Raw genomic sequence first — 94,033 nt, 5'->3', positions numbered from 1 at the left:
GCTGGTTGAACCCGGCCGGATCGAATTCGTCGCCACCCGCGGGGCCACCCGGTTTAGGCGTACTCGCTTCACCGAACCCGCTGGCCGGTGGGATCGGAGGTGCCGCGGGCAAAACGGGTGGCTTCGGGAGCGCGGGTGCGGCCGGCGGAACCGTCGGGGGCAGTGGGGCTGTAGCCGGGATCGACGGCGTGCCCGGAATCGCTGGCGTGGCGGGCAACGCGGGCACCGGCGGAACCGCGGGGGCCGACGGTAACGCAGGGGCCGTCCGTGCTTCCGGCGGAACGGAGGGGATCGCGGGCGGAACAACCGGATCGACGCTCGGGACGGGCACCGTCGGGACCCCTGGCGCGGGGACCGAAGGAGCAACGGGCGTAGTCGGGGCCGGAACGATCGCCGGGCCGGCCGGCGGTAGAGACGTTTCGACCGCGGGCACCCCGGCCGGCGGCAACGCGGGTGCAGGTGCTACCGGGACCGTAGCGGTTGGCGCGAACACGTTCGGAACGACAGGAACGGCCGCCGCCGGTTTTGCGACCGCCATTGCGACCCAGGCTTCGAGCATTCGGTAAGCCACTGCTTGGCGCGTAGCAAACGACGGTGCCCGCTGCCCGCCGTGCGCCTGAAGGGATTTCAGCAGCAGCGGGCTGGCCGCCGGGTCGTCCTTGCGCAACTGCCCGGCGACGGTCCAAAGGTTAGCCCGCGTTGCCTTCGGCGTGGCGTTAGCCGGATCGACACGCGCCATCTTGAACGCCCCAACGATGGACGATTTCGCGTGGCACTCGGCGCATTGATTCGCCAGAATCGGCTGCACTTTCGTCGCGAAGAGTTTGATGGCTTCGGGCGGCAGGTCCGGGTCGCAATCGTTCGGACCCGTCGGTGCGGTCGGCCGTGCAGAGAGCTCCGTTGGCAGGTTTGGTGACGCGGGCGGGCTCATTTTGACTGCCCCGGCCGGCGGGAACTGTTGAAGCGATAACTCCAAGGAACGCACCAGTGCCGCTGCGTCGGCGTTCGCCGGCTGCAACTGTTGCACCTCGCGCGCCTCGGCAAGTGCCTGCTCACGCAGGCCACTGAACATGCACCACCGCGCGACCTTCAACCGGGCTACGGCGTCGGTTGCCGGCACCTTCGCGAGCTGGAACTTGTACACCTCGTCTTTGTTGTTTGCGACGAACTGTACCTGCCCTTTCCCGAACGGCCGGTCCAGTGCCCCTTGGCGAACGACAACGACATCGCCGCGCAGCGTCACCGCCCCCTCAATGATCTTGTCGTCTTTGAGGACCACGTACTTCGTGCCGGATAGTTGTTCCCCTTGCGTCGGCGTGCTGTCACCGACGACGGTGGGTGCCAGGGCCGCCGGAGCCGCCTGCACCGGAGGTTGCGGCACCGGGGTCGGGGCCGGGAGCGGCTTCGCGGGAGCGGCCGGCGGTGTGGGAACCGGTTGCGGCGCGGTACTCGGCGATACGGCGGGACCAACCGGCGCGTCAGGTTTGGCGGACGGGACCGCAGGCAGTTCGGCCGTCCTCGGGACCGTCGGAGCAGAGGGTACGGGGTCCAAAGCGGGGGCCGGAATCGGAGTCGGAGTCGGGAGCGGCAGAAGCGGCGTCGCGGAGGGCACGGGTTCTGAAGCCAAAGGCGGAGGGACCGAGGGGGCGGGGACTACAGGTTCCACCGCCGGAACCGGGACCACGCTCGCCGGCGGGGCGGGCAGAGGCACCGGCGTGGCTCCTTCGACCGCGGGCGGCGGTACTTCAGGCACGCTCGGTGGAACCACCGTCCCGGCCGGAATCACCGGCAACGCGGGCGGAGTGGTGCCGACAGGGTCGGTGTGTGCGACCGGCGTCACGACCGGCGGTGTCAAGGGGGGGGCTGATGACGCACCACCCGAGATGGGGAGCGCCGGGAGTTCGCCCGGTTTGGCCTGCCCTGCGGGCACAACCAGTGGCTCGTCCGGAGGAGCCGGTACGGCCGGCAGCGGAAGGCGCGGCACGTCGGTTGGTGGTGTGGCGTTCGCCGCGGCTTCGACCGGCGGCAACGGGCCGTTCAAGTTCGGGAGCTGGGCGTAGACGACCAGCGCTGCCACGGCCACTGCCGCGCCCGTGACGAGGTAATAGGTTGTCTTCATAGTTCCGCCCGCCATAGCGTCGTGCATTCTGGTAGGCAAGATCACTTCGCGGGCCGCGGACATTCAAACGAATGGGCTGTGGCGGGCGCATCAAGGGCACGCGGAACTTGTCGATCGGGGCGCCGAAGCCGAGTCGGTGGACCAGATCCGTAATAGCCTTGGTATGCTCTCGATCGATGTCGCCGAAGGCACGGACGAGCCCGCGGGTACGTCGCTCCTTGTGCGGGTGACGGCTCCGTTGGGTCACAGCTCCCGGCTCGTGCAGTTGAGCGGCTCGAACCGCCGTGCTACCCGCCCGCTAGCGTCCGGCCCATATGCGACGCTCAACCAGGTCACGTCGCGCTCGTCGCTCTGGTCCGTATTGTGCTGTAGGGGGATCAGTACGTCGGGCGGGTCACCGGCCCCTCGTCGCTTAACAGTGCGTGCAGCGCGGACGAATACAGAACGTGCCGCACGTCGCGGGGTTGGTCGTCCACAAGAACCGTGCGCTTCATCAGTCGTACCCCGTGGCTGTAGTCCACGTATGTTTCGCCGTGGACGATCGTCAGCGGCTGAATGGCTTTCCCATCGAGCTTGTGCCACCCGTAGATGGCGACTCGGCCGGGCTTCTCGGTCAGCCGATTCGATACCACCACATCTTTTTTGATCCCCGCGACCAGTTCGCCGACCTTCTGTCCGCGGCGCTGGTCCTCGATCAGCGCGTTGTGCTTCAAGAATGTCGACGGTCGCTCACGGTCCTCGGTGAGCGGTTTCGGCTCCAACTTGACGACCGCTGCGCGATACACCTCGTCAACGGCTTTACGGGTCGGTAGCGCGCACCCGAACGCGTCGGCGATTCGCGCTGCGGTTTGCGGAGTCATTGGTGCTCGGACGAAATCGGTGTCACTGCCCACTGCGAGGTAATCCGGCATGACCTCGAACACCGCAGTGCGTTCCTTGCCGCCCGCATCGCGCGACTTCGTCGTGATTTTCTGGAACGTTCGCAGGAACTCGGGAACATTTCCGCGGAGCACTTCTCGGGCAACTGCAGCTTCCCGTTCCGCAGGGGTAAGTTTGTCGAGTGATTTGAAGAACTCGGCCCCACCGACCGCACCGGCCGGCCGCTGAGGAATACCCGGTGCGGGCTGGACCCACGCGCCATACGCCCGTGGCGCACCGAACTCGCCCCAGGCCGGCTTCGCGCCCGGGTCGGTCAGGCCGCGGAGCAGTCCGTTCATTTCGCCCACCAGAGCGGTGTGGAGGATCTTGTTCTTCGGGTTTGCGTGAACCATTAGCGCGAGTTGCCCAGCGAGTGCGGTGCTGGTTGTGATGTCCCCGGCTTTGGTCTCTGCAAACGTCACGTCTTTGGTGAACCGCGTCCGCATGCGCTCGGTAGCACGGAAGGTTCCGCCGTCGGGGCCGACCACCTTCTTGCCGCCGAGTTCAACGTTTCGGTCGTCGTAGGCGATGACGACGAGGCGACGGTCCGTGTCGCCTTTTAGCCACACGAGCAACTTGTCCCCGTGTTCGTTTGCGTCGCTGTAGGCATAGTTCGCGTCGAGCAGCACAATCCGCTCGACCCAATCCGGGAGTTGATCGGCGCCATCAATGAACCCGAACAGAAAGCTGCCACCGCCGCTGTGCCCGGCCAGCGAGACACGCACCCTGACGCCGGGGACCCACTGGCGCAGCCGCGCGACCACTTTGCGAACCCGGTCGGGGGCGTCCTTGTAGTGGCGCTTCCACGCGGGCCAACTCAGCCCGTCGGCTTCGACGCACGCCAGTATGATGTTTTCGCCCGGGACGACCTCACGGAACTTCCGCACCTGGGCCGCGACGTGCTGAATATCAAAATGCCAGTCGACGCCGGCACCCGTCGCGCAGCCGAGCGTCTGCTCGATGGAATTGCCGTTGGGGGTCGCGTAGATGATGAGCCGAGTGGGCTTCTTCGGGTCGAACGTCGCGGGCGCGTTCGCGACCGCGCGGACGCCCTCCGCGACCCACTCCTCGCGCACCTGTTCGGCGAACCACGCGCTCGCGCGAAAGCCCGGCAGCGGGTGGGTCGTTACGGGCTCGCCGAGGGCGAGTGTTACGACGGTCAGAAGTACGAGCGGCATCTTCCACCCACTTTCGCCGCACGAGCGGCGGTAGCTATTTTTTCTCGGCCAGTACGTCGAGCAGCGCCTGAACGCCGGCCTTGGCGACTTCGGCGTCCTGCTCGCCGCTCCCGCCCCCCACTCCGACCGCGCCCACAACTTGTCCGTCGATCACGATGGGAATTCCGCCCTTGAGAGGTGTGATTTTACCTCCGCTGGCGGTCTGAATGCCCAGGCTCAGCAGCACGTCCGGTTCGCCTTTGGCCGGCAGCGTTCCCGACTCTTGGCGGAACATGGCCGCAGATACGGCTTTGCTCAGAGCGGTCGCGCCGCTCGCCGGCCGTGCCCCGTCCATGCGGGCGAACGCGAGCAGGTGGCCGCCGTCGTCCACCACGGCGATGTTCGACTTCAACCCCATCGCCGCGGCCTTCTTTTTGGCGGCCGTGAGTGCCGTCTCCGCGCCCGCAAGATTCAACTGCACCCGGTTCCGCGTCACCAGTGGGGGCTGCTTCTCCTGAGCCGAAGAACCGGCATGGGAGGCCGATAGTACCATCAGTGAGAGCGTCCAATGGAGTGCGTGCATGGTGACCTTTCGGGAGAGCGTGCGAGCTGGCGGACCGGCCCCTGATGGACGTTGTAGGGGCCGTCAGCCCCCGATGCACTTGAGATAGCGCTCCGCAGAACGCTCGACCGCTCCCTTCGCGTCGGTGGCCACGACTTGGTCCGGGAACGCGCCGTAGAGCCGCTCGAACGCGAAAGGCTTCAGACTCTTCAACACCTGTCGAATCGCGGTCGGGCCGAGGGGGATCAGGTTCGGGTAGGAGTACATGAAACTGACCCACTTCCGGTCCAGGCACACGTAGGGTTGGTCGCCGCTCAGGAGCACGCCTTTTCCCGCGGCCCCTGCGGGCCAGTGGAGCACTTGAAAGCCGTCGAAGTGCCCGCCCGTCTTCACCAGCGTTAGACCACCGAGCAAGGACTTCGTTTCGCCCTCCCAGAACTTGACCACGGTGTCCGGCCGCATCACCCATTTCGCATCGAGTTTGTGGATGTAGACCGGTACCTTCCCGAACGCGTTACTCCACTCGACCATTGTTGTGTAATAGTGGGGGTGGCTGACCGCGATAGCGGCCAGGCCGCCGAACTTCTCGATGGCCGCGACCGTGGCGTCGTTGAGCGGCGGGACGCAGTCCCACAGCACGTTGCCCTCTTTGGTGCGGACCAGGAACGCCCGCTGGCCGATTCCCGCTTTCGGCTGCGTGTGAATCGAGTGCAGCCCCGGCTCCTCCTCGGTAAATACGTTCTTGTGGGTTTTGGCGTATTCGGTCAGAGTGGTCCACCTCTGCCCGCCGTGGCCGACGTACTGGCGCTCGTCCAAACAGATCGGGCAGCCGTCCGGCTCTTTCGGAGCGCCGACAAACTGCGTTCCACAGGTCACACAGATGAAGTGCGTCATGGCGGGTGCTCCGGTCGAAGTCGCGCCGGTAATTCCGAGAGCGCCGGCAGCGGTCGAGTACGCGAGGAACGTCCGGCGGGTTTCGCGGTGCGCCATAATTGCTCCGTATTGCCGAACGGGCGATTTGTCCCTCTCATTGTAGGTCCGAGCCGGCCCCTCCCTCTGTGCCACATTTCTGACTGCACACAGCCGTTCTCGAAAATCCCGCCGCGGCGTCACAAAACCATCCCCCTCTCCGTCCTTGGAGGCGAAGGCCGGACGCATCCTGCCCGTTTAAAGGAGAAGTAGCCGTGATCCGCACTTTGTTGACGCTCACCGCAGGTATCGGGATCGGGTTCGGGGGGCTGGGCGCGGCCCGCCACGGCGAGAAATCTTCGGTCAAACCGTTCGCCGTGTCGAACATCGTCGAGAAACTCGACGGAAAGGACGCGAAGGTTACGTTCGTCGAAGTCATACTGGAACCCGCCCAGGCGGGCGCACCGCACCGGCACCCCGGCCCGGTGTTCGGGTACGTGTTGGAAGGCGAGTACGAATGGGCCGTTGACGATCGGCCGGCCAAGGTGCTCAAGACCGGCGAGACGTTCTACGAGCCGACCGGGTCTCTGCACCGGGTGTCGAAGAACCCGGCCGCGAAGGGCATGACCCGTGTACTGGCAGTGGTGCTGCACCCGCGCGACGCCAAGGAACTCGCGGTTCCCGAGGCGAAAAAGCACTGACCCGCGATCACGCGCGACGGGTCCGTTCGGCTCCGCGAGAGCCGATCTGGCGAATCGATCGAACGAAGAGAGTCGTAACGTGAGCGAGGCGCCGATTCCGGACGTGGAACAGTTCCGGCACAAACTGCTAGCGGTCGCGTACCGGATGCTCGGGACCGTAGCCGACGCCGAGGACGCGGTTCAGGACGCGTACCTCCGGTACCACCAGCACGCGACCGATATCAACTCGCCCGAAGGCTGGCTGGTGCGGACCACTACCCGACTGTGCATCGACCGGTTGCGGACCGCGCGGCGCGAAGAGTACGTCGGCCAGTGGCTGCCCGAGCCGGTTCCCGAGACCTGGGGCGGCGCGGGCAGCGATCGCGCGGAACTGACGGAATCGCTCTCGATGGCGTTCCTGGTGCTGCTCGAAACGCTGTCGCCCGCCGAACGCGCCACGTACCTGTTGCGTGAGGTGTTAGGGTACGAGTTCGACGAGATCGGCGAGGTGCTCGAAAAGACGCCGGTCAACGTGCGGCAGATCGCGGCCCGCGCGAGGAAGCGCCTCGAGACCCGCGAGCGCCGGTACGCGGCCCCGGTCGGGGTGGCGGACGACTTGGCGGCCCAGTTCTTCGCCGCTTGCCGGTCCGGTGACGCGGGCGCTATTGAAGCGATGCTCGCGGCCGACGTGACGCTCATATCGGACGGCGGCGGAAAGGCGTTTGCGGCCAAGGAACCGGTGGTCGGAACGCGGAAGGTCGCCAACCTGTTCGCGGTGGTGTTCCGAAAGTTGCGGCCCGTGAGCAAACTGACCCTCACGACGATCAACGGCGGCCTCGGTGCGGTGTTCGTCACCAATGGTGCCCCTTTTGAGGTCATCACGCTCGCTACCGAGGGCGCGAGTGTGAGCCGTCTTTATGTGACTCTGAACCCCGACAAATTGCGCCTTTGGTCCGACGCGCCTGCCGGCGCCGGAACGAAGCGCCCGTTGCCCTGGAGCAAGAACGCCAATGGAACCCCGCCTGAACTACGTGAAGCTGAGCCCGGAGCCGCTGAAGGCGATGTACGGGATTGAAACGTACCTCCGCGGCTGCGGGCTCGAGCATAGCCTGCTGGAACTGGTGAAGACCCGCGCATCGCAGATCAACGAGTGCGCGTTCTGCCTGGACATGCACACCCAGGACGCCCGCGCGGCCGGCGAGACCGAACAGCGGCTGTACGCGCTCAACGCGTGGCGCGAGACGCCGTTCTACACCCCACGGGAGCGGGCCGCGCTGGCCTGGACTGAAGCGGTCACGCAGTTAAACGGTCACGTGCCGGACGCGGTTTACGACGAGGTGCGTCCGCACTTCACCGAAAAGGAGTTGGCGGACCTCACGTGGGCGGTAGTCGCAATCAACGGCTGGAACCGGCTAGCGATCAGCTTCCGTACCGTGCCCGGAACGTACAAGCCCCTGATGCGAGCCCAGATGACCGCTCAAATCACCGGTGCCACGGTCAACTGAGTTGAGCGGCCGGCGCGGTTGTCGTGGAGCCCTCGCCCGCCCGCGGCGCCCGTGGATACGGGCGCCGCGGGCGGATGTTCATCAACCCTTCTCCTTCAGGTCCAGAAACGCAACACACGACGGGTTACCGACCGGGGTGTAATGCCCGGTGAAGCTCAGCGCTCCGGTTTTCCGATCCGTCCGGAACACGGTCACGTGGTCCGCTCGTTGGTTGCAGCAGTAGAGAAACGCCCCGGTCGGGTCGAAGCTAAAGCTGCGGGGGTAGTTACCCCGCGTCCACTCATCGCCCACGTGGGTCAAATCGCCGGTCTCTCCGATCGCGAAGATGCCGATGCTGTCGTGTAACCGGTTGCCGACGTACAGGAACTTCCCGTCTGCCGATACCAGAATCTCGGAGCAAAAGTTACTCCCCGCATATCCTTTCGGCAGTGTGGAGATCGTTTGTCGGGCGGTCAGCTTGCCGGAGTCGGCGTCGTACTCGAACCGCACCACGTTGGAGCCCTCCTCCTGGACCGAGTACAGCCATTTGCCGTTGGGATGGAAGGAGAAGTGCCGCGGGCCGTCGCCCGGCGGCAGCGATACCGGCGCGGGGTCGTTGGCCGTCAGCGTGCCGTTCTTTGCGTCGAACTTCCACACGAAGATCGCGTCCAACCCGAGATCGACGTGCAGTACGTACCGGCCCGACGGGTCCGTTTGGATCTGGTGCGCGTGGGTGCGATCGTGGCCGCTAAAAGCGAAGCTCCCCTTGGGTGCGTTTGCAGCCTTCGTCGGGCCGATCTTGCCGGCGTCGCGCTTCACATCCGTTGCGTCCCCGAGTTTCCCGTCGTCGAGTACGGGAAGCACCGCGACCGAGCCCCCGAAGTAGTTCGCCACGAACAGGAACTTACCCGACGGGTGCAGGCTCACGTAAGTCGGTCCGGCGCCGCCGGATTTTACCGTATTGAGCGGCTTCAGGTTGCCGTTGCTTCGGTCGATCGCAAAGGCCGTAACGGTCCCCTCCTTTTGGTCCCCCTGGCGATCAGTTTCGTTCGCGGAGTAGAGGTGTGTTCCGGTCGAGTTCACCGTCACGTGACTCGGGCTCGTCCCCATCTCGTGAACGCCCGTCGGCGTCAGCGCGCCCGTGGCACGGTCCACACGGAAGATATGAATGCCGCGGCCGTTACCGGGCGGCAGATCGACCTGCGTCGGGAGCACGTCCTTGAGCGGGGAGCTGAACGTACCGACGTAAGCGATCAGCGGGGCGTCGGCGTCTTGCGGTTGCGCCGATGCGAACCCGCCCGCGAGGGGGACGGCTGCCGTTGTGGCGGAAAGCGCGAGGAACTCGCGGCGCGAGCGATCAAAAGGCGTCACGCGGGGGCTCCGGGAAATGGATCATAAGGCGGGAGGGATCAGGGTGTCATTACGACCGAGCCGACGGTGCGGCGGCCTTCGAGGTCGCGGTGGACCTGTTGCGCGTCCGCCAGCGGGTACACGTGGCGCACCTCGACCTTCACGGCGCCGCTGCGCAAAACGTTGAACACGTCGTTGGCGGTCGCTTCGAGGTCCGCGCGGGTGGCCGTGTAAGTGGCCAGCGTCGGCCGGGTGAGGAACAGCGACCCCTTCTGCGACAGGATGGTGAGGTCGAACGGCGTCACCTTGCCGGACGAGTTCCCGAAGCTGACCATCAACCCGAGCGGGCGCAGGCAGTCGAGCGAGTTGAGGAACGTGTCCTTCCCGACCGAGTCGTACACCACCGGCACCCCCGCCCCGCCGGTCAGTTCCTTCACCCGGGCGGCGATGTCCTCGCGCGTGGAAACGATGACGTGGTCGCACCCGTGCGCGCGGGCGATCGCGGCCTTTTCGTCCGACCCGACGGTGCCGATGACGGTCGCGCCGAGCGCCTTCAGCCACTGGCACGCGATCAACCCGACCCCGCCCGCGGCGGCGTGGAACAGCACCGTTTCGCCCGTCTTCACCGGGTACGTGCGCCGAATGAGGTACTGCGCGGTCATGCCCTTCAGCATCACTGCGGCGGCGGTCCGGTCGTCGATGCCCGCAGGGATCGGCAGCAGAACCTCGGCGGGCACCAGCCGGCTCTCGGCGTAAGCGCCGCGCGGGCCGCCGGCGTACACCACGCGGTCGCTGGGTCGCACAACCGTCACCCCCGGCCCAACCGCCTCAACGACGCCCGCGGCCTCGCTTCCGATTCCGCTCGGGAGCGGGACCGGGTACAACCCGGACCGGTGGTAGGTATCGATGAAGTTCACACCGACGGCGGTGTGTCGCACGAGCGCCTGCCCCGCGCCGGGAGCGCCAACCTCTACTTCTTCCCAGCGGAGCACCTCGGGGCCGCCCGTCTCGGTGATGCGAACTGCTTTCGGCATGGTTCACCCGTGATAGTTGTGGAATCAAGATACGTCGGCGCCTGCCGGCGGGACACCTCGACCCAGCCCGAGCCACAAGTGCGGCGCCGAAGCAACCGCGCGGGCGTAAGCTACCGCCAGGGTCTTTCCCTTCTGGACCGCCACATAATTGAGCCCCGGAACAACGCCGATGAAAGTCGAAGTCATCTCCATCGGGACCGAACTGACCAGCGGGCAGAACCTCGACACCAACGCGCAGTGGTTGAGCCGGCGGCTCGCCGAGATCGGCATTCCGGTTGCGTTTCACACGACGGTCCGGGACGACCTCGCCGAGAACGTCGAGTGCTTCAAGATCGCGACCAAGCGCGCGGACCTTGTCATTACGACGGGCGGTCTGGGACCGACGCAAGACGACCTGACCCGTGAGGTGATCGCTGCGGCTGCTGGGGTGGAACTCGTGGAACACGCGGCGTCGCTGGCGCACATCGCAGAGATGTTCGCCAAGCGCGGGCGGGTGATGCCGGATCGTAATCATGTTCAGGCGCTGATTCCCGCAGGTGCGGAACCCATTCTCAACGTTGCAGGCACTGCGCCGGGGGTGTGGGCGCAGGTCGGACGCGCCCAGGTGATCGCGATGCCCGGGGTGCCGTCCGAGATGCACCGGATGTACCTGGAACAGGTTCAGCCGAAGCTCTTGGCGATGGGGCTGGGCGGCGGCGTGTTTATCCAGCGCAAGATCAACACGTTCGGCACGGGTGAGTCTGCTGTCGAAGCGAAGCTCCTCGACCTTACCCGCCGCGGGCACGTTCCCGAGGTCGGCATCACCGTCAGCGACGCGGTGGTCTCGCTCCGCATTCTCGCCCGCGCACCGACCCTGGCCGAAGCCGAGGCACAGATCGCTCCGGTGGAAGCCACGATCCGCGAGCGCCTCGGCGAGCTGGTGTTCGGCACCGAGGACGACGATTTGCAAGGGGCGGTCGTGCGGTTGCTGCACGAGAAGCGCAAGACCCTTGCGACCGCGGAGAGCATCACCGGCGGGCTCGTCGCGCATCGGGTGTGCCTAGTGCCCGGCGCGAGCGACTTCTTCATGGGCGGTGTGGTGAGCTACACCGACGAGGTGAAGCACCGCGAGCTGGGGGTTCCGAAAGAACTGCTGGACCGTTTCGGCGCGGTGAGCGAACCGGTCGCGCGGGCGATGGCCGAAGGGGTCCGCGCGAAGTTCGGAACCGACTATGGCGTGTCGACAACCGGCTTCGCGGGACCGGCCGGCGGCACCGAGGAGAACCCGGTGGGCACGGCCTACGTGGGGCTGGCGCACGCCGACGGGTGCGAAGTGGTTCGCTGGGGCTGGCTCGGCACGCGGTACGAGATCATGAGCCGAACCGCGAAACTCGCGCTTAACGCCGTGCGGTTGAGGCTCATGAAGGTGTGATGCCGATGGCAACGATGCCCATACACGATCCGGTCACCGATGTCTGCTTTGGTTTTGTTTTTGTGGCACAGGCACAACTACCCGGGCCGTTAATCAGAACCGTCTTGCCTGGAGAACTCATGGAATCACCTGCCACGCAGGTGCGGATTGGCGGGTATTCCGCTGCGAGTCTGCTGCTCGAGCGCGAGCCGAAGCAGTGGCACACGCTGATTCTGCTCGACTCCGGGAGGCAAGTGACGGATTTCGTGAACGCGCAGTCACTTTCGAGTCTCGTGCTTCGCTTTGACGATGTGGAGGGGCCGAGCCCCAACTTGCTTCCGCCTTCGGGCCTTCAAATCGCTCAGGCCCTAACTTATGCAAAGGGCAAGGAGCGGCTGTTGGTGAGTTGTCGGGCCGGACGAGGGCGAAGTGTTGCACTTGCGTATCTCATCACCTACCAAGCGCGCGGTGTCGCTGACGCGCTGGCGGTACTCGACCCCACCCGACACCGCCCGAACCGGCTTGTGGTGAGATTGGGTGAATCAGTGCTTGAGAAGCCGGGCGCGCTGAGTGCGTTTGACGACTGGTGTGCCCGGCACGCTCACATTCAGTTATCCGATTACTACGACGAGATGGAGAAGGAATTCGAGGCTCTGGAGGCGCAGGGGGCCACGAACCGCATTTGCCCGTGAGCGGCCCTACACAACGCCCTTAGCCTTCGCGTCGTCGAGAATCGCTTTCGTCGCGGTGGCGCCGACCCGGGTCACCCCGATGGCCCGCACCTCCATCAACTTCTCGAACGTGCGGACCCCGCCCGCGGCCTTGACCTGGACCCATGCCGGGCTGTGCTCACGCATCAGTTTCAAGTCTTCGATCGTGGCACCGGTTTCGGCGTAGCCGGTGCTTGTCTTCACCCAGTCGGCACGCACCTCGCCGCAAATCCGGCACAACTCGCGCTTGTGTTCGTCCTTCAGGTAGGCGTTCTCGAAGATCACCTTCACCTTTGCGACCCGGGCGTGAGCCGCACGCACCACGGCCGCGATGTCGTCGGCGACGTAGTTCCACTCGCCGCTCAGCACCTTGCCGATGTTAACGACCATGTCGAGTTCGGTAGCCCCGTCGTCCATCGCGCGTTCGGCTTCAAACACCTTGACCGGCGTGAGGTGCGCGCCGTGCGGGAACCCGATGACGGTGCTCGCCTGGACGGTGCTCCCCGCGAGCAGTTTGGCCGCGAGGCGGACGGCGTAGGGCTTGATGCACACTGACGCGGCTCCCAACTCGCGCGCCAGCAGGCAACCGCGTTCCAGGTCCGCGTCGGTCAAGTTGGGCTGGAGCAGTGAGTGATCGAACATGCGCGCAAGGTCGGCGAGCGTGGGGTTCGACATCGGGCACCGAGGAGGTAAGGAGAATCCGGGTTAGGAGCGTCCCCGTCAGGATAGGACCCCTGCGCCGCCGCCGACCGACCTTGATCGGTTCCGGGGTCATGGTATGCGTGGAGTAACGCTCGAATCCAAGAGCACTGACCCGGAGAATCCCCCATGCTCCGAACCCCGCTCGTCGGGTTGCTCGCGCTGTCTTTTGCGGTCACCGCGTCGGCGGAATCGCAACCTTATAAAGCAGTTGTGATCGATGAAGAGGTCAAACTGCGCGCCGGCCCGAGTGACAATTTCCCCGACACCGGTACGCTCCCCAAAGGCGCCACGGTCCTCGTAGAAAAGGACGAGGGGAACGGGTGGCTTGCCGTAGCCACCTACGGGACTTCCGTGAGCTGGGTGCAAACGCAGTTCATTCGCGACCCGCTGCGTGAAAGCGCCGAACACGCTGGAGAGCCCGCTCGCGAACTGCCCGTACCGCGGCACGTGATCGTCGATCACGATGAGGAGGACGAGGTCACGCTGGCGGCTGGCAAAGTCGGCCTCAACCACCCGCTCAATAGCCGCCGCATTAAAATCCCTCGCGGCACTCCGTTAACCCTCATCGGGCCGAAGGGTAACTTCGCTGTCAAGGATGGCGAAGCGCCCAAGACGTGGTACATGATCGTGTCGCCCGCAGGAGACTTTCGCTACCTGCCCAAGACCGCGGTGCAACTCGAGAAGTCCGCAAGCAGCAGTTACACCGTTCGCGTGAACGAAACGGTAGCCCCCTTACCCCCTGGTGCGGATGCCGGGGCGAAACCGCTGTCCGCGACCCCCGCGGGCGGAGCGGTTGCGTCCGTCCCAGGCCCTGCGGTTACGCCCGCGGCAGCCGGCGGCGCAACCCCAAGCAAGCCCATCGTGAACCACCCTCTCTGGGCACAGGCGGAAGCGGCCGAACGAGAGAACCGCCTCAGTGACGCGGAAAAGCTCTACTACCAGTACGCCGCGGAGATCCGCCGGACGAACGGCGACTACGACATCGCGACCCTGTGCTTCACCCGCATCCACGCCATCCGCGAGAAGCAGCGCGGCACGACCCGCACGGCCACTGCGACGCCAGTGCCGAACGCCGTGCGGCCGGCGGGACGGGACGAACTTGTGGCGCGTCCCAGCAGCAGTGGCGAGCGTCGGGTGACGGTCGGGGTTCCCGAACCGTTGCCCCCCGCAGCCGATCCGGAAGAGCGGGGCGGGTGGCACGCGGGGACGCTCCGGCGGTCGAACATGACGCCGGACGGCCCGAACCGTCAACTCTACATGCTCGAGACCCCGCAAGGCGTGGTGGAACTGTACGTCGCCGCCGGAGCGGGTGTCGATCTCAATCGTTACCTCGGGAGGCGCGTAAACGTGTACGGCACACCGACTTCTCGAACCGGTCTTCAGAAACCGTACCTCGTCGCAACAGAAGCTGAACCAATGCGGTAAGTGAAACGTCGACGGGCTGATGTGAGGTTGGTTGTGTAATTGTGAGATATTTCGCGCGGGCACGGCACGAATCCGCGGCTACGTTTGTCTTGAGCCGCCCCAGTCCCTTCGGCGGTTTGTAACGGAGCGCCTTGTGCGTAAGGTGGGGGCGGGTGGATTCGATCGGACGCGCAACGAATTCCGTTCTAAACTGGCGCAAGATTTCGCGCAACCTGTTCTCAATCGCGGCCTCGTGGCTGTCGGCGCGCTGTTCGCGGGCTAGGGGCGACAGTTGCTCCCCGACCCGACCGTGCGGCCGCCAGACGATTTCGTGGAGTATTGGGCCGCGGCGAAGCTCACGCTGGGCGGCCAGAATCCGTTCGATGGCGAACTGTTGCTGCCGCTAGCAACGCGCCGGCCGGCACACCCCACACGCAACGCGGTGGCTGACGCGGCGTGTGCGGCTATTCCGCTCGTGTTGAACCCGCACGTTTGGCATCAGTACGCCACGGCGATGGCGAACCGCCCGCCGTCGCAGTGGCGTACTGATGCTGGGGACCGTGCTGCGAAGGGTGCTCAGGTCGGGACACTTTCGGTTGTAGTTCGTGTCGATCGCGATCGGTGTGGTGTGGTTCCTTTGGTAACGATGGCAGCGGTTGCGGGTTAGCGGCTGGGCCACGTGACTGCCGCTGGTACTGCTGGTGTCCTTTTGCACGGCCCCATACGGAGTGTGGCCGTTCGATATGGTGTTGCTGCCGGCCGTGTTCGCGGTGATCGCCAAGTGCCTGCCTTCTCAACACGCTCTCGTAGAACAGAAGGTAGAGGCCACCTCTCAACCCTTCTTCGCGTGGGTAGAAAGAGGGGCTCATCCACGTCCGCACTGGCGGCATTGGTCGCTGTGAACGCCGGTTGTTTCGTGATGAACCTGTTCAAACTCGGGTCGTTTTGGTTCCTCTGGTGGATGGCGCCCGCCGTGTTGCTCATCTACGCGCTACGGCCCCGCCGGCAGTGCCCTGTTGAAACGCGATCCGTTCACACCGTCTCGGTGCCGGCATGACCCTTCCGCGCTGGCTCGGCCCCGGGGCTGTGGCGTTTTTACTCGTGTGGCTGCTGCTCTTGGGGGCCGGCCGCTCGCGGTTCTTTATCGACCCGGGCACGTTCTGGCACACCACCACCGGCGAACTGATCCTGAAGGACGGGTTCGTCCGCACCGACCCGTACACCTTCACGTTCGCGGGACAGTGGTGGGTGCCGTACCAGTGGCTCGGCGAGGTCGCGATGGGCGCCGGCCATCGCGTCGGCGGGTTCGACACGCAGCTCCTCGGCGCGGTGACCCTGCTCGCGGCCCTGTTTGCGTGGCTCGCGGTTCGGCTGTGGCGCACCGGGCTCCACCCGGCCGTCGTTGCCAGCGTTGTGGCGCTGGCGCTGGCGTCGGCCGGCTCGCACTTTCACGTCCGCCCGCACCTGTTCACGCTCGCGGCAATGGCGGCGGTCGCGGTCGCGCTCGCTGAGGCCGACGTGAGCCGCCCGAAACTCAACCGCCTGTTTTGGCTGATTCCGTTGTGCGCTGTGTGGACCAACGTTCACGGGGGCGCACTCGGCGGAATCGGAACGATCGGCATCGTGTTCGCGGGCTGGGTGCTGGCGTGGAAGCTAGGCCGCCCGGCTCCGGTCAAGAACTGGCGCGACGCGGGGTTGTTGCTCCTGGTCGCGCTGGGTTGCGGGCTCTCAACGCTTGCTAACCCGTATGGCACCGACATGGTGAAGACTTGGCTCGTCATCATGAACGCGGGCGAGTTGCGCGAGATCATCGCGGAACACCGCCCGTTCGACGTGACCGCGTCCTACGCGTGGCCCGTGCTGGCACTGGCGCTGCTTTACCTGCTCGTGCTTTACGACGTGAAACGTAGCGCCCTGCGCGTGTCCTGGCTGTTACCGCTCGTGTGGCTCGCGCTCAGCTTCAGCCGGTGCCGGCACGTGTCGCTGTTCGCCGTCGTCACACTGGTCACGGTGACGGCAATGTGGAAGCACACGCGCTGGGCGCTGTGGCTCGCCGCCCGGCGGCCCGACCTGTATCAACCCGGCAGTGCCCGTACGCGCCCGTGGTGGGCGCACGTGTGGGCGCCCGCACTTGCGGTGTCGCTGGCGCTCGGACTTCAGGTGGCGCGGGTGCCGGTACCGCTGATCGGCTCGGGTTGGGCGACACACGACCCGACCGCTTGGCCGGTTGATGTGCTCGACGCTCTCAAAGAGCACGAGCCGAGGGCGGGTGAGCCGAACCGTCTGTTTAACTCGGAGTACATTTACGGCGGGTTTGTGATCTACCACGCGCCGGGGTACAAGGTGTTCGTGGACGACCGGTGCGAGCTGACCGGCGGGCCGTGGCTCGTCAATTACGTCCACGCGGCCGAAGCGCCCGGGGCCGCGGTCACCGACTGGCAAGACCGCTACGGACGCTTCGACTTCGCGCTCACGCGAACCGGCACGCCGTTCGATGAGTGGTTCCGCGCCTCTCCCGAATGGCGACCGATCAAATCGACACCGACGGCCACGTTTTATACCCGCCGCTCACATTGAGCGGGCGGCCGAGAAGTGGTATAGCCGAGTCCCGGAGGGACTAAGCTGTGAACCACCTGCGCCAAAAGTTCGGCACCGCGTGTGTGCGGCCGTACACAAGGCGCCCGGGTAACGTCACACTTCCACACGCCCTACACGACCGCGGGGATCGCACGGCACCCGCTACGCATCCGGGAGCACGGGATGCGAAGCTCTCCAGACTCGAAGCGGCACTGTTCTTGGCGGACGAACCGCTCCCGGCACGAAAGCTCGCCGAGGTGGTCGGCCTCCGCGGGGTGGCAGAGGTCCGCGAACTCGTGGCCCGGCTCCAACAGTTCTACGACACCGACGGGTCTGCATTTCAGGTCGAAGAGATCGCCGGCGGCTACCAACTCCTCACACGCACCGTTTATCACACTTGGCTCGCCAGACTCAAACGCACGGGCCACGAACTGAAGCTCTCTCCGGCGGCGCTCGAAACCCTGGCGGTGATCGCCTACAAGCAGCCGATCATGCGCGCCGAGGTGGAAAAGGTGCGAGGGGTGGCGTGCGGTGAGGTGGTGCGACAGCTCATGGAAAAGGGGCTCGTCCGTATTGCCGGGCGCCACGACTCGCTGGGCCGCCCGCAGGTCTATGGCACCACCAAGAAGTTCCTCCAGGCATTTGGGCTCAATACGCTTTCCGACCTGCCAGAAGTCGAATCGTTACGCCCGCCGCCTTAGCACGTTCATAGATTAAGTGAGGATTTCGTCCTCATCCGGCACAATGACATGAACCGCCGCACGTTCTTGACTGCTGCCTCGGCCGCCGCTTTATCCGCCGGCGGGGGGTGCCTGGGTTCCAGTTACGACTTTGAACTGCTGAACGTTTCCTACGACCCGACCCGCGAGCTTTATCGGCGTATGAATCGCCTGTTCGCCGAACACTACGCCGCGCAGACCGGAAAACGGGTGCGGGTGCGCCAGTCGCATGGCGGGTCCGGCAGCCAGGCGCGGTCGGTGACTGATGGAATCCAGGCGGATGTTGTTACGTTGGCGATGTGGGCCGACATTAACAACATCCGCTCCAAAAAGCTGATCGCCGACAACTGGGAATCGCGGCTCCCCAACAACTCGCTTCCGTACTACTCAACGATCGTGTTTACCGTGCGGAAGGGGAACCCGCACGGCATTGAACAGTGGAGCGATCTGGTTGATAAGCCCGGCGTGAAGATTATCACCGCCAACCCCAAGACCGGCGGCGGGGCCAAGCTCAACCTGCTCGGCGCGTGGCTCGCGGTGCGGCACGACGGCGGATCGGTGAGCGACGCCCGGAAGTTCATCACAGAGATGTACCGGCGCGTCCCGGTGTTGGACACCGGCGCGCGCGGGGCCACGGTGACGTTCGCCCGCAAGAACATCGGTGACGTTCACCTCACCTGGGAAAACGAGGCGTGGCTGGAGAAGCGCGAGTTGAAGGACGAAATCGAAATCGTGTATCCGAAGGTGAGCATCCGGGCCGAACCGCACGTCGCGCTGGTGGACGCGAACGTGGACCTTAAAGGCACCCGCGCCCCGGCCGAGGAGTACCTCCGGTTCCTCTACACGAACGCGGCCCAAGAGCTGATCGCAGAAACGTTCTTTCGCCCCGGGAACGCGGACGTGGCGGCGCGCCACGCGGGCCGGTTCCCGCCGATCGAGCTGATTCGCGCCACCGCGTCCGGTCTCGGTGGGTGGAACAAGATCCAAACGGACTTCTTTTCCGAGGGCGGCCTGTTCGATCAGATCTATCAATCCGCCCGGTGAGTTCCGGTCGTGGTGTGAGCCATCACCACGTTTCAGGTAAAAGCTACAACTTCTGCTTCACAGCGCACGCGCGTTATACTACATAAAGTACTATTGAAGGATGTGCGCTTATCGACATAACGCGATCGACAGGAGTACAGAGCCGTGGCCAGAAGTAAGAGCGACGGGAAAGTCACCCAGAAGCAAATGGTCCGCGACGCGCTCGGGGAGAAAGGGTGGTCGGTCTCACCGACCGAGTTGCAGACCTACATCAGGGAGAAGTACGATGTCGAACTCCCCAACAACGTCATTTCGAACTACAAATCGAACATCAAGAAAGAAGATGGGGCGGGTGGGGCGAGTGTAACGCCGGCCCCGTCCCCGGTATACCGCTCGACCGGTGGGCTCGACATGACTGACGTTGAAGCGGTGAAAGGGTTAGTCACTCGGCTCGGGGCTGCGCAGGTCAAGAAATTGGCCGAGATGTTCGAGTAGCGGTGCCTTGCCAACCCTGCCCCGAGTTGCCATCATGCACCGGACGGGTGAGTGGTGGAATGGCAGACACAGCGGACTTAAAATCCGCCGCTACCGCAAGGGGCTTGCGGGTTCGAGTCCCGCCTCACCCACTGGGCAGAAGCAGATTACAGTACCACGGTCGTTAATGACCCCCAGCCAAACACAGGAGCCCGGCGACCACCTGTCGCCGGGCTCCTGTGTTTGGCGGTTAGCTATGGTCCGCGCCCGATACACGTGCTCGGTGGTATTGTCGCTTTTCTTGACGGGCCGCGACCGCCAGGAGCGTGCCACGTACCCCGCTCCCTGGCGGTCGCGGCCCGTCAAGAAAGCGGCACCCATTGGGGGTTCATGTATCAGGGCTCGAGGGCAATAACCCGCTCTCAAGCGCGGAACGGATCATTTCTTGAACACGGTACTGTTGCGGTCGCCGCGCGACAGAATGTAGGCGAGCAGGTCCAACAACTCGTCTTCCTGAAACGTGTCAACAAGGCCCGTGGGCATCATTGACACTTTTGACGGTGTCATACTTTCGATCAGCTTGCGGTTCACGGAGACGGTGGAGCCGGGCTCCAGCATGTTGGTGTTAACCATCACGTTGTCGTCTTTGAGGTTCACGATGCGCCCCTTGATGACGCGGTCGTCGGCGGTGCGGATTTCGACCGCCCCGTACTGGTCGCTGATCTCCTTGCTCGGGTCGAGAATCGACTCTAACAGGTCGCGCGGGCTGAACCGCCCGGCTACGCCGGTGAGGTCCGGGGCGTTGCTCCCGCCCTCGCCGTCGAACCGGTGGCATCCGAAGCACTTCCCGGTCGCGAACAGCTTGCGGCCGCGCTCGTAGTCGCGACCGGACTTCAGCCCCTTCTCCAAGGCGTCCGTCAGGTCGGCCACCTTGTACGCCTTCACGAACGGCCGCGCGGGTTCCGGTGGCAATTTCACCGCCGCCGGGTCTGCGGTCAGCAGCGTGCCGAGCGCGGTCTGCTCGGCGCGCGTGAGTGTCAGAACCGCGTCGTCTCGGATCAACTTCAAGAACTTGCTGAAACTGTTCCCGCCCTTGTATCCGGCGGCCTTGACGAACCACTCGAAGTAGTCCTTACGCAGTTCCGGTGTCCAGCCCGCGTTTAGCATCCGCAGCGAGCGCGCGTACTCGATCTGCTCCTCTTGCGTGGGCGCGTCTTTGAGCGCCTTGATCGCCCGCGGGGCGACGGTCTCGTCCTGTAGGAATACGAGCACTTCCAGCACCATTCCGTTGACGAAACGGTTGCCCGACGGCAGTAACGGTGACAGATTCGCCAGAACGGTCTTGCGCTCGTCGGCCGTGGGCGAACCGAACCGGTTGAACAGCACTTGGTAGACTCGGAGCAGGTCGAGCTGCTGCTGGTCGGTCAGCTTTGCGAGGTCGAACCGCCCAAGAGCGGCGAGTACCTTCGCGCGGAGTGCGGGGTCACCCTTTACCTTCTTGTCGGGGGTGTGCTCGGGGCACGGTGCGGACACGCGCACCAGTCCGAGCAGCGCGTGCGCCGCCGCGGTCGGCTCGCTGGCCGCCAGTGCGCGTTCGCGCCAATGATCGACCGGTTGGCTCTCCAGCACCCGGCGTACGGCGGCCAAAGCGAAGCGGTCCCGGGAGTCGGCCGCAAGTGCCATGACATCTTTAAATGCCGGGTTCGGGTGCTCGGCGGACTCGATCAGGGTCTTGTACCGGCGGCGCGTGGCCTGTTCGTCCGCGCTCAGCGACTCGCTCCCGGTGACCGCCTCGGTGCTCTCCGTTCCGGTGTAGGTTACGCGGTACAAACCGCTCTTGGTCTTGCGCCCGCCGATGGCGAAGTACAGCGCGCCGTCGGTGGGGTTCACGACGAGGTCCGTGAGCGGCAGCGGCGTGCCCGTCACGAACTCTTCGAGCTCGCCGGTGTACGCGCAGCCCTTCGGTTTCAGGTGGACCGCGTACAACTTGCCGTAGCTCCAGTCGCAGATGAAGAACGCATTCTGATATTTGGCCGGGAACTTCGCACCGTATCCGAAGCACACGCCTGTGGGTGAGCCCGGGCCGACGTTCAGGACGGGGGGCAGGTTGTCGGGGTAATACTCGGGGTACTTGCCCGCGCCGTTGCGCCAGCCGAATTCGCCCCCCGGCGGCACGAAGCACACCCGCGTCGGCCGGTACCACGGGGTGTTGAAGTCCCACTCCATGTCGGCGTCGTAGGTGAACAGGTCGCCGGCGCGGTTGTAGGCCGCGTCGTACTGGTTGCGGAACCCGACGCTGAACAGTTCCCACTGCTTTCCGTCGGGAGTGACGTTGTAAATGGCCCCGCCCGGCCCCATCACGCCCTTCATGAATCCGTTGCCGTCCGGGAGCCGCGGCAGCAGGTGGTCCTCGCCCCAGTACGGTGGAACTTTGGTCGTGTCGTAATGGGTCAGTTTGGTTTGATTCCCGCATACGACGGTGAGACGTTTCCCGTCCGGGGTGAGCATCACCGCGTGCGGCCCGTGCTCCCCACCGCCGCCCTCGAACGCACGCAGCAGTTCCACCGTGTCGAGCGTGTCGTCCTTCTTGGACGACGTGACCTTGTACAGCCCGCTCTTGTTAGGCGCGTTCACCACGACGTAGAGGGCGTCGAACGCGTAGAGAAGTCCCTGCGCGGAGCCGACCGCGGCGGGGATCTTCTCGATCGCGGTTTCGCCCTGGGCGCCCGCCGGCGGGACCGAGACGCGGTACAGCGCGCCGTACTGGTCCGACACGATGAGCCGGCCCTTTGGGTCGACGCACATGCTCACCCAGGAGCCCATCGTGTCCTTGGGGACGCTGTACAGGAGTTCGACCTTGAACCCCTTCGCGACCTTCATGGTCGCGGGGTCGGTGGCCGGTGGCTCGACGGCTTTCGACTTGGGTTTGGGTTGCGCGGGCGCGCTGACCGGGCTGAGCGCGAAGAGCGCGGCCGACAGTGCGAGGGCCGACGCGCGGAGACGCGATCGGAACATAGAAGGGCCTCGGAGAGGGAACGTGCGGTACGAACGTGCGTGGGCCGTTTGGGATAACCTCACGCGAAGCGGGGGGGCGCATTAAAAAGGCGGGTCGTGACGCGCCCGGTGGGCTGACGCCGTCCGACCCGCCACGCCGTTACAGCCCGGCGCCGAACTCGTCGTCGTCGCTGGGCGGCTTCGGGTCCGGTTGGCGCGGTCTCGCGGGCGGCTCCTTTGCGGGGGGCTTGGCCGCGGGTTTCGGCCCAGCGGCCTTCGTCGCGGGTTTCGGTTTCGCGCCCGGCTTGACGGCCGGGGCGTCGTGTTCAGTCCCTTCGGTGGCAGCGCGCGCCGGGGCCTTCGCGGGTGCGGGCTTGGCCAGGACCGGCTTGGCGGGCACAGGCTCCGGCGTGGCGACCGGTTTCAGGGCCGGCTTGGCGGGCGCCGGCTCTTTCGCCGCGATTGGCTTCGGGGCCGGGACCGGCTTGGCGGGCGCAGGCCGTGCCGGGGCGGTCGCGGGTTTCACCTCCGCTTTGCGTGGGGCGTAGGTCGGAACCTCGTCGAGCGGCTCATCGTCCAGGTCGTCGAAGTCGTCCACAAGTGCGCGGCCGAGCGGTCGGTCGTCGTCCGCGTCCTCGCGCTTCGGGGCCGGCGGTTTGGGTTGGGGAGCGGGGCGCGCTGGAGCCGGCGCTGGCGGAACCGGGCGCGCGCGGGCGGGCCTCGGAACCGCTGCGGCTGGGCTCGGGGCGACCGCGGCCGGCTTCGGCGGCTCCACCTTCCTCGGTTCTGATTCGGGGCGCTGCGGTGGTTCGGCTCGCGGCGGCAGTTCGGCCCGCCGCTGCTCCGCGGCTCCGCGGGGCGGCAGTTCGAGTGCCTTCTTCGGCTCGGAGGCCGGGCCGCCGTTCCCGTTGCGCGGCACCAGCTCGATCGGCCTGCGCCCCTCGCCGCCCTTCGGCAGCGGAATGACGCGCGACACCGGCGGCAGCGCCCCGACCTTCATCTCCAGCCCGAACCGCGTGACCACGTACATGCCACTGGTACGGTGCTTGTCCAACTCCAACAGCCCCTCGCGCTGGGCATCCTCGAGCAACTCGCTGAAGGTGCGGTAGCCGTAGTAGTCCTCGTTGAAGGACGGCTTCTTCCGCTTGATCGTGTCCTTCAGCATCGAGGAGTAGATCACCTCCTTGTTCTCACGCCGCAGAGCCAGCAGCGAGTCCAGCAGCAGCGCGAACACCTTCCGCTTCTTTTCGGGGATCTGTTCGTTGACCGCGATCGGGATGATCGGGGCGCGGTCCAGGTCCTCGTAGTAGATGAACTCGTCGCAGTTGTCGCGCAGCAGGTCCGAGGTGGCGTCGGACAGGCCGAGCCCGATGACGTGCTTGCCGAGCTCCTTCAGCTTCGACACGAGCGGCGAGAAGTCGCTGTCGCCGGAGACGATCACGAACGTGTCGATGTGGTCCTTCGAGTACGCGAGGTCGATCGCGTCCACGACGAGCCGGATGTCGGCGGAGTTCTTCCCGGTCATCCCGCGGCGCGGGATCTCGATCAGTTCGATGGCGGACTCGTGGAGCGCGCCGGTGTACATGCCGAACCGGCTCCAGTCGGCGTACGCCTTTTTACAAACGATTTTGCCCTTCTCGACCAGCCGTTCGAGCACCTTGGAGATCTCGAACCGGTCGCGGCGGTTGTTGAACCCCAGGCCCATGTTCTCGAAGTCGATAAACACGGCCAGCGACCGTTCGCCGTCGCCCGCGCGGTGTGCTTTCATCCCAGTCCTACGCTTATCGGTGCGAGTCCTCGGCTCTGACGACCCGCACGCTATTGTGCGAAACCTTTGCTGGCGGGGGAAGGCCAAGCCGCGATCAAGCGTCTACAACGTTCCCATCCCGAACGAATCTCCCTTCCGTGAGGACTGGTGCGACGTGGCAGAGAACTTTTTTCGGCTCGACGGCAAGGTGGCGGTGGTGACCGGCGGCGGCCAGGGCATCGGCGAGGCGATCAGCCGGCGGCTGGCCGGGGCCGGGGCGAAGGTCGGCGTGTTCGACATGAACGCCGAGAGCGCCGCCCGCGTCGCCGGCGCGATCGGGGGGGTGCCGCTGGTCGGCGACCTGACGAAGGAAGCCGATCTGGACCGCGTGTTCGGCGAAATCGCCGCGAAAGCCGGCCCGGTGGACATACTGGTGAACAACGCCGGGGTGGCGAGCCGCAAGGGGCGCGACGTGCCGATCTGGGAGAGTGTCCGCGAGGACTGGGAGTTCGTGCTCGGGATCAACGTGACCGGCCTGGTGCTGTGCTGCAAGGCGGTGCTGCCGTCGATGATCGAGCGCAAGTACGGCCGGATCGTTAACATCGCCAGCATCGCCGGGAAAGAGGGCAACCCGAAGATGGCGCCCTACTCGGCGAGCAAGGCGGCGGTGATCGCGCTCACCAAGTCGCTGTCGAAGGAACTGGTCGGCAAGGGCGACATTTGTGTGAACAGCGTCGCGCCGGCCGTCATCCAGACGCCGATTCTGGACCAACTGGACCAGTCGCAGATCAACATGATGCTGTCGAAGATCCCGCTGGGCCGCACCGGGAAGCCGGACGAGGTGGCCGCACTGGTCCACTTCCTGAGCAGCAACGATTGCAGCTTCACGACCGGTTTCTGCTTCGACATCAGCGGCGGCCGCGCGACGTATTGAAGAACCCACCCCCAGCCCCGGAAGACCTACCCCCCGGCCCCCTCCCTGAAGGGAGGGGGTGGCGGCTGGTCCGCGCAATTGCGGTGCAGCCTGTGCTTGCAAACGTCGTAGCGCTCGTCTCGCGCCTCGTGACTGCACTCCAGGCGCCACCCCCTCCCTTCAGGGAGAGGGCCGGGGGGTAGGTTTCTTCGCGCCGGCGCGTTACACTCTCCCTCGCCACCCGGCCGCATTGAGGTAGCGATCGCTGCGACGTTACGTCGCGGAAGGTCCGTTCCTGTGCCCAGCATGATGGGGCAGTCTTCTCATAAGCCAGGGTTCATGAGAAGACACCCCGTGTGAAGTAAGTACCGCGGCCGGGTGGCGTTTCCCTTTCCTTCTCCAGGTGACGGACCGTGCCCGAACTGTGGTCCGAGTTCCTGCCGCACCCGTGGAACCTCGTCGCCGGCGGGGGCGTTGCTGCGGCGTTACTCTTCGGGTTCATTGGTCTGTCTGCGTTCCTCGGCATTTGGGCCGAACGTAAGGTCTCGGCGCGGATGCAAGACCGGCTCGGCCCCACGCGCGTCGGGCCGTTCGGGTTGCTTCAGTCCCTTGCGGACGGCGTGAAACTGATTGCGAAAGAAGATGTGGCCCCGCAAGCCGCGGACAAGCTCCTGTTCCGGGCCGCCCCGTACATCGCCTTTTGCGCCAGCTTTTGCGGGTTCCTCGCGCTGCCGTTCGGCTCGCAGTTCGTGGCCCAGAACCTGAGCGTGGGCGCGTTCTTCGTGCTCGCGGTGCTGTCGAGCGAGGTGTTCGGCATCGTGCTGGCGGGGTACGCGTCCGCGAGCAAGTGGTCGCTGTTCGGCGGGGTTCGCGAGGCGGCCCAGGTGGTCAGTTACGAGGTACCGCGGGCGATGTGCGTGGTGGTGCCGGTGTGTCTCGCCGGGACGCTCAACCTCAACACGATCGGGGCGCAACAGGTTGGCTGGTTCTGGAACTGGAACTTGTTCCACGACCCGTTCACGTTCGTCGCGTTCTTCGTGTTTTTCATCACGGCGGTCGCGAGCTGCAAGCGCGCCCCGTTCGACCTCGCGGAAGCCGAGAGCGAGCTGGTGGCGGGGTTCCACACGGAGTACAGCGGCATCCGGTGGTCGTATTTCTTTCTGGCCGAGTACGGCAGCATGTTCGCGGTCAGCGGGTTAGCCGCACTGCTCTTCCTGGGCGGCTGGCACTCCGGAGTTCTGCCGTTCGAGCCGTCTGTTGGGTTCGGGTTCTGGCCTGGAACGGTGCTGAACGTGGCGGTGTTTGTTGGGAAGTGCTGGGCGCTTGTGCTGGTGATGATCTGGATGCGCTGGAGCCTCCCGCGGCTCCGGATCGATCAGGTGATGACGACCTGCCTCAAATACTTACTGCCGGTCGGTTGTGTTCTCCTGGTTGGCGTGTGCCTGTGGCTGTTGATGGTGCCGGCGGCGGTCACGAACGTCGTGAGGTATGTGCTCAGCTTCGGGTGCCTGGCCCTTCTGCTGGGGGTGGGCGCGAGCCTGTTCCGCTCACCCGGGGCGGCGTCCGCGCCGGCGGGCGAATTGCCGGGAGCGTGGGCGCGACGATGACACCGGAACCCGGAAGCAACCTACCCTCCGGCCCGCTTCCGGATGGGAGGGGAAGTAATAATGCTTCGTCCAACGAACTCGATTCGCTAGGCGATTCCGAAGTGTCTTTGCTCCCCCCTCTGAAGGGAGGGGTTGGGGGCGTGTCGTCTTTCTTTCGCTTCGTGCGCCCCTACCTCGTCCTAGCCCTGCTCTGGGCTCTGTACTTTCACCCGCTGATCCTGCACCCGACGCAGACCCTCTACGCGCCGTATTCCGATCTGCTCGCCGAGCACCTGCCCGTCAAGCTGTTCCTGAACCGCGAGTGGCGGGCGAGTGGCGAGTTGCCGCTCTGGAACCCGTACCACTTCTGCGGGACGCCGCTCGTTCACGACCCGCAGGTCGGAATCTTCTACCCGCCCAACCTCGTCGTACTCGCCGTGCCGGAGCACGCGGTCGGGGCGGCGGTGTCGTGGGGCGTTGCGCTCCACGTACTCGCCGCGGGAGCGCTGGCGCTCGTGTACGCCCGCACCCGTGGGCTGAACGAGCCCGCGAGCCTCGTTGCGGCGACCGGGTTCATGCTGTCTTCGAAGTGGATGACGCACCTGCTGCTCGCGGGCCACACGATCGCCGCCGGGCTCACGTGGCTCCCCCTTCTGCTGCTCCTGATCGAACGCGCGATGGATCGCCGCGGCACGCGCGGGGTCGTGTGGGCGGGGGTGCCCCTCGCGCTGCTCGGGCTCGGCACCCACCCGCAATGGGCGTTCTACGCGACCGTTTTCGCGCTCGCGTGGACGTACCGCCGCGACGCTCGTGGTCGGTGGGTGGGCTGCTGGTTCGGTGCGGCCGCCGTTGCCGCGGCCCTGATGGCCGTGCAACTGCTTCCGGCTCTGGAAGCGGCACAGTGGTCCGCGCGAAGTGACGGAGTGGACGCCAGCGGGGCGCTCGGCATCGGGCTCCAAACGGCCGTGCGGCTGATCGGGCCGGCGCTGTCGTACGCGCCGCCGCAGTCGTGGGAAATGCAGGGCGTATTCGGCGCGTTCTGGCTCGTCGCGGCGGTCGCGGCGCCGGCCGTGTGCGGCCCGCGGACGCGCTGGCAGTTCGGTGTTTTCTGCGCCCTTGTGCTGTTCGCACTCGGCGGGGCCGCACTGATCGATTGGTTGCCGGGGTTCAACCTGTTCCGGGTGCCGACCCGGATGCTGTTGATCGCGACATTCCCACTCGCATTTCTCGCTGGGGTGACCACTCAGGCGCTCACGGAATCGCGGTGGGCGCTGAGCGCTCGGGCTGCGGTATCGCGCGGGTTCCGGCGGGTGGTGCTGGTCCTCGTCGCCCCCACGATCCTCGGGCTGTGGTTCAACGACGGTCCCGTGTGGTGGGCGTTTGTCGCGTACTGGGGCGCCGTGGTGCTGGCTCTGCCGCTCTTCATCCGCACTCTTCAGAACACCGGCACCAGCGGCCGTATGCGGACCGCCCTCTGGTTCGTCATTCTCCTTGCCGAGTTGATTGCTCCGATTGCCGTTCTGCCGCAAACGAAGCCGCAAGAGGAACTGTACCCGTCGTCGCCGGTTCTGGAACACCTGAAAGAGCAGCCGCAGCCGGTCCGCGTTCTCGATTGGGACGTTCACAGTGAGGGCACACAGACCTCGCTGCTGGGGACGGGCGCGCCGCAGGCGATGGTTCATGCCATCGGGACGCCGCGCGGCTACAACCCGCTCGACGTGCGCCACTACCGCGAGTTCCTCGCGTTCGCGGTCGGGGACGACCGGCCGGTGCGCGGGAACAGCCCCTACGCACAACAGGTGATGCCGAACTTCGAGGTCGGCGAGCCGCACGTGTTCGCGCTCCTGCGCGTCACGCACCACGTTGCCCCGGTCGGAACGCCCCCGCCGCCCGGTGAGTGGCGCGTGTGCGCGCGCGACCCGGCCCCGCCGGCGGTGGTTCCGCTGCTGCCGGGCACGCCGCCGACGCTCCCGCCGCATACGCTCCGCGCGTTCACGCCCCCGAAACCACGGGCGTGGATCGTCCCGCGCGGCGAGCGGCTCGAAGGGGCGACGTTCGCGGCACTCAAAACGTGTGACTTCGACCGCAGCGTGCTCATCACCACGCGCGGCCCGCTCCCTCCGATGGAGGGCACGAAGCCAGGGGCCGCGCGAATTACGCATTACGGCCCGAACCGCGTCACGACCGAACTCGACGGCTCGGCGGGGTGGCTGGTGCTGTCGGACGTGTGGTTCCCGGGCTGGACCTGCTTCGTGGACGGCCGCGAGGTTGAGGTGTCGCGTGCGAACCACGCGTTCCGAGCGGTGCCGGTGCCGGCCGGGTCTGCGGTCGCGGAGTTTCGGTTCGAGCCGCGCACGTACCGCCTTGGTTGGTGGGTCAGCGTGGTCGCCGCGGTCCTCGTACTCGGGGTCGGCGTGTGGAGTGCCGGTCGAGGTTGACCGGTGCTGAGCCGGCCTCACGTGTCACAGTTTGACGCGATCGCCGAACCGCGCGCGCAGCACCGCCGCACCGCCGGCCGTGATGCGGTTGTCCCGCAGGCTCAGCACGTCCAGTCCGTCGAGGTGTGGCGACGCCGCCAGCGCTCGCGCACCGGCGTCGCCGATCCGGTTTTGCCACAGGTCAAGAATCGACAAATCCGCTACGTTCGGCGAAGACGCCAATGCCGCCGCCCCGGCATCACCGACCGTGCAATCGCGAAGAATCAGCTCGCGGAACCGCGCCAGGTGTTCGCACGCCGCCAGCGCCCGCGCGCCCTCGTCCGTGATCGGGTTCATCGACAGGTTCAGCCCTGGGCCGTGCAGCCGGCCCAGAAGCGGCGAGCGCGCGAGCGCGACCGATCCGCGGTCGCCGATGCCGGTGTTCTGCACCTCCAGCACGTTGAGCGTCTGTGCCAGCGGCGATTCAACGAGCGCGACCAGCCCGTCACAGCCGAGTTCGTTGCGGTACGCGACCAGCGACACGAGTTGGCGGAAGTGTGGCGCGTGTGCGATCCGCCGCACCCCGGCCGCCGTGAGTTCCGTAGCCGATACGTTCAACGCGGAAAGGCCCGTCAGCGCCGCGGATGCCAAGAAAGCGGCGTCGGTGTCGCTCAGCGAGGCCCGCACCGCGAGCCGCTGCACGCTCGCCACGTTGGCCCCTGCCATTAGCCGCAGGAACCCGGCGTCGAGTGCCGGGGGGAACAGGACCAGCTCGCGAACCAGTCCGAATTTCGCACTGCGGAGCAGCCGGCGGCACCGCCGCTCGTCGGTGTCTTCCGGGTCCGGGCGGGGCCGCAACAGGGTCGGAAATTCGGCCGCGCCCACGGCGAGCCGGACGCCGAAATACGGTCGCATCGGGTCCGGGAGCGCGAGCCGCTCCAGTTCACGCGACGCGGCCACATCGACGCACGCCTCTTCGGTCCAGGCGGCCAGGGGCGATGCGAACCACGCCCCCAGCTCGGGGTCGGCGACCGTTTCGGCGCGCAGGTCGATGTTCAACAGCCCGCGCGTGAACCGCCACGGTTTGAACGGGGTCAGGGGCTCGAAGGTGAACGGCTGCGGGGGCCGTGCGGCGGCGAGCTGTTGGGCGAACCCGAACACCGGGTGGGCGAGCTCGTAAAGCCGGCGCGGAAGTGAGCCGAGCCAGCTTTCCGCGTGCGTCATCAGCAACCGCCGCTCTTCGGCCCGGAGTGCCGCACCGTGCCGCTCGTCGCAGGTGGGCCGGGCGAGTTCGACTTGCACGCGCAGCAGCGCGGCGCGCGCCCGGGCGTCACCGGGTGTCGGTAGACCGGACACGTCGGCGTGTTCGTCGAGCCAGTCCGCGAGCACCAGCCGCGGGGTGTCGTCGGCCGGGGCCGCGCGGCAACTCGCGAGCAGTCCGAGCAGGTCCGGGTTCAGCGGTGGGGGCACGGGCAGTTCCCTCTGACGGCCCTCGCGGCCGACGTGAAACGGCGGCGCCGGGGCGAAATATCCTTGCGAGCGGGCGCGCGGCGGCTTATCCCTATTCTTGCAGCGCGAGCAAGAGGCCCTCTCCCAACTGTCCGCCCGATGTCGCTACCGGTTATTTTGTTCGCCGTGGTCGGCACCGCCACCTGCGTTTCCGCACTTGGTGTTGTGGCCGCGCGCGACGTGGTGCGCATGGCGGTGTGGCTGCTGTTCACGCTGGTCGGCGTCTCACTGATCTACTTCTTGCTCGGCGCCGAGTTCGCGGGCGCCGCGCAGCTCATCGTGTACGTCGGCGGCACGCTGGTGCTGGTCGTGTTCGGGGTGATGCTGACCGCGCACGGTCCGCTCCGCGGACTACGGACTCGGCGCGCTGAGTGGTTCGTCGGCGGGGCGCTCGGCGTCGCGCTGTTCGCGCTCCTGGCGGTCGTCTCGTTGCAACTCGGCTCGCCGCCAGCGGACGAAGCCCCGCCGCCCGGCCCTGGGGCGCTCGGGATGAGCTTCATGGGCGCCACCGACACCCCCCCGAATGGGGCCGCGAGCGGGACGCCGACCGGCGCGGTGGCGCGAACTCCAACTGCTTACCTGCTGCCGTTCGAGATCGTGTCGGTTCACCTGCTGGTGGTGCTGGTCGGCGCCGCCTACCTCGCCCGCGCGAAGAGGAAGCGGACCCAGGTATGAACGAACTCGGGCTGACGCCGTTCCTGCTGCTCTCCGCGTTCCTGTTCGCGTGCGGGGTGGTGTGTGTGACTACGAAGCGGAACGCGATCGGTGTCCTGATGGGCGTCGAACTGATCCTGAACGCGGCGAACGTGAACCTCGTCGCCTTCGCGCGATTCAAACCTGGTTTCCGACTTGAAGGTCAGGTGTTCGCGCTTTTGGTCGTCGTCCTCGCGGCGGCCGAAGCGGCGGTGGCGCTGGCCATCATCCTGAACTTTTACAACAACCACGCTACCGTGGACGTGGACGAAGCAAAGAACCTCCGGGGCTAGCGTTCGGTTCGTGAATCAAAGTGATTGTGTGGCGAAATGGTGCCTGTGTCGTTGTGCTTGCCCGTCCTGTCCGTGACCGGCTCATCTCCAACCGCGCGCCTACGGTCGGTTTAGGTTTGTCAACTTCTCACTGGTCGGACGTGCGCCCGTGGCGATACCGGCCGCATAACCGCTGCCAAACGACCAGGGCCATCAACGCACGTAGTACATTGCGACTGCCAACTCGGTGCGCCGCATCGCTACGACGTGCCCGTCACAAAAGAGCACCCCGAACACCCCCGTATGGCGGTTCTCGGGGTAATGGTTGATCCAGTCGGCGTCGTCAGGCGGCCAGGGAAGCCCCGGAGCCGACCCGGCCGGTAAGATTCCGTTGGTCGCGCACTGCGGCGACCGGCAGTGCTCCCATACGTACAGCACCTGACTGGTGCCATTCCCGTTGGCGACATCCGTTAACCGCTGGCCGGCCGGGCCACCGATCACGCTGTTGAGCGCGTAGCTGAGCTGTAGCGGTTGGCCGAAGGTCGGGCTGCCGAGAAGTGCGTCGGACCCTTTCGGGCACCGAAAAACATGCGCGTTGCCTTCCAGATACGGCCACAGCATCGCGCGGGTCGGGTTGTAATCCGGAAGCGGCCGTTCGGCGTAGCCCACGCGGTCGTCAAACGGCCCCCAGTACACGCCGTCCCGACCGGTTGGGGGCAACCGGTCGTCGTGGTCCAGCGCGTAATGGTGTACGGCCAATCCGATCTGCTTCATGTTGTTGGCGCACTTGATGCGCGCCGCGGCCTCACGCACCTTTTGGACGGCGGGTAGAAGCAGCGCGATGAGGACCGCAACGATCGCGATCACCACCAGCAACTCGATCAGGGTGAACGCAGGACGGCGAGGGTGGGAGCGCATCTCGGTTTCCGTTCGGGCGGGGCGTCCGGCTATCATTCTCCGCTGAACGGCCTGAAACGTGGTAGTGTGAAATTCGTTTGTGGCAACGTATACGGAGGCGTAATGAGGCTGGTGCGCGTGATTTCGGGCGGACAGACCGGTGCGGACCGGGCCGCACTCGTAGCCGCAAAGGCCGCCGGCCTTGCGACCGGGGGGTGGATGCCGAAGGGCTTCCTGGCCCATGACGGCGAGCGCCCCGAGTTTGCCTCACTTTACGGGCTCCGCGAGCACGAGAGCCCTCGATACCCGCCGCGCACCGCGCTCAACGTGAAAGAGTCCGACGCCACCCTTCGCTTCGCGACCGACTGGGCGTCGCCTGGCGAAGTGCTCACGCTCAAAATGATCGAGCGGTACGGCCGCCCCCACCTTGATGTCACACCCGGCGGGGGCGAAACGATCGCAACCGTCGTCGAATGGCTCGGGCACCACGACCCACACGTGCTAAACGTGGCCGGCAACTCGGAGCGCACGTCGCCGGGCATCGAGGCGTTCGTCACGGCGTTTCTCGCAGAAGTGTTCGCGCAACTCGTCCGCCCCATTTGACCGACCTCGTTATGCTCGTCACCGCAACCGGCCCGCGTGGGCCGGTTCCGCCCCCGCGCGCCTCGAGTTATGAGTTTCACGAACTGAATCCTTGAAATACCAAGTATAACTATTTATCATCTCGTTCGAGTTGTCCATTTGCTGCTTGTCGAGGGTACCCGCCGTGACTTCTATCCCGGTTCGTTCTCCGTTGCGCGCCGCATTCACGCTGATTGAGCTGCTGGTGGTGATCGCGATCATCGCGATTCTGATCGGCCTGCTGCTCCCCGCCGTCCAGAAGGTGCGCGAGGCTGCGGCGCGCATGAGCGACCAAAACAACCTGAAGCAGCTCGCGCTCGCGTGCCACAACTTCCACAGTGCGAATGAGCGGCTCCCCGGGTATCAACCGGCCCCGACCGGATTGTCGGTGGCGTCATACGGCTACTCGGTACACGCCTTTGTGCTGCCCTACATCGAGCAAGAGCCGCTGGGGCGAATGTTCGACCCGAACACCCAGCAGTTGTTCTTCGGCAGCGCGCCGTTCGGTACGTTCAACGCCGCCCTCGCGTCCACCGCCGTGACACCGGTGAAGACGTTTCTGAACCCCGCTGACGGCCAGGACCCCGTTTACGCCATGTCCGGCGGCGCGCCCCACGCGGGCACCAATTACGCGGTCAACATCGGGTCCGGGCTGGATGCGAACGATACCGTAAACAACCCCGCGCGGAGCAACGGCATCGACCTGCGGTTTCCGTCGGACGGGCTGTTCTGGTCCGGGTCACGGGTGCGCCTCACGGACGTTACCGACGGCACCTCGAACACGCTCATGCTGGCCGACATCCTTCGCGGCACGAACGCGAGCGTTACCGGCACGGTGTACGCGACACTGACACCGGAGCAGCGGCGGCGCTTGTACGCGAATGCCAGCGCCGGGCGCAGCCCCGTGGGAACGGCACCGGGCGGGCTGAACCCGGCACTCACGACCGCGGACGCGACGGCCGCCACGAGTTGGACCGGGAACCGGGGCGGGTCGTGGATCTGGGGGCAGCCGTATACGAACGGGTTCAACGCCGCCCTCACACCGAACAGTTCCACTCCCGACGTGGCCGGACACGGACAGGGGTGGTTCTCGTCGCGCAGCCCGTTCACCGGCGGAGTTAACGTCGCGCTGGCGGACGGAAGTGTTCGGTTCGTGCGCGACTCGATCCCGATCGCCGTGTGGCGTGGGCTCGCGACGCGGGCGGGCGGCGAGGTCATCGGCGGGAACGATTTTTGACACGCCAATGCTGTGCGGATCGACCGTCAGATGGTTTCGCGAGTTCAGTCGTGCGGCTCGACTCGTCTCGCGCCATCGTCCGGGTGAGAAAGGGGGGCACCGCCGAACGCGTCCGCGGGCTCCAGGAACTTGATGAACGCCTCCGCGGTGGCGCTCAGCGTTTCGCCGCGGCGAATCAGCACACCGGAGTGAATCGGGTCGATTTTACCGGGCAGTTTGCGCACCCCGACCTTTACCCCACGGGTCACCGAGCCGTTCGGCATCAGCGGCACGAGTGACACGCCCAATCCCGCCTCGACCATCTTCACAACGATCCCCGTAGTCGTCGCTTCCATGTCGATGCGCGGGCTCAGCCCCAGCTTGTGAAACGCATTCAGCACATGCTGTCGGCCGGTCGAGCCGCGCTCGAACACGATCAGCGGCACATCTTTCACGTCGGCCAAGGTCAGCGCGCGCTTCTTGAGCAGCGGGTGGGCGGGCGGTGCGATCAGCCCCCATTCGAGCGAAAAGAGGTGCCGGTACTCGATCCCGACGGCACCTTCGTAAGGCGCCGCGACCCCGAACGCGAGGTCCGGATCGCGCAGCAACGCGTCCTCAATGTCGCGCTCGGTGCGGGCGCTGAGGCGCACGCGGGTCGCCGGGAACGCGCGGTGGAACCAGCGGACTGCGTCGAGCATCGCGTACATCGTCAGGTATTGTGTGGCCGCGACGTGAATCTCTTGGGGGGCGTCGCCGGCGCGTTCACCGAACCGCCGGGCGGCTTCGAGGAACGTGACCGCATGGGGCAGGAACAGTTCCCCTTGCGGTGTGAGCGGTGACCGCCGACGCGGCCCGCGCTGCTTGTGGTAGAGCGGCACCTTGAGGGCCGTTTCGAGCGCGACGAGCCGGTTGCGCAACCCCTGCTCGGTGAGGTGCAGCCCGATGGCCGCGGTGCGCAGGCTCCCGGCGCGCGCCAACTCGACCAGCGCCGCGACCTGATCCGTTGACACCGACGGCACACGTTCGGCCACAGCACGGCCCGCCTGAACAACAGTTGTTGTGCGGGTTCCCAATTTACCGCGACTGGCGCCCCGAGCCAATCATGTGGTCGTGGTAACGCGATGACCAGCCCGCAGCGCCAAACACCCGTGCGCTGCGGCCGAGTGCCCGACTTCACTCGCGTTCGGTCGGCTCCGGCTCGACGTGCCCGCGGCGCTTCTCCAGGTACGTGAACAGCGCCAGCACCGCCACACCGAGCACGATGCCCGACGCGTACCACACCCACGTCTGTTGCAAGTTCACCGCCGCGTGCCAGATCATCGCGAACACATCGAGCAGAAGGAACCCGGCCCCGAGGTAGATGAACGCACGCACCCGGAGCAGCACGCCGGCCAGCACCCCGAGCACGCACAGCGCCGCGAGGACCACTGGCAACCACCTGGACTCGCCCACGCCCGCGATGAACATGTCCGCCGCCGAGGCGACGTAGATCATCGCCACGCCGGTGTACCGCATCGTGTTGGACGCTTCGGGCGAGAGCCGGTGCCGGTTGATGTGTTCGGACACCAGGAGGATCAGCGCGAGCGGGATCACCCACGCCTGCGGGTGGACGAAGAACGGTACGTCGCCGTGTGTGAGAGCCGCCCACAACGCCGCGTTGGTCGCCAGGGCCGCGAGCAGCGCCCACCCGAACGACCGCTTCGAGAGCGCCACCAACCCGTAAACGCCGCCCGCGAGGAACCACAGCCACGCGTAGGTGTCGAAGTGCTGCGGGAGCTTTTCTAGGTAACCGAGGATCGGCTCCAGTCCCGGAGCGGTGTCGCGTGCGAATTCGGAGACCGGGGCCGGCGGCTTTGCCCAGAACGCGAGCAGCGGCACCAGTGGGAGCAGCGCGCCGGTGCGGCGGAGTGGCAGCGCGAGCACCTCGACCTTTCTCCGCTCAAAGAACTCGGCCAGCCCGATGCCCGCGTAGGCGAGCGCCATCACCACAAACGTCCAGATCTTCGCAAGCTCCCCCCGGAACAGCCCCGGCACGTTGAATCGGATCTGCAAAAAGAACAATACGACCAGCAATTCCGCGATGTACACGTATGCGGTGCGGCGCGTCGGACGCAGCTCGAACGGGTCACGGTCTGGTTTCAGTGCAAAGCGGAGGGCGAGGGCCGTCAAAACTGCGACCGCGGCCAGTATCGCGAGGGCGGCCTCGTGCGAAAGTGGCGTGCGGCCTTTGACGGGATCAAACACCGGCACCTGCTGCACGAGGTTGATGCCCAGCACGACGAGCGCCGCGACAGCGGCCCATCCTCCGACGATGCGCGCCACCCGGCGCCAGTGTTCGCTCACACGCGGTACCGCCACGCTCCCGCCCACGGCGGCGATCACCAGTGCGACGAACAGCCACGCGTTCCGGTGCAGCCAAACGTGCGGGGTTGTTGGGCCCGGCACCGCCCACCCGAGCGCCGCGAGGCACCACACCACGAGGGCCGCGGCCGTCGTGCGGAGTCCATTCCCGACTTCACCAGCGTAGGTACGGGCTAGCACCGCGAAGCTGATCGCCAGAAGCGCTGCGGCGCCCGAGTTCGCACACCGGGACAGCAATTCCGCCGAGGTAAGTCCGCTATGTATCCCAAACGCGACCGTAACCGTGGCGAGCAGCGACAGCCCGAGCGCGGGCCACTGCGCCGGAGGCGACTGTGGTAACCGGAGAATCGACTCGACGAATCGGGCGGACCCGAGGCGCAAGCACGAGACACCGAGTGCGTATGCTGAGAGCGCCAGAGCGGTTACCGGGATGCTCCATACCGGTCGCGGCGCCCACTCACTAACGATTTGCGGCTCCAAGTCGCACACGGTGAGCAGTACCGCGAGCGTGCCGGCCGCGAACAGCGCCGGCCGGGCGAACCGCGCACGCGCGTCCCAGAGCCCCACCGCGCACGCCACGACAATAGCTCCCACCGCTCCCCACTTCAAACCGGCAGGATCGGACCCGCCTCCGGTGAATGTGGGCGCGAGACCAGCGAGAAGGAACGCGAGCGCCGGGACGAGTGCCCCGTCGAGTGGTTCCAGCCAGGGGGCCGAATCGTTCGCCGCGCGCTTTCGGGCACGAACAACGCCCCACACAGCGACCGCGACACCAAAGCCCGTCGCGTTTGTGAGGAAGAACCCGGACACGGTTCTGGGTCCCTCCGCGACCCACACGAGGAGCGCGGCCAGGTTCATCGCCAACCCAGAGGTGTACGCGAACGCAAGCGCTCGAGTGTGTAGCGCGACCGCTCCCAGCGCGACCGCCGCTCCGATCGCCAGCCCGGCCGGCAGCCACGGGCGCCACGGGTCCAACTCGCCTGCGTGTATCGCACACAGCACGAGCAGCGCCGCGAAGCAGGTGAGCCACCACGCTCCGAGTTTGACGTGCTTGATCGTCGCGAGGAAAGCCCCACTCACACCAAGCCACGCGAGCGCCATCACGTGGAACGACAGCCACCGGCCGGGCTCGTCCCAGCGGCGCGCCGCCGAGGCGGCCAGGACGCCCGCGAGCAACCCGGAGAACGCCAGGATCAGTGAAACAGCTTCCCGTTGTTTACGGCGTGCGTGCCACACGCCCGCGCCGGCAACCAGCACGAGCGCACCCCAGCCGAATACACCCAGGGGCTCGACGGCAACGGCCAGAGGTAAGTCCGGGCGCGTGAAGGTGCGCGTTCCTGGCCCGAAGCACACCGCAAGAAGTGCCCCGAATCCGATCAGCACCTGCACGGTGAGCGGAGTTCCCCCCGGCACGCGGCGCTCGACCGACAGCCAGCCCATCGCCCACACCGCCGCGCTACTGGCGAGCACGAGCGCGAGGTGAACCCATTCCGTATCGTTCAGAGGGTTCCCGCGGAGTACGACGCTCAACGCGTATCCGGCGGTAAGGGTAGCAACGAACACCACCCCGCCGGCGAGCGCATAGCCCGCCGAGCGCTCGCGGGCCGCGCTGACCGCCAGCCCGGCCACGACCAGCGCGAGCGGCACGAGGTTCGACGTGAGCGCGCCCATCTGGGCGAACGCGGAGGTGCCGAGCGGCCCGCCGGGTTCCAACCGCTTCAAGCCGAGTTCGGCAACGAGCCCGGAGAGTACCACAACCACGCCGGCCGCCGTCGCGAGCGCCGCGAGCAGGACCAGGTGCAAGTGCGGTGAGGGGCGCACGATGAAACCCAGCGCTTCTGCCGCGCGCCGTGCAGACATCCGCAGAGCCACCAGTCCCGTCCCCGTGAGGAACGCGCCGGCGAGCCCCCACCGCAAGGCCGACGCCGTCGCGACCTCGGGGGCGAACGTCCCGGCCCAGACCACAGGGGCCGCGAGCGCGACCAGTGCGAGGCCGATCGCGTGTCCATCGGTGTCGCGTTCGAGTGTTGACAGCCGCCACGACACCACGACCGCCGTTGCGAGCAGGGACAGTAAGCCGAACGTTGTCTGGTCGAAAGCGTGCGCGGGTACCGCCAGCCTGTCGAGACGCCAAGCCAGCGGGCGTAATTCCGCTGCTATCCCGGGCGCCGTCGCCGCTGCCGTGATTAACAAAAACCCGAGTACGGTCGCACCGAGTACGAACCGCTCCAGCGACAGCGGGTCGTCGCACCACAACTCACGGGCCCGAGGCACCGGCCGAACGGCGCGCCGCGCGAGCGACCAGCCGAGGGCCAGCAGCCCGAGAGCGTACCCGAACGCACACAGCACACGCGCATCAGAAAGGGAAGCCGTTCCGGCCCACCATTCCTGGCGCTCGGCCCACCCCAGAGCCGTAAGCAGCCCCGCGAGTGTGACCGCGGCCTGGAACGCCGAGAATCCGCCGCGCTCGCGCCACAACAACGAGAAGCTGAGCCACAGGAGCCCGAGCCACACCGCGAGCACCGCGAACGTGCCCGCGTAGCCACCCACCCACGGGAGCAGTAGCGGTACCGCAAGAGCCGTTGAGAGCCGCGCGGACCAGCGGAACGGGTCGCCGAACACACGGGCCTGTCGGCGGCACAGCACCGCCGTAGCGGTCATGAAGGTGCCGTGCGCGAGGACGACCGTTTCGATCGACAGCAATACCGGTTTTGCGCCCCAGGTGAAGACACCGAGGTGCAGGCACCCGAACAGGGCCACCAACGAACCGGCCCAGGTGAAATACGGCCCCCCGGTCAAACGCGCGAGCGCGACGAAGGCGAGCGCGAGCGCGAACAGCGTTCCGGTGTGCCACGTGGAATCGGGTGCCAGTGAACTGATTGCGAACACAGGGGCTAACACACTCGCCCCGAACGCCACATCCCGCCCGGCGCGGCGGAGCAGGGCGGTCGCAGTGCGGTGCGCGTTCCGGATCGCCACGGAGGCGAGGGCAAGAAACGCCGCCTCGGCTGCAAGGACAAACCCCCACTGGTCGGGCTGGCGCGGCGCCTGCGCCCACAGCGCCCAGAGGGTACCGACCAGCGCGACCCATAACCCCGCGGACGCGACCGCCCGGCGCTCCCACCGGTAGTTGCTCGCGAGCAGCCCGAGTGCGACCGCGCCGTGAACGACTGCCGCGGTCACGGGGTGATCCGGACCGTTCCAGCTCACGATCAGCAGTCCAAGCGCCCCGACGCACAGTCCGCCGGCCGCGTAACTCCGGGTCTGGTGTGACCCGCGCCGCGCCAGCACCTCGGCGAGTAACCCGAGCGCCAGCGCGAACCCCGCGAGAACCGCTCCGCTCGCGGGCGCCTCAAACGCCACGATCAGTCCGGCTGGGTTGGTCCAGTTACCGGCGAGGCCGTGGTACCCAAGCACCGCCGCCAGGGCCAACAGCGGGATCGCGCCGGCCTGGACCCAGGAGAGGTGCTCGCGGAACGCGACGCGTGTCAGGTGCGCGCCGGCCACACCCGAGATGAGCAGAAGTGCGAGCGGGTCCGGCCACGCGAGCGCCAGCGCGGTCGTGACCGCGCCGAACCCCGCGAGCGCCACCGCGGTTCCCGCGGCGCGGAGCCCGCCGGACGCGACCCGGCTCAGCACCAGTATCCCGGATTCGGTCACCGGAATGCCCGCCAGGGCCAACGGAACCGCGAGATCGGCGAGCCGTGCGGCAAGTCGTACGGCGTCGCCCAGGGCGTCGCGCACGGCGTACAGCCCCCATGCCGCCGCCAGCGCGAACGCGGCCAACCCGACGAACATCAGTACCGCCGTGCCGCTCCGGTCCGAAACCGGTTCGTCGCGACGCCGGGGGCCGTACCACGACAGCCCGCCGAGTATCGCCCCGCACGCGACCGCGAAGCACGCCAGCGGGAGCCACGGTGACACGAGGTTGGCGGGAAGAAGCTGTGTCCCGGCGGCGCCGACCACCGCGAGCGACAGCAGCCAGCGGCGGTCCACCGGCCCGGGCAGGTGCTGGGTCCCGATGAGGTCCCGCCCGCCGGTACGCACCACTCCTACAAACGTCGCCAGTGCCAGCGCTTTCACCGCCAGATCGACGGCCCAGTGCGCGCCTTCGGTGAACGGCGCCGCGAGTAACAGGAGGGTGAGCGGGGCGAGCAGCAGAGCGATAACGAGCATCCCGCGGCTGGTGCCGCGCAGCTTCCACCGGTGCAGCGTGTACTGGCCCGCGCCGAACAGCCCGAGCGTCACCGCCGCGGACAGCAAAAACTGGAAGTACGGGATCGCTTCGAGCGTTTGCCGGAGTGTGACCACCAGCGCGATCGAACAACCAACGATGAGCAACCCACCGACCAACTCGCCCCAAAGGATGTTGTGCGCTTCGAGGAACCCCGGCAACCGTTGTGCGGGCTCCTTGGACGGCTCCGCACGGCGCGGTTCCGGCGGTTTCGGTGCGACGGGTACGCGTAAAGGCGGTTCAGGCGGAACCGGGTCGGCCTGGGAAAGCGGTTTGACGGCGCCGACCGACACGACCGGTTCGGGCGGATTCGCAACGACGGGACGAGCCGGACGGGGTCGGGTGGGGGGCGGGGGTGTTGCGGGAAGGCCTTGAAGGCTCCGGGCGCGGGCGTTGAGTTGATTCAGAACGGCACGACCGGCGGCGGCGTCCAGGGCCTCACTGTCGATCAGCGCTTGAACTTCCCGCTCGGCGACACGCACCCGGTGCAAATCCGCCGCACGTCGGCTGTCGAAGTCGAGGTCACATTGAGGGCAGTAGCGGTCGGCGGGCGAGAGGGCGGCGCGGCACCCCGGGCAGTAGCGGAACGAACGGTGTTCGTCGGCGCGCGGACGGGTTCCGAAGAGGGCATTCAGAACCGTTACTGCGACCAGCCAAGCGCCGTGACCGAGGACGGCAATGACGGTCACGACGGCCGCCAGTCCGCAGCACCATTCCATGCCGAGGTCCGCCGGAACCCGAAGCGGGTTCGACTCGCGAACCGGCGGGCGCCCGGACTGGGCGCCCGGCCGGTTGCTACCTCACTCGACGCCGCAGGGGCCGAATTATTCCCGGGGGCCGGTCACACGTCGCAGGTCTCAATCGCCTGCTTCAGCCCGGCCAGCGGGTCGCGGGTGGGGATGAACTCGTGACCGACGAACCCGGTGTAGCCCGTGGACACGAGCTTCCGGAGCACCGCGGGGTAGTTGATCTCCTGGTTCTCGTCGAGTTCGCCCCGGCCCGGCGCGCCCGCGGTGTGAACGTGGCCGATCAGCTCCTTGTGCTGCTCGACGCGGCGGATCAGGTCGCCGTGCATGAGCTGCACGTGGTAGAAGTCGAACAGCAGCTTCACGCGCGGGCTGCCCACCGTCTTCACGATGCTCGCGACGAACTCGAGGTCGTCGCCGCCGTACCCCGGGTGCCCCTTCATCGGGTCCGTGTCGTCGCGCGTGTTGAGGTGCTCCAGGCACACCGTTACGCCCTTCTTCTCCGCGTATTGCGCCAGCTTCTTGAGCCCCGCAACGCAGTTGTCGAACGCCTCATCGGGGGCGATGGTGCCGGACTTCGGGTCGTCCGGGTTGACCCACTTGTACCCGGTGAACGCGATCACGTTCGGGAACTTCGCGTCGGCACACTGGTCGATGGTCTTCGAGGTGGTCGTGATCACCTCGTCGTGGAACTGCGTGTTGTTGAACCCGCGCATGAACGGCGCGCCGGGCATCCCGTTGGCCGCCAGCCCGCACACGAGGTCGTACTTCTTGAGGTGGTGCCATTCCGAGGGGTCGATCAGCTCGACCGCCTTGCCGCCCAGGGCGCGCGTGACGCTGCACACCTTCTCGGCGGACCACTGCTCGCCGCGGGCGTTGAAGCACCAGAAGGCGACCGAGTGGTTCACCCGGCCCTTGAGCTTGGCTTTCGGTTCGTCGGCGGTCATCGCGGCTCCTGTGGGGAGTGCCGCCGAGCTGCGCACACGCGGTTCGGCTTCAACTCCGGGAAAGGAACGGCCCGCCGGGTTCGCCGGCGAGCCGTTGTGATCGGGCCTCGTCAACTTCTCAACCTGGGGCGCGGAGGGCTCACGGCACCGCCGGTGCGCACCCCCGGGTTCCCGGGGATGAAGCACGATCGGCGGGCTTGTCCCAGACATCCCCGGGAACCCGGGGGTGCGCACCGATAGCGGTGCTGGAACAGCGCTCCCCGCGACGCGTGTGATGGTATTTGCCCGGACGACGCAACATCGTCCTGCTGCAACGCAGCGAGCTAAACGCGACCCGATGTGGGAAGAATGTAACCCCGCGACCGGCGCGAGGCAAGCGCCGATGCGACGGGAGCGCGGGGCCGCCCCCGGTGATTCCGGGGTTTTCACCCCCGGGGTTTTCACCCCGGGCTATGGCCCACGACCCCGTTGGGGGCGAAGAGCCGGGCACAGCCGCGCGAATCGTTGTCTTTTTGACCCCAACGGGGTCGTGGGTCATAGCCCGGGGTGAAAACCCCGGGGCGCCGAATGCGATGATGACCAGACGCGGGCCGTGGGTGGCGGGTCATCGCCCGCGGTGAAAACCCCAGGCCTACGGTTTCAGCGGCGCCAGGTTCTCGATCCAGCCCGCCACGCTAGGCTCCATCCAGTTGAACAGCAACAGGCTCGGTGCAATGCCCAGCGCGATGGCGAGCAGTACGAAGGGCACGAGGCACACCGCCTCGCGGGGTGTCAGTTCGGGGAAGTTTTTGGTTGCGGGGTTCGTGCCCAGGTAGACCCGCTGCCACGTCCAGAGCAGATATGCAGCCGTCAGGACGACGCTCAGCACGGCCGGCACCGCGAGGCCGGGGGAGAAGTTCCAGGCGGCCAAGAACACACAGAACTCGCCCACGAACCCGCACAGCCCGGGCAGTCCCATCGACGCGAAGAACAGGATCGCGCTCAGCCCGGCGTAGAACGGCATCGGCTCCTTCAGGCCGCCGAACCGGTTCAGATCGCGGTGGTGCGCCCGGTCGTACACCACGCCCACGATAAAGAACAGCGCCGACGCGGTGATCCCGTGGGCGACCATCTGGAACATCGCGCCGCTCACGCCCCACTGCCAATATTGAGAGTTGGCGGCGGAGCCCCAGCTCGCCAACCCCAGCACCACGAACCCCATGTGGCTGACGCTGGAATACGCGAGCAGTTTTTTGAAATCGGTTTGTCCCATCGCGACCAGCGCGCCGTACGCGATTCCGATTACCCCGATGAGCCCGATCCACCACGCCAGCTCCGCTGCGGCCCACGGGCACACCGGAAACGCGACCCGCACCAGCCCGTAGCCGCCGAGCTTCAGCAGCACGCCCGCCAGGATCATGCTGACCGGCGTCGGCGCCTCGACGTGCGCGTCCGGCAGCCACGAGTGCAGCGGAACGATCGGCACCTTGACCGCGAACCCGAGGAACAGCAGCACGAACACGAGGTACTGGAACCGTTTGGTGCAAACGGGCTGTGCCTTCAACCGGGCCAGGGCGGCGTCGCGGTCCACGCCGGGCGCAAAGAGGCGCACCTGCTTGGCCTCATCGGAGGGGCCGGGCACTTCGACCGTCGCCGTTTTAACGGCGAGCCGTTCTTCCTGCCCGCTGAGCACGAGCGACACCGCGCGGCCCACTTTCGAGAGCGTGACGAAATCGAACGTGTGAACCTCGACCTGTTCCGCCGCTTCTGCGGGTTTCAGGTTCGGTTGCTTTTTTTGAACGTCGGCCGCCCGCTGGTTCACTTCCGCCTGGTCGACAAAATCGCGCGCGTTCACCGAGTACAGGGCGATCATCGCGACGAGGAGGCACACGCCGCCGAGTAGTGTGTACACCACGAACTTGAGCGCCGCGTACTTACGGTTGTTGCCGCCCCACAGCCCGATGAGGACGTACATGGGGAGCAGCATCAACTCGTAGGAGACGTAAAACAGGAAGAAGTCCAGCGCGAGGAACGCGCCGATCACGCCGGTCTCCAGCAGCAGCAGCAAGGCGAGGTACCCGCGCACACCGTCTTCGATCTTCCAGCTCGCGACGATCGCCAGGAGCGTGACCAGCGCGGTGAGTACCACGAGCGGCAGGCTCAGCCCGTCCACCCCCAGCGCGAACTGCACGTTAAACGGCGCGATCCAGGCCCGCCGGGCGATCCAGTCATTGGGGTCGAGCTTCTTGGGAATCGGCTGCGCCGCGTCGCTGGCGGCCTTATCGGCCCGGCTGTCGAGCCGGGTGCGGACCGAGTGACGCGGCATCCCGTTGGCGTCGAGGTGCTGGTCGAGCAGGTTGTAGTACCCCACCACGACGCATAGCGACAGCGCGAGCGTGCCGGCCGAGCCGAACGTGGCCCACCAGCGCAGCAGTTCGGGCCAGCGCGACGGCAGGACGAGCAAACCCGCCGCACACATGGCCGGCAAGAACACGAGGAGCGACAGCCACGTCAGGTCCGACTCGGCCATTCCTTAGCCTTCAAGAAGAGCAGAAAGGCCGGGTTTGACCGCAGAGGGCGCGAGAGGGCGCAGAGAAACAACAACGACAGCCACGGATTTATTCTTGTTGCCTTTTCTCTGCGCCCTCTCGCGCCCTCTGCGGTCAAACCCGGCCTTTCACTTCGCCAGAACCGCGAGCATCCCTAACAACAGCGCGGCCGTCAAGGCCAGCGCGAGGACGTAGGACCGCACGAACCCGGTCTGCACGCCACGCAAAAACGACCCAAGGCGCGCCGCCAATTGTCCGATGGCGTTCAGAAGCCCATCAAGGGTGAAGAAATCAAAGCCGTTTGGCGACGATTCCGGCGGGCGCTTATCGACCCGCGCAGCCGTGTGCGCCAGCCGGAGGGTTGGGGTGACGAGAGCGGCGTCGTAGGCTTCGTCGAAGTACCATTTCTTGAGTAGGAATCGGTACCAACCGGGGCCGGTTGCGTGCAGCGCCGCGTGAGCGGGGGTGCTTCGATAGAAGGTCCGGTACGCGAGGAGCGCGCCGACCACGGCCACCGCAAGGGCGACGGCTCCCGCGTACAGGTGGAGGTTGTGTTCCTGCAACTTCTCGGGGGCGAAGTCCGTTTGGACCGCAGCCGGCTCGGCCTTATGCAGAACGGACCCGAGGTAGCTCGCTTCGGCGCTCCACACTGGCCAACCCCACGCCACCCCAACGCTGAACACCGCGAGCACAACGAGCGGAAGCGTCATCACGCGCGGGGATTCGTGTGCGTGGTCGTGCAGATGCGTGCCCCGCGGCGTTCCGGTGAAGGTCAGGAACCAGAGCCGGAACATGTAGTACGCGGTGAGCCCCGCGGTCAGGGCCGGGAGTACGAACAGGAGGGCGTGAACGGGGTGGAGCGAGACGTAGCCGAGTGCCGTCGAGAGGATCATGTCCTTGCTGTACCAACCGCTCAGGAGCGGTACGCCCGTGATCGCCAGCACGCCGACGAGCATCGTGAACGCGGTAACGGGCATCTTCGACTTTAGCCCTCCCATTTTCCGAATGTCCTGTTCGTGGTGGCACCCGTGAATCACGCTTCCCGAACAGAGGAACAGCAGAGCTTTAAAGAACGCGTGGGTGATGAGGTGCAGCAACCCCGCGACCCACCCGCCGAGCCCGAGGGCGAGCATCATGAAACCGAGTTGGCTGCACGTCGAGTACGCCAGCACCCGCTTAATATCCGTCTGAACCAGCGCGATTGTGGCACTGATGAACAGAGTCACCGCGCCGATGTAGGCGACGGTGAGCAGCACCTCCGGGGCGAAGAGCGGAAAGCACCGACCGACGAGGTACACCCCCGCCGCGACCATCGTGGCCGCGTGGATGAGCGCGCTCACGGGCGTGGGGCCTTCCATCGCGTCGGGGAGCCACGTCTGGAGCGGCACTTGCGCGCTTTTGCCCGCACAGCCCAGGAAGATGCCGATTCCCATCAGAACGAACAGCCCATACGGCAGTACGCCGTATGTGGTATAAGTCGCAACCGCGGGCACGGACACCTTGCCCGTCCAATTGTTGCTGCCCGGTTGGGTGCCGTTGAAATGATCGGGTTCAACCAGCGGGAACAAAGCGAGGTGTGACCCCGGCGTCCTGTTCTGGGGGAGCGCGTACTGCTGGCTTGCATCAGCACCGGATCGTCCCACGGGATCGACTCGAACGAACCGGTTGGCGTCTTCGGGACTCTCGGTGTGCGTGAGGCGGTCGCCATGTTGAGGCGATCGCACCCGCTGTGCCATCTCGTCGAAGTTGAGGGTGCCCAAATACGTCCACGCGATCAGGATGCCGATCAGGAACCCGGCGTCGCCGACCCGGTTCACGATGAACGCCTTGGTCGCCGCCCGGCTCGCACTCGGGCGCTCGTAGTAGAACCCGATGAGGAAAAACGAGCAAACCCCGACCAGCTCCCAACTGACGAACACCTGGAACAGGTTGTCCGCGATGACGAGGTTCAGCATCGAGAAGCTGAACAGCGACAAGTACAGGAAGAACCGCCCGAACCGACCGCGGCGGGTGGAAGGCAGACTTGGCCCACTGGCCCCCTCATCGTGAAGGGCAGGGGGGGAATGCGTGTCACGGGCATCGGTTGCGTGTTGCAGTTCCCCTGTGCCTTTGCTGTCCCGACCTTTAGGAAGCGGCGCGGCGAGGAGGTCGACTGCTACCCCCTCCTGCAATTCGTCTTTCATGTAGCCGAGCGAGAACACGAAGATCAGCGTCCCAATCACCGTGACCATCGCGAACACGACCGCGGTCAGCTCGTCGATCTTGTAGCCCAGTTCGAGCGCGAGTGCCGGTTTGGGTGTGGGGAGCAGCGGGTCGGCGGCGTGCTGACGAGCCCAAACCGGTGGGGGACTGGAGTCGAGTGGCCCGAGGCGGAGCCAGTCGGTCCGTTCGGACCAGCGGGCGGCCCGCTGGTCGCCGACCGAAGAGTCGGTCAAAACGTTTACCAGCCCGACGATGGCGAGCGCTGCCGATCCGGCGATGAAGAGGGTGGCGAGGTGCGCGCCGGTTTTGAGCGGCGTATCGCCGCCGTACAGCCAATACAGACGGCCGGCGAACCCGCTCTGGTCGCGGAACGGGCGGCACAGCGCCCGCAACGCGCCTGTGACGAGTAGGAGCGCGAACGCGGCGAGTGGCAGCAGCGTGGCGACCACGTACAGCCGGCCCGGGACGACCTGAAACCAGTCGAGCATTGCTCGTGTTTGGGTTTAGTGTTTGGAGCTCCAACCCTGTCCGGGCTGAAAACCGCAGCATTTCAGACCGGTGAACTGTGCTAAGTAATGTATCTACAGTGCCTTAGACAGCTTAGGGCAAATTCGGTTTTTCAACGTGAACAGAGTTTAACGTATCTACGGTAAATTAAGCGACTTGGGAGAACTATTCAATTTTCAACGTGAACGGACCAAATCGAATTCTTCGCCTCACTTCTCACGACCCCGACACTCATGATTAGAAAGTCGATGAGAAAAGGATGAATCGGCGAGCCGATAGTTGCTGTGGTGTGTTGGGTTACTTACGATTGCCCCCGGTGGGGTAGCCGCAATCGTGATCGCACCCCGGCGACTAACGCCGTGGCCGGTCAGAAACCCCCTCAGGAGTTCCCACATGCGCAAGTTGATGATGGTCGCGCTGTCCCTGTGCCTCTCGGCCGGGATTGTGATCGCTGCCGAAGGGTTCGTGAGCAAGGTCGACGTTGAGAAAATGAAGGTCACGATCGACGACAAGGAGTACACCGTCGACAAGGACACCAAGATCACCACCAAGGGCAAGACCGAGTCCAAGGACTCGGATCTGAAGGCGCTGGCCAAGGCCGCTGAGCGCAAGGGCAAGGACGGTAAAGTCGGCATCAAGGTGACGTTCGAGGCCAAGGAATCGAAGCTGACCTCCGTCGAGTTCCGCGGCGGCGGCGGCAAGAAGGACAAGTCCGACAAGTAAGCTCATCCGCTGCTTGCGCCCGAAGCCCGACCATTCGGTCGGGCTTTTTTGCGTTTTATGGTCGCGCGTGCGAGTCGGCTCCTGGCACCTGATTTGCTTTCACTCCGAGCATCATCGGCTACAATCCGCTGACGAGGAGTCAAATGGTGCGTCACAGTCATCCGCCCTCTGCTCTCGCGGTCGCGCCCGAACACAAAGCAGGACAGCAACTCGTTCGCGAGGAAGGCCCGGTGGCGACCGGTGAGCGGTTGCGGCCGTACGCATTGGCGGCGCTGACCGCGCTGCTGCTCGCGCTCAGCGTCGCGCTAGCGGTCCCGTTCCTTCCGGCACTCACGTGGGGAGTCGCGCTGGCCATTATCGCTTGGCCGCTCAATTCGTGGCTGCGGAACAGGATAACTGCGAATCGCACTTGCGCTGCGGTCGTTGCCTCGGCCGTGGTGATTCTCTTGGTCGCGATACCGAGCGGGTACGTCGCCCAACAGGTGGCACGCGAGGTGAGTTCGTCCACCGAGCAGGCGCAACAGGAGGCGGTGCAAGGTGCCCTTCGCGAGCGGCTTCTGGCTACGCCGGTGTTGCGCGATGCGGTTGCGTGGGCCGAACGTCCCGAGGTGAATCTAGAAGGGGAAGCGAAGAAGGCGGCCCGCGAATACCTCGGCAACGGCATGTGGCTGGCACGCGGATCGGTCGCGATCCTGCTCCAACTCGCCATCGCTATTTACATCCTCTATTACTCGCTCCGGGACGGGGATCATTTTCTCCGCGCCGCCCGGCGATTGCTCCCGGTTACGCCCGAAGAAGCCGACCGCGTATTCGATCGTGCCGGCGGCTCGGTACATGCGAACCTGTACGCCTCGCTCGTCACCAGTGCGATCAATGGCGTGAACGCCGCGCTGCTGTTCTGGGCGACGGGTCTGCCCGCGCCGATTCTGTGGGGCGTGGTGGTATTCGTGGTGAGTATGCTGCCGGTCGCAGGCATCTTCCTCATCTGGCTACCCGCTGCCGCTTATCTCGCGCTTACGGACCATTGGGGAGGCGCCGTGGCGCTGGTGGCTTGGGGCGTCGGGTCGAGCGTCCTCGTGGACACGCTGCTGTACACGTGGCTCGCAGGCGGTCGGATGCGCTTGCACCCGGTGCCGGCGCTACTGTCGTTTATCGGCGGGTTGGCCCTTTTCGGCGCATCGGGTATCGTCCTCGGCCCGGCTATCCTCGCCGTGACGGTGGCGGTGCTGGACGTGTGGCACACCCGCGCGACCAACAATCCGCTACCGCCGGTCGAAGGCGCCACGAGCGCGGGGACGACGTAGAAGCGGTGCCGCTTCGGCCCCAACTATTTCGAGATTCCGGACTTAAATGAGTGTGCGAGGCTCGACGAAGTGTCGATCAAATGCATTCGCCGCAGGTAGGAACTGAAGCGCGAGCCGACTCGGCTATCTCCGCTTAACACCGCCGCGCCACGACAAGTAGTCGCGGCGCGGCGTCGCTTCCGTGGCGGCGCTGCTCGTTGTGCCAGTTTCGATCAGTGGTTCAGCATAAACTCGTTCGTGTTGAGCAGCGCCCAGAATACGTCCTGGTAGTACGTGATGTCGTCGGGGCTGGCCCCCGGTACGGGCACGGGGCCGCTCTTGGGTGGGGTCGCTCCTTTGCTGCCGGACGACGGGCTGCCGCCATTCCCCAGCGTGATCGTCGCCCGTCCGGAGCGGATCTGCTCGAGCTTCGCCAGCTCCTCACGGGTTGGGTGCCGGCTCACGGTCATCAAGAACAGCTCGTCGTAGATGGGCGACGGGGTGCCGCGGTGCTTTTTCACCACGTCCGCGACCACACCCTTGTCCCGCGTGGTCCCCACCTCGTTGTTGAGGTCCTTGCCGTTCATCAGGAGCAGCGCCTGAACAACGGTCCCGTTGAACGTCGTCTCATTGCCCTCGTCGTCGCCGAAGTTGCGAACCAGTTTGCCGGTCCAGCTCGCCTTCAGGGCTTTGTACTCGGCGTCCTTGAGCCGGGACTCGGCCCGCGTCGCCAGCGAGAGCGAGTCGAACAGCACCTCCGGCGACAGCGCTTTCAGCGGCATACGGGCGAAGAACGGGTCGAACTTGGGGTCGGCCTGCCCCTTCACCGCGACGTGGCTCAGTTGGTACACGTCGGAGGTGCAGAGCCACTCCAGGAGCTTCTTCATGTCATGGTTGTACTGCTTGAACTGCTCGCCGAGGTACGTGAGCAGTTCCGGGTGAACGATCTCGTTGTCGCTCTTGAAGTCGTCTACGGTGGCGTCTTTCTGGAGGCCGCGGCCGAACAGGTGGCCCCACATCCGGTTCACGAGCGCCTTTTCGAAGTTGTCGTGCTGGACGACCCACTCGGCGAGGGTTTGACGACGGGTCTTGGCCGTCGCCGGCGCCGAGATCAGGTTTTTCGTGGATTTCTCTCCCTTTTCGGACTGAGCCAGATCTTTCAGCATCACCGGGTATGTGGCTTTGCGCTGGCCGTCGCGGCGCTCGTACAGCACCATGCCCTTCTTGTTCCAATCGGGCATCTCGCGCAGCTCGACGTAGTTCGCCGTCGCGGTTTGCTTCTTCTGCATGGTGTTCTGCGTGCCGACCTTTTCCGTTTGACGGAAGAACGCGTTGACCCCCCAGAAGTCGGCCTGGAGCCACTCCTTCGCCTGCGGGTGGTCGTGGCACTGGGTACACTGGGTCTGAATGCCCAGGAACATTTTGGTGACGCGCGAGGTGACCGGCACGTTGTCGTACTTGCCGAACTCGCTCAGGTCGACCTTTTGGCCCTTCGCGTCGGCCTGGATCGGGTCGCCGATGTGGCGGAACACGAAGTGAACGGCGCCGTTGTCGTTGCTCTTGCCGGTCGCGGTAATCAAGCCTGTAACGAAGTCGCGGTACGGAACGTTGTTATCGAGCTGGTCCTCCAGCCACATCATGAACTGTTCGCGGTAGATCGGGTCCAACCCGCTGCGGGTGAGCAGCCACACGGACCAGATCTCGGCGAAGTTGCGGGCGTAGGCCGCCGAGTAGTCGATGGGGAATTTCGACAGCCCGGCGACCGCGGTAACGGGCCGCCCGTTCGGCTTCGGGGCGTACTTCCTCTCGTTCAGCAACCGCTGGACGAGCCGCACCCGTTTGTTCGCCGCGCGGTCCTGCTCGAAGTCCCGGATCTCTTCGACCGTCGGGATGCGCCCGATGAGGTCAATGAAGACCCGGCGCATGTACTCGTGGTCGCTGGCCTTCGCCGCCGGTTTGGCTCCCGCCGCTTCCCACCCCTTGGCGATCAATTCGTTGATTTTAGCGGTTTGGGGCGAGATGCCGCCGGTCAGCGGCTTCGGTTCGTCGTCGGCGACCGACGGCCCGGCTGCGACCAGCAGCGCACCGAGCAAGAGCAGGTAGCGGGTCATTCGCCTTCCCCTGGAGGGTGGAATTCGTCAGTGAGCGATCCCGTTGCGGTCCGGGACGGGTAAACTGTGGGGGTGGTCGTTCCGGTAGTTTAGACCAGTGAAACGGCAGCGGTCTACCGTTTTTCACTTTCGCCTAGCACCGACACCTACGGCATTTGACGCCGAAACCGGCGCCGAAGTTCCCCGAATCACGTCACTCAACTTTGAACCCCGTGGCCCCTCAACCGGTTCTGATCGGAGCCAAGCCGATGCACCTGCCGTTGAAAGAGATTGCCGCATACATCCGCCGCGCTCCAACGGCGGAACTACTCGACAGGGTCACGATTTACCGCGACGGTATGGAGCCCGCTGCGCTCGACCTGATGGAGGGGGAACTCGACCGCCGCCGGATCACCCGCGAGCAGATCGCCGAATACGACGCCGCGCTCCGGGCCGCGGTCATTCGCCGTACCGACGGCAGCGCGCGGCGCTGCGAGAGGTGCGAGCGGCCGGCCGTTTACCAGCACCGCGGGTGGCACAAGCTGTGTTGGTTCGTCCCGGTGTTCCGACGCAGCTTTTATCTGTGTGAGGAGCACCGGCCCGATCAGCGCGACATCGACCCTGAAACGCTGCAAGAATCTTGAACGCCGTCCAACGGCTGGTTTCCCCCATTTTCGGTCTGTTGGGGTGGTGCCTCTCGCATGAGCACATTGGTGTCGTTACGCCACACGAATTGTGATGATCGGTTGTAAAGGCATGCAGTGAATGGAGATTGGGCGAGCGGGATTGCGGAGATTCGCCTTCACCCGCTTCGTGTTAGATCGGCGAAATCGAGCGGTATCTTACCGCAGACCGGCCGCGGTCATTGAGGTGAATGGGCGACACCTCGGTGATTTGCGGCCGGTTCTTTTGCGCGCGGCGTTGCGCCGCACACTTTTACAACCGGATGCCGCCGGACACGTCGAGCCAGGTGCCCGTGATCCAGCGAGCATCGTTCGATGCCAGGAACGCGGCTGCGTCGGCGATGTCCACCGGTAGGCCCTGACGCCGCAGCGCGGTCATTGCGATCTCCTGGTCCGCTTCCTCTTGCGTCTTGCCGCTCTTCTCGCTGTTCATGTCGGTGATGGTAGACCCCGGAGCGAGGACGTTGACACGGATGCCCTTGGGGCCGAGTTCGGCGGCCAGCACACGTGTCATCAGGTCCACTGACCCTTTCGTTGCGGTGTAAACCACCGCGCCGGGGTACGCCATGCGACTGATCGCGCTGCCGATGTTGATGATGCACCCGCCGGAGGTCATGCGCTCGGCGGCGTACTTACAGCACAGGAGGTAGCCGCGAACGTTCACGTTGAAGTGCGCGTCGATGGTTTCGGCGGTGACATCCGGGAGAAACAGCCGCTGCATGATGGCAGCGTTGTTCACCAGGATGTCGAGTTTGCCGAACGCCTTGACGGTTGCCTCGAACAGAGGCGGGATCTCGGCCGGTTGGCCCACGTCCGCTTTCACCGTGATGGCGTCGCCGCCGGCCTGCTTGATGCCCGACACCACTTTTTCGGCTTCACCCGCGCTGCGCGCGTAGTTGACGACGACTTTGGCCCCGTCGGCAGCGAACCGGGTGGCGATGGCCGCGCCGATCCCGCGCGAGCCCCCGGTAACCAGCGCGACCTTCCCTGCGAGTGGTTTGTCAGCCATAACGTGTTCTCCCTTGAAGAGTGTGAGCACGAACCCCGCGAAGACAAGCTATCAGCGCGCCGCGGTTCCGGCGGCGCGCCGGGAATCCGGCTGGACGGGTGGGCGGCCGTCTGTCACCATCGGTCGGAGATCAGTTCACGACACGAGGGTGACGGATGAAGTGGCGCCTGACCCGTCGGCAGTTCCTTTTAGGCGGCGCGGGCGCCGCATTCGGCGTGGGGGTTTACACGTGGCGGATCGAGCCGCGCTGGGTCACGGTGGTGCGGAACGACATGCCGGTGCGCAACCTGCCGCCCGAACTGGACGGGAAGACGCTCGCACAGGTCAGCGACCTGCACAGCGGGCCAAGGGTGGATGCGAGTTACCTCGCCGCGTGCATGCGCGACCTGTCGGCACTCCGGCCCGATATTGTGGTGGTGACCGGTGACGTGACCGACCACGGCGCGGTGGGGGCGCACGCGCACGACATCGAGACGATTTTCGCAGCGCTGGTTCCGCCGCCGCTCGGAACCTTTGCGGTGCTCGGGAACCACGATTTTGGTACCGCCTGGTCCGATCTGGGGGCGGGTGCCGAGGTCGCCGCACAACTCAGCAGCGCGGGTGTAACCGTTCTCCGGAACGAGAGCCGGGTGGTCGCGGGACTGCGGATCGCGGGCGTGGACGATTACTGGTGTCCAAACTTCAAGCCCGAGGCCGTGTTCCCGCGACTCGACGCCGACGAACCGACGGTTGTGCTGTGTCACAACCCCGACGCGGCCGACCGGCCGGTAGATTGGGGACGCTTCCGGGGGTGGATTCTGTCCGGGCACACACACGGCGGCCAGTGCAAGCCGCCGTTCCTCCCGCCCCCGCTGTTACCGGTGGCGAACAAGCGGTACACTGCCGGCGCGTTCGACCTCGGCGACGGGCGGTCGATGTACATCAACCGCGGGCTGGGGCACACTCTGCGGGTGCGGTTCAACGTGCGCCCGGAGATCACCCTCCACCGGTTGGTGAGGGTGTGAGGGCGACCGCTATTCGGGCCAAATGTCCCGTTCCCGCGCCGCTGATTCTGACAACGGCGTAAGCTCCTCGAGGTTAGGCAAGGACAGTCGGCAGACGTGGGTAACACCGGGATCCCGGAACGCCAGCACTCGGCCGTACAACCGCCAGATCCTTCCGGCCGCACGATACGCCGGGCGATTATCGAAGCCGAACCGGCACACCTGCACGCTGCGCTTCTCTTGGTAGATCAGCAGTGCCGCGTCTCCGTACCACTCGAAGAACTGAACGTCGCAACCGAAGTAAGGATTGTGAGTGTACAGCTCACAAACGGCTCCGCGCTTGCTTGCCGGATCACGTAACCGCAGATCGTAGCGGATGTCCTGGTAACCGCCGTTCCACTTCGATCGCGATTCGAGGAACGCAATACACCCCGCCGCGCTGATAGCAGCGGCGTGCATGGTGATCTCGTAATCGAACAAATCTGTGTACGCCGCCGGGCGTTTCAGGGCTTGTGCGGCGTACTCGACACGCACCGGGTTCGGTTCATGAGACACTGCGGAGAACCCCACCGCTGCAAGCCACCACGACGGGAGCCCGTTCTGGAGGGCTAACATTCGTTCCCGTGCAGTCTGCCGCTTGTCGGACCCGAGTGGCAACTCCGCGAGTCGCGCGCTGAGACGCAAGTATTCGGCGCGTGGGTCTCTACGGTCGTCCAGCCAATCGGCGTAGACGAGCCGGGCGGTTTGGTCGTCCGGTGCGGCCAACAGGGCGCGAATGAACGGTTCGTCTTCGGCCACGCCGGCGCCTCCGGGAACGGGTTCGGACTTGTATGATAACGCATGTCCGCGGGGCCGAAACCCGCGCCCCGACTTTACGGAACGGATCATGTCGTTGCTGCTGTCCGCCCAGGAACTGAGCAAGAGTTACGGCCCGCGCCCGCTGTTCGACGGCCTCAGTGTCGAGTTGCGCGCCGGCGAGCGGGTCGGCCTCATCGGGCCGAACGGGGCCGGCAAATCGACCCTTCTGAAGATCCTGGCGGGCATCGAAACACCCGACGGCGGCACCCGCACCCTCCGGCGCGGCGTGCGAGTCGGGTACCTGGCACAAGATGACACGTTCGAGCCCGGTGACACCGTACATTCGGTTCTGATGAAGGCCCTCGCGGCGGAGAACCTCGAAGACCACGAGCGCGAAACGCGCACCGCGATCACACTCACACAGGTCGGGTTCGAGGACTTCGAGGTACGCGCCGACACGCTCTCCGGCGGGTGGCGGAAGAGGCTCGCGCTCGCTCGGGAGTTGGTTCGAGAGCCGGACCTCCTTCTGATGGACGAGCCGACCAACCACCTCGACCTGCCCGGTGTCGTGTGGCTGGAGAAGCTGCTGCAGGCCGCCCCGTTCGGGTACCTCGTCGCCACCCACGACCGGGCGTTCCTCCGCGCCGTCAGCGACGAGATTCTGGAGGTGAGCCGCGTGTACCCGGGTGGGTCGTTCCGGACCGCCGGGAGCTTTGACGACTTCGCCGACAAGCGCGACGCCTTCCTCGAAGCCCAGGCGAAACTGCGCGACGCGGTGGCGAACCAGGTGCGCCGCGAGACCGAATGGCTCGGGCGAAAGGAGTCGGCACAGCGGCGGAAGTCCCGATCGCGCATCGGCGAGGCGGCGGCCCGGCGCGACGAACTCGCGGAACTGAACTACCGCACCGCCGCGGCCGGGCAGGCCGCGATCGATTTCGCCGGCACCGGCCGGCAAACCAAGAAGCTCATCACCGCCGCGGGCATCGGCAAAGCGCTCGGCGGGCGGTCGCTGTTCAGCGGCATCGACCTGATTCTCAGCCCCGGAACCCGGCTCGGGTTGCTCGGCCCAAACGGAAGCGGGAAGAGCACACTTATGAAGGTGCTCGCCGGCGAACTCGCGCCGGACGCCGGGAGCGTGACACGCGCCGAAGGGCTCCGCGCGGTGATGTTCGAGCAGGGGCGCTCGACGCTCGACCTCTCGCAACCGCTGCGCGTCGCACTCAGTCCCAACAGCGACCAGGTGACGTTTAACGGGCGACAACTCCACGTCGGCGGCTGGGCGCAACGGTTCCTGTTCCGCCCCGAGCAACTCGACGTGGAAATCAGCGCGCTGTCCGGCGGTGAGCGTGCGCGCGTGCGGATCGCACAACTGATGCTCAAGCCCGCGGACCTGCTGCTGCTGGACGAACCAACCAACGACCTCGACATCCCCTCACTCGAAGCGCTGGAGGACAGCCTCGACGAGTTCCCCGGCGCGGTGGTGCTGGTCACCCACGACCGAGACCTGATGGACCGACTGTGTATCGAGGTGATCGGGCTCGATGGGTTCGGCAGGGCCAAGAGTTACGGGAGCGTCGGGCAGTGGCTCTCGGATTACGAGCGTGCGGCCGGAGCCGCAAAAGCGCCCGCGGCGGCCACAACGAAGAAGGCCAGCACTCCCGCTCCGTCGAAACCGAAGAAGTTAAGCTTCAAGGAGCAGCAAGAGTTTGACGGGATCGAAGCGGCGATTCTGGCGGCCGAAGAGCGTGTTGCGGGGCGTGAGGCGGAAGTGAGCGCCGCGGGCAGTAGCCACGTTGCCCTGACCGCCGCGTGCAAAGCGCTGGAAGATGCACAAGCTGCTGTGGAGAAGTTGTACACCCGTTGGCAGGAACTCGAAGCGAAGCGATCTGGAACCGCGTGATTATTTTCGGTTTGGCACCCCGTGCACCAAATTAATTGATCGGACGGGATGATTTCCGGGTAGTGTCCGGGTTGCCTTGCTCGGTGAAATCGACCAACCACTCGGCCAGCGTTCACACGAGATCGGTTTACCCGGCCGCCATCGTTGGTGTTCGTGCTCGCCAGCGGCCACCGGCGATTGCTCCGGCACTGACCATGTGCGGCTCTTTCATGCCGCGTTGTATTGAGTCGATTGGTTTGCTCGCAGACATCGTGGGTAAGGGGCTTGATGCCCCACTCGCCCACGATGTCTGCGAGCAACCTAATTTCTGTACCCAAGCATCAGCGGTAACCCCAATTGAGCAACCCGGCGTCACTTGTTCGGGTTGATCCTACCACCGTAGCTCTCGACGACGTTGATGGAACCGGTGCTGCGGTCGTAGCTGATGATCTTGCCGGTTTTTTCGTTGCTGCGGTCGAACCGGCTCATCACCCGCGCGGGGACGGTCGAGCTACCGATCAGATCGACCGCTTTGCCGTGCGTTTTGATCTTCTCCGCGGACCCGTCGTAGTCGTCCGACTGCACGTAGGCGTTGCCTTCGGCCTCCATGACCTGTTCCGGCGCCGCGTTCTGCTTCTTGTGGCTCCACACCACCATCTTCTTCGAACAGGTCATCAACACCGCGCGTTCCGGCGGGTTGTTCATGTCGACGGCGAGCGTCGGGGACTTCGACGGGAGGCTGATCGCCTTCACGTTGTCGGTGAACGTGGCTTCTCGATACACCTTGCCCTTTTCGTCGGCGATCATTCGGCCGCCGAACTTGACGATCGTGAGTTTCATTTCCTGGTCGTTCTTGGCGGCCGGCTGCATCGGCTGGGGGGCCGCGCCTCCGGGCGGGCCGACCGGGTTGGCGTCTCCTTGCTGCCAGATCCGGACCGTCCCCGGGCCTTCGGCGATGACGCGCTGGAACGGTTCCTTGCTCCCGGGGCCTTGCGCCTGCGCGAGGATCGTGAGTTCCGACGCGCTGAGTTGCTGAACCTTGATGGGCTTGCCGTCCTTGTCGTGCTCGACCTGGTTGAACCTCACCTCGAGATCACGCTGGGCGTCGGCCGTGTCGCCCGGTGCCGGGTAACAGAAGACTTTGTCGAGTTTGGCTTTACTGGTGTTCCCCTCTTTCGCGGCGGCTTGCTTTTGGGCGGTGTTGAAGAACATCGGGCGGTCGAACACCACGTTCATCGTATGGCAATTGACCGACGATTCGCCCTGGGTGGCTTGAACCTTGCCGACGAACTGGGCGGACCGCTTCGCGCCGTCGAAGGTCATCTTGTCGCGCCAGTGGATCACGACCACCTCGGGCTGGCGCAACTCGCCGCCGGCCAAGTCGCTGTTGGTCGGCATCGTGAGCGCCCCGCGGCCGGTTACCGACGCCGAGTTGCGCACCTGATTCAGGATCACCTCCGGCCCGAGCAGCGACATCTCTTCTTGATGCACCTCGCCGAGCCGGTTGGGCCAGCCGTACACGGTCATCACGCTGCCGTCTGCGGACCCGTCGATGAGGAGCAGCCGGCCGAGAATGTCCACGCCGCGCGACTTGGACAGGTCGGTCGGGTCCTGGTGAACGTTAACGGCCTCCTCGCACCGGGCGTGGTTGAGCTGGTACCGGACGCTCTCGCCGGCCGGCTCCTTCGGCTTCGGACCCGCGGGCGAAGGGGCGATGAACCGCGTCAGGTGCATTTCGATGGTCTTGGCGCTAATTTGGTGCGGCGGCTTCGGTTTCTCGGGCGCTTTTGCCACCGGCTCGGGCGGCTTAGGCGGGACCGGCGCGGTCACCGGCGGTGGGCCGGGCTGCGGCGCGGGGGCCGGGTCCTTCGTGGGCGGTGCGACCGCCCGGGTCACCGCGACGGGTTTTGCGTCCGTAATGTGAACGGTCAGTTGGTCCGCGTAGGTGATGTCGTACTCGGCGGAGTGGCTCTTCACGTTCCCCACCGCGAGCACCCGGGACGGCTTCGCGCCGCCGGTCGGGGACGACAGTTCCGGGGCACCCGCCGCTTTGTCGGCGCGCGGCTCCATCCAGACCTTCAGAACGTTGCCGGTCAGCCAGTAGTCGGCCTTGCGGTCGTCGAATTTGGCGTTGTCGGTGAGGACGAAGACATCCTGTTCCCGACCGTCGATCAGATCCCGGCTCTGCACCAGCGACGTTCGCCACGACGCCGAAAAGGTGACGGCGTTGGTGTCGGCGTCACGCATCTCGATCTTGCCGGCGCCGCGGACCGTCATCTGTTGCTTCCGCACGGCGGGCTGACCCGGGGCACCCTGAAGCGGCGGCCCCGGCTCGATGATGAGCGTGGCGGGCTCTTGGGGCGTGCCCGCGCTGAGTTCGCTCCGCCCCTGCACGACGCGGAGCGGGGTGCCGGAGAGCTTCGTGCGCGACTCGGCCTGCTGGTGGACCAGATCCCGCCCGTAGGCCACGACCGAGTTGTCGTCGGAGGCGAGGGTGATGTAGCCGTTCGGCACCTGGGTCCAGGCATGGAGTTGCTTGATGGCTGGGGCGTTCGACGGGCGCGCGGCCCCGGTCGGCCCGCCGTTGAACTCGAGTTCCAGCACCTGACTGTACAAACTGCTGGCGCCGCCGTGCGCCGGGATCTTGGTCACCTGGACATCGTTCGGCAGGTTCGGGTCCGAGTGAGCGACCACGTCGAACCGGGCCAGCGCCTTTTCGGCGTCGTACGAGAACGGCCCACGGGTGTCGATTTGCAGCAGCGCGCGGTTCAGGAGCCGGGCGTTGTACCCGATCGGCCCCAGCCCGCCGGTGACGGCCGCGATCGCCGGCGGCGGGGGCACGAGCGCCAGCCCGCTGTTCTTGGGCGGCGGGGGCTGGCCCGGCGCGGGCGCCCCGCCCACGATCGACTGCCCGTTGTCGACCCAGAGGTTCATCACCACCTGTTCAAGGAACTCGACGCGGCGGACGCCGTTCATCGGGCTGGCGCCGGGCTTCGGCGCCGGCTTGGGTTGCCCGGCCGCCGGCTTCTGTTCGAGGTACACGCGCAGGCCGAGCGCGGTGATGGTCGGGGGCGGGAGCCGCTGCCCGCTCAGGATCGCGGCCACGGCGCCGGAGTGGCGGTTCTCCTCGCTCTTGGTCGGGACCGCGACCGGGGCGGCCGAGCCGACCGGGCGGGGGAGGTTCTGCCGGTCCACGATCTCCACGGTCGCGTCGGTCCAGAAGTCCGGACCGTCTGCGGCGGGGGTGCCCGCGACCGCCTTCGGGTCGCGGTAGAACATCGGCCCGACGGTGCGCAGCACGAGGGCCCGGTTCGGGTCGCTGGATCGCTGGTTGTTGGTGATGTGGATGGTGCCGCGGCGGGGGTCCGGCAGGGCTTCGGCGAAGTCGCTGTGCAGCTCCAACTGCACCAGGCTGGCCTTGCCCGGGCGCATGTCGGCCGGGTTGGTGATGACCCGGTCGAACTCCAGCACGCCCTTGTCGGCGTGGATGGTCGTGATCTCGGTGACCTCGCCGGGCTGGCGCAGGTGCTCCCGCCGCTCCTTGCTGAAGATCGCGATGCTGAACGGGCTGAGCGTGACGCGTTTCGAGTTCGGGTTGCTCGGGGCCTTGCCGGCCGCGACCACGATCGTCGACTCGCCGTTGTGGAACGCGAGCTGGGTTTCGTAGTGCGAGTAGTTCGTTTCGGGGCTGTTCTCGCCGAACGCCACGATGAGCTTGTGCTGCGTGGGCGAGGTGCTGCGCTCGGGCGGCACAAAGGTCCCGGGGTCCGCCGGGGTGAGCATCTTGGCGGGGAGCTGCGGCAGCCCGTCGAGCCAGCCGAGCAACTGTGCGTAAGCGAAGTACGCGCCCGCGGACAGCATGAACCCCGCGAGCAACAACATGGTCCGCCGCGGCGTCAGCATGGCACTCCGGATTAAGTGGTGTAGCGGGCCGTCACGTCGCCCCAGCGGCCCGCGAGCTTCAGCAGCCACTCGATGGCGTCGCGGACGGCCCCGTGCCCGCCGGGCACGGCGGTGACGTAGTGGGCGACCGCGCGGGCCTCGGCACAGGCGTCCGCCACCGCGACCGCCAGCCCGCACGCCCGCAACACGGGGACATCGGGCAGGTCGTCGCCGAGGGCACACACCCGGTCGGGTGTCACCCCCGTTACACGGAGCACCTCTTCGAGCGCCGGGCGCTTGTCTTCGCGCCCCTGAAGAACGGGCGACACGCCCAGCTCCGCGGCCCGGCGCTCGACCGCCGGCGAGCTCCGCCCCGACACGATGGCGACCCGCTTACCGGCCGCGCGCCACAACTTCAAGCCCGACCCGTCGCGCACGTGGAACCGCTTCAGTTCGCGCCCGTCGTCCAGGTAGGCCACGCTGCCGTCGGTCATGACCCCGTCCACGTCGAGTAGGAGGAGTTCGATGGCGGCGGCGCGGGCGGCAAGCTCGGAAGTCTGCATCACTTTACGCGCTCTTACGGCCGGTCAGGCGCAAATGGGGATGTGAATTTGTTTCGCCGGCGTGTGGGTCGAGTCCGATTAGGTCGGTAATGTCGAGCATGCCGATCGGCCGCCCGTCTGCATCGACGACCGGCAGCTCGCTGAACTTCCTCGCCTTGAGTGCGTCCAGTGCGACCGTGACCCGAACTTCGGGGCCGATGACGACCGGCGCGCGTGTCATAACGGTGGCGATGGGCGAATCGAGGAGCCGGTCCTCGCGGTTCTCGAACAGGCGCGCGAGGTCGCTGTCGGTGAACAGGCCCGAGAGCCGGCCGGCGGCGTCCGTGAGCATGATGGCACCGGTCCGGCGGCCGGTGTGCCGCACCTTGGCGAACACCTCGCGCACGGTGTCGGTTTCCGGGGCGACGCGCAGCTCGTCGCCCCGCCGCATCCACTCGGAAACCACCGCGAGCTTCCGCCCGAGCGACCCGGCCGGGTGGAACGTGGCGAACTCGTCCGCGGTGAACTGGCGCTGCTCGAGCAGGGTGAACGCGAGGGCGTCGCCCAGCGCGAGCATCACGGTCGTGCTGCTGCTCGGGGCCAAGTTGAGCGGGCACGCCTCGATGACGGGGCCGTAGACGATGGCCGCGTCGGCGGCGCGGGCGAGCGTGCTCGCCGCGCTGCCCGTGATCGCGAGCACGCCGGCGGCCAGCTTCTTCAGCGGGGCGATGAGCCGGATCAGCTCTTCCGATTCGCCGCTGTGGGAGAGCAGCAGGGCAACATCGTCCGGGTGGACGCTGCCGAGGTCGCCGTGGACGGCGCGCGTGGCATCGAGGGTGTACGCTCGGGTGCCGGTGGAGTTGAGCGTGCCGACGGTCTTTTGCCCGATGTCCGCGGATTTCCCCACGCCGATAACCGCGACCCGCCCGCGGCACGCGAGCAGCACGTCCGCGACTCGCGTGAACCCGTCGTCGAGCCGACCCGCGACCACGTCGAGCGACGCGGCTTCGGCGCGCAACACGCGGCGGGCGTAGGCGAGTCGGTCAAAGGGGGCCGTCATGATGGGGCACGTCCTTGTGCCGTAGAGTTCGAGAAGATGGGGTAATAACGTAACGCGCTGTCATTTGCAACGCGATGCTGGGGCGTGCGGCGCTCCAAGAGGTGAGCGGGAGCGGGCTGGCGCGTTGGGCGTGGAGGCCGCTTCACTAAGAGAGCCGGGTGCGATCGTGTCGCCGGTCGAGAGGCCAGCGGCGCCCAATGTTTGCGCGCCCTGTGTTCGGTGGTCGGGTTGCTCGCTCCGTGTCAGAACCCCCCTGTCGTGAGGGAGCCACGGGCGCACGTTCACCCAAGCCCCTTCACGTGGTCCCACGTGGCCCCGAGCACCGATTTGCTGTCGCAGTTCAACCATTTGTCGAGGAGCGTGGCGTACACCCGGCGGAAATCGGTGTGGTACTTGAGATCGTCTTCGAGCAGGTCCGACAGGCTCGGGTGCTTGCCGACCACCCCGCCGCTCACCCCACCCCCCGCGACGAACATGCACGACGCGGCCCCGTGATCCGTGCCGCGGCTGCCGTTTTCCCCCACCCGTCGGCCGAACTCGGAGAACGTCATCACCCGCACCCGGTCGGCGTTCCCGGTGTCGTTGAGTTCGCGGAAGAAATCGCCGATTCCGGTCGCGAGTTGCGTGAGCAACTGCTGGTGCGCCGGCCCCTGGTCCGCGTGCGTGTCGAACCCGTCGAGGCTCAGGTAGAAGACCCGCGTGCCGAACCCGCGCGCGATCAGCCCGGCGACGAGCTGGAACTTCTGCTGCAACCCGCCGGTGAAGGTGCGCACCGCGTTCGGCCCTTCCAGCAGTTCCCGGAGCAGGTCAACGGCGCCGAGCGTTTGCACCTGCCGGCGCCGCGCGAACGCCAGAAGGTCGTCCTCGGCCTCCGCGGGCGCCGATACGTCCTCAAGCAGCTTGCGGCGCGCCTCGGACCGGTCGCCGTCGCCCACCTCGAGCCGGAATGCCTTTTCGTCCCCGAGGCTGACGGCGTTGTTGCCCTGAGTGCCGGCGGCAGCGACCGGTGCTTTCCCAGCGCCGACGTGCAAAATGGGGATGCCGCCGGCGCGGTTGTCCATCTCGGCTGAGGCGCGCCCGAGCCAACCGGTTTTGGAAGACCGGGCCGGGTCCGCGAGGTGCCAGATGTCCATCGCCTCGAAGTGCGAGCGGTCCGGGTTCGGGTACCCGACGCCCTGCACGACCGCGAGCTGCCCGGCGTCCCAGAGCGGCGTCAGGCCTTGCAGCCCCGGGTGCAGCCCGACGTGGTCGTCGAGGCGGATCACCTGCTGTTTCGTTTGCCGCAGGGTGGGCCGGGCCTTGTGGTACAGGTCGTCCGCGTAGGGGACGACGGTGTTGAGGCCGTCGTTCCCGCCGGTGAGTTCCACGACGACAAGAACCGTGTCCTTGCCCGGCGCGGCGGCCCGCGCCGTTCGGGCCACGAACTGCGGCACCACGGTTCCAAGAGCGACCAGCGACGAGCCGCGCAGCGCTCGGTTCAGAACCTGTCGGCGGGTCAGCATGATTCGCTCCGGTAAGTGTGTACCTTGATAAAGCCGCCGAAACCCGTTCGTTCATCTGGTCCGGTGGCACGCCGCCGTTCGCCGCATCAAACCAACTGCGCTTCGGGCATGGTCAGGATCGCGTGCGCGGCCTCGCGGGCGCGGCGGGCGAGCAGTAACCCCGTCGGCGCGTCTTCCGCCACGAACGCAACCAGCTTCTCGCGGGCGGCGGCACGCACCCCGCCGGGAACGTACCGGTCGAGCAGCGCCCGCACCACGTCCGCGGGCCGGGTCACGTTCTCCTCTTCCAGCACGCGGGCGGGGTCGAACGCCTTCGGCGGCGGCATGTCGGCCGACACCACGAACGCTTGCTCCTCCAGCGGCGGCATCCACAGCGTTCCGGACACCAGCGCCGCGGCGAAGTTGTTCCGTTCGAGGACAGTGGCGGTGTTCAGCCACGTTTTGCCACCCGGCCAGCCCTTCACGTTCGGCGGTGCGAACAGAACTTGGCCCATCCCGGCGAGCCACCTGAGCAGTTGCTGGTGCGCCAACGGTCGGAAGTGGGTGTCGCCCTCTTCGTAGCGCCGGTAGGTGGCCCGGACCGCCCCCAGCGCGTACTCGATCGGGCTCGCGATCCGCTTGCGGAGCGCGTGCCCGGAGTAGAACAGGCGCGAGCCGAGGATCGTGCGCATCAGCGCCGCGATGTCGTACCCGCTCTTGCGGAACGTGTCGCCGAGCGGTTCGAGCAGCTGCTCGGGCGGGGGGAGCTCGCTGACGAACGCGGCGTACAGCTTCCGGACCAAAAAGCGGGCACACGCGGGCTGATCGAGCACCATCTTCACCACCGCGTTCCCGTCCCAGTTCCCGGTCCGGCCGAGGACCGTTTTCGGGCCGCCGTCGTGCTGGGCGGCGTTGAACCGGAAGCTGCTCCCGCTGGTGTGCCAGCCGCTGAACGAGCGGGCCGCCTCGCGGACGTCCGCCTCGCTGTAGTTGCCCACACCGAGCGAGAACAGCTCCATCAGCTCGCGGGCGTAGTTCTCGTTCGGCTTGCCCTTCACGTTGGTGTTGGAATCGAGCCACACGAGCATCGCCGGGTCGCGGGTGACCGCGTGCAGCAGCGGCCCGAACCGGCCCAGCGCGTGCGCGCGGAAGGTCACGTTCTGGCGGAACATCAGACCCGGCTCGCGCACCTTCGCGATGCTGGTGGCGAAGTGGTTGTGCCAGAACAACGCGAGCTTCTCGCGGAGCGGGTGCCCGCCCTGCAACATGCAGTACAACCACCACCCGCGCAGCTCGGTGCCGTCGGTGTCGCGCGTCGCCGAGACCCGGCCCACGTCGTTCAACGTGGCCATCAGCTCGCCGGACTTCTCTGTGCCGTTCAGCAGCAGCTCGAGGGTCGCCGCGTGGCCCACTCGGACCGCGCTAGCGAGCTCGGGACCGCTCGCGCCGAACGCCGCGCGCCGGTACAGGTGGGCGGCCCACGTGCGGTCCCACGGGTCCGAAGCGGACGGCACCCAGGGCTTCCACGCGTCGGCCGGGTCGATCTGGTCGAGTGGGCTCAGCGGGAGCGGCGCGGCCATGACTCGATCCCCTTGAACTGTCGCTGAGGCGACGCTTCTGGTACTCAGACGAACCGGTGTTCACTTTTTCACGCCGTCGCGTGTCGTGGCCGGCGGTCGCGCGCCTTCGGGGCTCCCGAGGGTCACGTCGAACGCGGCGGCGAAGTGCGGGTTCTTCTCCTCGCCCTTCGGCGCCGCCCCGCGGAGCTGTGCCACGCCGCCGGAGAGGGTGTACGCGAACGGTTTCCCGGTGAACGGGTCGTCCGGGACCGGGACGCCGACCTCGGTGAGGCTGACGGGGAGCGCCCCGGAGCCGGTCGCGGCGAACAGACGCAGTGCTTCGACGTGCCGCAACAGGGCGACGCGCTGCTCGAACCGGGCTTGCTCGTGCCGCAACTCGGTCACCCTGGGCAGCAGGTCGGCGAACAGCCCGTTGCATCGCGCGTCCGTTGCACGCGCGTCGATTTCCCACGCCTTCAGTCCGAGCTGTTTGAGCCGATCGTCGCGCGCGATCTCGTACTCCCGCTTGTCGTCCAGGAGCACCACCTGAACATCGGAGAACGTGCCGACCGCGAACTGGCCCGCGCCGGCTTCGATCAGCCGCGCCCGCGCGGCGCGGACCGTGCCGGCGTCCTGCGCGCGGGCCGTTAGGGCCGTCCGGAGGTCGTGCGGTGGCAGCCCCGCGCGCTGGCGGATGTACCCGGCGCGGCCCGAGAGCCGCCCGACGATTTCGTCGGTTTCGGCCCCCGTCATCGCGCGGTCGTCGCGGAACAGCTTCAACTCGGAATCGGCGAGCGCGCGGTCGCCTTGCAGGCCGCGGCGCAGGTCCACGAGCGGCGCGGGCAGGTCGGTGAGCGCCCAGTACAGGTTCGGCGCGTTCGGCTGCTGCACCAGTTCCCACAGCGCGTCGAGCGCCAAGTTCGCGACCTTCAGCCCGAGCCGCGCGGCGGCGGCCGTCGGGTACTCGCCGAGGTGCCGCGCCAGCGCGGTCATCGTCTTTGTGGTGCGCACCGCGTCGTCGAAGTCGCCGCGGGCGATCTCGCCGCGGAGCCGGATCTGGAGCGAGACCGCCAGCCGGTGCAGGGGCTCGAGTTCGGGCAACCGCAGGTCCGGCCCTTCGGTCTGGACCCGGTCGAGCACCTGCCAGTCCACGGTCTCGAGCCGGGCGCCCCAGTCGGCCTGCGTGAGCGCCGACCCCCCGTAGTTTTGGAGGCCCTCCTCCCTTAACTCCTTGAGCGTCATCGACTGGTAGCGGGTCCGCTGTGCGACGCCCTCCTTGCTAAAGAAGAACTGCCGCTGCTCCATGAAGCAGCGCAGGTACCACTGCGCCGCGTTCCCGGGCTTGAGTTCGCGCACCTCCGGCAGGAGCTGGTACTTCAGTGCGGGCTTCGGCGCCGCCGCCGGCCGCACCGCCACCGCCGTGGGCGGCGCGGCCGGCGGCGCGCTGAGTGTTACAGAAAGTAGGAGCAGCGCGGTCACCGGTACGGACCCCTAAAAGTGTGTGCGGCGGTCACTTGCGGATCACGATTTCGTAATGGAGGTTGTACGCCGCGTTGTCCTCGTAGCCGAGCGGCGGCGTGCCCCACAGGTGGGCCGCCCCGTCGATCACCTCGTAACGGAACGGTTTCCCGGTGAACGGGTCTACCGGCAGCGGCACGTCCACGTCCGCCAGCCGCGCCGGGAGCGCGCCGCCGTGGCCCGCGGCGTGCAGGCGCAGCGCCTCGACGTGCCGGAGCAGCGCGAGCCGCTGGTCCACGCGCGCTTGTGCCGCGCGGATCCGCTGCAACTCCGGGAGAAAGGTGTCCACGATCGGCCTCATTTTCGGCGCCGGGAGCCGCTTGAGCCGCGGCACCGCCTCCCAGGCCGGCAGCGGCACGAGTTTCATTTGTTCGTCGCGCTGGATCTCGTACTCCCGCCGCTCGTCGAGCAACAGCACTTGGTACGGCGAGAACTGCGCGACCCGCTCCCCGGCGATCCCGTGCTCGCTGAGCCGCGCCCGCGCCGCCTCCATGTGGTCCGCGTCCTTCGCCGTGCGCGCGAGCCAGTCGATGAGCTTCGTGTCCCGGCGGTCGATCCGCTCCAGGTGCTGGATCAGCTTTTTCAGTTGAGCCGTTGTCATCGGCTGCTGATCGTCCAGGTCGCGCAGTTCGGCGTCGATCAGCATGCGCTCGCCCTCAAGGGCCTTGTCGAGCGGCACGAACGGCTGCGGCAGCGCCGTGAGCGCCCAGTAGAAATTGGGGCACCCCGGCTGGCCGAGCATCTCCTCGAACGGCGCGGCGGCCACTTGCGCGAGCGCTATCGCGACCAGGCTGCCGATGAGCGTGGGGTGCTCGCCCATGTGCCGCGCCAGCGCGAACATGGTTTTCGCGGTGACCTGCGCGTCGTCGAACCGGCCCCGGGCCACCTCGTCGCGGAACCGCTCCTGGAGGGCGGCGGAGAGCTGGCGCATTTTCTGGAGGTCCGGGAGCAGGAGGGCGAGGCCGTCGGTTCTGAGCTTCGGGAGGATCTGCCAGTCGGGTTTGTCCATCCGCGCGGCCCGATCGGCCAGTTGCAGCAGCCCCCGGTCCGCGGGCGACTCGGCGGCGCCCGCTTCCTGGCCGATCACGCACTTCATGTACGCCGGGATCGGGTTGCCGGGGGTCAGTTCCTTCAGTTCGGGGAGGAGCACGTACCGCAGGGCCGGCTTCGGCGCCGCGGTCGCGTCCACGGTCAGTTTGACGTGCGTTTCGGCGCGCGGCGCGGCCACCGCGGACGCGATCGCTACGGCCAGCGCGATCGTGGTTTCGGTCACAGGTGCTCCCCGCGGGTGGACACGCGAACGGTTCTTGCCCCGAGCATAACACCCGGTGAAACGTCAGCGAAACGGATCGGTTTCGTGATTTTTGGAGGCGCCGTTAGGGAACGGAGGCGCGGTCGCGCCTGGCGCGGTCGCGCCACACGCGAAGTGTCGGCAAAGTCGTCACCGATATCCGTTATTCGCCACCGAAGCGGTCTCGGATTCCAACTTGTGGGCCGCGCTGCTACCATACTTTTCACACGTCGTGAGCCCGAAGCTCGCCCAGTCATCGCCCCAGTTCGCATTGAGGCGGGAGCGCCGAATGCCCGTTTCGTACAGGTGCCCGAACCCCGGCTGCGGGGTCGCGCTGAAAACGCCCATGCGCCTGCGCGGCGGAAAGGTCATCACCTGCCCGCGGTGCGGGTTCCGTTTCGTCCCCGAGCCGAGCGGGGAGGGGCTCCCCCTCCGCCCGGATTCCACCGGCGGCCCGCTCCCGTCGCCGGACACCCGCGCGCAGGGCAGCGCCGAGCGCGCCCGCCTCGACCCGCTCTCGGCGGTCCAGGCCGTCGAGCCGATGCGGCTGTCGTTCGCGACCGGCGACCCGCTGCCGGGGCTGTCGAGCTGGGTGCTGGAGCGGCAGATCGGGGCCGGCGGGTTCGGCGAGGTGTGGCTGGTGCGGCACGAGTGGAAGGCGGAGCGCCGCGCGGTCAAGTTCTTCACCCACCCCGACGTGCGGCACCGGCTCGTCACCCACGAAAAGAAGGTGCTGGTCCGCGTCATGAAGCACGCGGGCGACCACCCGAACATCGTCCCGCTGCTGGAGTGCAACCTGGACGGCGACGTGCCGTGGCTGATGTACGAGTACGTCGAGGGGGGGACGCTGATCGACGCGGTCCGCGAGTGGCAGGCCCGCACCGCGCCGAAGCGGGTCCGCCGGGCGGTGCGCACGCTCCTCGCGATCGCGGAGGCGATCGCGCACTGCCACCGCCTGAAGATCCCCATCGTTCACCGCGACCTGAAGCCCGCTAACGTGCTGCGCGACGCCGCGGGCACGTTCCGGGTGACCGACTTCGGGATCGGCGGCGCCGCGAGCGCGCCCCCCGCGGACGGGGCCACGCACGGGTACCTGACCAACAGCGGGCGCGTGCCCACGCTGCTCCGCGCCGCCGGCAGCTTCGGGTACGCCAGCCCGCAGCAGCGCAACGGCGACCCGCCGGACCCGCGGGACGACGTGTACGCGCTCGGGGTGCTCGGGTTCCAGATGTTGCTGGGCGATCTGACGCGCTGGCCCGGGCCAGACATGGCCGACGACCTCCGCGCGCTGGGGCTGACGCGCAGCATCGTTTCGCTGCTGGTGCAGAGCGTGTCGCACAACCCGGCCCGGCGGCCCGGCGACGCGCACGAGTGGAAGCTGGCGCTCGAATCGCTGACCACCAAGAGCGGTGCCGATCCGGGTTCCACCGGGGCGCACGCGACGATTACCCCGCCCCCGGCCGTGACCCCGCCGGGGCGCGGCACCGACAGCACCGCCGACGGACGCGCGCCGGGCGACTCACGCTGAGCGGACGGTTGTCCGGTTCGTAACGAGCCGGACCCGGACGGCCCGGCGCCGCAGCGCACACCTGCCGGGGTCACTTCACTGCCAGGAGAAGCACCCGGGTGTGGCGGTGTTGATCTGGCGCAGCACCTTTCCAACCTCCGGCTCCGTTCGAGGGTCGAGCCGTGCGGCCTCCCGCAGGTGCTCCCGGGCGGGGCCGGGCCGGCCGCCGTCGTGGTAGTGTCGGCCGAGTTGGAGGTGGAACTGCGCCGCACGCCCGGGGAGCACGTCCAACCCCATCTTCAAGGCCCATTCGGCGTCGGCCGGGCGACGGTCCGCACGCGCGTTGAACGCGAGCCCCTCGATGGCGGTTGCGCACATGTCAGCGGCCCGCGGGTTGCTCGCGGCTTGCGGGCGCAACTTGTCCAGCACGCGCCGGTACAACTCGTCGCTCGCGGTCCAGCGCTCCTGGTCGCGGTAGACGGTCGCCAGCAAGAGGGTGACTGTGTCGTCGTCCGGGCAGCCCAGCCCCTCGAGCAGCCCGGCCGCTTCGGCGGGCCGGTCGAGTTGAATCAGCACCAGCGCGCGTGCCATCCGGTCGCTCGGAGGTGCGTTCGCGGGCAACGGCCGCGCGGCCGACCCGGCGAGTTGCGGAAGCCGGGTCGCGTACCCCTTTCGGATCGTCGCCGGCGCCGCGCCCATGACCGGTCGATCGCTGCCGAGTTCGATCAGCCCCGCGAGCGCCGCGTCGGCCCGCACCACGCGCTCGCGGCGAACAAGATCCGCCGCCCGTTCAGTGCCGGCCTCGGCGGCGGCCTCGCCGTACAGCCCGCACGGCACGAGGGCGACCGCGCCGCCCAAGGCGAACTGCCACCCGGATCGCACCGCCGTGCCCGGGCGCGGCGGGTCGGCGGCCCACACGCACCACGGGAAGACCAGGGCCAGCGCAATCAGCGCGCGGAGGACGAGGAGCGGGAGGGCGTCGAACCCGCCTTCGGCCACCGCTTCCCCGATGCCCGGGCACACCAGCACCGCCGCACCGGTCACCGCCACGCCTGCCACCGGCCAGACTCCAGGGGCGAACTCGTTGACCGCCGGTGCGGAGCGGATCAGCCGCGCGACCAGTACCCCTAACGGGAGCGCAGTCAGCAAGTGCGCGACCAGTACCCGGGGCCACGCGAACGGCGGAGCGGTGAGCCCAGCCGCGAGTCGCTCCTCCGGCGCGCTGAGGTGCAGCGTCGCGGCCGGAACCGCCACCGCGAGCACGTAAGCCAGAGCGAACCGCAGGTCCGTTAACCTCATCCGCTGACCCCAAGCGCCGCGGCGGTGTCCGGCCGCCGCAGCTTCCAGATCATCCCGTCGAAAGCGTAGTGGACGAACGCCGCCCACAGGTTCAGCCCCTGCCATAGCACCGCGAGCCCGCTGTCCGGCCGCGACAGCCAGACGCCCGTGCTGCCGAGAACGAGGGCGTAGGTCGCCAGAAACAGCACCCAGTACCGTGCCAGGGTTCGGAACCGTCCCGGGCTGCCCACCGACTCGCGCCGCCGCGCGTAGTGCGTCACCACCGCGAGGTACTCGACCGCGTGGAACATGGAGCCGGCCGCCGCACACGCTACGATCAAACCGGTCCAGCCGAAGTGCAAGCTCAGGATGAACACGGTGTACAGAACGCACACACTCGTCAGGTACGCGAGCTTACCGGCACGCGCCCGGGACGCGCCGGCGACGTTGGTCAGCAGCAGCGCCGCCGGCAGCGTGAGTATCGCAAAGTCGCTCACCGCGAAGAACGCGCGGGCGGCCGAATCGGTTTCGAGCCACCCGGCCGCCCATTCCGCGGCCCGCAGTGCGGCGTACACCACGAAGGCGCGGAGCCCCCAGCGCTCCAGGAACTCGGACCCGCCGCCGACTTTGCGGGTGTACATCCGCAGCACGCCCGCGTGCTGGCTCCCGAAGTGCCACGCGTTCCACACGAAATCGACCAGCGCGAGGCACAGGAACGCGCCGGTGCCCAGGAACGCGCCGATCACCAGTACCGCGAACAAGGCTGCGACGACCGCCAGCGTGCGCGTGCGGGCCTCGCGCCGGTCCGGGTCGGTGGCGACCAGCACGAGGGTGATCCAGCGGTGCGGGAGGGTGAGGAAGTAGATCTGCCAGAAGTCGATGGCGGTGTCGGACCGGCTCGCGAACCCGGGCAGCAGGAGCAGCAGCCAGCCCAGGTTCGCGAGGAAGAAGAGATCGAAGGCCGGGGACACGATCCACCCGGTCCGGGGCTGCGAGTGCGTTGTCATCAGACAATCGGGGCGGTTTTGAGCTTCCAGGTGTCACCGACTTTAACGAACGACCACTCTTGCGTCCCCACCGCTTCGAAGTTTGACTCGTTGTGAATGGTGACGGTGGCCGTCGCGGTGGTGCCGTTCACTTTCGGCGAGCCTTGCTTCACCCGGAAACTGTACTTCTCGTACTGTTTCCAGTTCGCCGGCGGCAATTCGGCGAACGAGTTCTTGAATTTGGTCTGGTTGTTCTTCGCGTCGTTAAACTCGCTGACCACCAGCGCGATCTTGAGACCGTCTTCAGAACCGTAATCCGGCATTCGTGGTGTGCCGCTACTGGCGCCACAGCCGGGCACCAGCATGACGGCGCCCAACAGCGCCAGAGGGATCAGTCGGCGAGCAGGGGGCATGGTGCGTTGTGGGTGTAAGGGTGAACTGTCGGCCGGAGCGGCGTCGGCCGCGCGGCCGACCGACGGTGAAAGCGAGTCGAGTCGAGGGGCGTCAATCGAGGTTGGCGACCTCACTGCCGGCTTTACTCCCCACTCCTTTCCACGTGTTCGGATCGACGCCGTCGCGGACGAATCGCACGCTGCCGTCGGCGAACGCCGCGTTCACCCCGCCGGTGTGCTTACTACGGGCCGCCGCCCAGGTGCCGCCGTCGGCCTGATTTTGTGTGCAGTTCAGCTTGTTCGGGTGGTTGATCGGCATTCGAGTTTCGCACCCGATCAGAACGTCCTGCGTGGTGCTGTTCGGGGTGGTGTGGGTCAAGAACATGTTGCCGCCGGCGGCCGGCATGATGACCGCGCCGCGGACGTCGTTGTTCTGCCCCGCCGGGCTCTCCGCACTGGTTCCGCCCTCGGTGCCGCTGTACGGCAGCAGCTCGGACAGCATCACCGTGTTGCTCGTGCCGTCGGTGATGCTGACGATCGTCGTCCCCTTGCCGCTGCCCATCCGTTGTTGCACCGGCCACTTCTTGATCAGCGCGACGTTGAACACGCCGCTGGCCTGTCCCCCGCCGCCGAACGCCGCCGAGTTACCGAACGTGTCGCTCCCCCAGCAGCCGACGTAGTTGCCCTTCGTCAGGTTCTGGCACGACACCCCGTAATAGTGAACGTTCGGGTCGTGACCGGAACTGGGGCAGATCATGATTTTCTGGGTCAGCGGCTCCTGGACCATTCCGCGGTTGGCCCCGCGCGTCGAGGTGCCGTCCATGTTGTCCTGCGGGTTGGCCTCGTAGAGATCCAACCCCAGGCTGTAGGTGGTGAGGTCCGCGAGGGCCTGTTGTTCCATCTGGGCCAAGATGTGGAAGGTCCAACTCGGGCCGTACATGCGGCCACCGGCGTAAGAGCCGCCGTTACCCCACACCCACCATGCTGGCGCTTCGGTACCCGTAGCCGGTGAACCGCTGCCCGGAACCGGGTTCGCGTCACTACCCGAGTACGGCGCATTCTCTTGCTGGGTCGCCATGAACCGTGGGAGGCCCGGGGGAAAGCTACCCGTGGAACTCTCGATGTTGTGGCACGCGAGAGCCACCTGCTTCAGGTTGTTTTGGCACTTCATGCGGGCGGCGGCCTCGCGGACCTTTTGAACCGCGGGCAGCAGCAAGCCGATCAGGATCGCGATGATCGCAATGACGACGAGCAGCTCAATGAGCGTAAACGCCGAGCGCGAGGGGTGTGGGCGTGGCATCTTATGGGTCCGTATTGAAGGCCGCGAATCTGGAAAATGCACCCACATTCCGGGGTGTGAAGCAGCACGATCAGTTTACGCTCAGCCTGTGAAGGAAATGTGGAGCAGGTGAGAATGTTGTCGGTGAACTCCTTATCTCCTTGCATGTCAAGTTGCAGTCGGTTAATACGTGCAATTTGCGTGTTCGACCTCATGAACGGCTTGGCGCATAGTACTTGGGCTCGGTTGTTCGGGCCACCGGCGCACCCGAACAACCGAGCCCACATCGTCGGACGCACCGGAAGCACCAGATCTTTCGTCCGGGGCTCGGCCGGTCAATCCGCGCGGGCGGCGGCGACCACCCGCTTGCCGGCGACGAGCCGCGTGCCGATGTTCAGCAACAGCACCACCACCACCAGGACGAACGCACCGGCCCAGGCGAGGTTCTTGCTGGCTTCGTCGGGACGCTTCGCGAACTCGTACACGTAGTACGGCAGCGACGGGGTCGGGTCCGATAGCGATTTCGCGAGGTACTGCGACCCCCGCGCGGTCAGGATCAGCGGGGCGGTTTCCCCGGCGATCCGGCCGACAGCCAACAGCACGCCGGTGATGATCGCGGGCAGTGCGGCGGGGAGGACGACTTTGAGGACAGTCTGGCGCCGGCTGGCGCCCAGCGCGAAGCTCGCCTCCCGTAAGCTGTTGGGCACAAGACGCATCGCCTCTTCCGCGGAGCGGATCACCACGGGCAGCATCATCACCCCGAGCGCGAACGCCCCGGCCCACGCCGAGAACCCCCACGGCTTCTGACCGGGCGCCAGCCAGAACGGCGACACCAGCAGCGCGTACACGAACACCCCGATCACGATCGACGGCACCCCGCCCAGGAGTTCGGCCACGAACCGCACCGGGGCCGCCAAGCGGTGCTTGCGGTACTCGCTCAGCAGGACCCCGGTCATCAGCCCGATCGGAATGGCGAACGCAGCCGCCAGTCCCACCAGCGTCACACTTCCGACGAGCGCGTGATACAGCCCCGGCGGTCGCTCGTGGGGCAGGTTCGTGAAGAACGCCGCGGTGACCTTGTCCGCTCCCTTGTACGTGATGTACCCGAGGATCAGGAACAGCGGGACCACCGTCAGCACCTGACAACCCCACAGCACCGCGGTCATGACCTGGTCCGCGCGGGCCGCCCGCGTTCTCGCGCGTGCCGCCTGCGCGGCCGCCGCCGCGGGGTCCGGGGACGGGGCGTCGATGAGTGCGACCTCGCGCGTGCGCACGAGGTGCGGCTTGGACGCCCAGCGCACCAACAGGCGGGCGGCGGCGTTCATCACGATGGTGATGACGAGCAGCAGCAGACCCAAAAGGATTAGCGTCGGACGTTTTGGGGTGCCGGGGGTGGTTTCGTGGAGCTGCTTGGCGATGATGCTCGGGATCGTGTCGCCGGTCGCCGTGGCCGAGAAATCGAGGTGCTGGGCGTTGCCGATCACCATCGTCACCGCCATCGTTTCGCCGATGGCGCGGCCGAGGGCGAGGAAGCACGCGGCGATGATCCCGGGCCGCGCATAGGGCAGCACCACTTTCCAAATGGTGTGCCAGCGCGTGGCGCCCAGCGCCAGCGACCCCTCGCGTTGGGACCGGGGCACCGCTTGGCACACGTCGAAGCTGAGCGCCGTGACGTATGGCAGGATCATCACCGCCAGCACGAGTCCGGCGGCGAGAATACCCTCGCCGGATTGGTGGCGGAGGCCGAACAGGTCGAAGGCGGGGGCCAGCCCGCGCCGGGCCAAAAACTCCAGCGCCCAGAAGCCGAAAATGACGCTCGGGATCGCGGCCAGCAGTTCGAGCAGAAACGAGGACGCCTGCCGGACCCGCGCCGGGGCGAGTTCCGACAGGCACGCCGCCGCCCCGACCCCGAGCGGGACCGCGACGAGCATCGCGATCACCGACGTTGCGACCGTGCCGTAAACGAAGAGCAGCCCGCCGTAGGCCCCGCCGTCGGGGTTCCAGTCCGCGCTGGTGAGCACCTTCAGCTCGCCGAGCCGCGAGACGGCCGGCCACGCTTGGTAGGCCAGCACCGCGAGCAGCGCTGCGGCGACGGACAGAACGAACACGCCGGCCGTTTGCCCCAGGCCGAGGAACGCGCGGTCCCCCAGCGACGAGCGGGCCGGGGGGCGCGGGGCGGGAGCGGTGGTGCTCATGCGGTGTGGTGTTCCGAAGAATTTTGAATCGGTCCCGTCAAAACTCTTCACTCCTCGGGTCTGCCGGCGTTACTCAAAGGTCACGGTGCCGAGCAGCTCTTGCGCCTTCTTCGTCAGCTCGGCGGGCAGCGGCGCGTAGTCCAGGTCCTTTGCGTACTGCTGCCCGTCAGCCACGGCCCACTTCAGGAACTCGACGACCGCCGGCCCCTTGTCCTTCGGCAGTTTCTTGAACAGGATCGCGTAGCTCGCGCCCACGATCGGGTACGCTGCCTCCCCCTCGGCGTCCGTGAACGAGAAGGTGAGCGGGTGCAGCGTGTACGGCTCCCGGTCCGCCTTCACCTTCATCGCGGACTCGACCGCCGCGGTCACCGACGCGGCGTCGGGGGCGACCGGCTTGTTCGCCTTGTTCGTGAGCGCGGCGAACGTGATGTTGTTCTTCTTCGCGTAAGCCAGCTCGACGTAGCCGATGGCGCCGGCGGTGTTCTTCACGTGCTCGGCCACCCCGTCGTTGCCCTCCTTGCCGACGCCCACCGCCGGCCACTTCGGGCTCTTGCTCGTCCCCGGCGCCTTCGCGAACTCCGCGCTGCGCTTGCTCAGGTATTCGGTGAAGATGTTGGTCGTCCCGCTCGATTCGGCGCGGTACACGAACACGACGTTCGTACCCGGCAGGTTCGCGCCGGGGTTGAGGGCCTTGATCGCCGGGGCGTCCCACTGCTTGATCTTGCCCAGGTAGATGTCCGCGATCACCTCGCCCGAGAGCTTCAGGCCGGGGACCTCGGGCAGGTGGTAGATCACCGCCACCGCGCCGACCGTGACCGGCACGTGAACCACCTCGCCGCCGGCTTCGTTCGCCGCCTTCACTTCGGTGGCGTTCATCGGGGCGTCGGAGCAGCCGAAGTCGAGCATCCGCCCGGTCACGTTGGTGATCCCGTACCCGGACCCCTTCGCGACGTAATCGACCTCGACCTTCTTGGCGCCCTTGTACTCGGCGGCCCACTTCTGCATGATCGGGTCGACGAACGTGGCGCCGCCGGCGGACACCCGGGGGTCCGATTTGCCACAGCCGCTGACCAGCACGACCCCACCGATCGCGGCCACGAGGGCGAGCGGAACGAGCGTGAACGAGCGCATAGATGCCCCGGAGAACGGTTGGCGGGTTGCCCACACTCTACCTACAAAGAGCCGCTGTCGCTGGTGTGAAGGTTGTGTTAACGCGGCCGACTTCACCGGAACGGCGTCGTCAATTCGGCTCTCACACGCCGTCACAAATTCGACACGCGATCGACACGTCTTCTACTCCGTTTCTTAACTGTGACAGGTTAAAACACCGGGTGTTCCTTCGTTCGTCATCCTACACCCGTGTGCATCATGCCACTGACGTCGATTGCGCCGGACGCTGCCGAAACGGCCGGGGCCGCCTTCACCACGGCCGAGCGCAACAAGTTGACCGTCCGCGGGGTCGATTTCTGGTACGGCGCCAAGCAGGCCCTGTTCGACATCAACCTGTCGGTCGCGGAGCGCTCCGTGACTGCGTTCATCGGCCCGAGCGGCTGCGGCAAGAGCACGCTGTTGCGGCTGCTGAACCGGATGAACGATCTGGTCGACGGCACGCGCCTGACCGGCGAGGTGCTGCTGGACGGCGTGGACGTGTACGGGCCGGACCTCGACGTGGTGGACCTGCGGCGCCGCGTGGGGATGGTGTTTCAGAAGTCGAACCCGTTCCCGAAAACGATTTACGAGAACGTGGCGTTCGGCCCGCGGCTCGCGGGCGAGCGGAACCGCGCGCGGCTGGACGCGCTGGTGGAGCGGTGCCTGAAGCAGGCGGCGCTGTGGAACGAGGTGAAGGACCGGCTCGGGGCCAGCGCCCTGGAGCTCTCCGGCGGTCAGCAGCAGCGGCTGTGCATCGCGCGGGCGCTGGCGACCGACCCGCAGGTGCTCCTGATGGACGAGCCGGCCAGCGCGCTGGACCCGAAGAGCACGCAGGCGATCGAGGACCTGATCGCCGAACTGCGCCGCCACTTCACCATCGTGATCGTGACCCACAACATGCAGCAGGCGGCCCGCGTGTCGGACCAGACGGCGTTCTTCTTCGAAGGGCGGCTGGTCGAAGCGGGTCCGACGGACGACGTGTTCCGCCGCCCGCGCGAGAAGCAGACCGAGGACTACATCACCGGCCGCTTCGGGTGAGCCCGACCTGCATCGTGCTACTCCCGCCCGCCGCACCGCGCGCGCCAAACTTGAGTCCCGTTCCCCCTCATCACCGAGTCTGTTGTCCGGCTGGCGCGGTCGCGCCAACTCTCGCGGCCCGGTTGTGCGGCTTGCGCGTGTGGCGCCGCGCAGCTCGGCATCATGAAGCGCGAGCAACACTTGTGTCCGCTCACACACGGTTTACAATCATGGTTAACGCCCGCGGTTCGCGCGGGCGCACCGCACCCACGCACCCTCACCGTCGCCGCGAGTCCCACTTATGGCGCAGACGTACACCCTCGAAGAAGCCGCCGGTCGGCTCGGTCTGACGACGGCGGAGATGAAGAAGAAGCTCCAAACGGACCCGGACTTCAAGAAGCTCAGTCAGATCCGGGACGGGTCCACCGTTCGCTTCAAAGTGACCGCGATCGAAGAGCTGTCCCGCCAGCTCGGGATGGCCAGCGAGGACGCGCTCCCGATGGCCCCGCTCGACGACTCCGAGCCGGGCTCCGAAGACTTCAAAGTCACCGGACTTGAGGACAAGAAGAAGCCGGCCAAAAAGCCCGCTGCGGACGAAATCGCCCTCGATTTTGGGACCAGCGATGACGAAGTGTTCTCGCTCACCGACGAGCCCGCACCCACGAAGCCGAAATCCAGCGGCAAGCTGACCCCGGGTAAGACGCCACGGGCAATGTCCGACAGCTCGTCCGGGTCCGACAGTGACGTCCGGCTCGACGGCGGCAAGCCCAAGAAGCCGAAGGGGGCCGACGAGGCTGCGGTGCCCACGGAGGAACTCGCGCTGGACTTCAGCGGTCCCGGCAGCGCGGTCATCAAGGGCGGCAGCTCGGCCAAGCTGTCCGCACCGAAGACCGGCGGCGCGTCCGACCGGCTCGACCCCAGCAAGGGCAATAAGGCGGACGACTCCAACGACAGCAGCGAGTTCGAGCTGAGTTTGGACGCCGACAGCGACGATTTCGACCTCCCCATCGCCCCCGAGGCCGGCGATGAGGTGGACCTGGGGAGCATGCCGAAAGCCGGCGGACCGGCCCGGAGCAGCCCCAGCGGTATCAACCTGAGCAGCCCGGCCGACAGCGGCATCTCGCTCGAAAAAGGCAAGCCGGGTGAGAAGTCGAAGGCCCGTAAGGCCGCTGAAAGTGACGAATCGGACCTGGACTTTGAACTGTCCCTCGATTCCTCCGCCGTCTCGTCGAGCACGAAACTGGGCGCCCCGCAGTCGGGGAAACTGGTTCTCGACTCGGATTCGGACAGCGAGTTCGAGTTGACGCTCGACGACTCCGGCGGGTCCCTCGAACAGGCCGCTCTGGACGGCGCGGCTCAAGGCGAGGACAAGGGCGACATTTTCGAGACTGACTTCGAGATCCCGGCGATGCCGGACGAGTCCGGTTCGGAAGCGGTCGCGCTGGAGTCGGACACGGACCTGGAGAAGTCCGATTTCGAGCTGGCGATGGACGACAGCGACGTGGCCGCCGAGGAGGATTCGGGTAGCGAGGTTGTGCTGCTTGACGAGGAAGAGGCCGAAGCGAAGCCCCGTCCCAAAGCGAAGCCCGCTCCGGCCGCGAAGGGCAAGAAGCGACCGGTCGCGGACGACGCCGATGTGGACCTGTCCGACGAGATCGCCGTTGACGAGGACGACGCCTCGGCATCGAAGGCGCTGAAGGGGGCGAAGAGCAGGCGCCGCGGAGACGACGAGGACGAAGAAGACGAGGTCGTTCCCGCCGGGGCGGGGGCGCAGACGGCCCAGTGGGGCGTCGTGCCGGTGTTGTTCCTGGCCCCGGCGCTCCTGTTCACCCTCGTCGGCGCGCTGATGGGGTACGAACTGCTTCAGACGATGTGGGGGTATCAGCAGCCGCGTAAGCCCACCGCGCCGATCGTGCGCGGGATCGCCAGTCAGCTTGATATGGAACTCAAGGACCAGTAAGCGAAGAACCGACGGCGTCGGGGACAGGGTTTCGGGGGCATCGTTGGCCCCGAAACCCTGTCCCCGACGCCGTTGACGGCTCTGCGTTTTCATGCATTCAGTCGTCCCCACCGGCGCGACGGGCCTGCTTCTTCTCGGAGTTGCGACGCTTGTCGGCCACTCGCCGCCTTTTGGCACCCTTCGAGACCTTCGTTTTTTTTCGCACGACGGGTTCGACGAGCGCAGCCCGCACCATCTCGGCCAGCTTCAACAGACAATCTTCCTTGTTCCGCTCTTGATCGCGCGTCGCCTGCGATTGGATAACCACGTCCCCCTCGGTCGTGAACCGGCTCGGAAAGAGTACCGGCATCCGCGCTTTTGCGCCGGGCGGGATCGCCGCCGCCGTTGCCGACGCCTTCCAGCGGAGAACGGCCTTCGACGCCACCTTGTTCACGTTCTGCCCGCCCGGGCCGCCGGACCGCGCGAAGCTCCACTCCAACTCGTCGTCCGCAATGATGATGGTGTCGGTGATCGGGAGCATGGGGTCCTCTGGGGCCGCTCCGGCTTGACGGGCCGGCGCCGTTTGTCTTATTGTCCGCGGGCGCGTGGGTTGCGCACATTACCAGGAGCGGAACGGTATGAGTGCCTCAGTCGGCGCGCGGCTCGAATCTGTCGCCCCCAAACGCACGCTGTTCGGGCCGGACTACCTGCGGCTGGCCGCGCTCGCGGCGGTCGCACTGGCCGTCCACGTGTGGCTGATGTCCCACACGGCTCTGACCGCGCGGGACAGCCTCGGGTTCGCGCGGCAGGCGCTCTGCTATGAGACCCCGTCGGCCGTGCCGGTGGCGCCAAACGAGCGCGCGAAGACCGCGATCGACCTCGTCCGCGAGTCCGAGCACCCGCCGGGGTACCCGCTCGTCATCTGGGGGACGTTCAAGGCGGTCAGCCTCGTCTCAACCGCTCCGGTGGCGGACCGCGCCCTGTTTTCCGCCCAGCTCGCGAACGCACTGGCCGCGGTGCTGCTCGTGGTTCCAACTTATCTCATCGGCCGGCTGTTGTTCAGTCGTAACGTCGGGTTCGCGGCGGCGCTGCTGTTCCAGGTGCTCCCGGTGCCGGCCCGGATCACCAGTGACGGCCTCACCGAAGGCGTGTACCTGCTCGCGACCGCGACCGCGCTCTTTTTCGCGGTGCGGGCGGTTGTGACGCCGCGGATCAGCAGCTTCCTGCTGTGCGGGCTCGCCGTCGGCGCGAGTTACCTCGTGCGGCCCGAAGGGTTAATGCTGTTGACCGGCCCCGCGGCGGTGGTGTTTTGGCTAGGGTTGATCCGCCGGTGGCCGCGTGACCTTGCACTGGCGCGACTGGCCGCGCTGTTTGTCGGGGTGTGCCTCGTCGCGGTGCCGTATATGGCCCTGATCGGCAAACTCACCAACAAGCCGTCACCGGGTCAAATGTTGAACCCGCTCGCGGCGCCGCAACCGGTGTACCGCGGTGCGAACGCGGTGCCGGCGGCGCCGTCCGGGCCGCTGTTCGCTGAGTGGTGGAATGACGCCCGCGACTCGGGGCAGTCCCAGAACGTGTGGGCCGTCAACGCCGTGTTCAAGGAAGTGAGCAAGGGCGCCAACTACGTCGTGTGGCCACTGGCGGCGTTCGCGGTTCTCGCCCTGCGTCGGAAGTTGGTGGCCGAGCCCGGGCCGTGGGTTTTGCTCGTTCTCGCGGCGTGCAACCTGACGGTACTACTGTACCTCGCGGCCCGGGTGGGGTACGTGTCAGAGCGCCATACCGTGCTGCTGACGCTGATCGCGTGTCAGTTGGCTGCGGCCGGGCTGCCACTGCTCGCGGTGTCGATCGGGCAGGTGTTCCCGCGCGTCGAGCGGTTCGGGGTGCGGGTCACTGCGGCCACGCTGCTGGCCGCGCTGGTGGCGGGCGCGCTGCCGTTCGCACTGAAGCCCATGCACCCGAACCGCGAGGGCCACAAGCACGCGGGTCGGTGGCTCGCCGCCAACCTGAAGTCGGACGAGGCACTCATCGACCCGTTCTGCTGGGCCGCGTGGTACTCGGGCCGTGCCCTGTACCGTCCGTCCGGGTACAACCCGGAGTTCTCGAGCGCAACGTACATCGTGAAAGAGAACAACGCGCGCACGCCGCACTCGCGCTTGCCCGTACTCGCCGAGGCGAACCAACTGGCCGCGCAGCCCAACGGTGCGGTGGCGTACCACTGGCCCGAGAACGTGCCGGAGGACGAGGCGGTCATTCACATCGTCCGGATACGGTCCGTCGGGCAACTGGTTTACGGCACCGCCAGCGCTGTCGCGAGTGGCGCGCGCGGGGCCGACTAAAAGGGCGGGTGGTAATGCGTCGCGCCCGGGCGGAGTCACAGGAATGGTGCCTGTGCTTCCGACCGGGCGCTGTGCGTTCCGTGTTCCACTTTACTCGGGGTCGTCGGTGAGCCGTTTCGGCAGCTTCACGGTGAACGTGGAGCCCTTACCGACGACGCTCTCCACGCGAATGCGGCCGTGGTGCTGTTCGATGATCTGGCGGCACACGCTCAGCCCCAGCCCGGTGCCGCCGCGGCCGTACTCGTCGGGCTGCTTGGTGGTGAAGAACGGCTCGAAGATCAGGCGCAACTGGTCCGGGGCGATGCCCACGCCGGTGTCCGCCACCTTGATTTCCACCGTGTCGGCGTCGAGACTCTCGCGCACCTCGATCTTGAGCCGGCCGCCGTTCGGCATCGCCTGCCGCGCGTTCAGTACCAAGTTCACCAGGATCTGCTCGATCTGGCCGGGCACCACCCACGCCACCGGGCGGGCGTGGAACTTCGTCTCCACATGAACGCGGTTCTTCGACAGGTCCTTTTCGGTCAGGATCAGGACCTCTTCGACGAGCCGCGCCACGTCGCAGTTCTGGCGGTGGGTGCCGCTCTTGCGGGCGAACCCGAGCATCCCGCCGGCGATGGCCGCGGCCCGCTGGCCGGCCTTCACGATGCGCTCGAACGCGATCTGCTTTTCGGCCACGTCCGGGCTGCGGCTGCCCAGCTTGGCCGAGTTAATGATGGTGGTGAGGATGTTGTTGAACTCGTGGGCGATGCTCGACGCCAGTTCCCCGACGCTGCTGAGCCGCTGGGCCTGCAACAACTGCTGCCGCAGGGCCTCGGTCTCGCTCACCGGGGCCAGCACGTCTTCACTCGTCATCGGTTCGCCTCCCATCACCCGCACCCACCGCTCGGTCGCGCGGCCGCCTCGATTCGCCGGACCGCCCTCGTGAACCGAGGGGTCGGCGGGTCGTGGCACCGCTCAGCACAGGTATCGTCCGTGCCGGTGAGAGCACTTCATACGAAGCGCATAATCGGAACTGTTCCGCGCGCCCGATCCGCTTTCGGGGCAGTTTCGTTTCAGTTTTTTTCCTGTGGCTGAGGTGTTTGGAGAGCTTGTGGTGCCAGGATGCGGGGTGAGGTTCTTCACAAGGAGGTGGGGCGGAGTGCCGTTCTCCCCGCATGGGCAAGCTGGGAAACGGTTCTTGGTTCGTGATTAAGATTATGTAACGTTCGATATTTAATTGCCGCTATCTCTCGGTGGCTTCCACCGCACCGAGGGCAATGCTCACGGCGCCGTCGGTAACGACCGGCGTGAGCGGTTCTGGTAAGAGCGGGAGAGGTGCGCCCATCAAACAGTTCGGCTTGCCGGAAATGTCGCAGCCCGTGAAGAACAGCAGGGCGAACAGGGCTGCGGCCCACTGGGAGCGGCGGTCGAGCCACTTCCAGACCCGCTCCCGGCGCGTGGAGCAGTCGGCGGTGAGGACGCGCCCGTCGGGGCGTCGGTAGAGCCGGAGGCACGGCGATCGGTCGCTGGCGGACAGCAGGTCGAGGGCCTCGGCGCGGGTCAGCTCGCTCACGTCGTGGACGTTTTGCCGGCACTGGTCGCAGAACCGCGTGCGGGAGCCCCCGCCCATGTGGTCCCACGGCACCGTGCATGGTGTCGGGATCGTGACCAGATCGAGTGCGTCGAGTGTTGGAAGTGGGACCATCGGGCGCTCCGGGCGAACGGTGAGGCGCGAGCTATTTCAACTTCAAGACGACGAAGTCCACGTCGCCGTTTTGCTTCAATACGTGGAGCAGTGCCCCTTTCTCGATGCTGGCTGCGCGGAGCGCGGCGTCGAACGTTGCGGCCGCGGTAACGGGCGTCTTGTCCACTTTGAGCACGATCGCGCCGCGGCCGAGCCCGGCTATTTCAGCCAAGCTGTTGCGCTTCACGTCCGTGACGATGACGCCCTTCAACCCCTGCGGCCAGCCGTTCCGCTTGACCGCTTCGGCGGTCAGCTCGGTTACCGTCAGGCCCACCGTTTCGGCGGTCGCGCCGCTCGCCGCGGGCGCCGCCGGCGTTTCGGGCTCTAGGGCCGCCCGCTCCTCCTCGATTGTGACCTTTCCGATGTAGAACTTCCCTTCGCGCCACAGCAGCACATCCACCACCTGACCGGCCGGAAGCGCGGCGGTGATCCGCTGGAGGTCGCGCGGGTCTTTGAGCGGCGCGCCATTAATTTTCGTAATCACGTCCCCCGCTACCACACCGGCTTTGGCCGCCGGTGATTCGTCGAGCACCGAAGTTACCGCCACGCCGTTCGTGGACGGCGCCCCGGCCCTCTTCGCGGTTTCGGCGTCGAGGTCGCGGACGGTAACGCCGAAGAAGGACCGCTTCACCACGCCGGTTTTCAGCAGGTCGGCGGCGATCTTCTTCGCCAGGTTGCTCGAAACCGCGAGCCCGACGCCCTGAAACCCGCCGGTGCGGGTCTTGATCGCGGATGTGAGGCCGATCACCTTTCCGTCCAGGTTGACGAGTGGGCCGCCGCTGTTGCCCGGGTTCATCGCGGCGTCGGTCTGAATGAAGTCCTCGAACTGGTTCAGTTTCAGGTTGTTGCGGCTCTTCGCACTCACAATGCCGCTCGTCACCGAACCGGTCAGGCCGAAGGGCGCGCCGACCGCCAGCACGCGGTCGCCGACTTCCATCTCGTCGCTGTCGGCCAGTTCGAGGAAGGGCAGGGGATCTTTCGACTCGATCTTCACGAGCGCGAGGTCCGTTTTCGGGTCGCGTCGGATGTCGCTGGTGGTGAACTTGCGGCCGTCGTGAAGCGTCACGTTCACCGATTCCAGGTCGCTGACGACGTGGTTGTTGGTGAGCACGCTCCCGGACGCATCGATGAGCAGGCCGGAGCCGAACCCGGGGTCCGTGTCTTCGCCCGCGCCGCGCTTCGGCCGGCCTTTGCCCTCAATGCACACCACGCCCGGCAGCACGCGCTTCACGACCGGGGCGAACGACTGCCACTCGCGCCCGGGGAGTGGCGGGTCGAGTTTCGGAACCGGCGGCGGCTGACCCACGAGTTGCTGGGCGGCGAAGAGCCCACCGAACAGCCCCAGCACGAGGCACCCCAGGGCGAGCGGCACGCGTCCGGTTCTCATGGCCCAACTCCGCGGTGCAAGGTCGTGCCCCATTCTACCAAACGCAGGAACGCCGGGTTCATCTGAACCCGGCGTTCCCGTTGGAGTTGTCGAAGTACGTTTTTCAGGCGGCCCGGGCCGGGCGGGTGGTGCTTCGCGGCTTACGCCGCGTCGGCTGGGGGCGCGGATCGGAGCAACTCAGGGTGTACGCCCCGCACCCCGGACAGGGGCGCGATTCCAGCGCCTGGCGCTCGTAATCCGATACGTCGCAGGCCCGCGCCCACGCGAAGGCGCACGACCCACACGACACCACACACCCTTGCGCCGTCGTGACTGTGCCCACAGTGCTCACCGGGTTATCGTGATCCGCGTCAGCGGTTCAGTATCGCGGGCGGCCGGAGAGCGTTTGCGGCTCGGGGAAGCCGCGGAACCCGTGTCCGACCCACACCCACCAGACCGACACCGGGACGCCTTCTTCGCGGTAGGTCACGATTTTCGCGAGCTCTAACCGCTCGAAGACCGTGGTGTCGGCGGGGAGTCCGTCCCCCACGAACACGAACGTGCGCCCTTTGAACTCTTGCGCGTCGGCGATCGGATTCGGGCGCCACACGTCGTACTGCGAGTGCCGGTCGGCCATCGCCCGCCCGAAGGAGTACGTCTCCGGGTGCCCCTTGCAGTACACCCCGAGCGCGCCGGGGATGTTCCACACGGTCCCGGCAACCAGCGGCTCCTGACCCGTTTCGTCGCGCACGCGGTCGCGGATCGCGTCCACCTCCGCGCCGAGCGTTCGCCAGCCGCGGAGCCGGGCGGTCGGATCGAATTTGCGGATGGGGGTGGCGGTGCCGGTCAGGGCGGTCGGGTCCGCGGCCGGGCCGGCGACGGACGCGAGCGCCCCGCGCATCAGGCCCGGGAAGTGAACGAGCGTGGACAGCGCCAGGCCGACCGCGACGCCGGTGCTCACCAGGCGCGAAACGGGTTTGTGGTACGCGCCGGCGAGTTGCTCGCGCGTCCACGCCACGCACAGCACGAACCCGCTGACGTAAGCCGCGGCGGGCCAGTTCACCTGTCCGCTCGCTTTCAGGCTCGCGACCGCGAACACGCCCCACACGGACACGGACGTCCACCAGAGGAAGCCGAGCGCCGGGTCCGCCGTTCGGCGGTACTTCCACGCGGCCAGCGCCCACACCGCGAACCACACGCCGATGAGGAACCCGGCCTGCCCGATGAGGAATGTGAACGGACCGAACCAGCGAACACCGCTGCCGCTCGAACCGGTGGCCTGCGTCCCGACGTGTCGGAACGTCACCCACTCGTTCGCGGCGTTCCACGCAAAGACCGGGACCAGCCCCGCCGCCGAGCCGGCGACGAACACCCAGAACCCGGGGCGCTTCAGTTCCGCTCGGCGGGTGAACAGGAGGTAACCGAACACCGCGCACGGGAGCAGCACCATCGGGTACTTCGCCAGCACCCCGAGTGTCGAACACACAGCCGCGAGCAACCACCAGCGGAGGGCGAAGAACCGCCGCGCCGGCCCCATCCCTTCAGAAAGGGCGCCGGCGGGGCGGTTGCTTTCTTCCGTTTGCAGCGCCTTCCAGACGCCGACCAGCGCCCAGCACCAGCACGCCAGGAACGGCGGGTCGATGGTCATCAGCACCGCGCCCGCGACGACCGGCGGGAGCGTCAGCGCCAGGGCGACCGTCGCCAGCGCCGCCCGGTGGCTTCTCAAGGTGTTGAACGCGAGGACGTACCAGCCGCAGAGCAGGAGCGCGTGGCACGCGACCGCCGGCAGCCGCACCGCCGGCATCAGCGACCCGGTGAGCTGTTCGCTCAGCGGGCCGAACAGCTCGCAGGACGCCCGGATCAGCCACGCGACCAGCGGCCCCTTGCTGTAGTAGCTCCAGGCGAGGTGCCGGGACCACTGCCAGTAATGCGCCTCGTCCGGGGAGAGGTCCAGCGGGCAGTTGATCGCGAGGTAGCCCAGGTGGAACAGCACCGACAGGACGATCAGCCCGCCGGCGAGCCGCCGGCACGTGCGGTCCGAAAGGCGGGCCACGACCGGCCCGGAACCCCCGGCACCGGCGGGCACCCGCACGCCGACCGCGTTCAACCCTGGTACCATCGCGACTCCCACCCGCAAAGGCGCAACTCGAACGAGAGTCGATAAACCCTCGGGTCGAACCCGTCAACCCGAATCGCCACGCCCCCCGAGCTTCCCGGCTCGCCCTCCGAGCTTCCCACGGGCCGGGAAACCACTTATGATTCCCCTAACCGAAACGCCGGTCACTCAACAGGGAACCGCCGACTCATGCCCCCTGCCGCCAAAGCCCCGACCGTGAACCCCGAAGAGCTGTCGCTCAGCGACCTCCAGGCCGAGGCCGAAACGATCCGCAAGCGGATCAACCGCTTCCGGGAGTCGCTCGGCCGGTTCTTCGTGAACAAGCAGGAAATCATCGACCTGATGTGCGTCGCCGCCATCGCGCAGGAGCCGCTCCTGCTCGTCGGCCCGCCCGGCACCGCCAAGTCCGACATCGTGGTGAAGTTCAAAGACGCCCTGGGCATCGAGCAGGGCGACTACTTCGAGTACATGCTCACCCGGTTCACCGAGCCGAGCGAGATCATCGGGGCCATCGACATCAAAGAGCTGCGCGACGGGAAGTACATCCGCCGCAAGGAGGGCAAACTCCCCACCGCGAAGCTCGTGTTCCTCGACGAGATCTTCAAGTCGAACTCGGCGATCCTGAACATCCTGCTGACCATCATCAACGAGAAGAAGTTCTACCAGGAGGGCAAGCCCGAGCCGGTGCCGCTGCGGATCATGTTCGCCGCCACCAACGAGATCCCCGAGCAGGGCGAACTCGCGGCGCTCAAGGACCGGTTCGTGCTGAAGATCCAGAGCCGCAGCGTGCAGGAGGACTACTTCGCCGAACTCATCGACGCCGGGCTCCAGGGGGAGGCGTACAAGGGGCTGAACCAGAAGCCGTGGATCGAGGGGCACGCCACGCTCGACGACTTCCTGAAGGCCAACCGGTACATGACGCACCTGTTCTCCAGAAGAACAGGCGACGGCCGCGGCGAGGACGAGAACGACCGCAAGAAGTTCTTCCCGGCGGACGTGTTCAAGGAGTTCCAGCGGCTGGTGAAGACGCTCGTGCGCGAGGATAAGATCTTCATCAGTGACCGCAAACTGGTGAAGCTGTACAAGCTGTTTCGGGTGCGGTCCTGGCTTTTCAGCGGGGGGGCCGTGACCAAAGACGACCTGCGGTTGCTCGCGTACCTGGGCGAAACGCACCAGGAGATCGAGCACCTGCGGACCAAGGTCCCCGAGTACCTCGGCGACGCGTGATTCGCGCCGGCGACGGGCACGTGGTGAAGCCGGAGAACGTTCTCCGATTTGGGACGAGAAGTGCCTTCCCCACCGTCCCTGTTGCCAGTGCCGCGCCAGCAACGCGAGACCGACCCCGCAAAGTTGAGCGCAAACCGGTGTGTCGCTAAGAAGATTCTGGGGAAATGTCGCGCAACCGGCGTCGCGGACTGATAGAGTCTACCACAACCAACGGGGGTGTCCCGTTGGGCGACGCCGAACGCTGCTTCTCCCGATCGAAGAGTCCGCGGTCGCTGTGACCGGGATCGCCCGACAGGTGTTGCCGGTGGTAGGTCAGACCACCAGTTCGTTCGTCACCGCCGCGGTCCCGCGCGGGTAGCAGAGACAGTAGCGGCCGGACCGGGCCGCGGGAGAGAGTTCGTCGTGGGTAAGAAACTGTACGTCGGCAACCTGAGCTGGGGTGTCACTGACGCCATGCTCCAGGAGATGTTCACCCCGTACGGGGCCGTCGTTTCGGCGCAGGTCATCATGGACCGCGACACCGGCCGCTCGAAGGGCTTCGGGTTCGTCGAGATGGGCAGCGACCAAGAGGCCCAGGCCGCGATCAGCGGCATGCACGGGCAGGTCATTGAAGGCCGTCCGCTGACGGTCAACGAGGCCCGGCCGAAGGAGGGCGGTGGCGGCGGTGGCGGCGGCGGTCGTCGCGGTGGCGGTGGCGGCGGCTACGGTGGTGGCGGCGGCGGCTACGGCGGTGGTGGCGGCGGCTACGGCGGTGGCGGCGGCGGCTACGGCGGTGGTGGCGGCGGCTACGGCGGTGGCGGCGGTCGGCGGTACTAAACCCGCGGCAAAAGCAATACAACTTCTACTTGGGGCGGCGCTGGTAGCCGCCCTCTCTTCGCCCGCGACCCAGGGCACTGCGCGTCGGGATCACTCGCCCCGATGCCCCCGTGCCATTCACTTTTCAACGCAGGAACCCAACGCTTGCCTAATCCGTCAAGCAGCACCCGACTGGCTCAGCCGGACCAACCCGCGCCGGGTGACGTTTCTCCCGAGGTCATCCTCCCCCCGCCGCAGCAAACGTTCAGCCAGCTCCGGATCGTGTACTCTTGGCTCACTACTTTCGTGGGCGTAACTGTTCCCCTCGCCGGCCTCGTTACGGGTATCGTTCTGGCGTGGGGCTGGGGTTACTTCACCTGGGTAGACTTCAGCCTCCTCGTCGGCATGTACCTCGCGTCCATGCTCGGTATCAGCGTCGGCTTCCACCGGCTGTTCACGCACCGCTCGTTCCAGACGTTCGGGCCGATCCAGGCGGTGTTCGGCGTGCTCGGTTCGATGGCCCTTCAGGGGCCGCTGCTCGACTGGGTCGGCCGGCACCGGCTCCACCACCAGCACAGCGATAAAGACGGCGACCCCCACTCCCCGTACCCGCACGACCGCGGCGTGCTGGGGTGGATGAAGGGCTTCTGGCACTCGCACATCGGCTGGGCGTTCGCGCCGATGCCGGACAACTTGGCCCGCTACGCCGGCGACTGGCGCAAGAGCCGACTGATCCGCACCGTGAGCAACCTGTTCCCGCTGTGGGCGGTCCTCGGCCTCGTGGTACCGACCGCGATCGGCTATGCGTTCGGCGGCGAGCACGGCGCGCTGACCGGGTTCATCTGGGGCGGTCTGGTCCGAATCCTCCTCGGGCACCACGCCACGTGGAGCGTCAACTCGATCTGCCACCTGTGGGGCACCAAACCATACGCCTCGGGCGACGAGAGCCGGAACAACCCGCTCGTGGGCATCGCCGCCCTCGGCGAGGGCTGGCACAACAACCACCACGCGTTCCCGCTGTCGGCCCGGCACGGGCTGAAGTGGTGGCAGTTCGACATGAGCTGGATCATCATCTGGACGATGTCCCGGCTCGGGCTGGCGTGGAAGGTGCGGCTGCCGTCGCGTGGCGAACTGCTCGCCCGCGCCGAAACGCCGCTCCGGGCCACCGGCGCCGCGTCCTGACATCGCCTTCGGGATCGTAAACAACGGGTGCGGGGGAGGACGGGCCAGTGCCCGTCCTCCCCCGCACCCGTTTCGTGAAGCTCTGCGGAGTCTGTAAGACCGTTCGGACGGTGGCACTATCTCCCGGACTCACTTGTGCCGCCCGTCGTTTTGTCACGGAAGGTGCCGATCGTGCCCGCAAAGCGTTCCGGTTTGTTTGTGATCTCGCTTCTTGGCGCGCTCAGCGTCGTCAGCCCGTTCGCCATCGACATGTATCTGGCCGCGTATCGCGAACTGGCGACCGGTTTCGGCGTACCGAACACGACCATCGCGCTCACGCTGTCGAGTTACTTCATCGGGCTGGCGCTCGGGCAGGTGGTGTACGGCCCGCTGCTCGACCGGTTCGGCCGGAAGCCACCGCTCGTGGTTGGGCTGGCGCTGTTCGTCGTCGCCTCGGTTGGGTGCGCGTTCGCCCCGAACATCTACGCACTGATCGGCCTCCGGTTCGTACAGGCGCTGGGCGGGTGTGTGGCCCAGGTGGCGTCGGTCGCGATGGTGCGGGACTTCTTCCCGCGCAAGGAGGCGGCCCGAGTCCTGTCCCGGCTGTTCCTGTTCATTGCGGTCTCGCCGCTCCTGGCCCCCGCCGTGGGCTCGGCGGTAATTCGGGCGGGCGGCTGGCCTGCCGCGTTTCTGGCGGTAGCCGTGGTGGTGGCGGGTATCCTCGCCCTGGTAGTGACGTTGCTGCCCGAGGGGCACAAGCCGGATCGTGGCATCTCGTTGCGGCCGGGGCCGATCCTTTCCGAGTACGGCTCCATTCTGCGGCACCCGCGGTTCCACACCTACGCCGGCGCGGGGGCGTTTTCGTTCGCCGGGCTGTTCACGTTTGTGGCCGGCTCCCCGGTCCTGTTCATGGACGGGTTCGGTGTGGACGACAGAACGTACATCCTGATCTTCGCGCTCTTGGCGGGCGGGTTCATCGGGGCGAGCCAACTTAACGTCGAGCTTCTCCGCTACTGGTCGAGTGAGATCCTGTTTCGCCGGTTCCTTACTGCTCAGGTCGTCTTCGGGTGGCTGTTACTGGCCGGCACGGTGGCGGGCTGGCTGGACCTGTACGGAGCGCTAGCAGTGCTGTTCGCCTTCCTCTGCTGTGTCGGGATCACCAACCCGAACGGCTCAGCCCTTGCAATCGCTCCCTTCTCGAAGAACGCGGGAAGCGCGTCGGCCCTGCTCGGGTTCTTCCAACTCGGTACCGGTGCGGTGATCTCGACCGCGATCGGAGCAGCCACGCCGAACGATCAGGTGCCGATTGTCGCGATCTTCGGCATCACGGCGTCGGTTGGGTTGGCGATCTTGCTGGCTGGGCGGAAGCGGGCCGAAGCGACTCCGGTGATCGAACACCCGGAACCGGTCGGGACGCCGGCGCACGAACCGCCGGCCTCAGAGGGCGTATTGGCCGAAGCGCAGCTACCGATTACAGCCCCCACCATCAACCCGCAGACTCTGCCGGCAGCGGAGAACGAACTGTCCGAAGCACCGTGCTGCCAGTCGAGCGCGCCGTGAGCGGGTGAGTGGACCGTCGGATCAACGGGCCGGGGCTATTTGCCCGGCCCGTTCGTCATTTCTTCGGGCCGGCGGACGAGAGCTTGAACTCGACGCTGTTCTCGCCCGCAACGATGTCCGCCGTCAGACCGGACGTGGTCGGGTCGTTGTACCCGGACGGGATCAGCGACTTGCCGCTCATGTAGTCGGCTTTCGGGGCCTTCCCTTCGCCCGGGTTGGCGACGACCGCCGGTCCGGGTTCGGCGTTCGCGGTGACGGCGACCCGGTGCGAGGCCACGGGAGCGCCGTCGCCGGGGTCGTAGGTGGTCACGTTGGTGATCTCGCCGTTAACGATTTTGCCGGTCGCGGACCGGTATCCTTTCGCCTCGAAGGTGACGGTGCCGAACGGCAGCGGTTTTCCGTCGAGGGTGACGGTGCCTTTCACCTTCGCCAACTTGGGCCGGTCGGAGCAACCGGCCGCGAGGGCGGAACACAGAACGACGGCCGTCAGCGCGCAGCGAACCATGCGGATGAATCCGGATTGAGGGATGAGGTCGGGAAGGGGAGCGGCGGGTCCGAGCCCGCCGCGGTGCAGGGAGGCTCAGTTCGAGAGCGCTTCGCCGCCGGCGCGCGAGGCGTATGCGCGGTACGTCGCCCCGTCGATTCCCTCGGTGACGAACCGCACGCTGCCATCGCACAGCAGGAAGTTGGCGCCGCCGCTGTGGAAGCTGCGGAACCCGATGGACTCGTCCCAGCGGGGCGTGCTCTGGGTGGGCAGGTTGTCGGCCAGCGACTTGTTCTGGTAGTTGATCGGGTACGCCGTGGTGGCCCAGGACTGGGCGGCGAAGTTCTGGGTGATGCAGAACGCGCCGACGCACTCGCCGACCGCGTAGGTGTTCGACAGGCCGTCGCTGATGTCGCCGAACCGGGCCGACCAGCCCCACCGCGCCATGACCCCGCGGGACATCGGGTTGGAGTAGCTCAGGTTGCCGTAGTCCGGGGACTGGCCCACGCCGCCGCTATTTTTGTAGTCGCCGGCGCACGCGGCGTAGTCGGACTGCGACAGCACCCATGTCGGCCCGGCGAAACTCTCTTCCTCGCGCGTCACGTCCGAGAACGGGTCCGACGGGCACACGAACATCCCGAACTTCTTGCTGAGCAGCGCGTAGTTGTTGCCCTGCCAGGCGTGAACCTTGAAGTCCAGTTGCGCGTACACCGCGTTCTGTTCGACGTCCGCGAGGATCTTCGGCTGCCAGTTCCACCGCACCGGGTTGGAGCCGTTGTCGTGGAACTCGGAGGTGGGCAGCCGGCCGTTGCGGTCGTGGAAGTTGTGGAGCGCGAGGCCGATCTGCTTGAGGTTGTTGGAGCACTTCATGCGCGCGGCGGCCTCGCGGACCTTCTGCACGGCGGGCAGAAGCAGGCCGATCAGGATGGCAATAATCGCGATGACGACGAGCAACTCGATGAGCGTGAACCCGCGGCGGGAGCGAGACATTGATACACCCTTGCGAGGAGACGATCACGGGGATCAAAGGCGGCGTGCGGCAGCAGTCTACACCGACGGGCGGGCGCGTGTCGAACACAATTTTCTTCGATCGTTCACCGCTTCCACAATTCGGATGCAGCCCGAGGCCGCTGTCACCGT

Annotated in this window: 68 protein-coding genes, 1 tRNA gene and 1 pseudogene; 31 read left to right on the top strand and 39 right to left on the bottom strand. The window is 66.8% G+C overall.

Translation table 11 applies throughout. The features are described 5' to 3' along the window. From R5W23_RS12620 to R5W23_RS12605, 4 genes and pseudogenes are all read right to left on the bottom strand, one after another. Positions 1 to 2,119 (bottom strand): annotated as a pseudogene (locus tag R5W23_RS12620) (hypothetical protein); the annotation flags it as partial. 377 nt (positions 2,120 to 2,496) lie between these two features. Continuing rightward, positions 2,497 to 4,215, bottom strand: a complete 1,719-nt coding sequence (locus R5W23_RS12615) for a hypothetical protein (protein WP_320686627.1) — start codon at positions 4,213 to 4,215, stop codon at positions 2,497 to 2,499. Between the two features lie 34 nt (positions 4,216 to 4,249). Further along, positions 4,250 to 4,777: a GlcG/HbpS family heme-binding protein gene (locus R5W23_RS12610; protein WP_261184077.1), complete on the bottom strand. Its 528-nt coding sequence runs from the start codon at positions 4,775 to 4,777 to the stop codon at positions 4,250 to 4,252. A gap of 63 nt (positions 4,778 to 4,840) precedes the next feature. Continuing rightward, positions 4,841 to 5,746, bottom strand: coding sequence for an MBL fold metallo-hydrolase (locus tag R5W23_RS12605; protein WP_320686626.1), 906 nt, complete (start codon positions 5,744 to 5,746; stop codon positions 4,841 to 4,843). 194 nt (positions 5,747 to 5,940) lie between these two features. On the opposite strand from R5W23_RS12605, the gene R5W23_RS12600 reads away from it, so the two are divergent. The 3 genes from R5W23_RS12600 (at position 5,941) to R5W23_RS12590 (ending at position 7,850) form a co-directional block, all read left to right on the top strand. Beyond that, positions 5,941 to 6,366, top strand: coding sequence for a cupin domain-containing protein (locus tag R5W23_RS12600; protein ID WP_261184075.1), 426 nt, complete (start codon positions 5,941 to 5,943; stop codon positions 6,364 to 6,366). A gap of 79 nt (positions 6,367 to 6,445) precedes the next feature. Further along, positions 6,446 to 7,420 (top strand): RNA polymerase sigma factor SigJ, encoded by a 975-nt coding sequence (sigJ, locus tag R5W23_RS12595; RefSeq protein WP_320686625.1) that lies wholly within the window; start codon positions 6,446 to 6,448, stop codon positions 7,418 to 7,420. After that, complete coding sequence (locus tag R5W23_RS12590) at positions 7,356 to 7,850, top strand: carboxymuconolactone decarboxylase family protein (RefSeq protein ID WP_320686624.1); 495 nt, start codon at positions 7,356 to 7,358, stop codon at positions 7,848 to 7,850. Before sigJ ends, R5W23_RS12590 begins: the two co-directional genes overlap by 65 nt. A gap of 81 nt (positions 7,851 to 7,931) precedes the next feature. Here the strand turns inward: R5W23_RS12590 and R5W23_RS12585 are convergent, their stop codons facing one another. Both R5W23_RS12585 and R5W23_RS12580 read right to left on the bottom strand, forming a co-directional pair. Further along, positions 7,932 to 9,200 carry a lactonase family protein gene (locus R5W23_RS12585; RefSeq protein ID WP_320686622.1) on the bottom strand — a complete coding sequence of 423 codons (1,269 nt, stop codon included), beginning with the start codon at positions 9,198 to 9,200 and terminating at the stop codon, positions 7,932 to 7,934. Positions 9,201 to 9,238: 38 nt separating this feature from the next. Next, positions 9,239 to 10,213 (bottom strand): quinone oxidoreductase family protein, encoded by a 975-nt coding sequence (locus R5W23_RS12580; RefSeq protein ID WP_320686621.1) that lies wholly within the window; start codon positions 10,211 to 10,213, stop codon positions 9,239 to 9,241. A 169-nt stretch (positions 10,214 to 10,382) separates the two neighbouring features. Here R5W23_RS12580 and R5W23_RS12575 point away from each other — a divergent pair, with 169 nt between their 5' ends. Next, on the top strand, positions 10,383 to 11,624 hold the full coding sequence (locus R5W23_RS12575; RefSeq protein ID WP_320686620.1) for a competence/damage-inducible protein A: 1,242 nt from the start codon (positions 10,383 to 10,385) through the stop codon (positions 11,622 to 11,624). Between the two features lie 5 nt (positions 11,625 to 11,629). Then, complete coding sequence (locus R5W23_RS12570; protein ID WP_320686619.1) at positions 11,630 to 12,295, top strand: protein-tyrosine phosphatase family protein; 666 nt, start codon at positions 11,630 to 11,632, stop codon at positions 12,293 to 12,295. Between the two features lie 6 nt (positions 12,296 to 12,301). Here the strand turns inward: R5W23_RS12570 and deoC are convergent, their stop codons facing one another. After that, positions 12,302 to 12,988 (bottom strand): deoxyribose-phosphate aldolase, encoded by a 687-nt coding sequence (gene deoC, locus R5W23_RS12565; protein ID WP_320686618.1) that lies wholly within the window; start codon positions 12,986 to 12,988, stop codon positions 12,302 to 12,304. Between the two features lie 153 nt (positions 12,989 to 13,141). Here deoC and R5W23_RS12560 point away from each other — a divergent pair, with 153 nt between their 5' ends. From R5W23_RS12560 to R5W23_RS12535, 6 genes are all read left to right on the top strand, one after another. Next, on the top strand, positions 13,142 to 14,440 hold the full coding sequence (locus R5W23_RS12560; RefSeq protein ID WP_320686617.1) for an SH3 domain-containing protein: 1,299 nt from the start codon (positions 13,142 to 13,144) through the stop codon (positions 14,438 to 14,440). 1,032 nt (positions 14,441 to 15,472) lie between these two features. Continuing rightward, positions 15,473 to 16,996 carry a hypothetical protein gene (locus R5W23_RS12555; RefSeq protein ID WP_320686616.1) on the top strand — a complete coding sequence of 508 codons (1,524 nt, stop codon included), beginning with the start codon at positions 15,473 to 15,475 and terminating at the stop codon, positions 16,994 to 16,996. A 47-nt stretch (positions 16,997 to 17,043) separates the two neighbouring features. Further along, positions 17,044 to 17,697, top strand: coding sequence for an SMC-Scp complex subunit ScpB (scpB, locus tag R5W23_RS12550; RefSeq protein WP_320686615.1), 654 nt, complete (start codon positions 17,044 to 17,046; stop codon positions 17,695 to 17,697). Positions 17,698 to 17,745: 48 nt separating this feature from the next. After that, entirely contained in the window at positions 17,746 to 18,759 is a 1,014-nt protein-coding gene (locus R5W23_RS12545; RefSeq protein WP_261184063.1) for a sulfate ABC transporter substrate-binding protein, read from the top strand. Positions 18,760 to 18,903: 144 nt separating this feature from the next. Next, positions 18,904 to 19,233: a hypothetical protein gene (locus R5W23_RS12540; protein WP_261184062.1), complete on the top strand. Its 330-nt coding sequence runs from the start codon at positions 18,904 to 18,906 to the stop codon at positions 19,231 to 19,233. A gap of 45 nt (positions 19,234 to 19,278) precedes the next feature. Next, positions 19,279 to 19,364, top strand: a tRNA-Leu gene (locus tag R5W23_RS12535). Positions 19,365 to 19,650: 286 nt separating this feature from the next. On the opposite strand, the gene R5W23_RS12530 is transcribed toward R5W23_RS12535, so the two are convergent. Together R5W23_RS12530 and R5W23_RS12525 are read right to left on the bottom strand one after the other, a co-directional pair. After that, positions 19,651 to 22,227 (bottom strand): c-type cytochrome, encoded by a 2,577-nt coding sequence (locus R5W23_RS12530; RefSeq protein WP_320686614.1) that lies wholly within the window; start codon positions 22,225 to 22,227, stop codon positions 19,651 to 19,653. Positions 22,228 to 22,366: 139 nt separating this feature from the next. Further along, positions 22,367 to 23,974, bottom strand: a complete 1,608-nt coding sequence (locus R5W23_RS12525) for an NYN domain-containing protein (protein ID WP_320686613.1) — start codon at positions 23,972 to 23,974, stop codon at positions 22,367 to 22,369. Between the two features lie 154 nt (positions 23,975 to 24,128). Here R5W23_RS12525 and R5W23_RS12520 point away from each other — a divergent pair, with 154 nt between their 5' ends. The 3 genes from R5W23_RS12520 (at position 24,129) to R5W23_RS12510 (ending at position 28,890) form a co-directional block, all read left to right on the top strand. Continuing rightward, a complete protein-coding gene (locus R5W23_RS12520) occupies positions 24,129 to 24,887 on the top strand; it encodes an SDR family NAD(P)-dependent oxidoreductase (protein ID WP_010046081.1) in 759 nt (252 codons plus the stop codon). A 392-nt stretch (positions 24,888 to 25,279) separates the two neighbouring features. Then, positions 25,280 to 26,473 (top strand): NADH-quinone oxidoreductase subunit NuoH, encoded by a 1,194-nt coding sequence (gene nuoH, locus R5W23_RS12515; RefSeq protein ID WP_320686612.1) that lies wholly within the window; start codon positions 25,280 to 25,282, stop codon positions 26,471 to 26,473. A gap of 140 nt (positions 26,474 to 26,613) precedes the next feature. Next, the gene (locus R5W23_RS12510) at positions 26,614 to 28,890 is read left to right on the top strand and encodes a YfhO family protein (RefSeq protein WP_320686611.1); all 2,277 of its coding nucleotides are present in this window, start codon (positions 26,614 to 26,616) and stop codon (positions 28,888 to 28,890) included. Positions 28,891 to 28,914: 24 nt separating this feature from the next. On the opposite strand, the gene R5W23_RS12505 is transcribed toward R5W23_RS12510, so the two are convergent. Continuing rightward, entirely contained in the window at positions 28,915 to 30,339 is a 1,425-nt protein-coding gene (locus tag R5W23_RS12505) for a TIGR02996 domain-containing protein (protein WP_320686610.1), read from the bottom strand. A gap of 138 nt (positions 30,340 to 30,477) precedes the next feature. On the opposite strand from R5W23_RS12505, the gene R5W23_RS12500 reads away from it, so the two are divergent. Next, entirely contained in the window at positions 30,478 to 31,053 is a 576-nt protein-coding gene (locus tag R5W23_RS12500) for an NADH-quinone oxidoreductase subunit J family protein (RefSeq protein WP_320686609.1), read from the top strand. After that, entirely contained in the window at positions 31,050 to 31,364 is a 315-nt protein-coding gene (nuoK, locus tag R5W23_RS12495; RefSeq protein ID WP_320686608.1) for an NADH-quinone oxidoreductase subunit NuoK, read from the top strand. Before R5W23_RS12500 ends, nuoK begins: the two co-directional genes overlap by 4 nt. Positions 31,365 to 31,556: 192 nt before the next feature. Here the strand turns inward: nuoK and R5W23_RS12490 are convergent, their stop codons facing one another. Then, positions 31,557 to 32,261 (bottom strand): DUF1559 family PulG-like putative transporter, encoded by a 705-nt coding sequence (locus R5W23_RS12490; RefSeq protein ID WP_320686607.1) that lies wholly within the window; start codon positions 32,259 to 32,261, stop codon positions 31,557 to 31,559. Between the two features lie 102 nt (positions 32,262 to 32,363). Here R5W23_RS12490 and R5W23_RS12485 point away from each other — a divergent pair, with 102 nt between their 5' ends. Both R5W23_RS12485 and R5W23_RS12480 read left to right on the top strand, forming a co-directional pair. Beyond that, positions 32,364 to 32,843, top strand: a complete 480-nt coding sequence (locus R5W23_RS12485) for a YpsA SLOG family protein (RefSeq protein ID WP_320686606.1) — start codon at positions 32,364 to 32,366, stop codon at positions 32,841 to 32,843. 190 nt (positions 32,844 to 33,033) lie between these two features. After that, positions 33,034 to 34,098, top strand: coding sequence for a DUF1559 domain-containing protein (locus R5W23_RS12480; protein ID WP_320686605.1), 1,065 nt, complete (start codon positions 33,034 to 33,036; stop codon positions 34,096 to 34,098). Between the two features lie 44 nt (positions 34,099 to 34,142). On the opposite strand, the gene R5W23_RS12475 is transcribed toward R5W23_RS12480, so the two are convergent. The 5 genes from R5W23_RS12475 to R5W23_RS12455 all read right to left on the bottom strand — a co-directional run bounded on the left by R5W23_RS12475 (position 34,143) and on the right by R5W23_RS12455 (position 47,583). Beyond that, a complete protein-coding gene (locus tag R5W23_RS12475; protein ID WP_320686604.1) occupies positions 34,143 to 35,087 on the bottom strand; it encodes a LysR family transcriptional regulator in 945 nt (314 codons plus the stop codon). Between the two features lie 163 nt (positions 35,088 to 35,250). After that, positions 35,251 to 41,391, bottom strand: coding sequence for a hypothetical protein (locus tag R5W23_RS12470; RefSeq protein WP_320686603.1), 6,141 nt, complete (start codon positions 41,389 to 41,391; stop codon positions 35,251 to 35,253). A 122-nt stretch (positions 41,392 to 41,513) separates the two neighbouring features. Then, the gene (locus R5W23_RS12465) at positions 41,514 to 42,365 is read right to left on the bottom strand and encodes a TIM barrel protein (RefSeq protein ID WP_320686602.1); all 852 of its coding nucleotides are present in this window, start codon (positions 42,363 to 42,365) and stop codon (positions 41,514 to 41,516) included. 631 nt (positions 42,366 to 42,996) lie between these two features. Next, positions 42,997 to 44,874 carry a complex I subunit 4 family protein gene (locus R5W23_RS12460; RefSeq protein WP_320686601.1) on the bottom strand — a complete coding sequence of 626 codons (1,878 nt, stop codon included), beginning with the start codon at positions 44,872 to 44,874 and terminating at the stop codon, positions 42,997 to 42,999. A gap of 147 nt (positions 44,875 to 45,021) precedes the next feature. Continuing rightward, the gene (locus tag R5W23_RS12455; protein ID WP_320686600.1) at positions 45,022 to 47,583 is read right to left on the bottom strand and encodes an NADH-quinone oxidoreductase subunit L; all 2,562 of its coding nucleotides are present in this window, start codon (positions 47,581 to 47,583) and stop codon (positions 45,022 to 45,024) included. Between the two features lie 412 nt (positions 47,584 to 47,995). On the opposite strand from R5W23_RS12455, the gene R5W23_RS12450 reads away from it, so the two are divergent. Further along, a complete protein-coding gene (locus tag R5W23_RS12450) occupies positions 47,996 to 48,325 on the top strand; it encodes a hypothetical protein (RefSeq protein WP_320686599.1) in 330 nt (109 codons plus the stop codon). Between the two features lie 230 nt (positions 48,326 to 48,555). After that, a complete protein-coding gene (locus tag R5W23_RS12445) occupies positions 48,556 to 49,629 on the top strand; it encodes an AI-2E family transporter (protein ID WP_320686598.1) in 1,074 nt (357 codons plus the stop codon). 212 nt (positions 49,630 to 49,841) lie between these two features. Here the strand turns inward: R5W23_RS12445 and R5W23_RS12440 are convergent, their stop codons facing one another. Then, positions 49,842 to 51,719 carry a DUF1549 domain-containing protein gene (locus R5W23_RS12440; protein WP_320686597.1) on the bottom strand — a complete coding sequence of 626 codons (1,878 nt, stop codon included), beginning with the start codon at positions 51,717 to 51,719 and terminating at the stop codon, positions 49,842 to 49,844. A 248-nt stretch (positions 51,720 to 51,967) separates the two neighbouring features. On the opposite strand from R5W23_RS12440, the gene R5W23_RS12435 reads away from it, so the two are divergent. After that, complete coding sequence (locus R5W23_RS12435; RefSeq protein ID WP_320686596.1) at positions 51,968 to 52,342, top strand: hypothetical protein; 375 nt, start codon at positions 51,968 to 51,970, stop codon at positions 52,340 to 52,342. 292 nt (positions 52,343 to 52,634) lie between these two features. Here the strand turns inward: R5W23_RS12435 and R5W23_RS12430 are convergent, their stop codons facing one another. Further along, positions 52,635 to 53,390 (bottom strand): glucose 1-dehydrogenase, encoded by a 756-nt coding sequence (locus R5W23_RS12430; protein ID WP_320686595.1) that lies wholly within the window; start codon positions 53,388 to 53,390, stop codon positions 52,635 to 52,637. 155 nt (positions 53,391 to 53,545) lie between these two features. Here R5W23_RS12430 and R5W23_RS12425 point away from each other — a divergent pair, with 155 nt between their 5' ends. Continuing rightward, entirely contained in the window at positions 53,546 to 54,394 is an 849-nt protein-coding gene (locus tag R5W23_RS12425; protein ID WP_320686594.1) for a metallophosphoesterase, read from the top strand. Positions 54,395 to 54,403: 9 nt separating this feature from the next. On the opposite strand, the gene R5W23_RS12420 is transcribed toward R5W23_RS12425, so the two are convergent. Beyond that, a complete protein-coding gene (locus R5W23_RS12420) occupies positions 54,404 to 55,171 on the bottom strand; it encodes a TIGR02996 domain-containing protein (protein ID WP_320686593.1) in 768 nt (255 codons plus the stop codon). 88 nt (positions 55,172 to 55,259) lie between these two features. Between R5W23_RS12420 and R5W23_RS12415 the strand changes: the two genes are divergently transcribed. After that, positions 55,260 to 57,071 carry an ABC-F family ATP-binding cassette domain-containing protein gene (locus R5W23_RS12415; protein WP_320686592.1) on the top strand — a complete coding sequence of 604 codons (1,812 nt, stop codon included), beginning with the start codon at positions 55,260 to 55,262 and terminating at the stop codon, positions 57,069 to 57,071. Positions 57,072 to 57,422: 351 nt separating this feature from the next. Here the strand turns inward: R5W23_RS12415 and R5W23_RS12410 are convergent, their stop codons facing one another. The 7 genes from R5W23_RS12410 to R5W23_RS12380 all read right to left on the bottom strand — a co-directional run bounded on the left by R5W23_RS12410 (position 57,423) and on the right by R5W23_RS12380 (position 68,365). After that, the gene (locus R5W23_RS12410) at positions 57,423 to 60,953 is read right to left on the bottom strand and encodes a hypothetical protein (RefSeq protein ID WP_320686591.1); all 3,531 of its coding nucleotides are present in this window, start codon (positions 60,951 to 60,953) and stop codon (positions 57,423 to 57,425) included. An 11-nt stretch (positions 60,954 to 60,964) separates the two neighbouring features. Then, positions 60,965 to 61,495, bottom strand: coding sequence for a KdsC family phosphatase (locus tag R5W23_RS12405; RefSeq protein ID WP_320686590.1), 531 nt, complete (start codon positions 61,493 to 61,495; stop codon positions 60,965 to 60,967). Between the two features lie 4 nt (positions 61,496 to 61,499). Then, on the bottom strand, positions 61,500 to 62,534 hold the full coding sequence (locus R5W23_RS12400) for a KpsF/GutQ family sugar-phosphate isomerase (protein ID WP_320686589.1): 1,035 nt from the start codon (positions 62,532 to 62,534) through the stop codon (positions 61,500 to 61,502). 281 nt (positions 62,535 to 62,815) lie between these two features. Next, the gene (locus R5W23_RS12395; protein ID WP_320686588.1) at positions 62,816 to 64,036 is read right to left on the bottom strand and encodes a DUF1501 domain-containing protein; all 1,221 of its coding nucleotides are present in this window, start codon (positions 64,034 to 64,036) and stop codon (positions 62,816 to 62,818) included. Between the two features lie 86 nt (positions 64,037 to 64,122). Then, entirely contained in the window at positions 64,123 to 65,595 is a 1,473-nt protein-coding gene (locus R5W23_RS12390; RefSeq protein ID WP_320686587.1) for a DUF1800 domain-containing protein, read from the bottom strand. A gap of 60 nt (positions 65,596 to 65,655) precedes the next feature. Continuing rightward, positions 65,656 to 67,053, bottom strand: a complete 1,398-nt coding sequence (locus R5W23_RS12385; RefSeq protein ID WP_320686586.1) for a hypothetical protein — start codon at positions 67,051 to 67,053, stop codon at positions 65,656 to 65,658. Between the two features lie 31 nt (positions 67,054 to 67,084). Beyond that, positions 67,085 to 68,365 carry a hypothetical protein gene (locus tag R5W23_RS12380; RefSeq protein WP_320686585.1) on the bottom strand — a complete coding sequence of 427 codons (1,281 nt, stop codon included), beginning with the start codon at positions 68,363 to 68,365 and terminating at the stop codon, positions 67,085 to 67,087. A 307-nt stretch (positions 68,366 to 68,672) separates the two neighbouring features. Between R5W23_RS12380 and R5W23_RS12375 the strand changes: the two genes are divergently transcribed. Next, positions 68,673 to 69,911, top strand: coding sequence for a protein kinase domain-containing protein (locus R5W23_RS12375; RefSeq protein WP_320686584.1), 1,239 nt, complete (start codon positions 68,673 to 68,675; stop codon positions 69,909 to 69,911). Positions 69,912 to 69,986: 75 nt separating this feature from the next. Here R5W23_RS12375 and R5W23_RS12370 read toward each other — a convergent pair whose 3' ends face one another. The 6 genes from R5W23_RS12370 to pstS all read right to left on the bottom strand — a co-directional run bounded on the left by R5W23_RS12370 (position 69,987) and on the right by pstS (position 77,151). Further along, entirely contained in the window at positions 69,987 to 71,189 is a 1,203-nt protein-coding gene (locus R5W23_RS12370) for a tetratricopeptide repeat protein (protein WP_320686583.1), read from the bottom strand. Continuing rightward, positions 71,186 to 72,175, bottom strand: coding sequence for a hypothetical protein (locus R5W23_RS12365; protein ID WP_261186635.1), 990 nt, complete (start codon positions 72,173 to 72,175; stop codon positions 71,186 to 71,188). Before R5W23_RS12365 ends, R5W23_RS12370 begins: the two co-directional genes overlap by 4 nt. After that, positions 72,175 to 72,567, bottom strand: coding sequence for a hypothetical protein (locus R5W23_RS12360; protein WP_320686582.1), 393 nt, complete (start codon positions 72,565 to 72,567; stop codon positions 72,175 to 72,177). Before R5W23_RS12360 ends, R5W23_RS12365 begins: the two co-directional genes overlap by 1 nt. 91 nt (positions 72,568 to 72,658) lie before the next feature. Continuing rightward, the gene (locus R5W23_RS12355; RefSeq protein WP_320686581.1) at positions 72,659 to 73,846 is read right to left on the bottom strand and encodes a DUF1559 family PulG-like putative transporter; all 1,188 of its coding nucleotides are present in this window, start codon (positions 73,844 to 73,846) and stop codon (positions 72,659 to 72,661) included. A 314-nt stretch (positions 73,847 to 74,160) separates the two neighbouring features. After that, positions 74,161 to 76,020: a phosphate ABC transporter permease subunit PstC gene (gene pstC, locus R5W23_RS12350; protein ID WP_320686580.1), complete on the bottom strand. Its 1,860-nt coding sequence runs from the start codon at positions 76,018 to 76,020 to the stop codon at positions 74,161 to 74,163. Between the two features lie 69 nt (positions 76,021 to 76,089). After that, positions 76,090 to 77,151, bottom strand: a complete 1,062-nt coding sequence (pstS, locus tag R5W23_RS12345) for a phosphate ABC transporter substrate-binding protein PstS (protein WP_320686579.1) — start codon at positions 77,149 to 77,151, stop codon at positions 76,090 to 76,092. A gap of 237 nt (positions 77,152 to 77,388) precedes the next feature. On the opposite strand from pstS, the gene pstB reads away from it, so the two are divergent. Both pstB and R5W23_RS12335 read left to right on the top strand, forming a co-directional pair. Beyond that, positions 77,389 to 78,207: a phosphate ABC transporter ATP-binding protein PstB gene (pstB, locus tag R5W23_RS12340; RefSeq protein ID WP_320686578.1), complete on the top strand. Its 819-nt coding sequence runs from the start codon at positions 77,389 to 77,391 to the stop codon at positions 78,205 to 78,207. A gap of 280 nt (positions 78,208 to 78,487) precedes the next feature. Beyond that, a complete protein-coding gene (locus R5W23_RS12335; protein ID WP_320686577.1) occupies positions 78,488 to 80,146 on the top strand; it encodes a hypothetical protein in 1,659 nt (552 codons plus the stop codon). A gap of 97 nt (positions 80,147 to 80,243) precedes the next feature. On the opposite strand, the gene arfB is transcribed toward R5W23_RS12335, so the two are convergent. Then, positions 80,244 to 80,666, bottom strand: a complete 423-nt coding sequence (gene arfB / locus R5W23_RS12330) for an alternative ribosome rescue aminoacyl-tRNA hydrolase ArfB (protein WP_320686576.1) — start codon at positions 80,664 to 80,666, stop codon at positions 80,244 to 80,246. Between the two features lie 97 nt (positions 80,667 to 80,763). Here arfB and R5W23_RS12325 point away from each other — a divergent pair, with 97 nt between their 5' ends. Next, positions 80,764 to 82,461: an ArnT family glycosyltransferase gene (locus R5W23_RS12325; protein WP_320686575.1), complete on the top strand. Its 1,698-nt coding sequence runs from the start codon at positions 80,764 to 80,766 to the stop codon at positions 82,459 to 82,461. A 90-nt stretch (positions 82,462 to 82,551) separates the two neighbouring features. Here R5W23_RS12325 and R5W23_RS12320 read toward each other — a convergent pair whose 3' ends face one another. The 4 genes from R5W23_RS12320 to R5W23_RS12305 form a co-directional block, all read right to left on the bottom strand. Then, positions 82,552 to 83,313 (bottom strand): sensor histidine kinase, encoded by a 762-nt coding sequence (locus tag R5W23_RS12320; RefSeq protein ID WP_261186626.1) that lies wholly within the window; start codon positions 83,311 to 83,313, stop codon positions 82,552 to 82,554. A 370-nt stretch (positions 83,314 to 83,683) separates the two neighbouring features. Beyond that, positions 83,684 to 84,145, bottom strand: a complete 462-nt coding sequence (locus R5W23_RS12315) for a hypothetical protein (protein WP_320686574.1) — start codon at positions 84,143 to 84,145, stop codon at positions 83,684 to 83,686. Between the two features lie 31 nt (positions 84,146 to 84,176). Then, positions 84,177 to 85,571, bottom strand: coding sequence for a trypsin-like peptidase domain-containing protein (locus R5W23_RS12310; RefSeq protein WP_320686573.1), 1,395 nt, complete (start codon positions 85,569 to 85,571; stop codon positions 84,177 to 84,179). Between the two features lie 358 nt (positions 85,572 to 85,929). Then, positions 85,930 to 87,669, bottom strand: coding sequence for an ArnT family glycosyltransferase (locus R5W23_RS12305; protein ID WP_320686572.1), 1,740 nt, complete (start codon positions 87,667 to 87,669; stop codon positions 85,930 to 85,932). A 186-nt stretch (positions 87,670 to 87,855) separates the two neighbouring features. Between R5W23_RS12305 and R5W23_RS12300 the strand changes: the two genes are divergently transcribed. The 4 genes from R5W23_RS12300 (at position 87,856) to R5W23_RS12285 (ending at position 92,409) form a co-directional block, all read left to right on the top strand. Continuing rightward, positions 87,856 to 88,893 carry an AAA family ATPase gene (locus tag R5W23_RS12300; RefSeq protein WP_261186622.1) on the top strand — a complete coding sequence of 346 codons (1,038 nt, stop codon included), beginning with the start codon at positions 87,856 to 87,858 and terminating at the stop codon, positions 88,891 to 88,893. A 402-nt stretch (positions 88,894 to 89,295) separates the two neighbouring features. Next, positions 89,296 to 89,709, top strand: coding sequence for an RNA recognition motif domain-containing protein (locus tag R5W23_RS12295; RefSeq protein ID WP_261186621.1), 414 nt, complete (start codon positions 89,296 to 89,298; stop codon positions 89,707 to 89,709). A gap of 144 nt (positions 89,710 to 89,853) precedes the next feature. Beyond that, on the top strand, positions 89,854 to 90,870 hold the full coding sequence (locus R5W23_RS12290; protein WP_320686571.1) for an acyl-CoA desaturase: 1,017 nt from the start codon (positions 89,854 to 89,856) through the stop codon (positions 90,868 to 90,870). A gap of 171 nt (positions 90,871 to 91,041) precedes the next feature. Then, entirely contained in the window at positions 91,042 to 92,409 is a 1,368-nt protein-coding gene (locus tag R5W23_RS12285; protein WP_320686570.1) for a multidrug effflux MFS transporter, read from the top strand. Positions 92,410 to 92,464: 55 nt separating this feature from the next. Here the strand turns inward: R5W23_RS12285 and R5W23_RS12280 are convergent, their stop codons facing one another. Continuing rightward, complete coding sequence (locus R5W23_RS12280; RefSeq protein WP_320686569.1) at positions 92,465 to 92,914, bottom strand: hypothetical protein; 450 nt, start codon at positions 92,912 to 92,914, stop codon at positions 92,465 to 92,467. 75 nt (positions 92,915 to 92,989) lie between these two features. Next, positions 92,990 to 93,883 (bottom strand): DUF1559 domain-containing protein, encoded by an 894-nt coding sequence (locus R5W23_RS12275; protein ID WP_320686568.1) that lies wholly within the window; start codon positions 93,881 to 93,883, stop codon positions 92,990 to 92,992. Between the last annotated feature and the right edge of the window lie 150 nt (positions 93,884 to 94,033).

It is taken from the genome of Gemmata algarum (genome assembly GCF_034097035.1).
Taxonomy (GTDB): Bacteria; Planctomycetota; Planctomycetia; order Gemmatales; family Gemmataceae; genus Gemmata; species Gemmata algarum.
The sequence above is the reverse complement of the archived record's forward strand: the minus strand, read 5'-3'. Positions and strand labels throughout refer to the sequence as shown.

Bases quoted from the DNA above. Each gene is read 5' to 3' on its own strand.
- R5W23_RS12615 (WP_320686627.1), bottom strand. From the start codon at position 4,215: ATGCCGCTCGTACTTCTGACCGTCGTAACACTCGCCCTCGGCGAGCCC.
- R5W23_RS12610 (WP_261184077.1), bottom strand. From the start codon at position 4,777: ATGCACGCACTCCATTGGACGCTCTCACTGATGGTACTATCGGCCTCC.
- R5W23_RS12605 (WP_320686626.1), bottom strand. From the start codon at position 5,746: ATGGCGCACCGCGAAACCCGCCGGACGTTCCTCGCGTACTCGACCGCT.
- R5W23_RS12590 (WP_320686624.1), top strand. From the start codon at position 7,356: ATGGAACCCCGCCTGAACTACGTGAAGCTGAGCCCGGAGCCGCTGAAG.
- R5W23_RS12580 (WP_320686621.1), bottom strand. From the start codon at position 10,213: ATGCCGAAAGCAGTTCGCATCACCGAGACGGGCGGCCCCGAGGTGCTC.
- R5W23_RS12575 (WP_320686620.1), top strand. From the start codon at position 10,383: ATGAAAGTCGAAGTCATCTCCATCGGGACCGAACTGACCAGCGGGCAG.
- R5W23_RS12570 (WP_320686619.1), top strand. From the start codon at position 11,630: ATGGCAACGATGCCCATACACGATCCGGTCACCGATGTCTGCTTTGGT.
- deoC (WP_320686618.1), bottom strand. From the start codon at position 12,988: ATGTCGAACCCCACGCTCGCCGACCTTGCGCGCATGTTCGATCACTCA.
- R5W23_RS12560 (WP_320686617.1), top strand. From the start codon at position 13,142: ATGCTCCGAACCCCGCTCGTCGGGTTGCTCGCGCTGTCTTTTGCGGTC.
- R5W23_RS12555 (WP_320686616.1), top strand. From the start codon at position 15,473: ATGACCCTTCCGCGCTGGCTCGGCCCCGGGGCTGTGGCGTTTTTACTC.
- R5W23_RS12545 (WP_261184063.1), top strand. From the start codon at position 17,746: ATGAACCGCCGCACGTTCTTGACTGCTGCCTCGGCCGCCGCTTTATCC.
- R5W23_RS12530 (WP_320686614.1), bottom strand. From the start codon at position 22,227: ATGTTCCGATCGCGTCTCCGCGCGTCGGCCCTCGCACTGTCGGCCGCG.
- R5W23_RS12525 (WP_320686613.1), bottom strand. From the start codon at position 23,974: ATGAAAGCACACCGCGCGGGCGACGGCGAACGGTCGCTGGCCGTGTTT.
- R5W23_RS12500 (WP_320686609.1), top strand. From the start codon at position 30,478: ATGTCGCTACCGGTTATTTTGTTCGCCGTGGTCGGCACCGCCACCTGC.
- nuoK (WP_320686608.1), top strand. From the start codon at position 31,050: ATGAACGAACTCGGGCTGACGCCGTTCCTGCTGCTCTCCGCGTTCCTG.
- R5W23_RS12490 (WP_320686607.1), bottom strand. From the start codon at position 32,261: ATGCGCTCCCACCCTCGCCGTCCTGCGTTCACCCTGATCGAGTTGCTG.
- R5W23_RS12485 (WP_320686606.1), top strand. From the start codon at position 32,364: ATGAGGCTGGTGCGCGTGATTTCGGGCGGACAGACCGGTGCGGACCGG.
- R5W23_RS12470 (WP_320686603.1), bottom strand. From the start codon at position 41,391: ATGGAATGGTGCTGCGGACTGGCGGCCGTCGTGACCGTCATTGCCGTC.
- R5W23_RS12465 (WP_320686602.1), bottom strand. From the start codon at position 42,365: ATGACCGCCGACGAACCGAAAGCCAAGCTCAAGGGCCGGGTGAACCAC.
- R5W23_RS12460 (WP_320686601.1), bottom strand. From the start codon at position 44,874: ATGGCCGAGTCGGACCTGACGTGGCTGTCGCTCCTCGTGTTCTTGCCG.
- R5W23_RS12455 (WP_320686600.1), bottom strand. From the start codon at position 47,583: ATGCTCGACTGGTTTCAGGTCGTCCCGGGCCGGCTGTACGTGGTCGCC.
- R5W23_RS12450 (WP_320686599.1), top strand. From the start codon at position 47,996: ATGCGCAAGTTGATGATGGTCGCGCTGTCCCTGTGCCTCTCGGCCGGG.
- R5W23_RS12440 (WP_320686597.1), bottom strand. From the start codon at position 51,719: ATGACCCGCTACCTGCTCTTGCTCGGTGCGCTGCTGGTCGCAGCCGGG.
- R5W23_RS12435 (WP_320686596.1), top strand. From the start codon at position 51,968: ATGCACCTGCCGTTGAAAGAGATTGCCGCATACATCCGCCGCGCTCCA.
- R5W23_RS12430 (WP_320686595.1), bottom strand. From the start codon at position 53,390: ATGGCTGACAAACCACTCGCAGGGAAGGTCGCGCTGGTTACCGGGGGC.
- R5W23_RS12425 (WP_320686594.1), top strand. From the start codon at position 53,546: ATGAAGTGGCGCCTGACCCGTCGGCAGTTCCTTTTAGGCGGCGCGGGC.
- R5W23_RS12415 (WP_320686592.1), top strand. From the start codon at position 55,260: ATGTCGTTGCTGCTGTCCGCCCAGGAACTGAGCAAGAGTTACGGCCCG.
- R5W23_RS12410 (WP_320686591.1), bottom strand. From the start codon at position 60,953: ATGCTGACGCCGCGGCGGACCATGTTGTTGCTCGCGGGGTTCATGCTG.
- R5W23_RS12405 (WP_320686590.1), bottom strand. From the start codon at position 61,495: ATGCAGACTTCCGAGCTTGCCGCCCGCGCCGCCGCCATCGAACTCCTC.
- R5W23_RS12400 (WP_320686589.1), bottom strand. From the start codon at position 62,534: ATGACGGCCCCCTTTGACCGACTCGCCTACGCCCGCCGCGTGTTGCGC.
- R5W23_RS12395 (WP_320686588.1), bottom strand. From the start codon at position 64,036: ATGCTGACCCGCCGACAGGTTCTGAACCGAGCGCTGCGCGGCTCGTCG.
- R5W23_RS12390 (WP_320686587.1), bottom strand. From the start codon at position 65,595: ATGGCCGCGCCGCTCCCGCTGAGCCCACTCGACCAGATCGACCCGGCC.
- R5W23_RS12375 (WP_320686584.1), top strand. From the start codon at position 68,673: ATGCCCGTTTCGTACAGGTGCCCGAACCCCGGCTGCGGGGTCGCGCTG.
- R5W23_RS12370 (WP_320686583.1), bottom strand. From the start codon at position 71,189: ATGAGGTTAACGGACCTGCGGTTCGCTCTGGCTTACGTGCTCGCGGTG.
- R5W23_RS12365 (WP_261186635.1), bottom strand. From the start codon at position 72,175: ATGACAACGCACTCGCAGCCCCGGACCGGGTGGATCGTGTCCCCGGCC.
- R5W23_RS12360 (WP_320686582.1), bottom strand. From the start codon at position 72,567: ATGCCCCCTGCTCGCCGACTGATCCCTCTGGCGCTGTTGGGCGCCGTC.
- R5W23_RS12355 (WP_320686581.1), bottom strand. From the start codon at position 73,846: ATGCCACGCCCACACCCCTCGCGCTCGGCGTTTACGCTCATTGAGCTG.
- pstC (WP_320686580.1), bottom strand. From the start codon at position 76,020: ATGAGCACCACCGCTCCCGCCCCGCGCCCCCCGGCCCGCTCGTCGCTG.
- pstS (WP_320686579.1), bottom strand. From the start codon at position 77,151: ATGCGCTCGTTCACGCTCGTTCCGCTCGCCCTCGTGGCCGCGATCGGT.
- pstB (WP_320686578.1), top strand. From the start codon at position 77,389: ATGCCACTGACGTCGATTGCGCCGGACGCTGCCGAAACGGCCGGGGCC.
- R5W23_RS12335 (WP_320686577.1), top strand. From the start codon at position 78,488: ATGGCGCAGACGTACACCCTCGAAGAAGCCGCCGGTCGGCTCGGTCTG.
- arfB (WP_320686576.1), bottom strand. From the start codon at position 80,666: ATGCTCCCGATCACCGACACCATCATCATTGCGGACGACGAGTTGGAG.
- R5W23_RS12325 (WP_320686575.1), top strand. From the start codon at position 80,764: ATGAGTGCCTCAGTCGGCGCGCGGCTCGAATCTGTCGCCCCCAAACGC.
- R5W23_RS12320 (WP_261186626.1), bottom strand. From the start codon at position 83,313: ATGACGAGTGAAGACGTGCTGGCCCCGGTGAGCGAGACCGAGGCCCTG.
- R5W23_RS12315 (WP_320686574.1), bottom strand. From the start codon at position 84,145: ATGGTCCCACTTCCAACACTCGACGCACTCGATCTGGTCACGATCCCG.
- R5W23_RS12310 (WP_320686573.1), bottom strand. From the start codon at position 85,571: ATGAGAACCGGACGCGTGCCGCTCGCCCTGGGGTGCCTCGTGCTGGGG.
- R5W23_RS12305 (WP_320686572.1), bottom strand. From the start codon at position 87,669: ATGGTACCAGGGTTGAACGCGGTCGGCGTGCGGGTGCCCGCCGGTGCC.
- R5W23_RS12300 (WP_261186622.1), top strand. From the start codon at position 87,856: ATGCCCCCTGCCGCCAAAGCCCCGACCGTGAACCCCGAAGAGCTGTCG.
- R5W23_RS12280 (WP_320686569.1), bottom strand. From the start codon at position 92,914: ATGGTTCGCTGCGCGCTGACGGCCGTCGTTCTGTGTTCCGCCCTCGCG.
- R5W23_RS12275 (WP_320686568.1), bottom strand. From the start codon at position 93,883: ATGTCTCGCTCCCGCCGCGGGTTCACGCTCATCGAGTTGCTCGTCGTC.